This window comes from Gottschalkia purinilytica (assembly GCF_001190785.1).
GTDB classification, from domain to species: domain Bacteria; phylum Bacillota; class Clostridia; order Tissierellales; family Gottschalkiaceae; genus Gottschalkia_A; species Gottschalkia_A purinilytica.
The window spans coordinates 57,672-144,469 of the sequence record NZ_LGSS01000009.1; the positions used below are offsets into that span (position 1 = coordinate 57,672).

The following is an 86,798-nucleotide window of genomic DNA, read 5'->3' on the forward strand; positions in this document are numbered from 1 at the left end:
TGAATCTTCTGGATATAGTCCATAATATTCGTCTAAGTTAAAAGTAGTTACGTCACTAAAGTCAACTATATTTTTCTCATACAGCTCTATTAGTTCTTTGTACATACCTTCTGGAGTACTTCCTGTTGCGAGTCCAAGAATGCTATTAGATTTAAGTTTTATTTGCTCTGCAACTATACTAGCCGACTTTTTACTTAACTCTTGATAATCTTTTACCTTATATACTTTCATCATACCACTCCAAATATTTAGATTTATGTTATATTATAATACATATTCTTAACTTTCTTCATTATTATAGCACTTATCGAAATGTTTTCAATATTTTTATTTCTCAAGGAGATCAATTTTTAAGTTTTTTGTCTGGCTTATTAGTTCATACTAGTTTATCTTTATAAATACAAAAAAATAGAAGCATATCAAGTATTAATACATACTTAATATGCTTTATTTTAAATTATATTTGAATTACTATGATCTTGGACTTGCTGCATATCTTATTTTTAAAAATTCAGCTAGTTCCTTATCTACTGTTACTAAATCTTCTTTATTTAAATCTTTTATGGATTTTTTTCCTACAGCTTGGAGTGCCATTTTCATTTCCTCCGTACAAGAAGTTAAGAAGTTTGCTAAATTGTTTGCTGCTACATCTATATCTAACTTATCTGCATATTTTCCTTCATGTAAAGCAAGTTGAGTTGGTGGAGCTTCTGGAAGTGTCTTTACTGCTTGACATTGTACAGTTGCAAATACTGCTATAGATCCTATATATACTGCATCTGCCCCAAGTGCCTTCGCTTTTAAAAAGTGACCTGGTGTACTAAGTCCTCCAGCAACTATTATATCAAATTTATCTCTTATACCTTTCTCTTCAAGCCATTTTATAGTTCTAGATAATGTATGTAATGTAGGTAATCCTACATTATCCGCAAGAGTTGGTGGTGCTACAGCAGTTCCTCCTTCAGATCCATCTATTACTATATAATCTGCTTTTGTTTTAGATATTACTTTAAGTTCATCCTCTATGAAGTCAGTTCCAGCTATTTTTACTCCTATTGGAACATCATATTGACTTTTTAAATTGTTAATCAACTCTATTATATCTTCTGTAGAGCTAGTATTAGGCATTCTAGAATATATTGTACTATCTTCACCTTTTTGTAAGTCCCATACTTCCCTTAGATGTTCGTCTATAGTATCAGCATACTTAGTAGATTCTACTGCTCCTCCCCATGCACCTTGACCTAATTGTACTTCTATTGCGTCTAATTTACTTAGCTTTTCTGGAGTTGTCATAAGACCTCCACGATTATATTGTCCTATTAAATATTTTGTATTGCTTCTTACTTCTTCTGATACAGCTGACTCACCCGTATTTGTAGAAGTTCCTACCATTGCAGCACCTTTCGCTAGAGCCATTTTCATTCTTAGACTTAATGATCCTCCATAGGACATTCCTGTAATCATCATAGGAATATCTAACTTTAGAGGTTTTTTAGCATTTTTACCTATAGTTACGCTCATATCTATATCTTTTATACTTTCTGTAGGTAATTCAAATAGTTGCCTAGGGTTTAATAATATCTTTTCCCAAGGTGAGAGATTTATAGGGCTTCCATATGGTAAAGTTAGTACTTTACCTGTTTCAGATCTTATTGCAGCTTCTATTATAGCTCTCGCTGTAAGTTTTTGAGCAGCAGTTATAGCTATGTAAGGATTATCCGCATAATCTTCTGTAAATAGTTTCTTTATCATACTATCAGTAATTGGATCTAATGCTTTTAATAACAAAGATGTAAGCATAAAAAAACACCTCTTTTAATTAAATTATTTTAAATAAGACTAATTAAAGTTAGTGTTTCTTAGTTCAAAAATTTTATTCAATTATATGATCTTTATATTCAACTTCTAATAAATATAATCCCTTTGCTATTGCTGTATCTCCGGCTAGTTTTCTATTTTTTCCATCTAATATAGTTTTCATTTCTTCTGGCTTTTTCTTTCCTAATCCAACTTCGATAAGAGTTCCTACTATTATTCTCACCATGTTATATAGAAATCCATCCCCATGAAATATTATTTCCACTAGCTGTTTGTTTTTAATTATATCTATTGAATATATAGTTCTTACCTTTGACTTTTTCTTTGATTTATCTGTTGTAAAGCTTGTAAAATCATGTTCTCCAGTAAGGTATGTAATAGCTTTTTTTATATCTTCTAAATTTAATTCTTTTTTTATATGTACAGCATATTTTCTTAAGAATGGATCATATACATCATCATTCCATATTTTATACATGTATTTTTTAGATATGGCATTATATCTTGAGTGAAATCTTTCTTGCACTTCTTCAACATTAGTAACTACTATATCATCAGGAAGATATGTAGTTAAGAGTTTTTTTATCTCACTTAAATGTATTGTACTATTAGTCTTAAAATTAGCCACTTGTCCTATAGCATGAACTCCTGCATCAGTTCTTCCTGAACCTATTATTTCTATTTCCTCTTTTATTATTCTACTAAGAACACCTTCTATTTTTCCTTGTATGGTCATATCTGTGTTATCTTGTCTTTGCCATCCTTTGTATCTAGTACCATCATATTTTATCATTAGTTTTATATTTCTCATTGATCTTTCTACTTCTCCCTTCGTAGTTATAAATATTCTGTTTTAGATGATATCTCTTAGCTATATATTAGTCTAATTATACACTACTTTTAAAAAAACTTACTATATTTATGTATTTAATAATTTTCTTTTAAATATTTACCCCAATCCTTATAAACCTCTTCTCTTGAAAGTCCAAATATATTTTTATATGAACTAGGCTGCTTTAATAGCTTCAATACATTCTTCATTCCAAATTCTTTATCTAAGAACTCAATATATGTATAAGATGCCTCATATGGCGTTCTATTGCCAGGTTTTAGTAAATTTTGCATTTTAGTACTATCTATAGATGCTTTATCCTCCAGTTTATACATTGGCTCTGTGTTTTCTGAAAGATATCCTGCAAGCCCTTCTTCTAAAAACCTAGGAGCTCTTTTATTTATATGATATACTGCAACATGGACATATTCATGAATTGATGTTTTTATAACGCTATCATGACTATTAGGTTTTTTTAAGCCTCTAGGTGAAACTACCATTATTTTATCCTTCATATTATCTCCATTATATGTTTCAGGTGCAAGCAAACTTCCAATGTATCCATATCTTTTACTATGAAAAGTCTTTAAACTAGGATAAATATATACTTCAGTTTTATTTTTCTTATTAAATTCTATATTCAAACTAATATGTTCATTTACCTGTTCCAATGCTAATGCTATATCTTTTGCTACTTTTTTATCTTTTCTATCATAATAAATAATAAAATTTTCTGTTTGAGTAGCTAACATATTCTTAGTTTTCAATTGAAATCTTGGCAAAAAAGATATTGCTAATAAACATAAGAAAATAATACCTCCTACCATTATGATTTCAATATTTTTTCTCATATAATTCCCCCATTCTGTTATTAATCAAAGTTTATATTTAAATATTAATAATTAAGAACTTTGTGTTATATTTATTAAATTTATTTTAAACAATATATGACAAATAATCAAGAATTTGATATATAATATATTATTTATTCATCACTGTAATATAATCACATCTTAATCTATTTCTGAATATTATAAACCATCTATACTTTTATTTTAAGGAGACGATGGAGATGAAAAATAATAAGTTAGTAGAAATCAAAAATATAGGTATGTCCTATCATACTTTAGATGGAGAAACACTCGCTTTAAAAGACATCTCTCTAGATATAAATCATGGAGAAGTTATTGTAATGGTAGGTCCTAGTGGATGTGGTAAATCTACTTTGTTATCAATAATTTCAGGACTTATAAAACCGTCAAAAGGTAGTGTTTATATAAATGGAAAAGAAGTTACAGAACCAGGTAAAAACATAGGATATATGTTTCAAAGAGATAATCTATTTGAATGGAGAACTATAATAGATAATATTCTTATAGGTCTTGAAATACAAAATAAACTGAACAATGAAACACTAAATTTCGTTGAAAAGTTAATAGATACTTATGGATTATCTGAATTTAAATATCATTATCCTAGACAATTATCCGGTGGTATGAGACAACGAGTAGCTCTTATAAGAACACTAGCAGTTCAACCAGATCTATTACTTTTAGATGAACCTTTCTCTGCACTAGACTATCATACTAGACTAAATATAGCTGATGAAGTTTCAACAATATTAAAAAAAGAAGGTAAAACAGCTTTAATGATAACACATGACATCTCAGAAGCAATTTCTATGGCTAATAGAGTAGTTATTCTTTCAAGTAGACCAGCTACTGTGAAAGAAATAGTAGATATAGAACTTAATTGTCCAGATAATGATTCAACCCCTATGAAATGTAGAGAAGCTCCAGAATTTAGACACTATTTTAATAAAATATGGAAGGAGCTTGATGTACATGTCAAATAAAAGTAGTCCTTTAAAAAATATATCTAAAGATCAAGAAAAATTTTTAAAGAAGTATAAAGCAAGAAAAAGAAATATATTTATCACTCAATTGCTAATTTTATTAGCATTTATACTAATATGGGAAGCTTCAGCAAGATTAAATTTAATTGATACTTTTCTAACCAGTTCTCCATCTGCTATATACAAGCTTTTTATAGATTTTCTAAAAGATGGTTCTATTTTTAAGCATGTAGGCATATCTGTTATGGAGACAGTTGTAGGATTTGTAGTAGGAACCATATTAGGGCTTATAATAGCAATTATTCTATGGTGGTCTGACTTTTTAGCTAAAGTACTTGATCCATATCTTGTAATACTAAATAGTCTACCAAAAACAGCTTTAGCACCTATTATAATAATTTGGGTTGGTGCTGGATACTCAGGAATTATAGTAACTGCTATTACACTTTCTATAGTTATAACTATTATGAACATTTACACCAGTTTTAAAGAAATAAATGAAGAAAGTATTAAAATGCTAGAAACATTTGGAGCTACTAAGTTTCAAATATTAAGAAAATTAGTGCTACCTGCAAGTGTACCTTCTATAATCAGTACAATAAAGGTAAATATAGGGCTTTCTTGGGTAGGAGTTATAGTAGGTGAGTTTCTAGTATCTAGAGCAGGAATAGGATATCTTATTGTATATGGTGGTCAGGTATTCAAATTAGACTTAGTTATGATGAGTGTCATTATATTAGCAGTTCTTACAGCATTAATGTACAAATGCATTTCTATAGTTGAAAATAAGTTTATGAAATGGCGTCAATAAATTAACTTAAGTATAGCTTGTTAAGTACGTATTATTAAACATTTAACAGGCTATACTTAATATTTTTAATAATCAAATATTAGTTCTTACATATAAATGCCCATCCCTCTGTTTTCTAAGTCTTCTAAAGTTTAATATTCTTTTCATTTCTTAATCATATTCACCATCAGCGTTATCATATATTAAACTGATTGAATCTCATCTATTTATTATTTTTAAATCACTACATTCAATTAAAAATTTCACTTTATTTTCTTTTAATCTATATTTTAAAGTAGTATCTTTTCACTATAATTAGATCTTATTTATAAAAGATATTGAATTTATAGAAAATTTTTATTATAATTTTATTAATTCTTAGTAATTTTATCTATTTTCATGGGTATATATTATATAAAGTATATATTAAGGAGGTAATTTATGTATTTATCAATTTTTAGTGCAATAATAGTACTATTATTTTTATACTTTTTACACAAGAAAAAAGTCAGCTTTGGAATAAGAGTATTTGCTGCTATGGCTATAGGTATAGCATTTGGTATTATTTTTAATAAGAACGCATTATTAGTAGGAACAATTGGAGATATCTTTATTAGATTGATTAAAATGCTTGTATTCCCATTAGTTACTACATCTATTATTTCAAGTATTACTCTTTTAGAAAGTCCTTCTCAATTAAAAAAGATTGGATTAAAAACTGTAGGTACATTTTTATTTACCGCAATCATAGCTAGCTTAATTGGAATTATTGTAGGAAATATCTTAAATGTTGGCTCAGGGGTAAATCTTGTAGCTGATAGTAGCTTTAAAGCAAGAGAGATTCCTAAGTTTACTGAAGTTATTCTAGATTTTATTCCTTCAAACCCTATACAACAAATGGCTGAAGGCAAAGTTTTACCTGTTATAATATTTTCAATGTTCATAGGTATAGCAATAATAATAGAAGGTCACAAAAGACCAGAAGCTGTTAAACCTGTTAAAGACTTTATAAAATCTTTCAGTGAAGTAATGTTTAGAGTAACTAAAATCGTGTTGAAATTTACACCTTATGGTGTATTTGGTATAATGGCAGCTATGTCTGCTGAATATGGATTAAAAACATTACTACCTCTAGGTAAAGTTATAGTAGCAGTATATTTAGCAGCAATACTACATGTAGTTCTAACATATGGAAGTTTGGTGACATTTGTTGCTAAGGTTAATCCTCTAAGATTCTTTAAAAAAATACTTCCTGTTCAAGTTATTGCATTCACAACTAGAAGTAGTTTTGGATCATTACCTGTAACTTTAGAAACTTTAACTGATGAAGTAAAAGTTTCTGATAAAATAGCCAGCTTCGTAGCACCATTAGGAGCTACTATAAATATGGATGGATGTGGAGGACTATATCCTGCTATATCAGCTATATTTATTGCAAACATATTTAACGTAGATCTTACAATAACTCATTATATATTGTTAATTGTAGTATCTACATTAGCATCGATAGGTACAGCAGGTGTTCCTGGAACTGCATCTATAATGACAACTGTTGTTCTAACTTCTCTAGGACTTCCACTTGAAGGATTAGCTATGCTTTTAGGTATAGATGCTATACTAGACATGGCTAGAACATGGGTAAATGTTACAGGAGATACTGTAACAGCTCTTGTAGTTGCAAACTCTGAAGGAGAGTTTGATAGAGAAGCATTTAATTCTTAAACAATAAAAGTTAGCTATCATAATTAACAGATAGCTAACTTTTTTATTCTTCGATTGTTATACAATCTTTTTCTTCTTTATCTCTAATTTCTTTCAAGTAATTATATATAGTAAATCTTGATACATTCATTTTCTCAGATACTATAGGAATACTTTTATGAAAGGAAAATGCTCCTTTTTTATCTAGAAATTCTATCATATCTACTCTGTCTTCTTTGCTCATCAGAGCAATAGGCTTTCCTATGTGATCTAATGCCTTTTCAAATAATTCTTCTAGAATGTTATCACCGCTATCTCTTTCGATCGCTTCATCTAAATTTTCTCCTACATGAGTTAAATCTTTTAATACTGATTGAACTAATGACAAATTTGTATAATCATAGTTTATTCCAAGTGCATAATGATATCCATTTCCTTTCATATGGAAAGTTGAACTTTTTATTAGGTGGTTATTCTTTAAAATGCCTTTACAGTTTACAAGATCGCTACCCTTAAAAAATTCATCTACATTCTTTGTTCCTAATACTTTAAATTTGTCTCCAACCTTTCTCTGAGTTACTTTTCCATTTTCTATGTAAACTATAGATGATTCAAAGTTCTCCATATCATGTATTACTACTTCACAGTTTTCTCCAAACATTATGGATATTCCATTAGCAAGTCTCTTTAAAAAGTCTAAAGCAACTTCTTTTTCCATAAGTATCCTCCTACTACACAACAGCTTATTATTTTACACTGATATTTATATTATCTTAATATTATTTTAAAAAGATATTCTACATACCAAAAGTTAAATAAAATCTTCTTTTAAAATAAGTTAATATATACTCAATTATAACACTATTTGTAAAAAAATCAGTATAAAATACTTTTCATACTAAGTGTTTCTATATTGGGCTCTTATCTTCCTTCTCCAATATTTTATCCATTTTAATAAAAGAAAATAGTATTCCTCCTACTATTGATGGTATCACCCAAACAAAGCCATACTTACCTAGAGGTATAGTTGATACTATTTTTTCTAAAAGTTTGATATTAGGAAAACTCTTATTTGCAACATCTATAATACTAAATATTAATGTAAATATTGTAGCACCTTGATAAATTCTATCTGGCAAAATTTTAGAAAATGCTCCTAATAAGATAAGAACTATTACAACTGGATATAGTATGCTTAATATAGGTACTGCTATTTTTATAATTCCTTCAACTCCAAAAGCTGAGAATATAATTCCTGATACACATACTAAAGTAACTATAACTTTGTATTTTATCTTTCCATTACTTAGATTTTGAAAGTATTCTCCAACAATCGAAGTAAGTCCTGTAGCAGTTGTAAAACATGCAAATGTTATACATAGTCCCAGGGCTATCTTGCTAAAGCTTCCTAAAATTAGTTTAGAAATTTCCGTCATTATATAAGTCTTTTCATCTGATGGGGTAAAAATTGTTCCTGTATAAGCTCCTAATCTAATAAGACCTCCATAAATAAAAAGTATAAGTATTCCTGAAAGGATAGAAGCTTTCACTGAAATTTCCATTCTATCTTTTTTTTCAGTATACTTTTTAGAGTCTAAAAAAGTAAGCATTAGGAATCCTGTTAGTATTGAACCAAGGGCATCCATAGTTTGATAACCAGTTGAAAATCCAGTATAAAAATTTTGATTTGTATAGCTAGGTGAAAAACTTGATATTGGATTTGCTATTCCTTTTATGATGAGCAGACCTAAAAATAGCAATAAGATAGGAGTCAATATTTTTCCAACTTTATCAACAACAGAATTAGAGTTTATTGCTAGTATCCAAACTATAACAAAATAAATTATAGAAAAAATTAGAGGATTTATTTTACCAAAGTTTGGAACTAGAGCCATTTCAAAAGCTGTCGCAGCAGTTCTCGGAACAGCAAGAAAAGGTCCTAAAGATAGCATTATAAGAGAACCTAACACCTTAGTAAAATTTCTAGATACTCTATCTGTAAGATCGCCTAATGTACCCCCTAAAACAGATACTACTACTAATCCCATGTGCGGTAAAAATATTCCCGTGATAAAGAATCCTATTAAAGCATACATATAATTTTTACCTGTTAAGATTCCAATATATGGTGGAAATATCAAATTTCCAGCACCAAAAAATATAGAAAATAACGCTAAACCCAAAACAATAGTATCCTTCCTCTTATGCCCCATGTTGTATTAACCTCCTTAAATATATATTTTAAAAACAAAAAACCCTTAAAGTAGATTGAAAATATTAATAAAAAATATTAATAATTGTAGTCTCTACTTTAAGGGAATTTATTATAAATCCTAATTAGATTTATTATTTATTCTTTTACTTAAGTGGTTCAAATCTAGCTGTGAAGAATCTGAGCACAGGTGGTTCATAAACCATTTTTAATCCTTTTACTTTATCTCTCTCTTTATAAAGATCAATAATTGAATCAGCAACTACATCCATGTGGGCATAAGTATAAACTCTTCTTGGGATAGTTAATCTTACAAGTTCTAGTTTTGGGTGATAGTTATTTCCATCCTTATCTCTTCCTGCTGATATTATTCCTCTTTCCATACTTCTAACTCCAGATTTTAAATAAAGTTGTGCTGCAAGCATTTGAGCAGGAAATTCATCTTGAGGAATATGTGGATAAAATTGTTTCGCATCTAAAAATACTGCATGACCGCCAACAGGCTTAACAATAGGAATTCCTGCATCACTTAATTTGTCTCCTAGATATCTACATTGAGTTATTCTATGATGAATATAGTTATAATCTACTGATTCATAAATACCTCTAGCCATAGCTTCCATATCTCTTCCTGACATTCCACCATAAGAAGGCATTCCTTCATAAACAACAACTAGTTGAGTAGCTTTTTGATATAGTTTTTCATCATTAATAGCTAAAAAGCCACCAATATTAACTAGACAATCTTTTTTACCTGACATTGTACATCCATCAGCATAACTCATCATTTCTTTTAGTATTTCTGCTATAGACTTATCTTGATATCCTTCCTCTCTTTCTTTTATAAAGTATGCATTTTCAACACATCTAGTAGCATCATACATTACCATTATCCCATTTTCTTTAGCAAGCTTTGAAACTTCCTTCAAATTCTTCATAGAAACAGGCTGACCACCAGCAAGATTTACAGTTACAGCTACACATATATATGGAATTTTATCAGCTCCAACTTCATCTATAAGGTTTTCAAATTTCTTCAAGTCAATATTACCTTTAAAAGGATTTTCATTTGCAGAATCATGTGCTTCATCAATAATTACATCTACAAATGTACCTCCATTCATTTCTTGATGAGCTCTTGTTGTAGTGAAATACATATTTCCAGGAATATAGTCTCCCTCTTTAATAGTTATTTGAGAAAGTATATTTTCTGCTCCTCTTCCTTGATGTGTAGGTACTATATATTTAAATCCATAAACCTCTCTAACAGCTTCTTGAAGTTTCATAAAGTTTTTTGAACCAGCATATGCTTCATCCCCCATCATAATTCCAGCCCACTGATTATCACTCATAGCAGTTGTTCCACTATCAGTTAATAAATCAATATAAACATCTGAAGAGTTTATAAGAAACGTATTATATCCAGCTTTCTTTATTACCTCCTCTCTTTGAGCTCTAGAAGTAACAGCAATAGGTTCTACAACCTTAATTTTATAAGGTTCTGCTACATATTTCTTTTCCATAAAATCTCCCCCTTATGATTTTGATGTTATAAATATCTTTTTATATGGATAAAAAATTCCATATGCTTTTGTTTTATAAAAACATTAATTTTTAATTAGTATAGATACATAACTATTAAAATTATTTAATAGTCATAATAAAACCATTTGTTCTTTATGTATTTTAGGAATACGTTTTCATTCGTTCTAAAAAATTATTAAATCAAGTTATCTTTGGTTTGTTTATTTAAATATATAACAGTTTTTTCAAAAAGTCAACACTTTGTTTAAGCGTTATATAATTTGTTTAATATGTTTTTTTGCAATAAGCACTATAACTTTTTTCTATAACAGATAGTTTTAAAATAGAAGTTTATTAAAAAATATTGTATTAAAAAAATAAATTAGAATGAAAAACTGATAAAAAAGTATATGTTCATATGTCAAATTTATCGCATTTTTCCTAATTGAAGCATATTTTCTAGTATATTGTTAATTCACAGATTTATCTATAAATTACCTTTATATATAAGATATTAGTAGTAACTCAATATTTTATGATGTTCTTTCACATTTGATTTTTCCCGGGTTTTAACATATAATTTATCTGAAATGTATTACTTAAAGTTATACATAACTTTAAGTAATAAAATTATTAATTATTTTTATAAATAATTTATATGGGGGGATAATCTAGTGGGGAGATTTAGAGTAGCCGTAGTTTCAGACATAAATGCTAATATTTATGCCCTTAATAGTTTTTTAAGTTTTATAGATTCTGGCGATATAAAAATAGACTATATTTTTAATTTAGGTAACTTTACACAACGTGGACCTCATCCTTGTGAAGTTTTTGATGTTGTTATGAACGATGACAGATTCATAAATATACTAGGTCCAAGTGAATATTCTATTCTTGGTAAAAATAATGATTCAAAATCTATTAATGACTCAAACTTACATCAAGACTGGATAGTAGACAAGCTAGGTGATAAAAGAATAAACAAGTTAAAAAACCTATCTACTTCAAAAGTTTTAGAAATTTTAGGTCAAAAGATCTTATTAGTACATACTGATAATTTAAAGGGATTAGACTGGGAAAGTAGATTATTAGTTTCTATAATGGATAAATATCGTACAGAACAACTAGAAAATAATGAAGTTTTTAGTTTTGACTATATTTTCTGTGGAAACACAAATACACAGGATCTTGATGTTTTTACTCATCCTTTGTCCTTTCCTAGCAGAACCTTAACTGTGGTCAATCCAGGTGACTTAGGTTGCTTAATCAATAACTTATCAAGTTTTACTATTATAGACTTTGAAGATAATAAAGCAGATATTTCTTTTAAAAGAGTAACTTTTGATTTAGATAACTTAATAAAAGATATGTATGATAATAATGTTCCAAATAAGGAAGATATATTATATTCTTCTTATAAGATCAAGAATGTTGATAGAATATTAAGATCTAAAGATTTTTTAAGAGATCATGTTAAAAATCAAGGTAATATGTCTATAGAACTTTTAGATTTACATAATCATGACACAGAATTCTTTGAAAAAATAGTCTCTTTGGTTTCGGAAAAGAGTAAATATTTTGAATTTTCGTGCTGGGAAGATAATATATCTTTAATTGATGAAATAAAAAATTATATAGATTGTGATATAAGAAAAAAAGAATATTATAATGATAGATTTCAACTATATTGTAAAGGAAAGATTTCTAAAGATATTATTAATCTTATAAAATCAAATTCATTAGATAATAATGGTAATTTAAAATGGTGTAGTATTTCTTTATCTGATTCATTAGATAAAAGCTCTACAAAATTTCATCTAAGTAATCATGATTTAAAATACCAATTATTTAACTTAGATGAAAAAGATGTTGAATGCATAATATCTTTAATTAATGACGAAAACTTACATTATAAAATTTATTAAATCTATAATATCAAGCTTATAATCAATATTTAAAACTTTAAATACGATTAAAAAACTCCTTTTTATTTTTAGTGCTATACATATAGCTCATTCTAAATAAAAAGGAGTTTTATTATATTTAAATTTACAATCCTAATTCTTTACGTTTCTTTTCAATATGATCTATATATATTTGAACTGTTTTTTCTGCATCTAACTCTACCACTACTTTTCCAAGTCCTAATGTTTCTGTAGTTTCTGTTAGTGTTTTTACTACTAAGTCACTTCCTGTTATAGATGGTACTGGAGCTACATGAACCAGCCATCCTGCAGCTACTGCACTACAAGCATCCGATACTGCTTTTTGTTCAAGATATTCTGGTGCACCTATAACTAAAGGAAGTTTATTTGTATCAACATCTAATATATCTGCCAATTCTTTAGCTGTCTGTGCCATTTTTCCTATATCAACACATGCACCATAGTTTAATACTGGAGGTATTCCTAATTGTTTACAAACTGCTTTAAGTCCATCCCCTGCTTCTTCAGCAGCATTTGGATGAGTTAGACCAGTGTATTCCATAACAGATGAAGTACATCCTCCAGAAAGTACTAATATGTTATTTTCTATTAATCCTTTAGTTATCTTGAATATATTACTTCCACCTTGGCCATATCTAGCCGTCGTACATCCTACTATAGTAGCTATTCCTCTAATATTTCCATTTGCTATTTGTTCTATAAGTGGCTTAAAGCTTCCTCCAAGTGCTTCTTGTACTGACTCCGTGCTAAATCCAACCATACATTCTGAAGTGTGTGGTGGTATATAAGTCTTTTTATTTGATTTTTTACGTTCTTTAAAAGCTTCTATAGCCTTTTCTAATAGCTTTTCAGCTTGTTCATTCATTTTTTCTGGAACAAAATCTAATGTTTCTACTCCTTGTAGCTTAATAACAGGATGAGTACTTATAAGTTTTGTTCCAAACTTTTTAGCATATATAGGAAGTGTTGGTACTGTACAGTTGTAGTCAAACATAAATAAGTCTACTACACCTGTAGCTAATACATATTCTTCTGATAACCATTCTCCTTCTTGCCCTGCATAGGCTTTTTGGTCATGGGTACCACTATAATTCATAAGCTGTTGTCCTTCACAAACATGACCTAGTATTTGTATTCCATCCGCTCCTGCTTCTCTTGCTTTCTGTTGCCATTCATCTGTTGATGCTAAATCTAGTGCTACATGTGCAACTAAAGGCATATGACCATTTGTAATTATGTTAACCATGCCTTCTTTAAGAAGCCCCATATTTTGCTTTTTCATAGCTATTTTTTGAGTACCCATTAACATTTCTTGTATTATATTTAGTGCAAACAATCCTTGATACTCGTTAGCAACACCTAAACGAACACTATTTAATAGAAAATCAACTGGATCGGATTTAAAGTTTGTCATACAACTAGTTTGCGAGTATGCAACTTCACTGTATCCTCCTCCAGGAAATAGTCCTAATTTTCTCCATAATTCTTTTCTCTTAGTTGGAGCAAATGCCTCAACTAGCTTAGACTCTACATGGTGTGGAGCATGTATATCTCCTATAACCCAGTCTGCAAAATCAACTGCTAATTGATCTATAGGCTTATTAGCATCTAACCCAGCCATATCTGCAAACTTCTTTAATTTTTCAGGATCTCTTATTTTAAGTCCACTTTCAGGATTCTCTCCTGCTGCTCTTAATGTTCTAGCTGCTTGATGGGCATGAAAAATATTAGCTGATGTTCCTATAGTAACATGTCTATACATAAAGTTCCTAGCGACCATAGTATGAGCATCTACTCCACAAACACCTCTAGGAACTTTAGGACTTATACGACAAGGACCATTTGCACATAGTTGACAAGATAATCCCTCTATACAAAATTTACATTGTATTGGTTGCTGTTGACTAAATCTATCAAATACATTTGTCATTCCGGCATTATGAACTACTTGATACATTTCTCTCATTGCTGGATCTATTATGACATTTAGAGGGTATCCTTCTTTAGATTGATCATCAACCTTAATATGATCTCTTTGCCATTTATGCATATCTTCCATAGATGGTGACTTCTCTATATTTTCATACTCTACACTTACTTTTCCGTGTATATCCTCATGTAAACTAGGATCATTAAAATCCTCCTTAGTTAGCTGAGAACCAAACGTCTTATTGTCTCCCCTCATAGTTTGGGCACTTCTTTCAAAAGACTTCTTGATATCTTTATCTGACATATTAATCCTCCTTTTCAAGTTATATCTTTTGTTAGTTTGTCTCGTATGAGGATTTATATACTGTCTAAATAATTTTTAATTTTAATTTTGTAATAATTATTTACCTTGTCTCATAATGTATATTAATTAACTTCTGCAAAAGGGAGGTATTTATATGGTTAGTTTTGTAGATGAATCTTTTGAGATAAATAATTTTTGGCTTAGAATAATGAGGGATCATGCTATATTTATTAATTCCGGTCTTCCTTGCAAAAGAAAAGATTTTATAGGAAAAAGCATCTTTTTTAGAAAAGCGTATGAAGTATTACTTGATAAAGTTAATAAATTAGATTCTCCAACTACTGAAGACATGCAAGAAATAAATGAGCAAGCTATTAGATTAACTAAGAAATATATAGTATATAAAACTCAGTTACTTAACTATAATCTAAGTTGCGAATCACCTTTAACTAATTTATATTCTTTATTTTTAGAACATCTTAGAAGAGAAGCGTACAAATTTATAAAAACTCTAGAACTTTTACAATCAGGTAAAAAACAAATTCTTGGTCTTAAAGCTATAAATGAAGAAGTATTTTGGATTAGAATAATGGCTGATCATAGTAAGTTTATAGTTCATTTATTGGATCCTTCTGAAAGATTACTAGAAAAACAAGTAAGGAAATTTAGTAAATTATTTGATGATTTAAGATTTCAGTCTATAGATTTAAAAGGGATGATATCTCCATCATATGATATAATTCCTGTTATAGATAGATTTACAGATGAAGTCATCGAGTCTACAGAAAAGCTTAAAGACTTTAAAGAAACTGCAACTGAATTAATTGGAGAATGTAAAATTGTTTCTAATATACCAGAACTTTTAGCTGATCATGTTACTAGAGAAGCTGAATTTTTTCTAAAAGAATTAAAAGAAATAAGAGAAGCTATAAAGTAAAAAATAATTTCTTATATAAAAAAACGTGTTTTATATCCATTTCAATAAAACACGTTTTTTATATTAATACCTTATTTTAAATTCTTTAAATAGATGTCCTATTCTTGTCTCTAATTTTTTAAGTTCTTCTCTTTTAAATGGAGTATATTTACTTTTTTTATCTAGAATAGTGTCTCCATCTCTAAAGTTCTGAATAGTATACTTATTACTATCTTTTATAAGATATCCTATCTTTTCAATATCATCTATATTTAAAAGCTCTTTACATATAGTAGTTCTAAATTCGTATTTAATTTCAGAATCTCTTATTATCTCTATACTTCTAAGAATGTCATAAATATTTATAACTGATTTTGTTATATCCTTGTATTTGTTAATAGGAGCCTTTATGTCCATAGCTATATAGTTAACTAGCCTATTTTCTAATAATTTTTCTAACATATTAGGATTTGTTCCATTTGTATCTAGTTTTACTAAAAGTCCCATATCCTTTATCTTTACTATAAACTCATATAAGTCCTTATGAAGTGTAGGCTCTCCTCCTGATATACACACTCCATCTATTAAATTTTTTCGTTTATTTAAAAATTTAAATATATGTTCATGATTTAGTTCTTCACCCTTGTTATCAACAAGACTACTATTATGACAGTAGGGACATCTAAAGTTACATCCTCCTGTAAATATTACTGTACATATTTTATCAGGATAATCTATAAAAGAAGATTTCTGATGTCCTTTTATCTTCATTCACTCACCTCTATAGACATTAAATAGCTTGTTTATGTTCTTCTAAAGTAGGTTCTGCTTCAAATTCTAATCTATCTTTATACTCTTCTTTTTTCCCTAGATTCCATGATTGTACAGGCCTATGAAATCCTACTACTCTAGTCCATACTTCTGCATCTTTTCCACATTCAGGACATTTAAAATGTTCTCCCCTTAAATATCCATGTTCAGAACATATACTATATGTTGGAGTTACCGTAAAATAAGGTACTCTACTATTTTCAAATGCTCTTTTTATAAGTAATTTAGTCGTTTCTATACTATCTATTTCTTCTCCTAGAAATCCATGTAGTACAGTTCCTCCCGTATATAATGTTTGTAACTCTTCTTGTAACTCTAGTGCTTCAAACACATCACTTGTGTAGTCTACTGGAAGTTGAGTAGAGTTTGTATAGTAAGGTTCATTCGTTCCTTGTGTAAATATTTTAGGATACATTCTCTTATCCATTCTAGCGAATCTATATGCAGCCCCTTCTGCTGGAGAAGCTTCTAAATTCCATAGGCTTCCTGTTTCCTCTTGGAATATTTGTATAACTTTATTCATAAACTCCATTACTTCTATAGCAAACTCTTTTCCTTCTTCTGTAGTTATATCTTTTCCTAAAAGATTAACACATGCTTCGTTCATACCATTTAATCCTATAGTGCTAAAATGATTTTTAAAATACTCTCCTTCTGAATCTTTTATTCCTTGTAGATAAAACTTAGAATAAGGATATAGTCCTGCTTCCATGTATTCTTCTAATACACCTCTTTTGGTCTCACATATTTCTTTTGATAATTCCATGAGTTCCCTTACTCTTTTCTTGAATTCTTCCTTACTATTAGCTACATATCCTATTCGAGCCATGTTTATTGTAACTACATTTATAGATCCTGTAAGAGGATTTGCTCCAAAAAGTCCTCCACCTCTTCTTCTTAACTCCCTATTATCAAGTCTTAGTCTACAACACATACTTCTAACATCTTCTGGAGATAAGTCACTATTTACAAAGTTAGCAAAGTAAGGGGTTCCAAACCTTCTTGTCATCTCCATTATAGAATTAGCAACTTCCGAATTCCAAGGAAAATCTCTTGTTATATTTATAGTAGGTATAGGAAAACTAAAACTTCTTTCTGCTCCGTCTCCTTCCATCATAACTTCACAATAAGCTTTATTAAACATGTCCATTTCTTTCTGGAATTCACCATAGCATTTATCCATTCTCTTTCCACCTATAATAACGCTTACGTCTTTAAGTATTGGATGTGGTGTTATATCTAAAGTTATATTTGTAAAAGGGGTTTGGAATCCAACTCTAGTTGGTATATTTAAGTTGAATACAAAACCTTGAACTATTTTTTTTACTTCTTCATATGATAGTTTATCATAATATATAAAAGGTGCTGCGTAAGTATCTAGTGAACTCACAGCTTGTGCTCCAGCAGCTTCTCCTTGTAGAGTATATAGCCAGTTAACTATTTGTCCCAAAAATGATTGTAAATGTTTAGGAGGATTTGACTCTATCTTACCACTAGCTCCTTTGAATCCGTTATTTAATAAAGCTTCCAAATCCCAACCGCAACAATATGGTGCTAATAATCCTAAATCATGTATATGTAAATCTCCTTTTATATGTGCATCTCTTAATTCTTTTCTATATATTTTATTTAACCAGTATTTTTTAGTAATAGACTCAACTATATGATTGTTTAGCCCTTGTAAGCTAAATCCCATATTAGCATTTTCATTTACTCTCCAATCATCTAAGGAAACATATTCATCTATTAGACTTTCAGCATCCATGAATAAGTTTCTAACGTCTCTCATTTCTTCACGTTTTTTTCTATAAAGTATGTATGACTTAGCAGTTTTAGCATGACCTTCTTCTATAAGTACTTTTTCTACTATATCTTGTATGTCTTCAACTGTAGGTATTCCACCACTAAATGCTTCTTGAACAATATTTAAGGCTAAATGTGATAACCTTGAAGCTTCTTTTTTATCCGTTCCACCTACTGATTTTGCAGCAGAAAAAATAGCATCTTCTATCTTATCTAAATTAAAATCTACTATATCACCATTTCTTTTCTGAATTCTTGACACCATGTCTTCATCCCCTTTATATTGTGGTATATGTCCTTTATATTAATATATATTGTATAGACAAACCATTTATTATTATAAAATAGTTACAATTTATACACAAGTTTGAGACTTTCTTTTATATCTCTAATTTTTTTGTTTATATCATTCAAGCTATTATTTACATCATTTATAAAAAAAGTGTTTATCTTATTCAATTTAGGATAAGATATAACATAGAAATGTATGATGGGAGTGATATGTTTGAATACTATAGATATCCTAGTTAGTGAACATGATAATATAAAAAGAGTTATAAAAATAGTAAGAAAAGTATGTTTTGATATTATAAACGGAATGGAAGTACCATATGAAGATTTCTATGGAATAATAGACTTTATAAGAAATTATGCTGATAAATATCATCATGGGAAAGAAGAAGACATGTTGTTTAAAGACATGTTAGATGAATTAAAGGACACTATAGGAGAAGGTCCTATACAAGGTATGTTTATCGAACATGACTACGGAAGAAACTATGTTCGTGAATTGGAAGTGGCTTTAGGCTCTCACAAAGAAGGAAATAAAGAAGCTATCGTTGATATTATAGCTAATGCTGGTGGATATGCTAATCTATTAACTAGACATATTCATAAAGAAGATAATGTTATGTATAAATATGCTACTAATAATTTAAAGCAAGAAACCCTTAATAAGCTAGATGTTCAATTTAAAGATTTTGAAGCAACGCAAGAACATTTAGACTTAAAAGACAAATACATGACTTTTATTGATAAACTAGAAGCAAAATATCTATAAAATTAAAAAGTGGTCTAATGACCACTTTTTTAATATGCATATTTATCTAAATAATATAAAACAACTTTTGCAGCCTCTTTTGCCCTGTTTTTATCTATATTATCTATGGTATCTTTTGGAGTATGATATCCACTCTTTAAATCCATGTGAATCAAAGTAACTGCATCTATGTTTTTAGCTGCAAATGATGCATGATCACTTCCTTGACTTACTCCTGCCTTACTTTCTATACCTAATTTTCTAGAATACTTTAAAAATTCATTTCTTAATTTAACATTTCTAGCATCATAGCTCACTAATTCAAGTGGAACTTTTCTTTTAGAACCTACCATATCCAAATTTATAACTTTAGTTTTTTCATTTAAAGGATACACCGGATTATATACATAATGCTTAGAACCATATAACCCTTCCTCTTCTCCATTATATCCTATAAATATTATGGTTTTCTTAGGCTTGATCCTATTCTCTTTTAGTACTCTAGCAATCTCCATCATAACAGAAGTTCCTGAAGCATTATCTAAAGCTCCTGGATTATATGTTCCATTCTTATTATCTCCAACATGATCAAAATGAGCTCCTATAATTATATATTCATCTTTTAGTTTTTTATCATTGCCTTCTATGGCGCCTATAACATTAGAAGCTTTTACATTTTCTATACTATAATATGCAGCCATATGTATATCCATATTTTCTTTTGACAGTTTTGCTATTTGCCTAAATGTTTCAGATTCAGCCATAAAAAGCATAGGTCCGTTTTTTACAAAGTTATCAATTGGTGGAGCATTCGGTCCTACTACAAACGTACTATACTTATCCTTTTCACTTTTCAAGTCTACTTCATATATAATTCCTTTTATTTTTATCTTATTAGAAATAAGTTGAGATAATAAATTTGCAAATCCTGTCTTTTCCATAGCTTTCTTTGAAACTAATACTACTTTATCTTCAAACTGATTAATGTCTTTCGCAAAATCTTTTACTTCTTCTATTAATATGCTTTTTCCACTAGCTGATCCACTTATACTTAAGGATGAAAAATATGTAGCAACAGAAAAATCTTTTAAATAATCATATTGTTTTACTATTTTCCCATCATCGTCTATTATATTAAGAACCGGAGCTTTGTTCGTAAATCTAACGTTTTGTTTATAGTTCTGCCTAAAGTCTTTTAGAGTATCTGGACTCTTAAGTCCTATATTCTTAAAGTGGTTTATTATATATTCAGTAGCAAGCTCGTTTCCTGCAGTTCCTACAAGTCTCCCATCATATTTTTTTGAAGTTAGTTTCTTTATAGTGTTGTATATGTTATTTGCATTTAGTAAACTTACATCAATATTTTTAAATGTATCATTTCTTGCATTATGTGCTCTTATATTTGTATATCCTATAATCAGGGTAATTACAAGTACAATAGCCACTAGTATAGATATTCTCTTTTTATTTCTCAAGTTTAATCCTCCTTAAGATTATTATGAGTATTTTAGAATATAAAATATCCATACTATATAATATTTCCTAATTAGTTATTTATACGATTAAATTTTAGTCTATTCTTAGGATTTATTATGTGATTTTAAAATGTAAAGCCATATATCAAAAACATATGGCTTTATTAACTAAATTTTATATTTGATTTTCTTTAATATTAATAATCTTCAAGTTCTAAATTTAAATCATTTAGTAACGTATCTATCTCTAATTTAATAGAGTCAATATTGTTAAAAAATATAGATGGTTTTAAACTATCTTCTTTCATTGCAGGAAGCCAATCATTCATAAATTCATATAGGTCAATCTTTTTAGGCTTATAATTTTCCCATTCATGTTTAGCACAAAACTCAGCAAATTCCTTTCTCGGCCAAAGTGGTAGTAACATATTTCCATCATCATCTTCTGAAACTGCCCATCCATCATCATATAGTCCCCATACTTCTTCATAGTCTACTACTTTTTTTATAAAGTAACTATATCTTTTTGCCCTTGGTAATTTTAAAACAGATTCAAATTCTTTAATATTCAAAATATATAATTTCTCCTTTTTCTCATACAATCTATTTTATATCTTGTCTTATAACTTTTATGACTTGCAGGTCACTACATCTCTTTTCCTGCTTCACATCCATATATATGAGCAAGTTGATATTCTTTATAAGCACTCTAATAGATTTTATTATCTAGAAGTTTTTCACTATTAATCCTCTTTCTCTATTCCTACTTCTTTCAAAAGTTCTAGAGTCTTGTCAAATATATACTTTACTTTTTCATCATAATCATATAAATCAGTTAACATTCCTCTAGTAAAGAAAAATGCATATTTATATACATTCCAAATATATATATTATCTATTAAATATCCATCTTCATCATTCCCTATTAACTTTCCGTTTAAATCAGTAACAGCAATTGATACATAAGAACTATATCCTAACTCTAAGCATTGAAGAAAATTTGCGGAAATAAGTTCTGCATTAATTCTATATGGATCTATTGTTCTTTCTACTTCCAAATATACTAAGTATTCAGTATCCTTTATCAAAATATCTACAGCATCTAAGACATCTAAAACCGCTCTTTCAAACTCTTTTTCTATTTTTATAATGTCTTCTTGTTTAATTTCATTCAATTTAATATTATCCATATTGCTCACCTTTGGCTATTTTTCTAGCTTTCGTTTCATTACCTTTTTTAAGTTATACTTTAATCATAATTAAGCAAACTATATAAGATTTCTTCTATTTCTTTTTCTAATTCCTCTATTGTCAAACAATATAAAGTTCCACTTCCATATCTAGAATATCCCGTTGAATAATACCACAATTCTATACCAGTCTGAAAATAGTCAAATTCTCTACTTTCTTCTGTTCCATCATCATAGTAAAAACTTATCATTGAACGATATTCTGGTTCCAAGTAGCCATTATCTGTAAGTGATTCTATTTCGTCTCCATCTATATCTCTGGCTACTTTTAACTCAAGGTTTCTTTTTCCTGCTTTCTCAAATAAATCTTTATATTTATTTTCATACTTAATACATAATTCTTCACTACTTTTTTCTAAATCTCTTATCTTAGACTTTATATCTTCATTTATTTCCGAATATGGTATTTTTACATAATTTAAATTATCGTTTATATTATTTTGTTCTTTTTCTTTCTTTATGAGGTTAAACAATTTTTTTAAAATCATGTTGTTATCCTCACTTCTGATTTTATTTATAATGTAGAAAATAAATTTAAGTAAATAAATAAAACTTTATATTCGATTGAACTTAAATATAAAGATTCCATAAGCTAAGTTACCTTTGTGATTTAATTTACTATTCTAGTTTATCTACACAATAAAACTATATATTACTAATATTTAATTTTTTATAAAATATCATTGATTTTCAATGTTTATAAATAGCTTCTTCCAATTTTATCAATTAAATCCTCTAATTTAATTCCTAATTCGTTTGGTTCATCATTATCATTAAGTCCAACTTTTACAAACTCATCATTTATCACATTCCGTAAATCATTTCCTAGCTCTTCATCTACTTCTATTGTTTTTTCATCGTCTAATACCCATAAAAGATCAGGTCTATTAGATCTTAGACATTCTCTTAATATTTCTAACATTTCATTATTAAGTTTTAACATTATTCTATCTCCCTCTTATAGCCTCATATTTTTATCATATGTAGTTTTCACTTTTCAACTATTATTAGCTTAATTAATGACTTTCTTTATGTAAACTGAACTAGACTTTAAGCTTAAAAAGTTTAAAGTCTAGTTCAAGATATCCTATAATTACTTAAGCATTTATTTCCACTTAAAAAGTGTAACTTTATTTATCAATAAATCATCTTTGTTTTGTAACTCTTCTGTTAGGTCCTCTCCTCCCCAACTAGGTGTAAATAAATGAACATGATCATTGTCAGCAGCATTAATTAAAATATCAATTTCTTCTTTTAATAGCTGTAATCCTTCTTTTGTTGCATGTATTTCTAGTTCATTCCTATCATCTGAAATCTCAAATGTTAATAAATAATCATCGCACATTTTATGCCTCCTATATTATAATCAGCTTTTATCAAATTCTCTCCAGAATTCATCTTCTTCTAATAAATGCTCTAATGTATAATAACTATATAAATCAAAATAAATCTCAGCTTTTATATCACTTGCAAATTCAATAATATCTTTTTCAAGAACCATAGCAGGAGTTTGACCGTTTCTAAAGTTTGTACTTATTGAAAATAAACATTCAAGATCATACGTTTCTGTAATATCATTTATAATATCTTTCTTATATTTTATTTTGCTTATTATCTTAGTTAATTGATCATTTATATAATAGGATTCTTCATAATCTGTGCATACTTCCCAACAAGTATCTATATTTCTTATGTTTGCTCCTTCTATTGTATCTCCTTTTATCCAATATCTATTAGGCTTAATTTTCAATCTATCTGTTATTAGATTTACTAAATTGAAATCTAATTTATCTCCAGTAATTATAAATTCTACTTTTACTTTTGGCTTTTCCAAGATAAATGTCTCCTTATTATTTGTATGATTAAATATTTATTCACTTCTTTTTCATTAATTAATATATAGACTATTTCTTAATTCCTTAAAAACTCTTAACTATTTGTTATACTTTTTATCACTTAGTTACTATGGGTTAGTTTAAAATTTAAAAATTCTAGCGATATAACCATATAAATCACTGAGTTATAGTAATTTAACCATTTATCATACAGTTTTAAAAATTACTTATGTTGGTTTTGATAAGTTTTCCAAACTATAACAATCATATATATCAAAATCAATTTCACTTTTTATATCATTCATAAATTCAATAACATCTCTTTTAAGATGAATCTTAGGTTTTTTGTTATTTTCAATACTTATTACTATCATAAGCAAACATTGTAAATTATAGTTAACCATAAGATCTTTCAAGATTTCTCTCTTATTATATATTAATGGCAAAATCTTATAAATTTGATCATTAATATCATAGCTTTCTTCATAACCTGTATTAATCTCCCAGCAACTTTCTATTCTTTTTCTATTGTTTCTCTTTATTATATCTCCTTTTAAATATGTTATATTTGGGGTAACCCCCAAACTATCAGTTATTGTATTTAATACATCTTCAGAATAGTCTCCTGTTATTGAAAATTCTACCATTACAGTTGTTCTCTCCAGAATATTACACCCCTTAATTATATATTTCTTATAATAGTTTTACTTTTTATATTATAGATTCGATTATAGAACTACATACATGTCGTACTTCTTTAACCTTCTTTCATTCAAATAACATTTCTTATTTATATTAAAAATATTATTCATTAGATTCAAAACAAAGTTAATAAATAAAAGAAGATGGTTTATTATTAATAATAAACCATCTTAAATTAAATTACTATTTATGTTACATAACTTTTATTTTTTTATTTATTATAAACTTTTTTTAGCCTTTATTTCTAATAACTTATTTAAACCTAAATATAAAGGTATTAAAATACTTCCAATATAAATCATCATTAGGATTAAACGGTTTATTGAATTTTGACATTATAAATAGTTTTTCTAGAAGGTAATTTTTATTTAAATCTTCTTTGACTATATCTGATGTACAATACCTCTTTTCTTTATAATGACTGTCTTTAATCGTAAGAATTAATTTTATTTCATCAACAGCTTTTATGATTTCCATTAATATATCTGTAAAATTTGTTATTTCATTAGGTGGTTCTTTTAGTATGCTCCAGTCTTCTCTTAGTGTCCTCATAAAATTATTTCCTTTTATAGGTACTATTGTTTCTAATGCTTGATAATTTGTTAACTCTCTTAATTTATTTTCTTCTATCTCATTATTCTCATCAATTTGTAATATCTCAAAATTGAGGTTTTCAATCTTCTTAATATAATTCATTATATTTTCGATATTTGATGTATTAAAGGTTAACATTTGAATATCTTCATATAAATTTTTCATCACTAATATCTCCCAAAATAAGTTCTATTCAAATTTAAATATTATTATGTCAAAGCACCAAAACCAAGGTTCATCTAAAAAAGAAAATGACAAGTTAAAAAGCCAATCAAGCAGGTTTTTTTCCTTAACTTCATCTTTATCTATATATTTAACTAAATATGAATCTTCTCGTTCTTCTGATGCTGTTGAAACTATAATTAAGTTTACTTTCTTAATGCTTTCTTTTTTTATAATATCTAATAATATTTCAACAAATTTTTTCACTTCAAAAGGTGGGTATTCTCTTTCTTCCCATTCATTATAATAACCTAAAAATTCATCTTCATCTAAAATAACTGTATCTTTGAATAAATAATTTTCAAAATATTTTCTTACTCCCTTATACCTACCATCTTTTCTCTTCATTTTTTCATCTATCTCTTCATTAACTAAAACATTGATACCTATTTCCTCAAATCTATTTATGGTAGATATTATTTCTTTCATATCATTATCCATTTCAATTGTTATTATTTGAGTACAATCAAATACTGCATCAGACATTATAAAATCTCCTTATTATATATATTCTATTTATTATCTTACAGTATCTTCTTTATGAGTCAATACTGTTGAACCATGAACAAGAAAGGTCCATACATTTTTACAAAATTCATCTGTATAAATAACTTTATGATTAGCTTTCCAGTATAAATTACCTAAGTACATTGAATAAATAAGCTCATGCGGGTCTTTTCTAACTAACCTTTCCTTTCTAATGACTTTATCTTCTTTTATATTTTTTATCTCTAAATATATATCAAAATAAGATATCTCATGTTTACATATAATACTGCAAATGTATTGTCTATTTGGACTCCTTTTTCTTTTATATATATAAGTATTTTGATAATCCAAGTCTATAATTTTTTGATAAGTGTCTTGAAAAATTTGTTTATCCCAATTATTTTCATTTGCCATCAAGTAAATTCCTCTTTGTAAAACATTCAAAATCATTTTTTTTCTTTCATGTTTACTTACAGAAAAATATTTATAACTATCAAATTCTACCTGAACATGGATATACTTATCAACTTGTCTGATATCAGTAGTTTTTAGTTTATCCTCAACACATTCTATAATTATTCTTTGTATATTATCAGTTTTAAACTTGGGTAGTAGTCTAGAATACAAAGACGCTATACATCTTGTTTCATTGTTAAAAGTGAACCATCTACTTTGATATAGGTTATCATAATCTATCTCAACAATTTCTTTTTCATCTTTAGATTTGCTTATAACTACTGTATTATTTATATGATTTATGTCATTAGGATATAGTTCTAATATGAAGCTCCTTAGATAAGCCACTTAATTTACCCCCTATCAATTACACATGTTGTTATATTAAAAATAGTAAATAATAAGTTTATTAGTCTTTATTTTAGTCTATCTAACAAAAGAACTATTGAATAAAATTAATCAACAGTTCTTTTTAATATAGATGAGAATAAATGTTCACTTAAAAATTAAAAGTATTTTCTTTATTTCTACTTCCTCTAAATGTTTCAAAGGCTTACCAAATATATAAAGTACTTAGTATTGCTTATTTCATTATTATGTTATTTTAAAATAATCTCCCTTATATTCTCCTTCAAGTGTATAAGCAACTTCATATTCCACTGTAATTGTCATACTAATATATCTTCTTTTGTTATATCTATAATTCAATGTAAAAGCGGACTTCTCTGGTGACACCTTTATTTTTGCCATATCTTTATTATGGAATGTATCCATATATCCTTCTTCTCATTCAGCTTTATAGCATTCCATAGCACCCCAGAAACTATCTATAGTTCGTTGTTCTATATTATTTTCTATTATCCAAGATTCCTAAATCTATCAATACATCTAAATATTTTATAATTTGAATAGCTAAGCTTATTTACATTTCATTTATGTATCTTAATCTTTAATTTAGTATACCTTTAGATTCAAGGTAGTTTACTGTAAGCAAACAAGCTATAAGAAATATAGCTCTTAATGGAAATACTACTGTAAATAAACTAAATAAAATATAATACAATAAGAACACTATTGATATGGCTATAATCTCACTGCTTTTTAGATATATTCCTATTATAAAAGATAATACGGACATAAATAGATATCCTCCCATGTCATACACATATAACACCTCGATTCTTTATACATAATCTAATAATTTCTTTTTTATTTCTAAATTTTATTATAATTATCTTGTTCTTTATAAAGCTTGTCTCATAGAAAGAGACTGCCTAAAAACACTTTATAACAATTACTTATTAAGACAGTCTCTTTATTTCAACTTAAATATATCTTAAAGGTAAACATTAATTTTAAAATTACCATTCTCTCCATTCTTCTGTTATATCTTCATCTATTTCTAAACCTGTAAGTTTAGCTAATTTATGAATAGAGTCACATAATTCTTCTCTCTCCATTGTTTCTATAAAGTAGTCTTCTTCCTCATCAAGTTTGTTAAAATCCTTTACTACTTTTTCTACACATTTCATTATATCTTTCTGTGATGGATTGTCTCCTAGCTTTTTCAGATTATTAGAATAAGTATCTAGTACTTTTTTTACTTTAATAAGATTTTCTCCTGTAAAAATCTCGTCTTTTTCTAATAAGTCTATATCACGATCTAATATTATATCTCCTTCGTATCCTATTCCCTCTAATATTTCAGGATGATTTTCTAGAGCCTTTTTAGTTTCTGTTGATACTGATCCATAACTTCCTAGTCCATAACTTCCACATATTTTAGGTCTGCGCTTTAATCTCTTTCCTTCTTCTGTGAAATATAGCTCTTTTTCTAAAAATTGAAACCCATAATCCTTTATGATATCATCTTCATTAATTGATATGTTTCCTATAGTTTTGAAATAGCCTTTTAACCATCCTTGATTATTTACTATATCTGGAGGATTTAATAGTTCATTTTTCATTAGATCATTTGGAATTTCTATACTCTTAGAAGGACAGTTATATATGAATATTAGATTCCAACCATTAATAAATCCATCTTCAGGATTTACTATATTTGTCTTAATAACAACTCCAAAAAAATATATGTCCTTTACAGGCTGTATTACAAATACATCTCCTTTCTTTGGCTTTTTTCTTGATGGTTCCATTTTAATTAAAATCATATTAAATAATCCTTTCTTAATATTAATTAATAATATCCATTTAGTTTTGTCCAGTCTTTTCTCCACTTTATAGTAACTCTAAACTAAGAATAAAAAATAAAATAGCCTATAACTTCATTTATGTTATGGCTATTTTACTTTTATTATCTCCTAAAAATCTTCATATTCAGACCAGATCACATCTTCTTCCTCTAGATTTTTTTCATATAGCTTTTCATAACTATCAACTAAATCCATAAAATATTTCAACGTATCTTCTAATGCTTCTTCACATGAATCTCCCATTCCAGCAATACCATCTTCCGTTCCATCTTGATGATTTCTTATTCTAATATTAGGAACTCCTTCATATTTGCCCTCTTAGTTTCCCAGAATCTTATTTTAAATTTTTCATAAGGAATTTTATTTAATGCCCATATTTCAAACTCTCCTACAAGTTTATTTATAGTTGTTACTCCTTTTATATCTATATACTTCCATTTATCCACGAACTCACTCCTTATTTTAAAACGTATAGTCAATAAGTCTAATAACTATAATTTATTTATTATTCTTTATTCAATAAATCACTCATACCATTTATCCTTAGGTGAATCAAGTCCTTTTAATTTATTTAGTTGATCTAAAGTTTTTTCTATCAAATCATTAAAGTTATTTTCAAGCATATCTGGAATTAAACTAAGTACATCCTCTAATTCACACCCTAAGGAATAAAGAAATGCTAATTCATCTAAGCCGCCTTCTTTCTCTATCTTATTTACTGTATATGGATTAAATATATAGTTTTCAGCCTCATCTATAGTTATAGCTTTATTTTTCAACGCATAGACTACTCCTAAATTCAACAAAAGTAACAATCTTTTTTTATCTACATTGTTATTTGCTCTCAAAATAGTTATACTATCTACCTCCCACTCGTTACTTCATCCATCCTTAACTTTTTTAGATATCTACTTACTTATTCTAAATATAGTGTTTAGAAATTAATTCTTATAAATACCTATAAAGCATAAATTTTGTAAGTATCTTAAATATCTATAATTATTCATTTATAACTACTTTATATGCCTTCTTAGCATCTTCTCCTTTTAACAACATCTTCAATGTCTCATGTTCTTCTTCATTATCTAATATAGGATTATTTTCATCTCCATACAATATCCCAGTAAAATTATTAACCCAATAATCCTTAATTTCTTTTAAATTTTCAAATAATATCATTTATTCATTCATAGTATACACCCCCATTATTTATCAAACCGATGCTTGTAATATTTTACATTAGCTTTATTAAAATATATAAGTTATAAGATACAGTATCTCTTTTTCAAGGAAACTTTGAGCTTATTTCCCTATCTTATTAATAAAGTTTAAAATTATAAAGCCATATAGAATATATGGCTTTATAAACTAAATTTTATATTTACTTAGACTTGAATCTATAGCTATGTTTATACTTTAATCTATTATTTTAATTTATCCGTATGGCAAATATATATAAACATTGCAATGTAAGCAATAAACAATATCATTCGTGCTAGAATCCATGTGAATAAACTAAGTAAAATACCATATATTAATGTTAATATTGATCCGACTATAGTATAACTACTTTTTCTATATATTCCATTTATTAAGCCTAATATAAATATAATAATAAAAGTTTCATTAATATTAGACAAGCGCATTATATATCTATTTTTCATTAATTAACAATGTCTATGTATTTACTAGTGATTCTATATCTTTTCTAATTGTAATACATTCGTATGACGTTTCATATATATATTTTATTTTTTAATTATCTTCATTTAAACTATACAAAATGCATAGAAAAAGTCTAATTATACATTAGTATATTTTTGTTGTTTAATAACAATTTTTTCATATATGAAAATAGTTATTGACTTTAGTTAAAATATTGTAATCATTAGAAATCTTCGAAAAAAAAGTTAATAATGTCAGGACTCAGACATTTTCAGTTGAAAAAATATAAAAAATCCTTTCAATAGAAATGATAAATTATAGTTTTCACTATTATCTTTCTATTAAAAGGATTCTTATTTAAATCTTTTTTAGTTTTATTAGAATAAATTTAATCTACTCTTAATGCTCTCATAGAATTTAAAACAGCTATTAGAGTTACTCCAACATCTGCAAATACTGCTTCCCACATAGTAGCTATTCCAAATGCTCCTAGCGCTAGAACTACTGCTTTTATTCCTAATGATAATACTATATTTTGAATAACTATTTTTTTAGTTTTTCTAGCTATTCTAATTGAAGTAGCTAGTTTAGTAGGTTCATCTGTCATTAAGACTACATCTGCTGCTTCTATAGCTGCATCTGATCCTAGTCCACCCATTGCAACTCCGATATCTGCTCTTGCTAATACCGGAGCATCATTTATTCCATCTCCTACAAAAGCTAATTTACCTTTAGTACTTTCTTGTCTATATAGTTCTTCTACCTTTTCCACTTTTCCATCTGGAAGAAGTTCAGCATAGAATCCATCAAGTTTTAGTTCTTTAGCTACAGATTCTGCCACTTCTTTGGTATCCCCTGTTAGCATTATAACTCTTTCTACTCCAACCTTTTTAAGGTTATCTATAGCAGAATGAGCATCCTCTTTAATTTCATCTGAAATTATTATATTTCCTGCAAAATTACCGTCTATAGCTACATATACTATAGTTCCATCTGTTTTAACTTTTTCAAAGTCTATCTTTTCTCTAGTCATTAACTTACTATTTCCAACTAGAACTTCTTTTCCTTCTATTTTTACCTTTATACCGTGACCTGATATTTCTTCATATGATTCTATAATATCTTCTTTTATTTCTTTTCCGTATTCCTCTTTTATAGATTTAGCAATAGGATGATTTGAGTGAACTTCTGCAATAGCTGATAATCTTAATAATTCATCCTTACTTAAATCTTTATTTGTATTTATTTCTCTTACTTTAAATACACCTTTTGTTAGAGTACCCGTTTTATCCATAACAACTGTATCTACATCATTAAGTGCTTCTAGATAGTTACCACCTTTTATTAATATACCTGCTTTGGATGCTGCTCCTATTCCTCCAAAGAATCCTAGTGGAATTGATACTACTAAAGCACATGGACATGATATAACTAAGAATACTAAAGCTCTATAAGTCCATTCTGAAAATTCTTGATTTAATGCAAGCGGTGGAATAATAGCAATCAATGCTGCTAATATTACTACTACAGGTGTATAATATCTAGCGAACTTAGTTATAAAGTTTTCTGTAGGTGCTTTTTTATTACTTGCATTTTCTACTAAATCTAATATTTTAGAAACCGTAGATTCACTAAATCTTTTAGTAACTTCTACAGTTAATAATCCATTTTCATTTACAAATCCACTTAATATTTCATCACCTTTATTAACACTTCTAGGAACTGATTCTCCTGTAAGAGCTGAAGTATTTACCATAGAATTTCCTTCTATAACTTTACCATCTAAAGGAACTTTTTCTCCTGGTTTTACAACTATAATATCTCCTATGTTTACTTTTTCAGGATTTACTTTATTAAGTTCAGATCCTACTTTTAAGTTAGCATAATCTGGCCTTATATTTAAAAGTGACTTTATAGACTTTCTAGAACGGTTAATAGCCATTCCTTGGAATAGTTCTCCTACTTGATAAAATAACATAACTGCAACAGCTTCTGGATATTCTTTAATTGCAATTGCACCAATTGTAGCTATACCCATAAGGAAGTTCTCATCAAAGACTTGACCTCTAGCAATATTTTTAACGGCTCTTAAAATAACATCTCCTCCAACTAAAACATAACTGGTTAAGAGTAGTCCTGCTCTTAAATTAGGATTCATTTTTACTACGAAAGTTAAAAATAGTAGTATAGCTCCTAATCCAAATCTAATATAATTTAATTTGCTGTTACTTTCTCCATGGTCATGACCATGATCGTGAGAATGATCATGACTATGATTTTCTATTTCACCTTTTAGTTTAACTTTTACATGTGGTTCCAGTCTTTTTACTATAGACTTTACTTCGTTAAATATAGTATTAAAATTATACCCATCTTCATACTCTACAGATAAAGTGCTGCTTACAAAGTTAAGAGTTACATTCTCTACACCTTCTATAAACATAACTTCGTTTTCTATTTTGGCTGCGCAACTAGCGCAGTTTAGTCCTTGAAGTAAGATATCTTTTTTTTCCTCACCCATTTTTCACACCCCTTATTTATGATATATTATATTATGTTATATATGAATGATTGTTCATATGTTTATATTTATTATATTACCCTTTTAATAAAAATGTCAACAAATTATTTCACAAAAAACATCTAGTTTTTTAATTGAATTTTTGTAAAATAGTTCTAAACGGTATGCAATTATGCCATTTTATATATTATTATCTTTTTCATATTTGTTATTTTAGGAGTGTAAAAGATAATAAGTGTTTTATTTGGTATATAAAACATTAAAGTGCATTGAGGGTTAATTATAAGACAACTTTTAATTTGCATAAAAAAATAGATGTGACCACCATGCCATCTATTTTCAATTTCATATATTACTCTATTTTTCATAGGTAACCTTAAGAATATTATCTTTATATCTTTCTGAATTCATCAAAGTTTTAACTATAATTTAAGAAAAGATCACTTAAAACTTTTTTAAGTAAAGCTAATTAAAAATGGACTTATCTTATGATAAGTCCATAATTTGAGGAGTATCAATACTTCTAGTTATTATTTTTTATTTCTAAGCTTTCGATTATTTTTATACACTCATCTAGCTTCATGTTATTATTGTCACCTATAAAGGAATAGCTTACATCATTTTCGTCCCAAGATATTATTTTTATATTCTTATCTAATACAGTTGCCTTTTGTCCCCTTATAGTTTTATTCTTTTCTCCAGGAATCTTAACGTTTTCACTTTCTTCTTGTTGATTATGTTTTCTTATAGTTAAGGTAAACGCTGGTTTGTTGTCTTTTACGTATGTTTGAATTATTTCATCTTGAGATATTTTACTATTATACTTTGATACTTTCATCTCCTTTAGCTTATATTCAGATGTTTGTGGTGTAGTTAGAATAGGATTTCCCATAAGTTCCTTTGCTTCTTCAAAGTTAATATCTGATTGATTGTTCTTAAATTCATCTAAATTTTCTACTTTAGCGTCTGAAGGTATATCATATTTAAAAGTATTTTCATCAAATTTAGGGGAAAAGTCAAGCTTAGTATATTCAAACTCGGTTTTAATATTACCACTATATGATATGCATTTTATAACAAACCAATTCTCCATGTTTATCCATAACTCTTGTTCTCCTAATATATTATCCTTGTCTTTAGGCTCTAATTTTAAATGATATGTTTTTATATTATTAATCTTTTCTTCTCCTAAATTTGAAATATTATGAGATTCTTTTAGAGTCTCTAAAGTCTTTTTAAATTGATCTTTTGGAGTCATAGAAATAAGACTCATGTCATTTAAGTTCTTACTAGAAAATACCTTGTTTTCTTTCTTATCATGCACTATAAACATATCCCCATCATTAACTACTACTGCACTACTTCCATCTTTAGAATTAGTTTCAGAACGTTTCTTTATTTTTCCGTTTTCCGAACTTGACCATTCTTTTAGCTTTACTTCTTCTGTAATCTTATTGTTTTCATATATACGCATTTCTCCTTCTGCATAGTATGATTTTATATTATTATCAGCTTCTATTGCATTTGCAACTATACTTTCTGGAAGTAAGCTTACATCCTTTCCATTACATCCTACAAGTACCCCACTTCCTAATGCTACCACTGTCATTAATGTCATAATTTTCTTTTTAATCATATGTTTAATCCTCCATTGTTTTTATCCAACATGCTATAACTGTACCTTTATTTTCACTAGATAAAATCTTTATCTTTCCAAAATGTCTTTCTATTATAAGTTTTACAATACTTAATCCTAATCCTGTTCCACTTTTCTTCATGATGCTTCTTTCGTTATCAGATTTGTAGAATCGTTCAAATATCTTTTTTAAATCTTCCTCTGATATTTTTTGTCCCTCATTTTTAACTATAAGTATTGCACCTTCTTTTCTAAACTCATCAAGTTCTTCTACATAACTGTCGTCCAACCATCCTGGGAGACTAAAGTTATCTGAAAAAGCACCTGCATGAATAACACTAGCTTCTTTGCTATGCTTTATAGCGTTAGTTATAAGATTATCCATTACTCTAATCATTTGATTTACACCGACTTTATACATTCCCTCTACATTAACTTGTGATACATATTTTAATCCCCTTTTTTCACATATTTCTTCATATTCTGAAGTAAGCATTTCAAAAAACTCTTGTCCTTCAACTTCAACAAAGTCTATATTATAATCAGAAGTTAAGATAGTATACATTAGTAAATCTTCAAGCATGTCATTCATATAGTCGCATTTATTTAGTATAGTTGAAACATATCTTTCACCTTTAGTATTTTTATTATGGGACTGTAAAAGTTCCGTATAAGCTCTTATAGATGTTAATGGTGTCTTTAAATCATGAGATATTGTAGCAATCATATACTCTTTCGACTTTTGCTGCTCTTCGAGTTCTTTTCTTTTATCCATTATCTCATTTTTCATATTATTAAAGTGACTTATCAAATTTCCTATTTCATCTTCTGATTGATAGCTAATTTTTACATCTTGTCCCAAAGCAAATCTACTCATAGAGCTTATTAAAAGATCAAGTGGTTTATTAAGTTTTTTATTAATTATCTTAATAGTAACTACTAATACTGTTAAAAGTATTAGGATGAACAGTAACATAGCTATTAGTGTTCTTTCATTTACTCCTTTAACCCAATTTGAACGTGATATAGTAACTTCATAAAATCCAACTAGTTTGTCGTCTTTAAATACAGGTTTCTTCAAGGTATCTGCTCTATATCCATGATTTATTTTATATAAATCTTTATAAAGCTGCTCTCTATTTAACATAGGGTATATATTATCATTCATTGAAGAATATATTCTTAATCCATATATATCATATAATGTAACTTTAGTATTACTCTTCTCTTCTTTAAAAACTAAATCATAACTATCCTTGGGATGAGTATAGAGTTCCGGATTTTGTAAGATAATATCATACTTCTCAAACTTATTAATACTGTTGATATAATCTTTCATTTCTATTTGTTTATTGTATTGCTGAATCCAAACATACAATAATATAAATACAAATATAGGAGCTAGTATTACAATAATATATGAACTTATAAGCCAATTCTTTATTTTCATTCTAGCTTGTCTCCAATAAATCTATATCCTTTTCCCCATACTGTTTCTATAAACTTAGGATGTTTTATATTATCTTTTAGTTTTTCTCTAAGGGATTTCACATGAACTGTTACTGTGTTATTTCCTTCAACGTCCATTTCTCCCCATATACTTTCATATAACTCAGCTTTACTAAATATTTTATTAGGATTTTGTGACATTAAGAAAAATAGTGCTATCTCTTTTGATGTTAAGTGTAATTTTTCATTTTTTAGTTCAAAGCTTTCTGTGTCCTTACATACTTTAAGTCCACCATCATATTCAAGTATTTTTCCATTAACATTTCTATTTATATATTTTCTATAACGTCTTAGATGGGATCTTACTCTTGCTTCAAGCTCTATTAAGCTAAAAGGTTTAGTCAAGTAATCGTCTGCTCCAATGTTAAGCCCTTTTACCTTATCTTCATCTTTATTTTTAGCACTTATAATTAGGATAGGTACTTCACTTTTTATTCTTATGTTTTTACATAAAGTGAGACCATCCATCTCAGGCATCATAATATCGACAATTATTAAATCAAAGTTATCATTATTAAACTCATTAATACCTTCTTTTCCTGTAGACGCCCATACTGTACTATATCCTGTTCTTTCTAGATATTCTCTTATAACTGAAGCTATTTCAAAATCATCTTCAACTATTAGTATTTTTTCATTCATAGTGAGGCCTCCTATGACTTCATTATATATAAGTTGTCAAACTAATTATAAAACTTAATAGTTTCTTTATAAATGAAAAATCTTAAACTAAAACTTTAGTTTAAGATTTTTATAATTATCCCTATAACTTTATTTTATATCTTTTACTCATATATACCATATCTCATAATCTCTAAATATTCTTCCATTTCAGTCATTATATCTTCCATATTTTCAAGTATTTCCTTTTCTCTATCTTTATACATAGTCATGTATTTGCTAGAAAGTCCATTTAGTAACATCATAAGAGCCTCAATAGCTTTATTTTTATCTATTCCTTCTTTTATTTTAGATTTATTAACTTTCTCTACTATTAACTTATACATTTCTGTATAAAGTTTTTGATATCTTTCTTCTAACTCTTTTTTTATTTCTTCTGGAACAGAAAAGAAAGCTCTAGTTAAGAGTTCAGTCTTTATAGGTTCTTCTGAATATAGTCTTATTTTCATCATTCCTATTGCTTTTATATATTCAATTACATCATTATTCTCAATCTTATCCATATAATCAAACACAGCTTCACTATAATAGTCTATAGTATAATCTAATATATATAGATAAAGATTTTTTTTATTTTTGAAGTAATGAAATAATATTCCCTTAGATATATCTGCTCTTTTAGTTATCTCATTAGTAGAAGCTTTCTTATATCCATTCTTAGCAAACTCTTCTATACATATATCTATTATCTTTTGTTTTTTCTCTTCTTGTAATTTCTCAAAGGTTTGAAACAATACTATACTCCTCTCATGTTAAAACAAGTAGAATTTTCTCTATGATACTCTACTTTTTAATGATTCAATAAAATTCAACTTGTTAATTTTCTTATAAGTTACTAGTTGGGCTAATATTACAAATACTATAGTTATAACACTAGCCATTAGATAGTCTACATTTGTAGCATTTATCTCAAGTGTGTATATTTCTGTACTAAAACTTTTTTCTAAAGATGCTAATATTCCATTTCCTATTGGTATTCCTATTAATATACCTAATATAGTCATAATTATATTTTCTTTTGATATAATGTTAAATATTTCTTTCTTAGAAAATCCCATAACCCTTAATGTTGATAACTCATAATTTCTCTCGGCTATATTCATAATAGTAGAACTATATACAATAACAAATCCAAGTATACCTGCAAAAATAATCATTATACTTATAGTATATAATAATAAGTCTACATATTCTTCAAATACAGTTCTCATTTCATTTAAGGATTGAACATTGGATATATATTCTATATTTTCTAAACTCTCTTTTATATTTCCTTTATCCTTTGAATTTAAATATACCCCTGTTATTTTATCTTTATAGAAAAGTTCATCTTCCACTTCCTCTATATTCATATAGCCATTTATTCCTAGAGACTGCTTTACTACTTCTTTTACTTCTACATTTAAATCTTTCTTACCAGGGACAAAGCTTTTTATTTTTATCTTATCACCTTTCTTTGCTCCTATAAAGTTAGCCAATCCTTGAGATAACAAGATTCCCCTTTCAGGTAATTTTACAGTTTTGTTTTCTATATCAGTAAATCTATAGGATTTAGTATTCTCTTTTAGTCCTATTATGTTTACAGTTTTCTTATTACTCTCTTTGGATATCTCAAATGGATATTCAATTTTAGGTTCTATATTAGATGTATTTACTATCTTTTCTATATCATTAACAGCTTTTAATTCTTCAGGTTTATTAAAATCTATATTATAATCCATTCTTAAAAATTTTGAGTAATGATCATTAAATACACTATTGAAAGCATTTTTTTGTGCTAAAGGCATTAAAGTTATAGCAAAAGATATTGCTATTCCTAATGAAGTAAATATTAATCTCTTCTTATTTCTAAATATATTTCTCATTACCATCTTTGAAGTAAATGATAGTCTACTCCATATAAAATTAACTTTATCTAGCAATATTCCTTTTCCTAATTTAGGAGTTTCTGGCTTCATAGATTCTGATGGCAGTATCTTCATTATCTTTCTTGAACTAAAAGCTCCTGATAATCCGCAAAATATTACTGATATAGCTAATGCTGAAAATAAAAACTTATAATAGAAGTTAAATTTAAGAACAGGTATGTTAAAATACGTCGCATACAAATTACCTATGCTACTTGATAATATAGTTCCCAAGATTATTCCTATAGTAGATCCTATAACCCCTATTATTAAGCTAATTTTAATATAGTGAAACATTATTGATTTGTTACTGTAACCTAGTGCTTTGAGAACTCCTATAGGTATTCTATCATTTTTAATCATTCTTGATAACATAGCTGATATAATTATAGCAGCAGCTCCTAAAAAAATTATAGGTACACTATCAGATACTTTTTTCACTCCATCTAGTTTATCAGATATTATTCTATTGCTAAGTTGTTCATCCTTAGAATATAACCTTATAATTCCATATTTTTTTAGTTTATTATTTAATATTTCTTTTGTATCTTTTATCTTGCTTTCATCTTTTACTTTTATAGTTATCTCATTATATTGATTTTTCAAACTTAGGTTGTTTTCTAAAAAGCTTTCAGAAACATATATTATCCCAAACTTATCTTCTGCTGGTAATAAGCTTTGTTCATTTTCCATTATATAAACATATTCTGGACTAGCCACTATACCTTTTATTTTAAGTTCATAGTTTTCACCTTGTATATAAAGCTTTAGTGTATCTCCAACTTTTAATCCTGTTGCTTTTGCAAATTGTTCTATAATCAATACTTCTTTATCTGAGTCTATGTTATTTTCTCCATTTATAGTATAAAGCTTATTTATATTATTCTTTTCAGGTAATGATATTACCCTAGTTTTTATCTTATCTAATTTACTTTCCACTTTTATTTGACCGTCTAATACTAATCTACCTTCTACATCCTTAACATTTTCAATTTTATCTATGTCTCTTATTGATTCTTTATCGATATTAAAAAAATTCACATATATATCTGCAAAATTAGTTTTATCATAGTAATAATTAACACCATCTGCTAAGTTAACTGAGCCCATGCTGAGTGCAACATATATCATAAGTCCAACTATTATTAATATAGTAACCGCTAAGAATTGTCCTTTTGAATCCTTTATTAGTCTTAATGCTCTAATATTTAACTTTTTCATTACCAAACAATCCTTTCTGGGCTTATTGGATTTTCATTTATGACATTTTCAATAATAGTTCCACTTCTCATTCTTATAACTCTATCGGCCATATCAGCTATAGGGGCATTATGAGTTATAACTACAACTGTTTTGTTATGATTTTTATTTATTTTTTTAAGTAGTGAAAGTATTGACACTCCTACTTCATAATCTAATGCTCCTGTTGGTTCATCACAAAGTAACAACATTGGATTTTTAGCAATTGCTCTTGCTATAGCTACTCTTTGTTGTTCTCCTCCACTTAATTGAGATGGAAAGTGATTCTTTCTGTCATTGAGACCAACTTCATCAATTATTGTATCTATACTTAAAGGATTCTTACATATTTCTGTAGCAAGTTCTATGTTTTCTTTCGATGTTAAATTAGATGTAAGGTTATAAAACTGAAATACAAATCCTATACTATTTCTTCTATATTCAGTAAGTTTCTTATCATTATACTTAGTAATATTTTCTCCATTTAACAGGACTTCTCCCTCTGTAGGTATATCCATTCCTCCAATAATGTTCAGTAGAGTACTTTTTCCTGAACCACTAGGACCTAGTATAACTACAAATTCTCCGTCATTTATTTCTAAAGAAACATTCTTAAGTGCTTTTACTGTTACTTCACCAAGTTTATAATCTTTTGATACATCTGATAATTTAAGAAATATATTATTTTCCATACTTTCACCCCTTTAATTTTATTAACCACCTGGTCAATTTTATTATATTCTACACCTAATTGACTACGTAGTCAATATGGTATTTTTATTAATAATTATTTACCTTATTGAATATTCATTAGATTCATGGTACTATGATTTTAAATAAAAAGGGGTGAATAAAGAGTATGGATATATCTGTGAATATACTTCCTAATTTCTTGAATTTTGTTCTTCAAATTATCTCTACTATTGTTCTCATATCAGTTGTTTATATTATTATCAAATTAGTTAGAAAAGCTCTAAGATAGTATAAACACTATCAATCTATATCTAGAATATTAATTTATCTTTATGATTAAGAAATTATAATTACTAATGTAAATGTACATAATGTAAAAGGCTTATTTCTGTATCAAGTATTAATCTTGTACAGAAATAAGCCTTTTATATTACTTAAAATTATAGTTAATTATTTTATTAAAGTATTTATATCTTTAGTTATAATTCATATGCTTTATAATATTACATTATCATGGCAATCCTAGATATAAAACTTTTATTATAATTGTCTCTTCCTAATAAATTAAAGTCTACACTCTATTAACAATATCTCAAATAACTTAATATGTTATTTTTATTTATTCTTTTTCTGTCTTAGATTAATAGATGAATCAGAAAACAAATCGGGACATCCGAATAAAAAGATATGCTCTTTGTTTATGTAGGATTTACTATTTTTTAAAAATACCAAAAGGTTTTCCTACAGGTAGGAATTCTCTTTCAAAGTGAGCATTTAATATTGATGCTGCTGAACCATAAAATGAGAATAAAGATATTAATAGTTCTGCATATCCAGCAAGTTTACTTGAAAATCCATATGCAATATTGAATGAACTAAGAGACAATCCTAAGAACAATAAATCAATTAAGAAGAAAATTGTAAATAATACTTTATGAGTTTCCATAGCTCCTATAGTCATATAAATAGTAAAAATTAAATATCCAACAAATGCAATTCCTAGTTGATTAGGGTCAGCAGTAGAAGCTAGCTTTTCTCCAAATACACCCATCTTTATAAGCCAGGAAAAAGCAGTACCAAACCAGAAAAAAGCATAACCACCAAAAGCAGTAGTACCAAAAACATTGCCTTTTTTAGCATCATTGATACAAGCAAATAATTGTGCAAAACTACCTAAAAATATTGCCCAAGGTATTACAAGAGATACTTCACTAGTAAATCCAAGCTTTTGGCTAGAAGCTACTAATGTAACCATAGCTAGTCCAAATAACCCTAATGCTGATGGATCAGCAGTAACAACTTTTACATTTTGAGTTTCGTTTAATTTCATATAGTCCTCCTTAATATTATAATAATTATAAATACGCACAACGGACATAATACCATCAAATTTGACAAAATGCAACTAAAAAAATAACTATAGCTCTTACTAAGTTCAGAGTATAGTTATTAAAGATATATAAATACTTTTAATCTAAATATTTTCTAATGTAAACATGTATTGATAATATAAATAAAGATGAAATAAAGTAATTTATTTAGTTTAAAATGTCGTTGTAATTTTTTATCTACTCTTCTGTGTTGTCTTATTCATATTGTATTTATATTTTATTTATTATAATAGTAACTTCTGTTCCTTCTCCCTTTTTACTATCTATCTCTATGGTTCCTCCATGAACTTCTATTATATCCTTTGATATAGCCATGCCTAGGCCTGATCCTTTATGAATTTCGGAAGTATTTGTGCCTCTATAGTATCTTTTAAAAACATTTTTTAAATCATTTTGATCTATACCTTTACCATCATCTTTAATTTTTATAGATACCTTATTGACTTTATCTACAACTATAACTTGTATATTAACATCTTTATTGTTGTGTATGATTGCATTATAAATCAAATTATTTAAAGCTCTTTTAAAAAAGTTCATATCTATATCCACATGTATTGGTTCTTTTTCATATTTAAGTTCTATATTTATGTGAGAATATTTAGGATCATTTAGAATATCTATTATAGACTCCTTAATAAATCCTATTATATTTACTCTTTGTTTATCTAATATAATCATATTGTTTTTAAATTTATATGTTAAGTTTAAATCTTCTACTAAATTTTGAAGATACAATGATTTGTTAAATATAATATCTACATAACTCTGTATCTCCTCATTTGTGCAGTGATATTCAGTATCTCTTATTATCTCTGCATAACCTTTTATAGATGACAATGGAGTTTTTATATCGTGAGATATATTAGATATCCATTCTTGCCTGAACTTTTCAATTTGTCTTCTTTCTTCTTGACTTTCCCTTAAATTATCAGAAAGAGTATTTAAATTAGTAAATACCTCTTTATAAACTCCTTTTTCTTCATAAACAATGTCATAATAGCCTTTAGAAAGATTCTTAATTCCTTCAATTATTTTTTCTAAAGGTCTAGTAAGTTTAATACCAAACATATTTCCTATGATTGCTATAGCTATAATATCTATAGCTAGTATCCAAAAAGATTTACTTCCAAATATAGCTTCTGCTACATTCGTAGGATTAAAATATAATGTATATTTTACTATTTTACTTTTTGGAAATCCTATAATATAAGTCCATTTATAGTTTTCCTTTTCTATATAATCTACAAAAATAGTACTATCACCCATATCATATCTATTAAAGTTTACTATTTCTATTGGAGAATACTTGCTAGGAGTATCTTTAGTTTTTTTATAACTATACACCTCTCTTCCATTCTCATCTAAAATTTGTATCCAACCTTGATTCTCAACGACTTTGTCCAATCCTTTTTTAGACATATAAGGAGTATTATCTTTAAAAGTTATATATTTCTTGAATTCACTTACGTATTTATCTATATTTACAATTTCTTTTTTTTGATCTCTAATATTATATCTTTTGGCTAAGACAAATCCTACTATTATAAAATTTATGATAATAACTGAAAGAGCACATAATATTAACGCTCCTATGAATCTATTAATTATTTTACCTTTAGCTTTATATTTAAATCCCATCTTAATCTTCCTTACTTACTAGCTTATATCCTAGACCTTTTATGGTTTTAATATATTCAGGATTAGAAGGTTCATTTTCTATTTTTTCTCTTATTCTTCTTATATGAACCATTATAGTATTGTCATATCCTATACTTTCCTCTCCCCATACTTGTTCGAATAGCTTTTCCTTACTTAGTATCTGATTAATATTTTTAGCCATATATAAAAGCAGTTGATATTCTTTAGCTTTTAATTCTATTTCTTTACCTTTTTTTAATACTATTGATTTTTCTTCATTAATTTCTATATCTCCAAACTTAAGAGTCTTATTTTCTTTCAATAATGTATTTTTCATATAATCTATTCTTCTTAAATGTGCCTTTATTCTAAAAGCAAGCTCTTTTGGACTAAATGGTTTTGTAACATAATCATCTCCACCTAGCCCAAGAGCAAGTATTTTATCTATATCTTCAGATTTTGCAGATAAAAATATAATAGGCGAATAAGTTATTTCTCTTATTTTTTTACAGGCTTCAAAACCATCTATATCTGGGAGCATAATATCTAGAACTATAATGTCTGGACTTTTAATTTTACACATTTCTATTCCATCTAAAGCTGTTTTTGCCTTAAAAATATTTTCAAATCCTTCTTTTCTGAGTACCGTCTCTATAAGGTTTAAGAGTTCAACTTCATCATCTATTAAAAGTATTCTTTCATTCATTCTAGTTTTATCCCTTTCCTAAAACAATTTATCTACTTTAATTTAACACATCTCTTCTTTTTAAACAAACTAGTCCTACTAGGAATATTATTGAAAATATAATGAGACTTGCTATTGGATAATTAAATTCTTTTTGCAATGCCTCATTGAACCCTCCATAAAAAGATAATATTGGATAATCCCATATATAATACATCCAAAATCTTTTTGAATTAGCAGCTAGTATTGCCGGCATATTTAGTATTAGTCCTATTCCAATAGAATATAAGGAATTAGTAAGATTTACTGATAATAAATATTGAATGAGTATTATAGGAAAAGCTGATATATATGCTATAATAGGTCCTTTAAATAATACTTCATAATTTATAGGATCTGTTATTCCATTTATTTTTCCTATTAGTACTAATGCACAAGAAACTAATATAACGTTTATTAGAACTAAAATATATCCTATAATAAGCTTTGTAATATAAAAGTTACCTCTTCTAATAGGCAAAGAAAGCATTTTTCTCCATCCATTTCCACTATGCTCTATTTTCATTAATATAGCCATAATTACACATATAAGTATAGGAAATAAAAATTGAGCATAGAATGGAATTATACTTACATATAAGTCTATCCAATCTATAAATCCCTTTTTTTCCCTTGCAAAAGATAGTAATAATATAAAAATAGGAATTGAAATCAATAAAGAAAAAATCCCTGAATTTTTAAGCTTTAGCAATTCACTTTTCAATAATCTTATCATTTTATCCCTCCTCAATAAATATTATTTTCTAATTAGTGATATCTTTTCTCTTAAAAGTAACTACCCCTAGAGTTAAGAATATAGCAGTACTTATTAAGCTTCCTAAAACTAACTTTTTGATCTCAATATCTGTGTAATACGCTAAAAATAAATAGTTGTAAGGAATAAAGTACCCTAGTCCACTATTTTTAACAATGGAAACACCTAGAAATGTTCCTAGCACTCCGTATGAAACAGATTTTATATTATTTTTATTAATTACCGATAAAAACTGTTGAGTACTAATTATTCCAAATAGAGCAATCCATTGAAATACTATATTTTTTAGTGGTATAACTATATCAAATTCTTTTTCAAATCCAAATATAAGACCTATTATTATTAGTCCTAAAGTATTCAAAACAGGAACTGTAAAAGTAGCTATTATACTAGTTATATATTTAGATATATATAACTTTTCTTTAGATAAAGGTATTGTAAGGCTATATTTCCATCCTCCATTTTTATCTTCTATACTGAAAACAATACTTGCTATAATTATAGAGAACATAGTAAAAAAGATAGCATATCCAGCAGTACCATAGTTCTCTAAAAAAATCATATCCCATTTTCCAAGGCCTCTTTGAGAATAAACTTCTATTAAATAATCTTTTCTAATATAGATATCTAAGAAAACCAAAAAAGCCTCACCTATTGGAAATAGAAATAGTAATTTTTTAAATAGTGTTCTTTTGTGTTTAAGAATTTCAGAATTTATACATTCCATAAAAGCCATTACTATTTCACCTCACTCTGGGTCATATTTAAAAATATCTCTTCTAAAGATTCTTGTTGTTTGTTTAAATAGTATACTTGATGACCTTCATTTACTAAAAGTCCATTTATATCTTCTGGATTTCCTTGTTCAGAAGGAACGCATATTTTATCTCCTTTTATTTCCGCAGCATATCCACTTTTAATTAAAAAATAATATGAATTTTTAATATCTTTGGTTTTAATTTGAATTTCTTCACTTATAGATCTTTTTAACTCTTCCATACTTCCTTGAAAATGAATCTTACCTTTATTAATTATTCCTATATGCGTCGCCATTATTTCTATTTCACTTAATATATGACTAGACACTAAAACAGTCATTCCTTGCTTCTCAGGTAAGCTCTTTATAAGTTCTCTAATTTCTTGAATACCTGCTGGGTCTAATCCATTTGTAGGTTCATCTAATATCAAAAGTTTTGGATTTCCAAGTAAAGCCTGTGCTATTCCTAATCTTTGTTTCATTCCTAAAGAAAACTTTTTTACTTGAGAGTTTTGCCATTTTTCTAATCCTACTATATTCAATACTCTACTTATTTCGTCTTTTTTAAGTCCTAATATGTTTGCACTTATACTCAAATTTTCAAAAGCAGTTAAGTTCTCATAGTAGGAAGGATACTCAACTAAAGACCCTATATTTTTTAATATATCTAGATTATTCGTGGTAACATTTTTATTAAATATTTTTATACTTCCATTAGTAGGTCTAATAAGTCCTAAAAGCATTCTAATGGTTGTAGATTTCCCTGCACCATTAGGTCCTAAAAATCCATATATTTGTCCTTCTTTAACTTCTAAATTAATACTATCTACAGCTGTAAACTTTCCAAATCTTTTAGTTAAGTTTTCAGTTTTTATTATATATTCACTCATTTAGCTACCTCCTTTATTACTTTCAATAGTATTATAAAATATCAACCTTAAACTCATATCACCTGAACCTTAAATAAACCTTAAATAATTATAAGACAATATATATTACTGTTTTCAATATATCTTAACATCATATTATTTGGGTTCAAAAAATAAAAAAACCTGTAACAAAAATTACAGGTTTTTTATAACAATCTAATATTTTATTGGTATATAGAGTATCTATCTTCTAACTTTCTAAATCCAAACATTAATACAGAAGTCATTATAAGATATATTCCAGCTGCTATTATAAAAGGAGTAATTACAAGATCTCTTGTTACTATTTCACTAGCTGCCCTTGATAAGTCCCCCATACTTATAGCTGCAACTAGTGCAGTATCTTTTATAAGATTAACTGATTCGTTACAAGTAGGAGGTATTACTCTTCTTACAGTCTGTGGAAGTATAATATGCCTCATAGTTTGCTTATAATTAAATCCTAAGGCTTTTGACGCTTCATACTGTCCTTTATCTATTGATTCTATCCCTGCTCTAAATACTTCTGTAAGATACGCTCCATAATTGAGTGAAAAAGTTATTGCAGCAGCAGCAAAAGCAGGCATATTTAATGCTGGAAATATTATTGGTATTCCATAGTACACAAAGAATACTTGTAGTAATAAAGGTGTTCCTCTAAATATCCATGTGTATATATTTAAAATACTCTTTAATATTTTAACTCCTGATATTTTTCCTATAGCTCCAATTACTCCTAGTGGTATAGAGCAAATCATTGTAACAATAGATAGTGAGACTGTAACACCGCAACCTTTTAAAATATAAACTATCATATCTAGTAACTTCTCCAACTTAAGTCCTCCTATTTAGCTACTGATCTTCTCCAAACCATTCATTAGAGATTTTATCAGTAGTTCCGTCAGCTTTCATTTCAGCTAAAATTTTATTTAATTCTTTTAAAAGTGCTTTATCTTCTTTTCTAATTCCAACACCATACTCTTCTTTTTCAAGATAGTCCTTTAATATTTCATATTCTCCTGGTTTCTTTTTAAGATAATATTTCCCAACTACTTCATCTACAAGTAAAACCTCTATTCTTCCTGCTGATAAATCCATAAGTGCTTCTACATTATTAGAATATTTTTTAACATCTTTTAAAACATCTGATACTTCTTTATTCTTTTTTAGTGCATCCTCAGCAGTACTTCCCATTTGTAGTCCTAATATTTTTCCTTTTAAATCCTCTTTAGTTTTTATACTAGAACCTTTCTTTACCACTAAAATTTGTTTGTTTGCTAGGTAAGTATCTGAAAAGTTAACTTGTTTCTTTCTATCTTCAGTTTTAGTAAATGCATTCCAGATTAAATCTATATCGCCTTTTTTAAGAGTTAGTGTAACTCCTTTCCATTCAACTGGCTTAAACTCAGCTTTTACTCCCATCCTCTTAGCAACTTCTTTTGCTAAATCTATGTCAAATCCTATTATTTCTCCCTTATCATCTCTAAATCCCATTGGTGGAAAGCTATCATCTAGTCCTACAACAAACTTACCGCTTTCTTTTATCTTATTAAGAGAATCATCAGCTTTTCCTGATGTTTCTTTACTACCACAACCAGTAAATAATAATGAAATTAATAGTATACTTATAATCAATGCTATTATTCCTTTTTTCATCCTAATTCCTCCTGCATATTAAATATTCTATATGTATTATACTTTAATATGATAAAGTTGTAAAGTATCAAATCAAAAAAGAACAAAAATTTATTCATAAATTTTTGTTCTTTTTAAGTGTTATGTTATTCATACTTCATAGTCATACACCCTAGAGTAAAATATACAATTCCCATTCCTATCAGAACTAAACATGGTACTATTATCGAATTAACATCATATCCATACATAGCTATCTTTTCAATACCTTCTACAGCCCATTTTTGAGGTGTTATATTTGCAAGTGCCAATATTATTTTAGAACTAATTATATCAAGTGGCCACATACATCCACCTAGCATAGATGTAGCTGTTAACGCTATTGGTGAAACAGCAGAAAGTTGTCTTTGATTTTTTAATATACTAACTAAGAACAATCCTAGTGATACTGTTACAAATACAAAACATGATATTACAATAAATATCGCTAACATATTGTTTCCTAAATCTAAATTGAACAAATATTTTCCCCCAAATAATATTATACTAACTTGAAATAATCCTATAATGAAAGATACTATGAGATTACCACCTAGTAACGCTTTATTTGATATGGGAGAAACTAATGCTCTTTGCCAAGTTTTAAGTTGTTTATCTCTTAATATATCTCCTACACTAAATACTATTGTATACATTGAAAAAAATAAAGAAAAACCTATAACTATGTGTTTTGCATTATCATAGTTACCAATTCCACTACCACTTATTACTTCTTTTTTTATTTCAAATGGATTTTTATACTTCCATCCCTCTATACTCTTGTTATAAGCTTCTTCAAATTTATCACTATTTAAATATTTTGAAGTTGTTTTTGCTATTTTTATATTACTAAAGACTTTATCAGCATTATCTTTTAATATATTTTCTAAAGTCATTGTATTTATATCTTCTTTAATTTTCATCAAATTTATTTCTATTTTTCTATTGTCTTTTAAAGATTCTCCAAATCCTTTTTCTAAATTTACTACTGCAAAAACTTCATTAGACTCTAAGCTTTTTAGTCCATTTTTATAACTCAATATATTGTACCTAAATGAATTATCTTTTTTAAGCTCTTCTACCATCATTTTAGAATATTGTGAATTATCACTATCTACTATTGCAACTTTAGGAACATAACCTGCATTTTGAGCACTTCCTGCTATAAAGGCCATTCCTAGTGCTAATAATGTCATTATTAGCATAATGCTCATTTCATGTCTAAATATCATAATTCTTAATTTCAATATACTAAGCATTACTACACCTCTCTTCCTTTTTTGCAAAGAATGTAGCTATTAGTATAAAAATCGTTCCTATACTAATTAATAATAAAAGAGGTGTTCTTATTTTCTCTATACTATTTCCTAGCATAACATTCTGATAAGCTTCAATTCCTAGACCATTTAATGTTAAATATCTAAAACTTTGTAAGAATTTTGGGAATGCTTCTAGTGGAAACATGCTTCCTCCAAGTATGGCCATAAGATTTGCTACTATCGTATCAAAAGCATTTACCATTTTATCACTTTCCCACTTAAAAGCTAATACTGAAGTAAGTGTACCTAATCCAGCAACTGCAAATATTAAAGATAGAGTTACCATCATTACGTGTAACATATTTCCCCAATCTACTTTAAATAATATACTGGTAAATCCTATTATTAAGCTCATCTGTACTATTGCGAGTAAAAATATAGTAAAAAACTTTCCCATCAAAATATTGAATCTTGACATTCCTGCTATAACCATTCTTTGATAAGTTAGATTTCTTTTTTCTTCTAACGATAACATTCCTCCTTGGGAAACTGTATATATTATAAACATAGTTGCCATACCAACTGAATAAAATTGAAAACTTGATAAAGCTTTCTTGCCGTTTATTGATTTGCTGTTTATAGAAACACTCACATCTTTAAAGCTATCTGATATTTCATTAATAACCTTATCTAGTTTTTCAAAGCTACTACTTCCTAAATTATTTTCAAAAGCTGTTTCTAAGAACACATTCTTGCCTATGATTATGGTTGCTAATTTATCAGTAAATCCTTTTGTAATTCCTTCTATTATTTTTCCACTCATTAGCTTATCTGGATGACTTATAACTTTAACTTCCATATTATTTCTAAAAGGAGTAAAAAAATTCGCATACATGTTAAATATAAAGTTCTTTGGAAATATAATTATTCCAGATATTTTCTCTTTCTCAAGTAACTTTTTAGCCTGTTCTTCTTCTAGGATTCTAAATTTTATAACTTTTTTAATATCTTTATTTTTAATAAAATTATTTATAATTTCCTCTTCAATATTAAAATCTTTTACTTTACTAACTAACTCCTTATTATTATCTTTAACAAAGCCATTTTCTTCTAAAAATTTTATAAAATCATTAGTCTCTTTAGATATATTGTAGTTTTTAACTATAGCCACTTCTTTCTTTGAAGTATCTATTTTATCTGTAAACATATCTTTTAGTGAATTTCCTAATATTGATATTAATATTATTGGCATAATTATTAAAATAGCCATAGACTTTTTATCTGACAATAATACTTTTAAGTCTTTTAAAATGACATGCCACATGCTCTCTCGTCCCTCCTTTAATCTCTAAGGGTTTTTCCTGTTAAATTTAAAAATACACTTTCAAGATTTGGTCTTTTTACATCTATTGATATTATATTACTGTTTGTTTCACCTACTTTAAGTACTAATTCTTCAAACAGTTTTTTAGTATCTTCTACTTTTAAAACTATAGTATCATCATTTATTTCGATATCTTTTATGTCTTTAATTTCATTCAGCTTAAATATAGTTTGATCTGTTATGTTATCTAATCTTAATAGAATTATTTTATCTTCATTTATTAGACTTTTTAATTCTTCCTTGGTTCCTGTTTCTATGATTCTACCTTTATCCATTATGCTTATTTTATTACATAACAGCTCTACTTCTTCCATATAGTGACTTGTATATATAATAGTCATTCCTTTTTTATTTAAATCAATAACTGTATCTAAAATATGATTTCTTGATTGAGCATCTATACCAACTGTAGGCTCATCCATTATAAGTAATTCGGGTTCATGTAACAAAGCAGCCCCTATATTTATTCTTCTTTTCATACCACCAGAATATTTTTCTACTTTTTCTTTTAGCTTGTCTTTAAGTCCTATAATCTCGGCAACTTCATGTATTCTATTTTCTAGTTTCTTCTTTCTTAATCCATAAATATGTCCCCAGAACTTTAAGTTTTCATATCCTGTAAGCATAGGATATAGGGCTATATCTTGTGGTACAACCCCTAGCTTTTCTTGTATATACTTAGGATTTTTTAATATACTTTCTCCTTTATAAAATATCTCCCCTTCTGTTGGCTTAGTAAGTGTAGACAACATAGATATTGTTGTAGATTTTCCCGCACCATTAGGTCCTAATAATCCAAATATTTCTCCTTGTTCTATTTCAAAATCTACTCCATCTACAGCCTTTAATTCTTTAAAATATTTTTTTAGATTTTTTACTTGGAGTAAAATCATGTTATTCCTCCTCTACTTCTTTATTTGAAAAATCTTTAAATATATATGGAATTCCTTGTTCAAGTTCTTCTTTTTTTAATATATTTGTTTTATTCAATTTTGGAAAATCAAACTCTTGTTTCTTTTCTATACTCCAATTTTTAGTTTGAATTTCCATAATACTTTCTGTAATCTTATCTTTCTTTGAATCTTTAAATTTAGCTTTCACTTTTATATCTTCTTGTATAATATATCCGTCAATATCTATATATCCTTTATAATCAAAAGACTCAAACTTCATATCTTTTAACTTATTTCTAAAGTCTTTTATGCCCTCATTTATATCTACTTCTGTTTCGTTATATTTTATTGGATTGTTATTCATATATTCGCTCTGTTTAATTATTTTTTCTATAAAGCCTTCTTTTTCAATAACATCCAGTGACTTTTCTAATAGCTTTTTTAATTGACTATCATTTAATTGTATTTTAAATTCCTTAACCTTTACTTCCCCATCTTCTGTTGATATAAGAGTATCTTTGCCTGTAACTACATCTTTTTCTTTTAGTATACTGATCCAGTTTCTTTCTAGTTCTTTAAATATATCACTTAGATTATTATCATTATCTATGTCTTCTTTCTGAGCATTTTTCACCTCATCATCAACTAAAAAATACTTACCTAACATAGGCATTTTTACAAAGTGTTGATCCTTGTTTTGATAGTAATTTGTATCAAAACCCATCCCACCAAGATTCATATAATTTCTAGCTATTATCTGCTTATTTTTCTTATCAAATTTTACATTATTTTTTAATTCTAAGTTTTTAAAATAGTTTAACTGTCTTATCTCTTCTTTAGAAGCACCTTCTAAATCATAACTATTTTTTACATTCATTTTTAAAGAATTCTGGCCTTTTTGTATGTTACTTGTTTTATTAACCGCACTAATATATTCTTTAAAAGAATTTTGTGTACATGCTGAAAACATTAATGATATACTAGCTATGAATAAAAGAAGTAGTTTTTTCATAAAATCCCTCCTCTTATAATTATATAAACTATTAAAGTCTCGATTTATTATCCTTATTTATATTTTAATATCTTTAGTCAAACTTTTCCTGTACATAAATTCACTAATTATATATGACTTTTGTCATAAATGACATATCTATTAAGTTCTTTAATAAATAAAAAAATTCTAAATCTTGTATGAAAAACTATACAACAATACAGGATTTAGAATTTTTTTATTTATTAGATATGCTATTTAACTAAAATTCTTTGAAATTAATATAACTAATAATTACATATTTTTTAAAACAAATATAGCTAATTGTGTTCTATCTCTAAGATCTAACTTGTCCAGTATGTTTGTAATATGATTCTTAACTGTTCCTTCACTTAAAAATAATTCTTTAGCTATTTCTCCGTTATTCTTACCTTCACCTATGAGTTTACATATAACTGTTTCTCTATCTGTAAGCTCACTTATCCTTTTATCAACTATCTTATATTCTGGTTTGTAATTTGCTAATGACGCAAATTTATCTAAAACTTTTAGTGCTATATCTGGCTGTATCAAAGCTCCACCATTATAAACCGTTCTTATAGCTTCCGCTATTTTTTCTGGTGTAGAATCTTTTAGCATATATCCTATTGCTCCATATCTCAAGGCATCAAATATATATTCATCATCATTAAATGTAGTTAATACAATTATCTTTATATCTGGTAAATCTCTTTTTATAAGTTTTGTAGATTCTACTCCATTCATATTGGACATTTTAATATCCATAAGTACAATATCTGGATTATGTATTTTACACATGTCATATGCTTCTTTTCCATCTGAAGCTAGTCCACATATTTCTATATTTTCTTCAGCAGATAATATCATTTTTAAACCTTCTCTTAATATGCTTTGGTCATCAGCTATCAATACTCTTATCATTTATGTCACCTCTATCTAATGGAATAAATCCACTTACTTTAAATGATTCTCTACTTTCTATGTTTATTTCTCCATTTAAACTATATATTCTTTCTTTCATTCCCTTTATTCCGTTTCCTTCTTTTATTTTGTCTATATTGAATCCATCGTTACATATTTCAAAGTTAATTACATCAAATTTACAAATTATAAATATAAATATATTTTTAGCTTTTCCATGTCTTACTGCATTTGTAATAGACTCCTGAATCGTTCTATAGAGAGCAGCTTCTATTGTAGGATTTGTTTTTACAATATCTCCATCTATTTTAATATCTATATTTACACCTGTCTTATTAGAAAAACTATTAGACATTTCTTTTATAGATTCAAATATGTTTAAATTATTGTTATTTATTTTTAATGTCTCTATAATTTTTCTTACTTCTATAAGACTCTCCCTAGCAGAAGTTTTAGCATCATTTAAATAATTTTTAGCATTTTGTATATCCTTATCCATTAAATGGCTAGACATTTCTAATTGCATAATAAGAGCTGTCATTTCGTGACCTAGCGTATCATGAATGTCCCTAGCAATTCTAGTTCTCTCTTCTATTTTAGAATATTGTTCCACAACATCAGCATATTTTCTTAGATCTCTATGTGCTTCTAATAAACTCATATATAATTCATCTTTCTTTTCTTTTTCTTCTTTATAATATCTAGCGAAATTAATAATTACTGTAGCCAAAATACTTATAAGTGTAAAAAATAACATCTCAGATATATTTCCTAAATTATTTTTATAATATATTAAAATACAATACTTTATTAAAGATATTAATAAAGTTAGTACACTCATAGTTATTCTATATTTTAGTTCCAGTGACAATGATATTTCTACTAAGATTATTATATAAAATAAATGTAAAAAATAGTTTATAAGATATTTTGAGTTATGTTCTAAGTAAAATATTAATAATATATCTATTAAAAACGAAAAAACATATAAATATTTAAATCTAGTATAAATATTTCTTATAATGCCAACAGTTAAATATGCAATAAATATTGCTAAAAATATAAATAATCTATAATTACTTACATTTTCAAATTTTATGGATAATAAAAAAATTATTATAGATATTAATATCTTAACAATACTAACTTTATTATTCTTAGATATATTCATAGTTTTATCCTTTCATACATAACCTTTATTTTTCAAGTAAATATTAATATAAATTATCTAATAATATCTTCAGTTTTAAGTATATAATCTTTAAGAAATACTTTCAATTTTTCCTAGTTATTGTAGCTTATATTTACTAAGTATTCTACTAATAATATATATGTAAGTATCAATACACTTACAATAATTCATTTGTTGGAGGGTCACTATGAACAATAATTATAATAGTAGTTTTTCCCAAAATTTAAAAGCCCTTGAAATAAAACAAGCAAAAGAAAGAATGGGATTAACAAGTGGTTTAAGTAGTAGTGCTAATTTAAATTCTTTGAGTAATTTAAGTAGTAACGCTAATTTAAACTCTGTTAGTAATTTAGGATTAACAAATAATTTAAGTAATAGTGCTGCTTTAAGTCCTGTTGGTGGTTTAGGATTAATAAGTAATCCAAATAGCAATGCTAATTTATATTCTTATAAAAATGATGGAGTAATTGCTAGCTCTGCAACAAATATAAGGTATACCTAGACTAAATAGTCTATAACCAACTTTTTATCTCCTTACTAAAATATAAAAAGAGGATGGAATTTATTCCATCCTCTAATTTTTAGTACCAATATCCTGGGTCATAATAATATCCATAGTATGGATCATCATAATATGAATAAGGATTATGATGACTATGATGTCTACGTCTTCTACGTCTTCGGTGTCTAAATAATTCATCTAAAAATATTATTGTTACTATATCTCTTAACAATCTTCTCCTTCTTCTTCTAGGTACAGGTCTTATCTGTGAGTCTACCTCTTCACTTGTTACATCCAACTCATGTACATCATCAGCTATTTCTGGATAATCTTCTAAAATTTTTCCATATATTTCATCTACCATCCCTTCTATCTCATTTCGAGATATATCTTGTGTAATTCCAACACTATTAGTATATTCTTCAAGATAGTTCTTTACCTTAGGGTAAATTATATAGTAGATATCAGGATAAGGCTCATAATCATAAAATGTAGACATATTATCTCTCCTTTTTAATTAACTTTACTAAATATACTATGTATGAGAGTTACATTTTGTCACTACAAAATATTTAAAATAATAAAAAATGACGGCTTATTCAGCCGTCTATTTTGGGGTTAAACATTGGATTTTATTAATAACTTTGAAGGTAAGTGGTCTTAAAATACTAATACCCTCATTCATAATCTTTTAAACTCTTAATACTAATTAGGCATTTTTTCAAATACTTCTTCTCTAAACTGTGAATTATAAAGTTTTGCATATAATCCATCTTTTTGCATTAGATCTTTATGATGTCCTTGTTCCATTATTCCTTCATCAGTTAAAACAATTATTTTATCAGCGTTTCTTATAGTTGTTAATCTATGAGCTATAACTATAGTAGTTCTTCCTTTTGATAGTAATTCAAGAGACTTCTGGATTATTATTTCATTTTCATTATCAAGAGCAGAAGTTGCTTCATCTAATATTAATATAGAAGGATCTTTTAAAAATACCCTTGCTATTGATATCCTTTGTTTTTGTCCACCTGATAATTTTGCTCCTTTTTCACCTATATATGTGTCATATCCATTAGGTAAAGACATTATAAAATCATGGATATTTGCACTTTTAGCTGCTTTAACTACTTCCTCATCAGTCGCATCTATTTTACCATAAAGTATATTCTCTTTTATAGTTCCCGTAAATAAAAATACGTCTTGCTGAACTACGCCTATATTTTGTCTTAGTGATTTTAATTCTATATCTGCTATATTTATATCATCTATAAGTATCTCACCAGAATCTACATCATAAAATCTAGGTATCAAATGACAAAGAGTAGTTTTTCCTCCACCTGATGGACCAACTAAAGCTAATGTTTCTCCTGGGTTTATAGTATAACTTATATTTGACAATATTTTTTCGTTACTATCTGTATAGCTAAATGTAACATTTTTAAGTTCAATTTTGCCATTTATATTTTCTAATTGCAAAGCATTTTCTTTATCATATATATCTGGTTGTATATCCATTACTTCAGTGAATCTCTCAAAGCCACTCATTCCATCTTGATACTGTTGTATAAATTGAGCAAGCTTTTTAATTGGCTGTAAAAAATAGTTTACATATAAAATATATGCTACTAAATCTCCTACACTTATTATCTTATTGTATGCGAATATACCACCTAAAGACAATACTACTACATCTAAAGTATTTGAGAATAGTTGTATCCCTGCAGAAAATTCTGCCATAATTTTAAAGGCACCTTCTCTTGAATCTTTAAATGCAATATTTCCTGTATTAAATTTCTCCATTTCAAATTCTTCATTTGTAAAAGACTTAGAAACTCTAATACCCGCTATGCTATTTTCTAATCTAGAGTTTACATTGGCTATTTCTCTTCTTTGTCTTCTAAAAGATTCTAGCATCTTTCTTCTTTTAATTATTCCAAACCAAGCCATTATAGGAATAAATAAAAATATAATAAGAGTAAGTCTCCATTCTATAGTAATTAATATAAAGAAAGATCCCACTATCATTATTAATGATATAAATAAATCTTCTGGACCATGATGAGCAAGCTCAGTTATATCTCTTAAGTCATTTACTATTCTAGACATTATATGACCAGTCTTGTTATTATCAAAATAGTTAAATGATAAATTTTGAATATGAGAGAAAAGTTCTTTTCTCATATCATATTCCATTCTGACACCAACTATATGTCCCCAACAATCAACTATATAATTGCACACAAACTTTACAATAAATAATATTGCTAAAATACCACACATAATAAGTAATGGTCTCAATTTTCCATTGGGAATTAAATCATTTATTGCCTTTCTAGTTGCCACTGGATATAGTAAATCTATGACAGCTATACTAAATGCACATATCATATCTAGAAGGAATAATTTCCAATGGGGTCTATAATATGAAATAAATCTTTTAATCATATAGCTAATTTACACCTCCAAGCTCGTTTTTCATACGTAATAAAATTATAAGGGATGATATAGAGTATATACTCATATAGGTAAACGCCACTATTCCAGTATCATTTATAATAAATGCTACTAAAGATACAATAATCATGACAAAACATTTTTTTATAATATCTGGCCTTACTCTTTTTGCAGTATTTATAATCTCTCTTTCTCTAATAAAGAATCTAATAAAGAAGAAAATCTGACTTATAAATATGACACTCCATGGAGGTACTATTGCCATGAATAATAATTGTTTTAGCTTCTTAATTATCATATCAAAGAATTCATAGTATCCTAGTACTTTAATTCTAGTAATTAACTCCCCAGCGTGACTTCCTGATACATTATTCATATCTATATATAGATTTACTCCTAATATTAATAATCCTAAAATCCCTAAAGCTAAAATTTCTTTTCCTCTAATCTTTCTATTAAAGATCAATACATATATTAACACTAAAAACATTGATATAGAAGTTAGATAACCACCAAAATTAGCTCCATATTTACCTGATAGGCTAAATATAATTAATGGTATATAGAGCAACAAAAATAACACTGATAAAAAATTATTTTGTATTTTTCTTTTAGCCCAAAAATAAGTAATAACAGAAGTTATTATAAGTACACCCATTATTTCATTGTTAAGTCCATAAAACCTTCCAGCTGCTACAATATTGTTATACCCTATAAAAGAACTATATAATATTTCAATATTAAAAAATACTCCTAGTAAAATTAAAATATTTGTAATTACACTTAATACTTCAAAAGTTTCTTTTCCTTTTTTAGAAAGAAAATATGATAAAAGTAAAGATGATATTATAATAAGTGTACAATATATAACAATACTTTTGTGTATATTAAAAATACCTAACAATAAAGATCCAAGTATAAAAAATAATATAGTATTCATTATCACCATATACTGATTTAAGGTTTTGTTTTTTAAAAATAGATAATTAAATATAACATATATTTGCAATGCTATAATAATTCCATGAAAAATATACTTTATCAAATTTAGATTTAAAAACTTAGCTAAATTATCTTTATTTTCATCTATTAAATTAGTATTTTCTTTAGTAGGTAAAATACTAATTTTATTTCCTATCATAGCATTAACCTTTATGTCATACATACCCGATATAGTAGGAAATATATCTAGATTTGTTACTATCCCTTGTCTCTTAGTACTATCACTTGTTAATTTACCTACTTTGTTACTTTGATCTTTATATATAATAGGTACTAAAGTTGTATTAAGTCTATAATCCATATCTCCTGATACCTTTTTAGGAAACATCATTATGTTGTGAGATACATTTTCATCTATATATTCTTTAAGTAACTTCAGTCTATTTTCATTATTGTTTATATTATATGAAACTACTAAAACATCGGATTTTTGAAATAAGCTGTTAGTTTTATCTTTTAGCCATTCTAAATTGTAAGTTATCTTATTTTCTCCATACTTTATATATCCATCTTTATCACAAGCCATAAAAGATGCTTCATCATTTCCTATATAAGATATATCTTTATTTTTTAATTTAAAAGTTCGTCCCATAAAGCTAATAGTATTGGAGAAATTAGGATATTTTTTATCTAAATCTTTTAATACATCTTTATATCCCTCTACTTTTAACTTATTTCCTTCATTCTTTACTTCTTTAAAAAGTTTACCACCTGTAGTGACTCTTCTACCTGTAGATATAGTAGTAAAAAAACTTTCATCGTTAGTTTTGTATCCAGTAGATGTCTTTGTACTTAAAAGACTTACTGATAAGCTTTTATTGAGTATTTTATTTGCTTTCGCGAAATCTAATTCATCTAAAACTACTATAAGAGTTTTTTTAGTTCCTTCTGCTTTAACTATATCTATATTAAAAGCACTTAAAATAATTATATTTATAATTAAAGCTATAATAATTCTGTATTTTTTCATAGTTCTCCCTTCAAATCGTAAAATAGTTGACTAATGCAAGTATTCCTGTAATAAAAGAGAATAGCCCTATAGTTGCCTTTATTTTATAGTAATTGTCTATGACAAAGTCTTCTTTCTTTTTGATATTTTTTTCTTTAACAAGTACATTTAAATAATAGACATCATTTAGTGTCGCATATACTCCTAGTATTATAAGAAGAACTCCTATATATAACAAAGAATCACCTCGTTTTTTTCATTAAATAAATCATAAGTTTTATGACTGTTTTTATAACTATAGTATAACTCTATATATTATACTATATTTCAAAAAACTTTGCTTTTACAATTTTATATATACAATAAATAAAAACTCGCTTATTGGCGAGTTCTTATTTATTGATTTAGTTACAAAAATATATCTTTAAATATAATTAATTTTTAATTCTAATTACCAAATAGTATTATATTATTTATAAATATATCTATAAATAATATAGATTATTTTAATATCTATGATTTAAATAGGGTATATGTGACTATAATGTTTATTGAATTCTAGTAGATTGTCTATAAAGAATGCTAAAATATAATTCAAAAACTATCTGCTATAAAATTATAGTCACATATATTAATAGAAAATTATCAAATAATACATCTAATATATTACTTTATAATAAGATAAAATGAATTTATAAGATTAAAGATATTAAACTCTATAATGCTTTTTCTATATTAATCATTTAAAAATAATTTAATTTTATAAAAGTTTTGGGATATATATATTTCATAAGTGGATAATACAACATTTAAAAATCAAAAAGCTCATTAAAATAATTTCTCATAATATTTTTAAGCTTATTGAAAATTAAGCGGTAAATAAAGAATTGGTAATCTGAAGCAGTAAATACATCAACATATAGTTGTAGTATTTGGTTAAGCGGATAAATTAATTTTAATACGGTCATATTCATAACTTATTTTTTTAAGTAATTAAGTTAGAATAATCTCTAAAGTTCTAGAATTTTTATATGGCAAATATATTATTTACTTTCTCAGCTAGTTCCATTACCTTCAAGTTCTCCATATTTACATCTTTTATTATTCTTTTAGCCATGGCATCATCATCCATATCATGATAACACAAAGCTCTATAGTATTTAATTTCATTTCGCTTTGAGCTATCGACTAATTTAGATTTTTCAAGTATGCTATCTGAAAGATTAAAGTAAATTAATGCTTGCTTATATTCTTTCTGAAGGTAATACACTTTACCTATACTCTTGTAAATTTCACTGATTCCATTGTAATCGTTTTCCTGTCCATAGTATATAAGAGCCTCTAAAAACTGCGTTATAGCACATTCATATCGACTATTTAATAAAGAATATTTTCCCTTAAGATATAATGCTCTTGCTCTATACTTTATTAAATCATACTCACTTGATAATATTATAACTTTATATAGATTTTCATATATTTTTCGAATATCTAAGCTAAGATTATTATCGACTTCACTTAACCAGCCTTGGCATTTATCTTTTGCTATATCAATGTTACTCTTTAATAGATATGATGAGTCTATTTCTATGTTTTCTCCTGTTTTCTTAGCAAGCGTATTTATTCTATTAGCTAAATATCCTGCATTGATAGCGTTTATTGCTCTCTTATCATTTTCAAACATAGAAATGTAGTTCTTAGAAAATTTGTCACCTGCAAGTGTTTCCTGTCCAAGCTTAAGCATTTTTCTTATTTGTCTTAATCGCTTTCCTGGACTTAGTATATTAACATCTTCCAATATTCTCACCCCACTGACTTAGTTATTTCTCTATAATATAATATCACATATTTTACATTAAATGAATGCTTTTATGTTAAATCTATTAAATTAAAAACAAATTTCCTCTAGATTTAAATAAAATACTTAAAAAATTTTACTTTATGTTAAAATATTTATAGTATAAGACCTAATTTATAGTATAAAACCTAGAGGTGGTTGTTTTGAGTAATGTTTTTTTTAACGTATTAGAAAAAAATTTTAATATAAATTTAAATAATCAACAGAAATTAGCAACTTTACATAAAGATGGTCCAGCTATAATACTGGCTGTTCCAGGCGCTGGAAAAACTACTGTATTGATATCAAGAACCGCAAATCTAATATTAAATCATAAAGTAAACCCTAATAATATTCTTTCCATTACTTTTAGTAAAGCTTCTGCTAAAGATATGAAAGAACGATTTAATAATGTATTTGGTAAAAAGCTCGGTATTACAGCTAACTTTTCTACTATACATAGCTTTGCATACTATTTACTTAGAGATTACGCAAACCTTACAAGAACAAGATATACTCTTATAGAAGATTCAAGTTTAAGTACAAATAAAATTCAAATAATAAAAGAAATCTATAGAAATACAAATAATGTTATTATAAACGATGATAAGCTTGAAGAACTTCTTAATACTATAGGATACGTAAAAAATATGATGATTAATATAGAAGATTTTAGAGATTATAATAACTTTAACATTAGAAACTTTGATAAAATATTCTCCTCTTATGAGAACTATAAAAAGAATAATAATTTAATTGACTTTGATGATATGCTAAGTATTGCATTAAATATACTAAAGAAAAATAATATGCTTCTTGAGAAATATAGTAAGATGTATAAATATGTTCAGGTAGATGAAGGACAAGATACTTCTAAAATTCAAAATGAAATAGTAAAACTAATATCAAATCCAAATGACAATATATTTATTGTTGCTGATGATGATCAAAGCATTTATGGCTTTAGGGGTGCAAATCCTGAATATTTACTTAAGTTTTCTGATTCTTATCCTAATGCTAAATTATTCTTTATGGAGAAGAACTATAGATCAACTAAAAATATAGTTAGTGTTTGTAATGAATTCATCAAACAAAATAAAGAAAGATATGATAAATCTTTATGTACAGATAATCCTAGCAAGAATCCTGTAACTATCGTAAAAGTTAAAGACCAGATTGATCAATATGAATATATAGTGAAGGATGTACACAACAGTAAAAGTTACTCTGATATTGCCATTTTGTTCAGAAATAACTTATCTTCTGTAGGACTAGTTGAATATCTGAATAGAAATGACATTCCCTTTTATATGAAAGATACCAAGCTTCACTTTTTCAAACACTGGGCTGTTCTAGATATACTTTGCTTTTTTAATTTAGCTATTGATGATACTGATATAGCCTCTTTTGAAAAAATTTATTATAAAATGAAAGGTTATATATCTAAAGTAGCTTTAAAATACATAATAAAAAAAGATAAATCTGTATCTGTATTTGATAGGCTATTAGAGTTCGATGAACTTAAGCCATTTCAACGTGAGACTATAAAGAAGTTAGGTATAAACATAAAAAAAATAACTAAAAAAAATCCTTATGACGCCATAACATTTATTGAAGAAGAATTAGGATACCTTAAATATTTACAAGATAACTGCAAAAACTTTGGATATTCTTTTGAAAGTGTTAATTCAATACTTTCTTATTTAAAAGTTATAGCTATCGAAACAACTTCAATATTTGATTTTGTAGATAGACTCAATAACTTACAATCTTTAATCGAAAATGCTAAATTTAATAAAGGTAAAAATGTTGTTACTTTGTCTACTATTCACTCAGCAAAAGGATTAGAGTTTGATAAAGTATTCATGGTGGATCTTATTGATGGAGAATTTCCTAGCTTAAGTAGTATGGAAATGTCTGAAATGGGAGATTTTAAGGCAATTGAAGAGGAACGAAGACTATTTTATGTTGGAATGACTAGAGCTAAAACTTCATTACATCTCATTACTTTAAACTATAAAAATGGAGAAAGAGTTTTCAATTCTAGATTTATTTCAGAAATTGAAAATATAATGTCTTCTTCTGACAGTAATTATGACTATAATATTAAAGTAGGCTCTAGTATCATTCATAAGAAGTTTGGGAAAGGAAAAGTAAGGGCTATTGACAAGAACTCTATCTTAATAAATTTTGATGATGAAGGATTAAAACAGTTATCGTTAAGTTTATGTATGGAAAAAAACCTTTTAAGTATATCATAAAAAACCATAGGAGTATCCTATGGTTTTAAAATGCTATTATTATGCCACCTTCATTAGCATATACAGTACTAATTCCATGTGTATCTACTATAATAATATCTTTAAAATTATATAGCTTCATTACTTCTTCTTTAAATTTGAGAGCTTTATCTAGACAATTACAGTGAGCTATACCCAAAATCTTATCTTCTAGTTTTTCACCGTTTTCCCCTACTACTTCTATTAATCTTTTGAAAGCTTTCTTAGGTCCTCTAACTTTTTCTAACATGTCAATTTCACCTTCATTTGTTGATTTCATAATAGGCACTATTGACAATAAAGAAGCTAACTTACCTTTTAAATTGCTAATTCTTCCAGCCTTAATTAGGTTATCTAAAGACTCCAAAACAAAAAAAGTTTTCATTTCTTTTATATACTCTTCTACTTTTTCTACTATATTAATATTATCGTATCCTTTTTTAGCTAAATCAAATATTTTCATACTTACAAGTGTTTCTCCGACAGAAGCACTTAAAGAGTCAAATACATGGATAAACTTATTACTTACTTCTTCTAAAGTTAAATTTTTAGCTAGAACAGCACTATTATGGCTACCACTTAATGCAGAAGATAATGTCACTACAAAAACATCTTCTTCCCCTTTATATGCATTTTTGAATTCATCTGGAGAAGGACAGGCTGTTTTAGGTGAATTTTTACTTAATTTCATATCTGATAAAAGATTTTTAGTGTCTAAGTTCTCATCGTCTCTGTAAATTTTATCATCTATATCTATAGTCAAAGGAACTACTTTTATGTTCATTTTATTTTCTAGTTCATCATTTAGATCACAGCAACTATCTGCTACTATTTTTATATTCATGATACTTCCTCCTCAGTCTTCATAACAACATTCTTTATGTAACGCTCATGGTTAATTATATATGATTACAGTATATCACATTATTTACCCAATCTAAAATATCTAAAAATTAAGTTTCAAGATATTATCATATATTCTCAATTATAAGTTATATTTAGTACTATATCTATATTTTTGTCCATATAAATTAGAAATCTCTTACCAATAATTCTTCAGTTCTTTAAACTTTTAAAGAATTATTAGTAAGAGACTCTAATCCCTTATATAAATGTTTTTTTACATCTATTTTGCCATTCGTGTATCGTTCCAAAAATTCATAGGCACCATGTCTTTATTTATTGTTTCAAATCTATAACCATTAGCTTTTAAATACTCTATAACTTTAGGTAATGCTTCTGCTGAAGTCTTCTTGTCATGAAATAGTATTATCGCCTCTTTATGATGAACTATTTGATTTATAGTTGATCTATATATTTGATCAGCAGGAACCCTAGCCTTTTTACTATCTGTACTATCAATATTCCAGTCCCATATACGATATCCTTTTGATACTGCTATATCACGGTTTTTTTGTTTTAAGTATGGCTTACTACCATAAGGTGGCCTAGTAAGCTTTGTAGTCTCTCCGATAACTTTTTCCAGTATGCCATTAGCTTCATCCATCTCTTGAGTAAAAGCTTCAGGATTAGCATATATTAATTTAGCATTATGAGTCATTCCATGTAATCCTAAAGAATGACCTTCATTTTTCATTCTTTTTACTGTATTAGAATGTGCATTTATATTTGGTCCTAACATAAAGAAAGTTCCTTTAACTCCATATGCACTTAATGTATCTAATATTTGTGGAGTATATGCACTTGGTCCATCGTCGAAAGTAAGATATACGACCTTATCTTGAGATACTTGTCTTTCAACCTGTTGAATATTTTTTACCTCTTTATCTTTAGTATTATTTTTATTAGAATCGCCTTTAGCTTTGTTTTTATTACTTTTAACTTTATCATTTTTAGATTCATTATTTTTAGTTTCGTTATTTTTAGATACTTTTTTGTCTTCCGAGTTATCTTTAGTCTTTTCTTTTTTATTATCTTCATCGCTTTTATTACTTGCTATAGTAACTTTTTCACCTGTTATTTCTTCAGATTTTTTACCAAGCTCTTTATCAGTTAACGTAGCATTTTGATTTTTTATTCTAACTATACTAGTTCCAGATATGTAAGATACCTCATAATTAAAATATTTTGATACTTTTTCAACTGGTATCATAGCTTTTTTATCTTCTCCAATAGTGTTCATTGTAAATTTCTTCTCTTTATTAGTAATAGCCGTGCCGTCTTTTAAGTTAATTATTATATATTTATCATCTTTAGTAATTATAGTTTTACTTGATACAGAGTTCCACTGTAGCTCTGCCCCTATAGCATCTGCAAAGTCTTTTATTGGAACAAAAGTATCCTTATCTTTCATAACAGGTTGCTCATCTTTAAAATTTATTAATTTGTCATTTACTGCTACAAAAGCTTTTTTTCCGCTGTCTTTAGTCTTTGCATCTGAGGATATAGCTCTTTGTGCTATAACTACTACTACAAGTAATAAAGCAAATAGAAAATATGAAAGCTTCTTATATTTTTTCAACGGGGTTACCTCCTTTGCTGTATATATATCATTGTTTTCATAATTCCATTATACAACTTTATTTGTCATTTATCTTCTAATTTTGCATAATGTAATTGTATTTTTACTATTTTTACAGATTTGTAACTAAAAATATTTTTTTGTTTTATTTTGTCTGATTATGATATGTAAATTAGAATATAAAATAAAGTATTAAAAATATATAATTATATGACTATACAGTCATCTGTATATAAATAAACTTTATATTGATATCCTACCCACTAAATTAGTAGCTAAAGTTATATATTTTAAAATGATTTCAGATTATTATTTATATATATCTTTTATATAAAATATCTAATTATTTTTTCATCAATATAAATATATGTTACTTTTTTATCGATTTCTAGTTTAAAAAGAAGGAAATTTTAGATAATATATAGGGTATTTTACTTCAATCTGTTAAATATGTATTAAATAAGTGAAATGAATGCTTTCAAATTTATAGTTATTTCATCAAATAATCCTTTATTTATATATACATCTTCATTATATACATTCACGTTACCATTCTTCAATACTTATAATAAATTATAGGATCAAATAATCTAGCTTTAATAAAAAACCCCCGAAAATAATTTTTTCGAGGGTTTCAATTTATTAGTTATTTACTTTTCTATATTTATTGCTAATTCATTGAAGATAATTTAAATTAACTAAAAATTTATAGGTTAGTATATAAATTTGACTTTTACTCTTTATACTAATCATACTACTATTTTCCTAAATAACTACTATTAAAAAATGTACTACTATTCATTTAAATACATACTATATTACTGTTCAACAGTTATTTTAAAAAGAATGATGGATAAAGTTCCTAAATTTAAATACATACTATGTTACTGTTCAACGAGATTAGATGATTTTTTAAATAGAAATGACCAGTATTTAAATACATACTATGTTACTGTTCAACTAGAATTACAGAGATAGAAGAAGTATATACACGAAAATTTAAATACATACTATGTTACTGTTCAACAATTGCTGACAATATGTATATTACGAGTTTAGCAAAATTTAAATACATACTATGTTACTGTTCAACTAACAAAAACATAGGAGTGATAGTTTTGATTAACTTATTTAAATACATACTATGTTACTGTTCAACTTCTACTAGCTTATCTACATGCTGCTTATTTATATATTTAAATACATACTATGTTACTGTTCAACAGATTCAGCAACTAGAATAGTGGATATAACAGCAAATTTAAATACATACTATGTTACTGTTCAACTAGGAGTGAGTGCATTGAAACTTTATTTAAGAGAAGATTTAAATACATACTATGTTACTGTTCAACATTTTCTTAAAATCGTCACAAGCTTCCTTGCAATCATTTAAATACATACTATGTTACTGTTCAACCTTGCACTGCAAGCTCTTTACTTACGTTTTTAAGTATTTAAATACATACTATGTTACTGTTCAACTAAAAGGTAAAGGACATGGTATATTAAAATATAAAAAATTTAAATACATACTATGTTACTGTTCAACTGAATTTACTTCCACACGCTGTAACTGTAAATGACAAATTTAAATACATACTATGTTACTGTTCAACATTTTTATTAAGTCTCTATATCTTTCATCTGCAAGTATTTAAATACATACTATGTTACTGTTCAACTCGTATATTAAGGGAGATATGCAAAAAATTATAGAATTTAAATACATACTATGTTACTGTTCAACAGAATAATGAAAACAATATATAGTATAATTAAAGAATTTAAATACATACTATGTTACTGTTCAACAATAGGTTTAGCTTGAGGTGTCTTTTTATTTGCTAGATTTAAATACATACTATGTTACTGTTCAACTTATTACTATCATCTAGTCCTTTAATAAATCCTTTAATTTAAATACATACTATGTTACTGTTCAACAGGCTTAGAAGATTCTAAAAAATTACCAACAAATCCATTTAAATACATACTATGTTACTGTTCAACTTCATTTGAAACAATGGGAAAAGAATGGGTTAACGAATTTAAATACATACTATGTTACTGTTCAACCTAAGCAGTATCTTTTATCCATTCCTATAAGTTTACCATTTAAATACATACTATGTTACTGTTCAACCTTTCCTATTTCCTTAAATCGAATTAATTCTAGATATATTTAAATACATACTATGTTACTGTTCAACCTTTAATATCAATGGTTCTGCTTCTATCCATTCTCCATTTAAATACATACTATGTTACTGTTCAACTTTTCCTGCATAAATTTTTTCAGGTACCATTATACTATTTAAATACATACTATGTTACTGTTCAACATTATGGCATTGGTGGGGTAATCGCTCGTGGTGCAGATTTAAATACATACTATGTTACTGTTCAACATTGATACGGATGAAAAGATAGACGGTATGTGTGGATTTAAATACATACTATGTTACTGTTCAACTATCGAAAATTACACATACAAAAATTATGTATATTGTTATATTGTCTAATTTTAAATATCTTTTTATTTTTTACCAAGCTCGTAGTGATATTTAATTATAAAAACATTTCACATGAAAAAACTTGTATTTTTCAATATTCATAACTATTTATTATATATAGACGGCTGGTAAATTTTCTATATAAATAAGCTTTCACTTTTCTTATTATCTGTTCCTAGTGTCTCCTCATCAAAACTATTTTTATTAATGAGCTTTATTATTGATATAAAATCTTCACTTGATAATATAGTCCTCTTCAGTTCATTTCTAAGCTTTATAAGATTTGAAGGACTGATACTCCCTCTAAATACTGATTTTTGATGATGAATAAGATATTTTTTACATATTTTAAAAACCTTTTGAACTCTTTTTTCAGAAACATCATAAAATAAAAAAACATAATTATAGTTATAGTTCTTTGACATTTAATACATCTCCTTTAAGCTGAAAGGAACAAACTTTTTATCTTCTACTAAATATTTTATAAGCTTATATCCATCAAGTTTTATAGCATTTAAGTAAGTTGTCTTTCTATTTAAGCCTTTATGCACAAAAACACTATTCAATCTTTTTTCTAATTCTGTAATAAATATATTTCTTCCTTCATCATTTAATAAACAATAGTTTAGTTTTTTATTGAAATGTTTATCAACTTGTATCTTTCTATTATTAACACAATCAAATATAGTTTTGAAAACAATTACTGGCTTAAATACTTCACTTATATCTAAACTTAATGAAAATCTCCCTTCACTTGGTTCGTGTAAATAGCTTATTGATTGATCTAAATGAGTACCATATATTTGAGTTATTGTTTTTGAATAAATTACACTATTCCCAAATGATATAAGTGCATTCAAAGGATTATCTGGTGGTCTTTTAACTCTTTTATTAAATACAAATTCTTCTTTAAGTATTTTATTAAATATACTATAGAAGCGTTGCCATACTAACCCCTCTATAAATAATATTCTCTTTATATTAATTTCTTTTTCTAATAGTATAGGAACTTCTTTTCTTAGCCAATCCAATATATCTTTTATGTCCTTATTACCATGTTTATAATAGTGGTATAAAGTTTCATGAATATTAATTGCAATACCATTGACTATAGATTTACATATATTTAATCTTTTGTTTTCATCTAGATAGGCTTGTACCTGTTTTACTTTAATTTTTCCACTTATTAAGTTTTCTTTGGGATAAAATGTACCTGAGTACTGTCCATAATAATTAAAAAAATGTAATACTACCCCGAATCTAGATATATAGTCTAAAAATTTAGTATTAATTTTTATTTCATTTAGACAAACTATCTCTCTTATACCCTCTATAGGTATATAAGTATTTCCTTTTTCATTTCTAAACACTATAGAATTATCTTTTCTTTTCAATTCGCCCATACTTGTTATATACTTTGTTTTACTTATGACAAACACCACCTTACTCAAATATTACAGTACTCATAATAGGCACATTTTTTACATTTAGAACTTCTTTCTGCAATAGGAGGCTTTTCTGAAGATAAAAATTTCTCTATATCTAATAATAATTTGTCTAATTCTTCTTCATATTCTTGTGTTAATTCTACATAATGTATTTTTTTATCTTGTTTCTTCTTCTCTATAACCTCTATTTTTCCTTTCCTAATTATGCCTTTTTCCTTTAACTTCTTTAAATATAAAAGTACTTGCCATTTCGTTGAATTAAGATCAGCATCTGATTTTTTTAGTTCTACCAAATATTCTCCTGTTATTTTATCTATTTTTATATTGTCTATAGAAATTTCACTACTTTTACTTTCTTGACTTTTAATTTCATGTAATATTTTTCCTATACGGACATCTTCACTATTATCTTCTAAATTTATTCTATTTCCAAATAGCCAACATTGTCTTTTACAGTGAATATAATAGTTTATTATTGTTCCTGTAATTTTTATAGAAATAATCCACTCACTCCTTCATTATACTTTTCTCTATTAAACTTTTTAGATTTTGTCTCTTCATCTTTTATCATAAACTCGTCTCCATTTGATACATAAAATAAGTTTCCTATTCTATCATCATGTTTCTTTGGTTTTCTATCATATTTATTTGTATAATCCACATAATTATATGTGAATAATTGCACTTTTTCAGATAGTCTAGATAACTTTATCATTCTTTCTGAGTAATCCATTTCTTTATTTTTATAAAGTTCTACATACCCATTCCATATTTTTTCTCCATCTAAAATAACTTCCTGATCATTTTCTTCTATTATCATCTCATGAGATAAATAAAGCTGATAGGCTTCTTCATCTATCAATTTCATATTTTTACTTATATTTTCAAAGTTTAAAACATAAGCATCTTCCCTCATATGTTTTAGATTATATTCTGAACTATCTTTATTTTTTTCTTTTAATCTTTTCATTGAAAGATTATAGAATTCATTAAAGTCTTTGCTTATTAGATATTTTTGATATTCTTCATCTGTTAAATCTTTTTCAATTCTAAAATCTTTTTTATAAATTAATTCTGCTTTATCATAGTTAAAGAAATACGCTTTACAATTATTTCTCTCACATGATCTATTTATTCTACCTAAAAACTGTTCCTCTGCATCCAATATAGATATATCCTTAAATCCTATATCCATATCTATATCTATTCCTGCTTCTATAACTTGTGTGGCTACCACTATTAAATCTTTTCTTACATATTCACCTTCTATATTATCTCCTTTAGTTTCCTTATGCTTTTCTTTTATCTGGTCTATTATTTTCTTCCTATAATAATTACTATCATCTCCAGTAATCTCTATTACTCTTTTACTAGGATACTTATTCTTGATCTCATTATAGAATTCTCTAGCTGTTTTTTTAGTTATAAATTCTATTAAAATTCTACTTTCTTTATTTTCATTTATAACTTTATCCATTTTTTCTAATAATTTAACTTTAACTAATTCCTTATCTTTATTTGAATATTTTAATAAATCAAAATTTAACTTGACTCGTTCTCTAAAAATCTTATCTCTATAGTATTTGCTTGGATTTTTTATCAAGCTACAGAATAAACTGTCATCATTTTCTATAAGCTTATCTAGTTTTGGAAGTGTTGCTGACATTATTATTATCTTAATATTTAGAAGCCTACTGTATATATCTAAAAATTTTATTATGTTTGGCCATAATCTGTTTTTATAACTCTGTATTTCATCTATTATAACTACGCTATTACATAATTGCACTAATGGAATATTTATCTCTCTGCCTGTTCCAAATAAATAATTAAAAAAATTTATATGTGTAGTTAAAACTACAGGATAATGTAACATTTGTCTATTCAAAAAGTCCTCTTTATATGTTTTATTATCTATATTGTCATCTTCTAATTTTTCACTACTTGATATTATAGGTGTTATGGAATTTATAACTGCTATCTTAAACTTCTCATCTTCACCAAATATATCATCTAGATTTCTTTTTGTTTGCTCTACTAATGTATTGAAGGGAAAAATGTAGTTTATTTTATTTATATTCTTACTATTCTTTATTATATTTAAAGCTAAATTTATTGACATGTTTGTTTTACCACTACCTGTTGGTGCTTCTAAATAAAATATATTATATCTTTCTAAATTAGTTGTTCCATCCTCATATTTTCGTAATAAATTATCTTCACTTTCTATAAACATTTGACTTCTTAACTTATTTATAGGACTATCATTAAAATAATCTTCATTTTTTTTATACATTTCTATTCCTTTATATATATTGGTACTTTGATATGTCTTCAATATTTTATCTATGTCATCTATATAATTAAATTCTATATCATTACCTGTGTCATAATAATGTGTTGCGTAATAATCACAAGACACTAGTACTGAATATAGAAACTTATTTAATATATAAAATTCATAGCTACTATTCTCATGACCATCATCAAATCTATTAACTTCACTTTCTAAAATAGATATATCTAGTTCTTTAAGCTCATCTAATTTTTTATAATAAGCCACATAACTGTCTTCCTTTATTATTCTTTCTAAAAGTGATTTAATTGAATCTTTAAAATCCTTGTTTTCAGAGTTCTTTAAACCCTTTAAATATGTGTGATGTCTAGATATAATGTAAGCAAAACAATATAGAATGTGTCTTAAAAAACCTCTTAATCCTTCTATTTCTCTCTCATATATTTCTTCTATTTTCTCTAAGTATAAATGAATATATATTAAAGCCGATAACTCTGAATGATTTGAATTTGTTGCCTTTGGATTATTTTTAAATGCATTAACTTTATTCTTCATTTTTATATATTGAAATGCTGGATTTATTTTTCCTATGTCGTGTAAATATATGGCATTTATAAACAGTTCATAAATAAAATTAATAACATCTTTAGGCAGATTGTTATCATCAAACTTGATATGAGAAATTATGTTGTATATTATATCTCTTATACCTTTTCTCTCTACTAGTTTATTATAAAAATAAATTGTTCTATCTAAATGTTCTGTTAAAAGCTCTGCTTTCTTTTTATTATCTTCATCTATATGAGCATATAATTTTTCTTTATTAGATATTATTTTATTTAAGTCATATAGCTTATCCATATTGTTCCTCCTAAATATTAAGGCTCTAATATTAGAGCCTTAATAAATCTTATATGAATGATATTATTTTATCTTTATATTTATATAAATCACTTGTATTTTCTTCTATTTTTAACTTACTATTTGTATATAAAAACTCCTTAAATTCATATCCTCCATAATCTTCATTTAAAGTATATGGAGATACTTCTTTAAAAAGATATGGTTGTTTTCCATCATAAGTTCCCCTCTTTGAAATATTAATATTTTCATTTATAAAAACAGTACTTATATAGTTTGGGTCTTTTTCAATTTCAAGTTCTATTAGCTCAACATCTTTTATTTCTGCTATATGATCATTTTTACCTAAGTACGGTATAAATTCACACTTGTTATTCTTTAAAAACTCTTCAATTTTTATAAATAACCCTCTATCTACAAAATCATCATCTAATATATATATGTTCCAAGCTGGATCTTCAAGCCACTGTTCTCTAATTACTAAGTTTCCGCCTTCTTCCTTACTTGCATATCCTACACTATTATTAAAATACTGAATCTTTTTAGTAAAATATCCTCTTTCTCCCAAAGGTTCTATAGCTATTTTAATATCTTTTAATTTTTCATAAAATTCTGGATATTTTTTCTTCGATTCCGCATCTAGAAGCTTTTTATCATTCTTCTGATTATGACCACCTAGACCTACTATAGCTCCTAACATACCTAATAGTGCAACTTTATGTATATTATTATAAGTAAAATAAGTATTTACATTTACATCTGGCTTTTTAAAAAATCCAAATTTTCCACTTAAGCTAAACTTTATTGCTTTCAATATTTCACCTCTATTCTAGATAAAGTTATGTTAGCTACTTTACAATCTCTCTTGTAAATATATTGTATACTTTTGCAGTCTCTATATCATTCTTTAGATCTGTTGTATATGGATTATAATATATCTCTATTCCATCTACTTCATCTAGTATGTTTCCTTCTTCTAGAATATTTTTTATTTTAGTTATATCTATTAAATTTTTTTCTTCTCCTTTTTCAAAACTAACATATTTATCTAAGCTAGGAAGATAAGACTTTGAGCCTTCTTTAAACTCTATAAATAAAGCAAATTCATTTTCACAACCTGCTTTACTACAAGTATTAAGTGCTGTAGCACCTACTAATGATCCTTCTTTAAAAAGCTCATATGCATGTTTTGTATACCCTTCAAAATCATCTATGAGTTCTGTATAGTTTTTATAGTTTTGTGGATTTACTGTAAAAGGATAGAAATAGTGGACTTCTTCACTAATAACTTGTCTACCCAAAGTAGAAGAGTCTGCTTCATCTTTATTAGAGTTTCTAAAGGGAGATAATATTCCATGGGTCATTACTTCACTTTCATTATATTTATTCATACCTTGTCCTATTTGAACAGTACCTGTTATACTTATATTTTGTTTTGATACTGCAAATGTAGCTCCAAAGTTCATAACATCTATTGTAGAAAATAGTTTCTTTATAATTTCTTCAGAGTCAGTTTTATCATTAACCTTGCCTCCAAAAAGTTCTTCATATCTTTCATTTAACTCTTTAGGCTGTAATTTTCCTTTTTGTAATGTATATGATTTAAAAAATAATACTTTTTCTCCTATATCATTCCAATACTTTCTAAGACTATATTTTAAAGCTTTATCACTTCCAAATATATTTCCTCTAGTATCGGTCTTTGGTCTACCTGTAAAATCTGCATTCCAATTTGCCATATCACTTCTAATTCCTATTATCCCTATTACTCTGTTATTCTTAATCATTCTTTTTCTCCTCCTTACCTCTATAGAATATATTGTCATATGTTATTCCTACTAATAACATTTCTTCATTTTTTTCGTCTAACTTTGTAGTTGTTCTATGGCCTATGACTGAGCTAAATGTCCTTTTGAATAATATATTTCCTATACCTATTTCATGTTTATATAATTCGAATAAATGTATTAATTCTTTTTTTATTTTTTCACTATTTCTAGCATTTAATATTCCCTCAAACATTCCATAAGTTTTTCTCTTAGCTTGAGATAATGATAAGAGGTAATATGCTAGTTGTCCTGATAAGAAATAAAATTCTCTATCATTTTCACAAAGTAGCTCCTTATTATCTTTAGTAAGCTTTCCTTCTAAACTCTCTAATACTTTCTTTATTTGATTTTCCAAACTCTCTTCACCTTCTTTTTTAAAGTAGTCTAATAATGATACTCGTAAATTATATGCTCCCATTACATCCCAAAGATTAATTCCTTCTGTTAAATACCTTATTCTTTCTTTTATAAAATCTTTGGTCATTTTATTCACTGTTTCTTTAAATGAAATATCTATTCCATGTGAAAAGAAATCATGTAAAGACTCTCTATTCACGATAAATATAGATTTCATATTATTTGTTATTTTTAAGTTTCTTCCTTTACTAAATTCATATTTTCTAAAATAATCCGTTGCTTTTACATCATTTAATAAAAATCTTTCACAAAAAAGACCTTTTAATCTATATAAACTATTTATACATTTTTCTTCTTCTAAAACCTTTTTACTCTTCGCATCTTCCCAATCTATTCTAACTTTTCTATTGGTTATGTTTATAAGATTAAATTCAAGGTTTTCATTATTAGTAGGAATAAAGTCAAATTCATCTATTTCCGAATTTTGATCTAATCTTAAGCTATAATAAGATTTTCTGTCTGTGTGTATTTTTTCTCCATCAAACTTATAGTCATGATCCATTTTTATTTCTTTAAATTTACCTTGTTTTTCTAAAAAGTTAAACAAAACATCTTGTATTATGGCTTCTTCTAGTGTTACTCTAGTCGGAACCTTACAGTCCATACTTCTTAACAATAAATATGGCTTTTTATCATTTGTCGTTATATTTTTACTAGGTAGACCTAATATATAATCTTCTGTAAATATATTATAAGTATTTACATTAAATATTCTTGGAAATAAGTAAACTTCTTGCTCTTTCTTGTAAGTTCCTATATTTTCATCAAAAAATATTTTTACATAATTATCAAATTTAACTTCTTTATTAAGTTTTTCTAAACCATTTATTATTTTGTTCAAATTGTTTAATATAAAGTTCTTATGATTTTTAATACTAGTTTTTCTTTCTTCACTCTTTATATAATCCATTTGTTCTTTAAAGTATTTATCTAAAAACTTATTTTCTTCACCTTTTTTAAGTTTTCTTTGTTTAAATATACTAGAGTCATGAATTTCTAAGAACTTTTCATCTGCCTTTAACAATTTATCATAATATATATCTGTTCTATTCAATAGATCCTCATATTTAAATTTTTTATTGTTTTCTAAATTTAAGATATTTTCTTTCTTTATGAAAAAACTTAAATGATTTGTACTATGTATTTTTTTTGCTGGTAGATCTATCGCTTTATTAGTATCATCATTAAGTATGCTACTATAATAATCCCTTTCCTTAAACCACATATAAAGATCTCTGTTTTTTATAGAATCATCTTTGTTTTCTTTATCTATAACTATATACTCTAGACTTTCATCAAACTCTATGTCATAATTAATACTAAGCTTTAGATAAATCCCTTCTTTTAGTGAATAGTTATCTAATGCTAAATTTTCATTTGTTAATATAGCTTCTTTTATATTTTTAGATATATCTCTTATCAAAGCTTCACCCCCTTACTTTAAATAATGTATATGGCAGAACCCCCCACCTATCGCACTTGATTTTTCTCCAAGTCCTATTCCAGCTGCAATATGTGCTAGTTTTTGAGAATCTTCATCTTCATTTACATATATCTCTAGCTTATTCCCTAAAAGCTTAATATTTTTATATAGACTTGCTATAGGTTTCTTATTCAAAATATTTATTCTTTGTATAAAGCTGTGATTAATTTTTATTTCTTCATTAAAAATTTGATTATACTTTTTTTCGAGATTTTTCTGTAGCCTATCTTGAAGCAATAGCAAATCATCTTCTCCTGCGATCCATGGTTTACCTTCAACTGTAGTTATCACTGGTGTTCTAGTATATATCTTAGTTATATGGCGTCGTTTTATTTCTTTTTCTTCTATAGATAATACTTTTATGTATTCATCATCTAATCTTCTAAGTAAAGTTTTTATTTTAGATATAAATTCTTTATTAAAACTTCTTATATTAAAAATATATACTTTTCCTGCTTTATAAACTTTATCTCCTTTTTCTATAGGATAAAAGATGTCATAACAAAACTTATAACATCTTTCTTTATGTAGTTTTTTTAAATAATCGTCTTCTAACATGAGTCTACTTATAGATTGTCCTATAACTTCACCAACTTTAATATAATGTACATCTTTTTTTAGGAAGATTGTATTAGTTAATTGATAAAAGCACATTATTTTTCTCTCCTTAATTTGTTAATAAATAGAATTGAATTTTAATTTATATCCTAAAATAAGGATATCATTGATTAATTTTCCTGTCAATATATTTTTTACATATTATGTTACTATTCAACTTTTCTATCCTTTTCGTTTATAAAAAGAATATTTAAATACACTATATGTATATATTCTACTTTTATTGTCTAATTTTAACACAAAGTATAACTTTTGTATATAAATATTATGTACTATATTCAAATATAAATGCTACATTACTGTTCAGGTGGTTAATAAAATGAACAGCAGATTCGATTGAAGAATTCACATACATACTCGCTACTATTCAATTTCAATCTTTAGGCCAGTCCTCATTTTCTGCCAAATTTAAATACACACTATGTTACTGTTCAACGATAATTAAACTCTAAGAAGAAGTGTAGAACACCATCATTTAAATACATACTATGTTACTGTTCAACACACCGATTATATAAGGAGCAAATTGGCTTACCTTCATTTAAATACATACTATGTTACTGTTCAACAGCAGATGCAATAGATGAATGTGGCGGGACTGCCGAATTTAAATACATACTATGTTACTGTTCAACTAGATATGAACTATATACAGATGCTAGAGATTTATCATTTAAATACATACTATGTTACTGTTCAACACTGATCCTCGTATGTCCCAGTTCTTCCCATCCTGATTTAAATACATACTATGTTACTGTTCAACGACATGCTACATTCCTTCAAGCTCAATCGAGGGCAAATTTAAATACATACTATGTTACTGTTCAACTCTTCCCCTCCTTCTGCGAATAATTGTAAATTCATCTATTTAAATACATACTATGTTACTGTTCAACCCTTGCGAGAACTTCTGATCTTGTTACGGATAGTAATTTAAATACATACTATGTTACTGTTCAACTTTAACAGACAATCAAAGAAATCAAGGATTCTCCTTATTTAAATACATACTATGTTACTGTTCAACCTACGACATGGAGAGATAAGCAGGAAGTTACTCAATTTAAATACATACTATGTTACTGTTCAACACGCTTTAATTAAATTTGATAGAAAATATAAAGGTTAATTTAAATACATACTATGTTACTGTTCAACTTTGGAGGAATTAACTCTAGTTTATCTTTTGCATCATATTTAAATACATACTATGTTACTGTTCAACTTACTCTTCATCAACATAATCATTACAAATAATATGATTTAAATACATACTATGTTACTGTTCAACTTTTGAATACTTTTCGCTTTCTTTATAGCCTTCTCAATTTAAATACATACTATGTTACTGTTCAACACATGAGGAAAGAATTTCAAACTTAGAAAACAACAATTTAAATACATACTATGTTACTGTTCAACTTTTGCGAAAATGTCTTTCCTTCTTTTAATGCTTCTATTTAAATACATACTATGTTACTGTTCAACTTAGCTCCTAGTGGATTTACCATCTTTCCAGTTGATATTTAAATACATACTATGTTACTGTTCAACTCTGTCCTTTCTAATATATCTAAATAAGTATCTAAAATTTAAATACATACTATGTTACTGTTCAACTAGTAAAAATATTTCTTAACTCTATTGCATATTATATTTAAATACATACTATGTTACTGTTCAACACTACTATTCCAGCTATGCAGTATACTGCCACCTACGGATTTAAATACATACTATGTTACTGTTCAACTACTGTAATTTACACAAATATAATTTTATATTATGTGTTATAGTCAGCTAATAATCACATTTATTAATTATTTTACCAAGTTCAACCTTTATTTACAATATATCTATATTATATACATATAAGTTGCTATTTTTCAATGATAATAACAATTTACAAGCTTAATTAGTTGGTAAAAAACCCCCGAAAATAATTTTTTCGAGGGTTTCAATTTATTAGTTATTCACTTTTTCTAACTTTATTCCTGTATCATGTCCATTTAAGTTGTGTTTTTCTAAATTATCATCTGAAACTTTTTCTATATTTATTGCTAATGTTTCTTGTTTTATATAATCACTATAAGCTTCTACTGCTTTAGTTATATCATCATTTCCATTAAAGTAAATGTTTATGTTATCCATCATTTCGTATCCGTTATTTTTTCTCATCTGTTGTACCTTAGATATGAATTCTCTTGCATATCCTTCATTTAATAGTTCTTCTGTCAAAGTTGTATCTAAAATAACAAATAAGTTATTTTCCATAGCAACATTGAATCCTTCTTTGGCGATTATATTTATCATTACAAAGTCTTTTGTAATTTCAAAATTTTCTCCATCAAGATCAAGAGTTATAGTTTCTCCATTTTCTAATTTTGGTACTGCTGATGATGCATCTAAGCTTTGCAATGCTTTTCCAAATATCTTAATTTTTGATCCTAGCTTAGGTCCAGCTTCTCTAAAGTTTGGTTTTAGATTAAAGTCCATATATTCTTTTAAGTCTTTAGCAAATACCACTTCTTTAACATTTAGTTCTTCTTTAATAAGTGGTACTAAATCTGAAATGATACTCTCATACTTACCATCTATTAGTACTTTCTGTATTGGCTGACGTACTTTTATCTTTTCTGCTTCTCTTGAAGCTCTACCAAGTCCTACTAGATCTCTTACAAGATCCATTTTTTCTTCTATATTTTTATTTATTAAGCTTTCATCTAATACTGGATAATCACTTAAATGAACAGATAATTCTCCAGTTAATTTTGTATATAATTCTTCTGAAATATATGGTGCAAATGGAGCTATCATTTTAGAGATTCCCACTAATATTTCATATGTTGTATTATAAACTGCTTTTTTATCTTCAGTTAATTCTGACTCCCAGAAACGTCTTCTTGAACGTCTTATATACCAGTTGGATAAATCTTCATTTACAAAATCTTGTATCTTTCTAACAACTTTAGTCAGATCAAAAGCTTTTAATTCAGTTTCAACATCTCTTAATAAACTATTGTATTTAGATATTATCCATCTATCTAGTTCTGGTCTATTTTCTATTTGTACGTAAAAATCTTTAGGATTTACGTTATCTGTATTAGCATATAGTGTAAAGAAGTTATATACATTTTTAATAGTTCCAAAGAACTTACTTACAACTTCTTTTAATCCATCTTCATCAAATCTAGTTGGAGTCCATGCTGGAGATACGTATAATAGATACCATCTTAATGCATCTGCTCCATACTTATCAAACAGTTCAAATGGATCAACAGTATTTCCTTTTGACTTAGACATTTTCTTTCCTTCTTTATCTAAGATAAGGTCGTTTACTAATACTCTCTTATATGGTGACTTTCCAGTAACAAATGTTGAAATTGCTAATAGTGAATAGAACCATCCTCTCGTTTGGTCTATTCCTTCACATATAAAGTCGGCTGGGAATAATTCTTCAAATACTTCTTTATTTTCAAATGGATAATGATGTTGAGCAAATGGCACAGATCCGCTATCGAACCAACAGTCTATAACATCTTTAACTCTTGTCATTTGACTACCACATTTATCACATTTAATGTGTACTTCATCAACATAAGGTCTGTGTAACTCTATATTTTCATCTATATTTTCTATAGCTTTTTCTGCTAGTTCTTTTCTTGATCCTATACTTTCTAAATGACCACACTCACATCTCCAGATATTAAGAGGAGTTCCCCAATATCTACTTCTAGATACAGCCCAATCATTTAAGTTTTCTAACCAGTTACCAAATCTCTTTTCTCCTACATAATCTGGATACCACTCTACAGAATTATTATTTTCTATTAGTTTATCTTTTAGTTTTGTCATTTCTATATACCAACTTGGTTTTGCATAGTATAAAAGTGGTGTTTTACATCTCCAACAATGAGGATAATTATGAGCAATTTTTTCTTTCTTAAATAATTTTCCTTCTCCATGTAACCATTTTATAATGTCTATATCAGCATCCATTACAAACATGCCTTTCCAAGGAGTATCTATATATTTACCATCTTCATTAACTGGTTGTAATACAGGTAAATCATATCTTCTTCCTGTGTTGTAGTCATCTTCACCAAATGCCGGTGCTGTATGAACTATACCTGTACCATCTTCTGTTGTTACATAATCTGCAACCGTTACAAAGAATGCTTTTTTATCTGCTTTGACAAAAGGCATAAGTTGTTCATATTCAATATATTCTAAATCTTTACCTTTCATTTCTTCTAATACTTCAAATTCTTGATCTCCAAATACTTTTTTAGATAGTGTTTTTTCTACATAATAAACTGTTCCTTCTGATTTCACTTTCAAATATGTTGCTTCTGGACTTACAGTTAATGCAACATTTGAAGCTAATGTCCAAGGAGTTGTTGTCCAAACTAAGAAGTATTCATCCGCATCTTTTCTTTTGAATTTAACTATAACTGTATTTGTTTTTACTTCTTCATAACCTTGAGCAACCTCATGTGAAGCAAGTCCTGTACCACATCTTGAACAGTATGGTAATATTTTATGACCTTCATAAATATATCCTTCTTTAAAGAATTTATTTAATATCCACCAAACTGATTCAATATAGTTATTATCAAGTGTTATATATGGGTTATCTAGATCTATGGCATAAGCCATACGTCTAGTCATTTCTCTCCAGAGGCCTTCATACTTAAATACAGATTCTCTACATTTTTCATTGAATTTATCTATTCCATAATTCTCAATATCATGTTTATCTTTTAACTTAAGCTCTTTTTCTACTTCTATTTCTACAGGTAATCCATGAGTATCCCATCCAGCTTTTCTTTTTACCTGATAGCCTTTCATAGTTTTATATCTACATACTGAGTCTTTTAAAGTTCTGGCTATAACATGATGTATTCCAGGTCTACCATTAGCTGTAGGTGGTCCTTCATAGAATACAAATGGCTTTGCTCCCTCTCTATTTTCTATACTCTTCTTCAATATATCTATTTCGTCCCAGAATTTTGATAATTCTTTTTCATTTTCACTGACTGATAAGTTGGATAGTTCTTTAAATTTTTCCATATTATCATCCTTTCAATATAGTATATAGTTTTGTTAAAGTTTGAGGATATCTATAGTTTAAAATTATATTACATGTTATATAAAAATAGAAAAGCCCCTAAGTTCAAAACTTAGGGACGAATATACCGTGTTACCACCCAAATTATAAAAGTAAATGAATACTCTTATCACTCATTATATTTTAACGTATCTCTACGTGATGTCTTACTATCATTTTCAGACAACAAGCTCTAAGGTGATCTTCATAAAAGATAAAGTTAATAGTCTCTCAGCAACCAACTATCTCTCTGTGAACTCTTTCAATTATTACTTTCCTCATCATAGCTTTTTTTATACAGTTTGATTTATAATATATCAAAATATGTTTTTTTGTCAAGCTTATTTATTAATTTATTAAGATTTCTTCATATTTTCAAAGTATTTCTACACTAGGAGACAATTTATATATTATATTCTTTCTTTCAACCATTATTTTTATTCGCTCTGATAGTTCTTTATCATCTTTTATCATATAGAATAATTCTTTATTAGGATTTATAACTATTGGATTTCCTACTAATTTTAACATTGAGTAATCTCCTGTAGTATCTCCATACGCAAAACTGTTTTCCAAATCTACATTATATTTTTCTAATAATTCGTTTATTGCCAAATGTTTTCTTTCAGACTGCCACATAGGCTTTAATTTACCAGTAAAGTTATTATTCTCATCTACTTCATAAATAGATGCCCTATACTCTGTAACTTCATACTTTTCAGCCATTCTTGATACTAGAAAATCTGGACTTCCTGATATAAAGAATATATTATGGCCCTTTTCCTTATGATATTTTATCCTATCCCTTGAATATTTATATACTTTATCTCCATTTAAACTTATAACTTGATTTGCTATAAATTCAATATAAGATTTATTCACTCCTTTTAATTGTTCAACATATATTTCAGCAAGTTCTTCTAGATATACTTCAAAATCTGCATATCTTCTTTCCCATTCTAAATACGTATGCTTAACTTGATTATGCCATATTGCTGGATCTATAACCTCATATTTTATGAGCTTTTTAAAATGTTCAATCATAAGCGAATTTCTATAAATGGTTCCATCAATATCAAAAAAAGCTGCTATATTTTTTCCCCCCACATGTATCCCCTCCTATTATTATAATTATCGTTATTAAGTATTCTTAATCATATCCTAATATCATCCTTTTAAATCAATTTAATTTAACTTTTTGTATTTTAAACTAATTATATTTAATTTAATTTAATTAATCACCAAAAAAATTACTTAAGCATAGTATATATTGACTCTTAAAATTTTTCTATTTAAGGAGGTGTCACTATGACTGGAACAGCTAATTGCGATGGAGGTATAAGAACTGACCTATTATTTTTCTTCCTATTACTGGTAGTTTTATTCTGCTTCTGTTGGTAATATTTAAAATTAATTATAACCAAATTTAATATCATTAGATATATTAAAAATAGCTTAAAATTTAGAGAGGAGGTTTCATTATGTCTGAATCTAAAGGTCTATGGCATGGAGATGGTATAGGAAGTGAATTATTATTCTTCTTCTTATTACTAGTAGTTTTATTCTGCTTCTGTTGGTAATATTCAAAATTAATTGTAACCAAATCTAATGATTATCCATATATTGAAAGTAGTTATAATATTTTAAAAGGAGGTTTTTTGTTATGTCTGAATCTAAAGGTCTATGGTGTGGTGGAGATGGTATAGGAAGTGAATTATTATTCTTCTTCTTATTACTAGTAGTTTTATTCTGCTTCTGTTGGTAATATTCAAAATTAATTGTAACCAAATCTAATGATTATCCATATATTGAAAGTAGTTATAATATTTTAAAAGGAGGTTTTTTGTTATGTCTGAATCTAAAGGTCTATGGTGTGGTGGAGATGGTATAGGAAGTGAATTATTATTCTTCTTCTTATTACTAGTAGTTTTATTCTGTTGCTGTAGTGGTGGCGGATTTGGTAAATGGTAATTAGTTAAATACTTTATAAAATGATTATTTTAAGGAGGTTTTTAACATGTCTGAATCTAAAGGTCTATGGTGTGGTGGAGATGGCATAGGAAGTGAACTATTATTCTTCTTCCTATTACTAGTAGTTTTATTCTGCTTCTGTGGTGGTGGATTCGGTAAGTGGTAATTACCAATACATTTTAACTTAGTAAATATTAATTTAATATATTATTTTAAAGGAGGTTTTTTAGTATGTCTGAAAGCAAAGGCTTATGGTGTGGTGGCGGTGGTATAGGAAGTGAACTATTATTCTTCTTCCTATTACTAGTAGTTTTATTCTGCTTCTGTGGTGGTGGATTCGGTAAGTGGTAATTACCAATACATTTTAACTTAGTAAATATTAATTTAATATATTATTTTAAAGGAGGTTTTTTAGTATGTCTGAAAGCAAAGGCTTATGGTGTGGTGGCGGTGGTATAGGAAGTGAACTATTATTCTTCTTCCTATTACTAGTAGTTTTATTCTGCTTCTGTGGTGGCGGATTCGGTAAGTGGTAATTTTAGATACATTTTAAATGTCAATATTAATTTGACACAAATATTATCTTAAAGGGGGATATTCTAATGTCTGAATCTAAAGGTCTATGGCATGGAGATGGTATAAGAAGTGAATTATTATTCTTTTTCTTACTCCTAGTAGTTTTATTCTGTTCTTGTTGGGGAGGACTTTGGTAAATATTAATTGACATTCATTACGCAAGGGAAGTTATAACTTCCCTTGTCTATTTTTTGTCTTTGAAATATTCCTCTCGTAGTACTGACATTACTATTTCATCATGAAACTTTCCATTTCTAAATAACCTTTGACGAAGTCTTCCTTCTTCTACAAATCCATTCTTCTTATATGATTTAATAGCTCTTTCATTAAAAGAAAAAACATATAGTTCTACTCTATTTACATTAATTTGGTTAAATATGAAGTCTAATAATAACTTCATCGCTTCAGTACCGTAACCCTTACTTCTGTAATTCTTATCTCCTATATAAATCCCTACAGTAGCCGTACTATTATTCCAATCTAAATTATTTATGCCACATCCACCTATGTATTTACTCTCATTTATAGTTTCTATAGCAAAGTTATATATATTATTGTTTTTATTTTGTTCTTCAAACCACTTTTCTTCTTTTTCCATAGTCATAGGATAAGGTATCATAGTCCATAAGTTTAGTATTACATCTGGATCATTCATATACCTACAAGCAAGTTCTAAATCTTTTCTTTCTATCCCTCTTAACCTAATTCGTTCTCCTATTATCATAGACGTCACCCCTCATATAATATTTATCATTTATGTATAATCATGACCACCCGTCAAACGGGTGGTTTGCTCAGCCCTATAAGGGCATATTACTTGCTGTGTCTTAAGACACCCTGAAAGGTTTGCCAACTGCTATAGTTTTTCAGGGCACCCCTTAAGGGGTTATTTTTTCTTCCCTTTGGCTACCTCTTCACCCGTAAACGGGTCTATAAACTCTTTCAAACTTATTTGATCACCTGCTATATCTTCTTGCATTTGATTTTTTATATACTCTGCAATTGCCTTTTTATTTCTTCCTACTGTATCTACATAATATC

At 26.9% G+C, this 86,798-nt stretch carries 76 protein-coding genes, 1 pseudogene, 2 CRISPR repeat arrays and 1 other annotated feature (1 of these 80 only partly in view); of the genes and pseudogenes, 9 read left to right on the top strand and 68 right to left on the bottom strand.

Features of this window, described 5'->3' with window-relative positions; all coding sequences use genetic code 11:
- The 4 genes from nagB to CLPU_RS10040 form a co-directional block, all read right to left on the bottom strand.
- Nucleotides 1-231: the 5' end (the start) of a glucosamine-6-phosphate deaminase gene (gene nagB / locus CLPU_RS10025; RefSeq protein ID WP_050355525.1), read on the bottom strand. 495 nt of this gene lie to the left of the window's left edge; only the first 231 of its 726 coding nucleotides appear in the window; its start codon is at nucleotides 229-231; its stop codon lies beyond the left edge, outside the window.
- Nucleotides 232-471: 240 nt separating this feature from the next.
- Nucleotides 472-1,803, bottom strand: coding sequence for an FMN-binding glutamate synthase family protein (locus CLPU_RS10030; protein ID WP_050355526.1), 1,332 nt, complete (start codon nucleotides 1,801-1,803; stop codon nucleotides 472-474).
- Nucleotides 1,804-1,876: 73 nt separating this feature from the next.
- Nucleotides 1,877-2,632: a tRNA pseudouridine(38-40) synthase TruA gene (gene truA, locus CLPU_RS10035; protein WP_050355527.1), complete on the bottom strand. Its 756-nt coding sequence runs from the start codon at nucleotides 2,630-2,632 to the stop codon at nucleotides 1,877-1,879.
- Nucleotides 2,633-2,748: 116 nt separating this feature from the next.
- Entirely contained in the window at nucleotides 2,749-3,504 is a 756-nt protein-coding gene (locus CLPU_RS10040) for a hypothetical protein (protein WP_050355528.1), read from the bottom strand.
- A gap of 221 nt (nucleotides 3,505-3,725) precedes the next feature.
- Between CLPU_RS10040 and CLPU_RS10045 the strand changes: the two genes are divergently transcribed.
- The 3 genes from CLPU_RS10045 (at nucleotide 3,726) to CLPU_RS10055 (ending at nucleotide 7,020) form a co-directional block, all read left to right on the top strand.
- The gene (locus tag CLPU_RS10045) at nucleotides 3,726-4,508 is read left to right on the top strand and encodes an ABC transporter ATP-binding protein (protein WP_050355529.1); all 783 of its coding nucleotides are present in this window, start codon (nucleotides 3,726-3,728) and stop codon (nucleotides 4,506-4,508) included.
- Nucleotides 4,498-5,319, top strand: coding sequence for an ABC transporter permease (locus tag CLPU_RS10050; protein ID WP_050355530.1), 822 nt, complete (start codon nucleotides 4,498-4,500; stop codon nucleotides 5,317-5,319). Before CLPU_RS10045 ends, CLPU_RS10050 begins: the two co-directional genes overlap by 11 nt.
- 420 nt (nucleotides 5,320-5,739) lie before the next feature.
- Nucleotides 5,740-7,020 (top strand): dicarboxylate/amino acid:cation symporter, encoded by a 1,281-nt coding sequence (locus CLPU_RS10055; protein WP_050355531.1) that lies wholly within the window; start codon nucleotides 5,740-5,742, stop codon nucleotides 7,018-7,020.
- 43 nt (nucleotides 7,021-7,063) lie between these two features.
- Here the strand turns inward: CLPU_RS10055 and CLPU_RS10060 are convergent, their stop codons facing one another.
- From CLPU_RS10060 to CLPU_RS10070, 3 genes are all read right to left on the bottom strand, one after another.
- The gene (locus tag CLPU_RS10060) at nucleotides 7,064-7,717 is read right to left on the bottom strand and encodes a helix-turn-helix transcriptional regulator (RefSeq protein ID WP_050355532.1); all 654 of its coding nucleotides are present in this window, start codon (nucleotides 7,715-7,717) and stop codon (nucleotides 7,064-7,066) included.
- 190 nt (nucleotides 7,718-7,907) lie between these two features.
- Nucleotides 7,908-9,212 (bottom strand): branched-chain amino acid transport system II carrier protein, encoded by a 1,305-nt coding sequence (brnQ, locus tag CLPU_RS10065; RefSeq protein WP_050355533.1) that lies wholly within the window; start codon nucleotides 9,210-9,212, stop codon nucleotides 7,908-7,910.
- Between the two features lie 145 nt (nucleotides 9,213-9,357).
- A complete protein-coding gene (locus CLPU_RS10070; protein WP_050355534.1) occupies nucleotides 9,358-10,734 on the bottom strand; it encodes a tyrosine phenol-lyase in 1,377 nt (458 codons plus the stop codon).
- A gap of 675 nt (nucleotides 10,735-11,409) precedes the next feature.
- On the opposite strand from CLPU_RS10070, the gene CLPU_RS10075 reads away from it, so the two are divergent.
- Nucleotides 11,410-12,660, top strand: coding sequence for a metallophosphoesterase family protein (locus CLPU_RS10075; RefSeq protein WP_050355535.1), 1,251 nt, complete (start codon nucleotides 11,410-11,412; stop codon nucleotides 12,658-12,660).
- A gap of 124 nt (nucleotides 12,661-12,784) precedes the next feature.
- Here the strand turns inward: CLPU_RS10075 and cooS are convergent, their stop codons facing one another.
- Nucleotides 12,785-14,914: an anaerobic carbon-monoxide dehydrogenase catalytic subunit gene (gene cooS, locus CLPU_RS10080; RefSeq protein ID WP_050355536.1), complete on the bottom strand. Its 2,130-nt coding sequence runs from the start codon at nucleotides 14,912-14,914 to the stop codon at nucleotides 12,785-12,787.
- Between the two features lie 154 nt (nucleotides 14,915-15,068).
- Between cooS and CLPU_RS10085 the strand changes: the two genes are divergently transcribed.
- A complete protein-coding gene (locus CLPU_RS10085) occupies nucleotides 15,069-15,851 on the top strand; it encodes a DUF2935 domain-containing protein (RefSeq protein WP_050355537.1) in 783 nt (260 codons plus the stop codon).
- A gap of 63 nt (nucleotides 15,852-15,914) precedes the next feature.
- Here the strand turns inward: CLPU_RS10085 and CLPU_RS10090 are convergent, their stop codons facing one another.
- Both CLPU_RS10090 and CLPU_RS10095 read right to left on the bottom strand, forming a co-directional pair.
- Nucleotides 15,915-16,601: an anaerobic ribonucleoside-triphosphate reductase activating protein gene (locus tag CLPU_RS10090; RefSeq protein ID WP_050355538.1), complete on the bottom strand. Its 687-nt coding sequence runs from the start codon at nucleotides 16,599-16,601 to the stop codon at nucleotides 15,915-15,917.
- Nucleotides 16,602-16,620: 19 nt separating this feature from the next.
- Entirely contained in the window at nucleotides 16,621-18,729 is a 2,109-nt protein-coding gene (locus CLPU_RS10095) for a ribonucleoside triphosphate reductase (RefSeq protein ID WP_050355539.1), read from the bottom strand.
- Between the two features lie 240 nt (nucleotides 18,730-18,969).
- On the opposite strand from CLPU_RS10095, the gene CLPU_RS10100 reads away from it, so the two are divergent.
- On the top strand, nucleotides 18,970-19,524 hold the full coding sequence (locus tag CLPU_RS10100; RefSeq protein WP_050355540.1) for a hemerythrin domain-containing protein: 555 nt from the start codon (nucleotides 18,970-18,972) through the stop codon (nucleotides 19,522-19,524).
- A 29-nt stretch (nucleotides 19,525-19,553) separates the two neighbouring features.
- Here CLPU_RS10100 and CLPU_RS10105 read toward each other — a convergent pair whose 3' ends face one another.
- From CLPU_RS10105 to CLPU_RS17890, 39 genes are all read right to left on the bottom strand, one after another.
- The gene (locus tag CLPU_RS10105; protein WP_050355541.1) at nucleotides 19,554-20,978 is read right to left on the bottom strand and encodes a M28 family metallopeptidase; all 1,425 of its coding nucleotides are present in this window, start codon (nucleotides 20,976-20,978) and stop codon (nucleotides 19,554-19,556) included.
- 197 nt (nucleotides 20,979-21,175) lie between these two features.
- Nucleotides 21,176-21,550 carry a DUF2750 domain-containing protein gene (locus tag CLPU_RS10110; RefSeq protein WP_050355542.1) on the bottom strand — a complete coding sequence of 125 codons (375 nt, stop codon included), beginning with the start codon at nucleotides 21,548-21,550 and terminating at the stop codon, nucleotides 21,176-21,178.
- Nucleotides 21,551-21,721: 171 nt separating this feature from the next.
- Entirely contained in the window at nucleotides 21,722-22,168 is a 447-nt protein-coding gene (locus CLPU_RS10115; RefSeq protein WP_050355543.1) for a hypothetical protein, read from the bottom strand.
- Between the two features lie 59 nt (nucleotides 22,169-22,227).
- A complete protein-coding gene (locus CLPU_RS10120; protein WP_082154177.1) occupies nucleotides 22,228-22,716 on the bottom strand; it encodes a hypothetical protein in 489 nt (162 codons plus the stop codon).
- A gap of 209 nt (nucleotides 22,717-22,925) precedes the next feature.
- Nucleotides 22,926-23,171, bottom strand: a complete 246-nt coding sequence (locus tag CLPU_RS10125) for a hypothetical protein (RefSeq protein WP_050355544.1) — start codon at nucleotides 23,169-23,171, stop codon at nucleotides 22,926-22,928.
- Nucleotides 23,172-23,333: 162 nt separating this feature from the next.
- Complete coding sequence (locus tag CLPU_RS10130; RefSeq protein WP_050355545.1) at nucleotides 23,334-23,573, bottom strand: Imm32 family immunity protein; 240 nt, start codon at nucleotides 23,571-23,573, stop codon at nucleotides 23,334-23,336.
- 21 nt (nucleotides 23,574-23,594) lie between these two features.
- Nucleotides 23,595-24,062 carry a DUF4279 domain-containing protein gene (locus CLPU_RS10135; protein WP_050355546.1) on the bottom strand — a complete coding sequence of 156 codons (468 nt, stop codon included), beginning with the start codon at nucleotides 24,060-24,062 and terminating at the stop codon, nucleotides 23,595-23,597.
- Between the two features lie 228 nt (nucleotides 24,063-24,290).
- On the bottom strand, nucleotides 24,291-24,710 hold the full coding sequence (locus CLPU_RS10140) for a DUF4279 domain-containing protein (protein ID WP_050355547.1): 420 nt from the start codon (nucleotides 24,708-24,710) through the stop codon (nucleotides 24,291-24,293).
- 307 nt (nucleotides 24,711-25,017) lie between these two features.
- Nucleotides 25,018-25,524, bottom strand: coding sequence for a hypothetical protein (locus CLPU_RS10145; protein ID WP_050355548.1), 507 nt, complete (start codon nucleotides 25,522-25,524; stop codon nucleotides 25,018-25,020).
- A 24-nt stretch (nucleotides 25,525-25,548) separates the two neighbouring features.
- Complete coding sequence (locus tag CLPU_RS10150) at nucleotides 25,549-26,067, bottom strand: hypothetical protein (RefSeq protein WP_050355549.1); 519 nt, start codon at nucleotides 26,065-26,067, stop codon at nucleotides 25,549-25,551.
- A 33-nt stretch (nucleotides 26,068-26,100) separates the two neighbouring features.
- On the bottom strand, nucleotides 26,101-26,874 hold the full coding sequence (locus CLPU_RS10155; RefSeq protein WP_050355550.1) for a hypothetical protein: 774 nt from the start codon (nucleotides 26,872-26,874) through the stop codon (nucleotides 26,101-26,103).
- A gap of 246 nt (nucleotides 26,875-27,120) precedes the next feature.
- A complete protein-coding gene (locus tag CLPU_RS10160) occupies nucleotides 27,121-27,300 on the bottom strand; it encodes a hypothetical protein (protein WP_050355551.1) in 180 nt (59 codons plus the stop codon).
- Between the two features lie 175 nt (nucleotides 27,301-27,475).
- Nucleotides 27,476-27,664, bottom strand: coding sequence for a hypothetical protein (locus tag CLPU_RS10165; protein ID WP_050355552.1), 189 nt, complete (start codon nucleotides 27,662-27,664; stop codon nucleotides 27,476-27,478).
- 223 nt (nucleotides 27,665-27,887) lie between these two features.
- Complete coding sequence (locus CLPU_RS16710) at nucleotides 27,888-28,763, bottom strand: immunity 26/phosphotriesterase HocA family protein (RefSeq protein ID WP_082154179.1); 876 nt, start codon at nucleotides 28,761-28,763, stop codon at nucleotides 27,888-27,890.
- 84 nt (nucleotides 28,764-28,847) lie between these two features.
- Nucleotides 28,848-28,982: a hypothetical protein gene (locus CLPU_RS18025; protein ID WP_268760465.1), complete on the bottom strand. Its 135-nt coding sequence runs from the start codon at nucleotides 28,980-28,982 to the stop codon at nucleotides 28,848-28,850.
- A gap of 38 nt (nucleotides 28,983-29,020) precedes the next feature.
- Nucleotides 29,021-29,185, bottom strand: a complete 165-nt coding sequence (locus tag CLPU_RS17250; protein ID WP_157857721.1) for a hypothetical protein — start codon at nucleotides 29,183-29,185, stop codon at nucleotides 29,021-29,023.
- Between the two features lie 78 nt (nucleotides 29,186-29,263).
- The gene (locus tag CLPU_RS10175; protein ID WP_050355553.1) at nucleotides 29,264-29,587 is read right to left on the bottom strand and encodes a DUF3969 family protein; all 324 of its coding nucleotides are present in this window, start codon (nucleotides 29,585-29,587) and stop codon (nucleotides 29,264-29,266) included.
- A 151-nt stretch (nucleotides 29,588-29,738) separates the two neighbouring features.
- Nucleotides 29,739-29,918 carry a hypothetical protein gene (locus CLPU_RS10180; RefSeq protein ID WP_050355554.1) on the bottom strand — a complete coding sequence of 60 codons (180 nt, stop codon included), beginning with the start codon at nucleotides 29,916-29,918 and terminating at the stop codon, nucleotides 29,739-29,741.
- Nucleotides 29,919-30,792: 874 nt separating this feature from the next.
- The gene (locus CLPU_RS10185) at nucleotides 30,793-32,925 is read right to left on the bottom strand and encodes a heavy metal translocating P-type ATPase (RefSeq protein WP_050355555.1); all 2,133 of its coding nucleotides are present in this window, start codon (nucleotides 32,923-32,925) and stop codon (nucleotides 30,793-30,795) included.
- Nucleotides 32,926-33,448: 523 nt separating this feature from the next.
- Entirely contained in the window at nucleotides 33,449-34,561 is a 1,113-nt protein-coding gene (locus CLPU_RS10190) for an outer membrane lipoprotein-sorting protein (protein ID WP_050355556.1), read from the bottom strand.
- 4 nt (nucleotides 34,562-34,565) lie between these two features.
- Nucleotides 34,566-36,011: a HAMP domain-containing sensor histidine kinase gene (locus CLPU_RS10195; protein WP_050355557.1), complete on the bottom strand. Its 1,446-nt coding sequence runs from the start codon at nucleotides 36,009-36,011 to the stop codon at nucleotides 34,566-34,568.
- The gene (locus CLPU_RS10200) at nucleotides 36,008-36,712 is read right to left on the bottom strand and encodes a response regulator transcription factor (protein ID WP_050355558.1); all 705 of its coding nucleotides are present in this window, start codon (nucleotides 36,710-36,712) and stop codon (nucleotides 36,008-36,010) included. The genes CLPU_RS10195 and CLPU_RS10200 overlap by 4 nt, the downstream gene beginning before the upstream one ends.
- Before the next feature lie 143 nt (nucleotides 36,713-36,855).
- Nucleotides 36,856-37,485 carry a TetR/AcrR family transcriptional regulator gene (locus CLPU_RS10205; RefSeq protein WP_157857722.1) on the bottom strand — a complete coding sequence of 210 codons (630 nt, stop codon included), beginning with the start codon at nucleotides 37,483-37,485 and terminating at the stop codon, nucleotides 36,856-36,858.
- A gap of 39 nt (nucleotides 37,486-37,524) precedes the next feature.
- Entirely contained in the window at nucleotides 37,525-39,879 is a 2,355-nt protein-coding gene (locus tag CLPU_RS10210) for an ABC transporter permease (protein WP_050355560.1), read from the bottom strand.
- Nucleotides 39,879-40,589 carry an ABC transporter ATP-binding protein gene (locus tag CLPU_RS10215; RefSeq protein WP_050355561.1) on the bottom strand — a complete coding sequence of 237 codons (711 nt, stop codon included), beginning with the start codon at nucleotides 40,587-40,589 and terminating at the stop codon, nucleotides 39,879-39,881. Before CLPU_RS10215 ends, CLPU_RS10210 begins: the two co-directional genes overlap by 1 nt.
- A 713-nt stretch (nucleotides 40,590-41,302) precedes the next feature.
- Nucleotides 41,303-41,920: an acetate uptake transporter gene (locus CLPU_RS10220; protein ID WP_050355562.1), complete on the bottom strand. Its 618-nt coding sequence runs from the start codon at nucleotides 41,918-41,920 to the stop codon at nucleotides 41,303-41,305.
- A gap of 271 nt (nucleotides 41,921-42,191) precedes the next feature.
- Nucleotides 42,192-43,622, bottom strand: coding sequence for a sensor histidine kinase (locus CLPU_RS10225; protein ID WP_050355563.1), 1,431 nt, complete (start codon nucleotides 43,620-43,622; stop codon nucleotides 42,192-42,194).
- Nucleotide 43,623: 1 nt separating this feature from the next.
- Complete coding sequence (locus CLPU_RS10230) at nucleotides 43,624-44,328, bottom strand: response regulator transcription factor (RefSeq protein ID WP_050355564.1); 705 nt, start codon at nucleotides 44,326-44,328, stop codon at nucleotides 43,624-43,626.
- Between the two features lie 37 nt (nucleotides 44,329-44,365).
- Complete coding sequence (locus tag CLPU_RS10235) at nucleotides 44,366-45,082, bottom strand: ABC transporter permease (RefSeq protein ID WP_050355565.1); 717 nt, start codon at nucleotides 45,080-45,082, stop codon at nucleotides 44,366-44,368.
- A 28-nt stretch (nucleotides 45,083-45,110) separates the two neighbouring features.
- Entirely contained in the window at nucleotides 45,111-45,857 is a 747-nt protein-coding gene (locus CLPU_RS10240; protein WP_050355566.1) for an ABC transporter permease, read from the bottom strand.
- Nucleotides 45,858-45,859: 2 nt separating this feature from the next.
- A complete protein-coding gene (locus CLPU_RS10245) occupies nucleotides 45,860-46,768 on the bottom strand; it encodes an ABC transporter ATP-binding protein (RefSeq protein WP_050355567.1) in 909 nt (302 codons plus the stop codon).
- 203 nt (nucleotides 46,769-46,971) lie between these two features.
- Nucleotides 46,972-47,619, bottom strand: coding sequence for an amino acid ABC transporter permease (locus CLPU_RS10250; protein ID WP_097677562.1), 648 nt, complete (start codon nucleotides 47,617-47,619; stop codon nucleotides 46,972-46,974).
- A gap of 19 nt (nucleotides 47,620-47,638) precedes the next feature.
- On the bottom strand, nucleotides 47,639-48,442 hold the full coding sequence (locus CLPU_RS10255) for an amino acid ABC transporter substrate-binding protein (RefSeq protein ID WP_050355568.1): 804 nt from the start codon (nucleotides 48,440-48,442) through the stop codon (nucleotides 47,639-47,641).
- A 125-nt stretch (nucleotides 48,443-48,567) separates the two neighbouring features.
- Complete coding sequence (locus CLPU_RS10260; RefSeq protein ID WP_050355569.1) at nucleotides 48,568-49,719, bottom strand: ABC transporter permease; 1,152 nt, start codon at nucleotides 49,717-49,719, stop codon at nucleotides 48,568-48,570.
- Nucleotides 49,712-51,043 carry an ABC transporter permease gene (locus CLPU_RS10265; protein WP_050355570.1) on the bottom strand — a complete coding sequence of 444 codons (1,332 nt, stop codon included), beginning with the start codon at nucleotides 51,041-51,043 and terminating at the stop codon, nucleotides 49,712-49,714. Before CLPU_RS10265 ends, CLPU_RS10260 begins: the two co-directional genes overlap by 8 nt.
- A 17-nt stretch (nucleotides 51,044-51,060) precedes the next feature.
- Nucleotides 51,061-51,996, bottom strand: coding sequence for an ABC transporter ATP-binding protein (locus tag CLPU_RS10270; RefSeq protein ID WP_050355571.1), 936 nt, complete (start codon nucleotides 51,994-51,996; stop codon nucleotides 51,061-51,063).
- Between the two features lies 1 nt (nucleotide 51,997).
- The gene (locus CLPU_RS10275) at nucleotides 51,998-53,008 is read right to left on the bottom strand and encodes a hypothetical protein (protein ID WP_050355572.1); all 1,011 of its coding nucleotides are present in this window, start codon (nucleotides 53,006-53,008) and stop codon (nucleotides 51,998-52,000) included.
- A gap of 273 nt (nucleotides 53,009-53,281) precedes the next feature.
- Nucleotides 53,282-53,929: a response regulator transcription factor gene (locus CLPU_RS10280; protein ID WP_050355573.1), complete on the bottom strand. Its 648-nt coding sequence runs from the start codon at nucleotides 53,927-53,929 to the stop codon at nucleotides 53,282-53,284.
- On the bottom strand, nucleotides 53,907-55,100 hold the full coding sequence (locus CLPU_RS17890) for a sensor histidine kinase (RefSeq protein ID WP_050355574.1): 1,194 nt from the start codon (nucleotides 55,098-55,100) through the stop codon (nucleotides 53,907-53,909). Before CLPU_RS17890 ends, CLPU_RS10280 begins: the two co-directional genes overlap by 23 nt.
- A 208-nt stretch (nucleotides 55,101-55,308) precedes the next feature.
- Between CLPU_RS17890 and CLPU_RS10290 the strand changes: the two genes are divergently transcribed.
- Nucleotides 55,309-55,623 carry a hypothetical protein gene (locus tag CLPU_RS10290; RefSeq protein WP_050355575.1) on the top strand — a complete coding sequence of 105 codons (315 nt, stop codon included), beginning with the start codon at nucleotides 55,309-55,311 and terminating at the stop codon, nucleotides 55,621-55,623.
- Nucleotides 55,624-55,702: 79 nt separating this feature from the next.
- Here the strand turns inward: CLPU_RS10290 and CLPU_RS10295 are convergent, their stop codons facing one another.
- The 5 genes from CLPU_RS10295 to CLPU_RS10315 form a co-directional block, all read right to left on the bottom strand.
- Nucleotides 55,703-56,122 carry a hypothetical protein gene (locus CLPU_RS10295; protein WP_050355576.1) on the bottom strand — a complete coding sequence of 140 codons (420 nt, stop codon included), beginning with the start codon at nucleotides 56,120-56,122 and terminating at the stop codon, nucleotides 55,703-55,705.
- 206 nt (nucleotides 56,123-56,328) lie between these two features.
- Nucleotides 56,329-58,071 carry an ABC transporter ATP-binding protein gene (locus CLPU_RS10300; protein WP_050355577.1) on the bottom strand — a complete coding sequence of 581 codons (1,743 nt, stop codon included), beginning with the start codon at nucleotides 58,069-58,071 and terminating at the stop codon, nucleotides 56,329-56,331.
- A gap of 4 nt (nucleotides 58,072-58,075) precedes the next feature.
- Nucleotides 58,076-60,052: a hypothetical protein gene (locus CLPU_RS10305; RefSeq protein ID WP_050355578.1), complete on the bottom strand. Its 1,977-nt coding sequence runs from the start codon at nucleotides 60,050-60,052 to the stop codon at nucleotides 58,076-58,078.
- A gap of 10 nt (nucleotides 60,053-60,062) precedes the next feature.
- A complete protein-coding gene (locus CLPU_RS10310; RefSeq protein WP_050355579.1) occupies nucleotides 60,063-60,269 on the bottom strand; it encodes a hypothetical protein in 207 nt (68 codons plus the stop codon).
- A 789-nt stretch (nucleotides 60,270-61,058) separates the two neighbouring features.
- Entirely contained in the window at nucleotides 61,059-61,829 is a 771-nt protein-coding gene (locus CLPU_RS10315; RefSeq protein WP_050355580.1) for a helix-turn-helix domain-containing protein, read from the bottom strand.
- Between the two features lie 194 nt (nucleotides 61,830-62,023).
- Here CLPU_RS10315 and CLPU_RS10320 point away from each other — a divergent pair, with 194 nt between their 5' ends.
- Nucleotides 62,024-64,129: an ATP-dependent helicase gene (locus CLPU_RS10320; protein ID WP_050355581.1), complete on the top strand. Its 2,106-nt coding sequence runs from the start codon at nucleotides 62,024-62,026 to the stop codon at nucleotides 64,127-64,129.
- A gap of 25 nt (nucleotides 64,130-64,154) precedes the next feature.
- On the opposite strand, the gene CLPU_RS10325 is transcribed toward CLPU_RS10320, so the two are convergent.
- The 12 genes from CLPU_RS10325 to CLPU_RS10380 form a co-directional block, all read right to left on the bottom strand.
- Entirely contained in the window at nucleotides 64,155-64,991 is an 837-nt protein-coding gene (locus CLPU_RS10325; RefSeq protein WP_050355582.1) for a DegV family protein, read from the bottom strand.
- Between the two features lie 282 nt (nucleotides 64,992-65,273).
- Entirely contained in the window at nucleotides 65,274-66,629 is a 1,356-nt protein-coding gene (locus CLPU_RS10330) for a polysaccharide deacetylase family protein (protein ID WP_050355583.1), read from the bottom strand.
- 800 nt (nucleotides 66,630-67,429) lie between these two features.
- Nucleotides 67,430-69,105: direct repeats of the CRISPR family, unit length 30 nt; unit sequence ATTTAAATACATACTATGTTACTGTTCAAC.
- A gap of 177 nt (nucleotides 69,106-69,282) precedes the next feature.
- Entirely contained in the window at nucleotides 69,283-69,570 is a 288-nt protein-coding gene (gene cas2 / locus CLPU_RS10335; RefSeq protein ID WP_050355584.1) for a CRISPR-associated endonuclease Cas2, read from the bottom strand.
- The gene (cas1b, locus tag CLPU_RS10340) at nucleotides 69,571-70,587 is read right to left on the bottom strand and encodes a type I-B CRISPR-associated endonuclease Cas1b (RefSeq protein ID WP_235436158.1); all 1,017 of its coding nucleotides are present in this window, start codon (nucleotides 70,585-70,587) and stop codon (nucleotides 69,571-69,573) included.
- Between the two features lie 5 nt (nucleotides 70,588-70,592).
- Nucleotides 70,593-71,096 carry a CRISPR-associated protein Cas4 gene (gene cas4, locus CLPU_RS10345; protein ID WP_321169973.1) on the bottom strand — a complete coding sequence of 168 codons (504 nt, stop codon included), beginning with the start codon at nucleotides 71,094-71,096 and terminating at the stop codon, nucleotides 70,593-70,595.
- Nucleotides 71,084-73,750: a CRISPR-associated helicase/endonuclease Cas3 gene (locus tag CLPU_RS10350; RefSeq protein WP_050355586.1), complete on the bottom strand. Its 2,667-nt coding sequence runs from the start codon at nucleotides 73,748-73,750 to the stop codon at nucleotides 71,084-71,086. The genes cas4 and CLPU_RS10350 overlap by 13 nt, the downstream gene beginning before the upstream one ends.
- A gap of 49 nt (nucleotides 73,751-73,799) precedes the next feature.
- The gene (cas5b, locus tag CLPU_RS10355) at nucleotides 73,800-74,564 is read right to left on the bottom strand and encodes a type I-B CRISPR-associated protein Cas5b (protein ID WP_050355587.1); all 765 of its coding nucleotides are present in this window, start codon (nucleotides 74,562-74,564) and stop codon (nucleotides 73,800-73,802) included.
- A 34-nt stretch (nucleotides 74,565-74,598) separates the two neighbouring features.
- Complete coding sequence (locus CLPU_RS10360; RefSeq protein WP_050355588.1) at nucleotides 74,599-75,537, bottom strand: type I CRISPR-associated protein Cas7; 939 nt, start codon at nucleotides 75,535-75,537, stop codon at nucleotides 74,599-74,601.
- Nucleotides 75,530-77,419 (bottom strand): hypothetical protein, encoded by a 1,890-nt coding sequence (locus CLPU_RS10365; RefSeq protein ID WP_050355589.1) that lies wholly within the window; start codon nucleotides 77,417-77,419, stop codon nucleotides 75,530-75,532. The genes CLPU_RS10360 and CLPU_RS10365 overlap by 8 nt, the downstream gene beginning before the upstream one ends.
- A 12-nt stretch (nucleotides 77,420-77,431) precedes the next feature.
- Nucleotides 77,432-78,133, bottom strand: coding sequence for a CRISPR-associated endoribonuclease Cas6 (locus CLPU_RS10370; protein ID WP_050355590.1), 702 nt, complete (start codon nucleotides 78,131-78,133; stop codon nucleotides 77,432-77,434).
- Between the two features lie 370 nt (nucleotides 78,134-78,503).
- Nucleotides 78,504-79,853: a CRISPR direct-repeat array (repeat unit 30 nt; unit sequence ATTTAAATACATACTATGTTACTGTTCAAC).
- 212 nt (nucleotides 79,854-80,065) lie between these two features.
- Nucleotides 80,066-83,173 (bottom strand): isoleucine--tRNA ligase, encoded by a 3,108-nt coding sequence (gene ileS / locus CLPU_RS10375; protein WP_050355591.1) that lies wholly within the window; start codon nucleotides 83,171-83,173, stop codon nucleotides 80,066-80,068.
- 109 nt (nucleotides 83,174-83,282) lie between these two features.
- Nucleotides 83,283-83,504: a binding site (T-box leader), on the bottom strand.
- An 81-nt stretch (nucleotides 83,505-83,585) separates the two neighbouring features.
- Complete coding sequence (locus tag CLPU_RS10380) at nucleotides 83,586-84,317, bottom strand: HAD family hydrolase (protein ID WP_235436156.1); 732 nt, start codon at nucleotides 84,315-84,317, stop codon at nucleotides 83,586-83,588.
- 741 nt (nucleotides 84,318-85,058) lie between these two features.
- Here CLPU_RS10380 and CLPU_RS18030 point away from each other — a divergent pair.
- Nucleotides 85,059-85,181, top strand: a complete 123-nt coding sequence (locus CLPU_RS18030) for a hypothetical protein (RefSeq protein WP_268760466.1) — start codon at nucleotides 85,059-85,061, stop codon at nucleotides 85,179-85,181.
- A 760-nt stretch (nucleotides 85,182-85,941) separates the two neighbouring features.
- On the opposite strand, the gene CLPU_RS10385 is transcribed toward CLPU_RS18030, so the two are convergent.
- Nucleotides 85,942-86,481 (bottom strand): GNAT family N-acetyltransferase, encoded by a 540-nt coding sequence (locus tag CLPU_RS10385; RefSeq protein WP_050355592.1) that lies wholly within the window; start codon nucleotides 86,479-86,481, stop codon nucleotides 85,942-85,944.
- A gap of 162 nt (nucleotides 86,482-86,643) precedes the next feature.
- Nucleotides 86,644-86,798, bottom strand: a pseudogene (locus tag CLPU_RS10390) (IS200/IS605 family transposase); the annotation flags it as partial.

Excerpts from the sequence above, each read along its gene's own strand:
- CLPU_RS10030 (WP_050355526.1), bottom strand. The coding sequence starts at position 1,803 with ATGCTTACATCTTTGTTATTAAAAGCATTAGATCCAATTACTGATAGT.
- truA (WP_050355527.1), bottom strand. The coding sequence starts at position 2,632 with ATGAGAAATATAAAACTAATGATAAAATATGATGGTACTAGATACAAA.
- CLPU_RS10040 (WP_050355528.1), bottom strand. The coding sequence starts at position 3,504 with ATGAGAAAAAATATTGAAATCATAATGGTAGGAGGTATTATTTTCTTA.
- CLPU_RS10045 (WP_050355529.1), top strand. The coding sequence starts at position 3,726 with ATGAAAAATAATAAGTTAGTAGAAATCAAAAATATAGGTATGTCCTAT.
- CLPU_RS10050 (WP_050355530.1), top strand. The coding sequence starts at position 4,498 with ATGTCAAATAAAAGTAGTCCTTTAAAAAATATATCTAAAGATCAAGAA.
- CLPU_RS10055 (WP_050355531.1), top strand. The coding sequence starts at position 5,740 with ATGTATTTATCAATTTTTAGTGCAATAATAGTACTATTATTTTTATAC.
- CLPU_RS10060 (WP_050355532.1), bottom strand. The coding sequence starts at position 7,717 with ATGGAAAAAGAAGTTGCTTTAGACTTTTTAAAGAGACTTGCTAATGGA.
- brnQ (WP_050355533.1), bottom strand. The coding sequence starts at position 9,212 with ATGGGGCATAAGAGGAAGGATACTATTGTTTTGGGTTTAGCGTTATTT.
- CLPU_RS10070 (WP_050355534.1), bottom strand. The coding sequence starts at position 10,734 with ATGGAAAAGAAATATGTAGCAGAACCTTATAAAATTAAGGTTGTAGAA.
- cooS (WP_050355536.1), bottom strand. The coding sequence starts at position 14,914 with ATGTCAGATAAAGATATCAAGAAGTCTTTTGAAAGAAGTGCCCAAACT.
- CLPU_RS10085 (WP_050355537.1), top strand. The coding sequence starts at position 15,069 with ATGGTTAGTTTTGTAGATGAATCTTTTGAGATAAATAATTTTTGGCTT.
- CLPU_RS10090 (WP_050355538.1), bottom strand. The coding sequence starts at position 16,601 with ATGAAGATAAAAGGACATCAGAAATCTTCTTTTATAGATTATCCTGAT.
- CLPU_RS10095 (WP_050355539.1), bottom strand. The coding sequence starts at position 18,729 with ATGGTGTCAAGAATTCAGAAAAGAAATGGTGATATAGTAGATTTTAAT.
- CLPU_RS10115 (WP_050355543.1), bottom strand. The coding sequence starts at position 22,168 with ATGGATAATATTAAATTGAATGAAATTAAACAAGAAGACATTATAAAA.
- CLPU_RS10120 (WP_082154177.1), bottom strand. The coding sequence starts at position 22,716 with ATGATTTTAAAAAAATTGTTTAACCTCATAAAGAAAGAAAAAGAACAA.
- CLPU_RS10125 (WP_050355544.1), bottom strand. The coding sequence starts at position 23,171 with ATGTTAAAACTTAATAATGAAATGTTAGAAATATTAAGAGAATGTCTA.
- CLPU_RS10130 (WP_050355545.1), bottom strand. The coding sequence starts at position 23,573 with ATGTGCGATGATTATTTATTAACATTTGAGATTTCAGATGATAGGAAT.
- CLPU_RS10140 (WP_050355547.1), bottom strand. The coding sequence starts at position 24,710 with ATGGTAGAATTTTCAATAACAGGAGACTATTCTGAAGATGTATTAAAT.
- CLPU_RS10145 (WP_050355548.1), bottom strand. The coding sequence starts at position 25,524 with ATGAAAAATTTATATGAAGATATTCAAATGTTAACCTTTAATACATCA.
- CLPU_RS10150 (WP_050355549.1), bottom strand. The coding sequence starts at position 26,067 with ATGTCTGATGCAGTATTTGATTGTACTCAAATAATAACAATTGAAATG.
- CLPU_RS10160 (WP_050355551.1), bottom strand. The coding sequence starts at position 27,300 with ATGGATACATTCCATAATAAAGATATGGCAAAAATAAAGGTGTCACCA.
- CLPU_RS10165 (WP_050355552.1), bottom strand. The coding sequence starts at position 27,664 with ATGTCCGTATTATCTTTTATAATAGGAATATATCTAAAAAGCAGTGAG.
- CLPU_RS18025 (WP_268760465.1), bottom strand. The coding sequence starts at position 28,982 with ATGGGAGATTCATGTGAAGAAGCATTAGAAGATACGTTGAAATATTTT.
- CLPU_RS10180 (WP_050355554.1), bottom strand. The coding sequence starts at position 29,918 with ATGATATTATTTGAAAATTTAAAAGAAATTAAGGATTATTGGGTTAAT.
- CLPU_RS10185 (WP_050355555.1), bottom strand. The coding sequence starts at position 32,925 with ATGGGTGAGGAAAAAAAAGATATCTTACTTCAAGGACTAAACTGCGCT.
- CLPU_RS10190 (WP_050355556.1), bottom strand. The coding sequence starts at position 34,561 with ATGATTAAAAAGAAAATTATGACATTAATGACAGTGGTAGCATTAGGA.
- CLPU_RS10195 (WP_050355557.1), bottom strand. The coding sequence starts at position 36,011 with ATGAAAATAAAGAATTGGCTTATAAGTTCATATATTATTGTAATACTA.
- CLPU_RS10200 (WP_050355558.1), bottom strand. The coding sequence starts at position 36,712 with ATGAATGAAAAAATACTAATAGTTGAAGATGATTTTGAAATAGCTTCA.
- CLPU_RS10210 (WP_050355560.1), bottom strand. The coding sequence starts at position 39,879 with ATGAAAAAGTTAAATATTAGAGCATTAAGACTAATAAAGGATTCAAAA.
- CLPU_RS10215 (WP_050355561.1), bottom strand. The coding sequence starts at position 40,589 with ATGGAAAATAATATATTTCTTAAATTATCAGATGTATCAAAAGATTAT.
- CLPU_RS10220 (WP_050355562.1), bottom strand. The coding sequence starts at position 41,920 with ATGAAATTAAACGAAACTCAAAATGTAAAAGTTGTTACTGCTGATCCA.
- CLPU_RS10225 (WP_050355563.1), bottom strand. The coding sequence starts at position 43,622 with ATGGGATTTAAATATAAAGCTAAAGGTAAAATAATTAATAGATTCATA.
- CLPU_RS10230 (WP_050355564.1), bottom strand. The coding sequence starts at position 44,328 with ATGAATGAAAGAATACTTTTAATAGATGATGAAGTTGAACTCTTAAAC.
- CLPU_RS10235 (WP_050355565.1), bottom strand. The coding sequence starts at position 45,082 with ATGATAAGATTATTGAAAAGTGAATTGCTAAAGCTTAAAAATTCAGGG.
- CLPU_RS10240 (WP_050355566.1), bottom strand. The coding sequence starts at position 45,857 with ATGGCTTTTATGGAATGTATAAATTCTGAAATTCTTAAACACAAAAGA.
- CLPU_RS10245 (WP_050355567.1), bottom strand. The coding sequence starts at position 46,768 with ATGAGTGAATATATAATAAAAACTGAAAACTTAACTAAAAGATTTGGA.
- CLPU_RS10255 (WP_050355568.1), bottom strand. The coding sequence starts at position 48,442 with ATGAAAAAAGGAATAATAGCATTGATTATAAGTATACTATTAATTTCA.
- CLPU_RS10260 (WP_050355569.1), bottom strand. The coding sequence starts at position 49,719 with ATGCTTAGTATATTGAAATTAAGAATTATGATATTTAGACATGAAATG.
- CLPU_RS10265 (WP_050355570.1), bottom strand. The coding sequence starts at position 51,043 with ATGTGGCATGTCATTTTAAAAGACTTAAAAGTATTATTGTCAGATAAA.
- CLPU_RS10270 (WP_050355571.1), bottom strand. The coding sequence starts at position 51,996 with ATGATTTTACTCCAAGTAAAAAATCTAAAAAAATATTTTAAAGAATTA.
- CLPU_RS10275 (WP_050355572.1), bottom strand. The coding sequence starts at position 53,008 with ATGAAAAAACTACTTCTTTTATTCATAGCTAGTATATCATTAATGTTT.
- CLPU_RS10280 (WP_050355573.1), bottom strand. The coding sequence starts at position 53,929 with ATGATAAGAGTATTGATAGCTGATGACCAAAGCATATTAAGAGAAGGT.
- CLPU_RS17890 (WP_050355574.1), bottom strand. The coding sequence starts at position 55,100 with ATGAATATATCTAAGAATAATAAAGTTAGTATTGTTAAGATATTAATA.
- CLPU_RS10290 (WP_050355575.1), top strand. The coding sequence starts at position 55,309 with ATGAACAATAATTATAATAGTAGTTTTTCCCAAAATTTAAAAGCCCTT.
- CLPU_RS10295 (WP_050355576.1), bottom strand. The coding sequence starts at position 56,122 with ATGTCTACATTTTATGATTATGAGCCTTATCCTGATATCTACTATATA.
- CLPU_RS10300 (WP_050355577.1), bottom strand. The coding sequence starts at position 58,071 with ATGATTAAAAGATTTATTTCATATTATAGACCCCATTGGAAATTATTC.
- CLPU_RS10305 (WP_050355578.1), bottom strand. The coding sequence starts at position 60,052 with ATGAAAAAATACAGAATTATTATAGCTTTAATTATAAATATAATTATT.
- CLPU_RS10325 (WP_050355582.1), bottom strand. The coding sequence starts at position 64,991 with ATGAATATAAAAATAGTAGCAGATAGTTGCTGTGATCTAAATGATGAA.
- cas2 (WP_050355584.1), bottom strand. The coding sequence starts at position 69,570 with ATGTCAAAGAACTATAACTATAATTATGTTTTTTTATTTTATGATGTT.
- CLPU_RS10350 (WP_050355586.1), bottom strand. The coding sequence starts at position 73,750 with ATGGATAAGCTATATGACTTAAATAAAATAATATCTAATAAAGAAAAA.
- CLPU_RS10360 (WP_050355588.1), bottom strand. The coding sequence starts at position 75,537 with ATGATTAAGAATAACAGAGTAATAGGGATAATAGGAATTAGAAGTGAT.
- CLPU_RS10370 (WP_050355590.1), bottom strand. The coding sequence starts at position 78,133 with ATGTGCTTTTATCAATTAACTAATACAATCTTCCTAAAAAAAGATGTA.
- ileS (WP_050355591.1), bottom strand. The coding sequence starts at position 83,173 with ATGGAAAAATTTAAAGAACTATCCAACTTATCAGTCAGTGAAAATGAA.
- CLPU_RS18030 (WP_268760466.1), top strand. The coding sequence starts at position 85,059 with ATGTCTGAATCTAAAGGTCTATGGTGTGGTGGAGATGGTATAGGAAGT.
- CLPU_RS10385 (WP_050355592.1), bottom strand. The coding sequence starts at position 86,481 with ATGATAATAGGAGAACGAATTAGGTTAAGAGGGATAGAAAGAAAAGAT.